Genomic DNA, 113,801 nt, shown 5'->3' on the forward strand with positions numbered 1-113,801 from the left:
CGGCGGGACGATCTCTTTCGTGACGCCCTGCTGTGCGAGCGTCTGGCCGACCATGCAGCGCGCGGCGATCTTCGCCAGCTGCAGGCCCGTCGCCTTCGACACGAACGGCACGGTACGCGAGGCGCGCGGGTTCACTTCCAGCACATACACGGTGTCCACGGTCTGGCCGTCGACTTCCGACTGCTGGATCGCGAACTGCACGTTCATCAGGCCGACGACATTCAGCGCCTTCGCCATCAGCGAGGTCTGGCGCTTCAGTTCATCGATGGTCGCCTGGGACAGCGAGTACGGCGGCAGCGAGCACGCGGAGTCGCCCGAGTGCACGCCGGCCTGCTCGATGTGTTCCATCACGCCGCCGATGAACGTCGTCTCGCCGTCCGAGATGCAGTCGACGTCGACTTCGATCGCGTCGTTCAGGAAGCGGTCCAGCAGCACCGGCGAATCGTTCGACACCTTCACGGCTTCGCGCATGTAGCGCTCGAGGTCGCGCTGCTCGTGGACGATCTCCATCGCGCGGCCGCCCAGCACGTACGACGGACGCACGACGAGCGGATAGCCGATCTCGGACGCCAGCGCCAGCGCGTCGGCTTCCGTGCGCGCGGTGCGGTTCGGCGGCTGACGCAGGCCCAGATCCTGCAGCAGCTTCTGGAAGCGCTCGCGGTCTTCGGCCGCGTCGATCATGTCCGGCGACGTGCCGATGATCGGGACGCCGTTCTTTTCCAGGTCCAGCGCGAGCTTCAGCGGGGTCTGGCCGCCGTACTGGACGATCACGCCTTCCGGCTTTTCCAGGTCGACGATTTCCAGCACGTCTTCCAGGGTCAGCGATTCGAAGTACAGGCGGTCGGACGTGTCGTAGTCGGTCGACACGGTCTCCGGGTTGCAGTTGACCATGATGGTCTCGTAGCCGTCTTCGCGCATCGCGAGGGCCGCGTGCACGCAGCAGTAGTCGAACTCGATGCCCTGGCCGATGCGGTTCGGGCCACCGCCCAGCACCATGATCTTCTTCTTGTCGGTCGGGTTCGACTCGCATTCCTCGTCGTACGTCGAGTACATGTACGCGGTGTTGGTCGCGAATTCGGCGGCGCAGGTGTCGACGCGCTTGTAGACCGGACGGATGCCGAACTCGTGGCGCTTGGCGCGCACGGCTTCCGGCGTCGTCTGCATCAGGAACGCGAGGCGGCGGTCCGAGAAGCCCTTCTGCTTAAGCTTGTACAGCGTCGGCTTGTCGAGGCTTTCCAGCTTCTGGTGATCCAGCCACAGTTCGATGTCGACGATTTCCTTGATCTGGATGAGGAACCACGGATCGATCTTGGTGAGGTTGTGCACCTCTTCCAGCGTGAAGCCCTGTGCGAACGCGTCGCCCACGTACCAGATGCGCTCCGGACCCGGCTCGCCCAGTTCTTCCTCGATCTTTTCGCGGTCGCGGGTCTTTTCGTTCAGGCCGTCGACGCCGACCTCCAGGCCGCGCAGCGCTTTCTGGAACGATTCCTGGAATGTGCGGCCCATCGCCATCACTTCGCCGACGGACTTCATCTGCGTCGTCAGGTGCTTGTCCGCGGTCGGGAATTTCTCGAACGTGAAGCGCGGGATCTTGGTGACGACGTAGTCGATCGACGGTTCGAACGAGGCCGGGGTCGCGCCGCCGGTGATCTCGTTGCGCAGCTCATCCAGCGTGAACCCTACCGCCAATTTCGCTGCAACTTTGGCAATGGGGAAGCCGGTCGCCTTCGAAGCCAAAGCGGACGAACGCGACACGCGCGGGTTCATCTCGATGACGATCATGCGGCCGTCTTTCGGGTTGATCGAGAACTGCACGTTCGAGCCGCCCGTGTCGACGCCGATTTCGCGCAGCACGTTGATCGACGCGTTGCGCATGATCTGGTATTCCTTGTCCGTCAGCGTCTGTGCCGGCGCGACGGTGATCGAGTCGCCCGTGTGCACGCCCATCGGATCCAGGTTCTCGATCGAGCAGACGATGATGCAGTTGTCCTTCTTGTCGCGGACGACTTCCATCTCGTACTCTTTCCAGCCGAGCAGCGATTCTTCGATCAGCAGTTCGGAGGTCGGCGACGCTTCCAGGCCGCGCTTGCAGATCGCTTCGAATTCTTCTTCGTTGTAAGCGATGCCGCCGCCCGAACCGCCCATCGTGAACGACGGACGGATGATGGTCGGGAAGCCCAGTTCGCGCTGCACGGCGCGCGCTTCGTCCATCGAGTGGGCGATGCCGGAACGGGCCGAGCCGAGGCCGATCTTCGTCATCGCCTCCTTGAACTTGAAGCGGTCCTCGGCCTTGTCGATGGCTTCCGGCGTCGCGCCGATCAGTTCGACCTTGTACTTGTCGAGGACGCCGTGGCGGTGCAGGTCCAGCGCGCAGTTCAGCGCGGTCTGGCCGCCCATCGTCGGCAGGATCGCGTCGGGACGCTCCTTGTCGATGATGCGCTCGACGGCCTTCCACGTGATCGGCTCGATGTAGGTGACGTCGGCCGTTTCCGGGTCCGTCATGATGGTCGCCGGGTTCGAGTTGACCAGGATGACCTTGTAGCCTTCTTCGCGCAGCGCCTTGCAGGCCTGGGCGCCGGAGTAGTCGAATTCGACCGCCTGGCCGATGACGATCGGGCCCGCGCCGATGATCAGGATGCTTTTGATGTCAGTACGTTTTGGCATTTATTTCTTCTCACTTGCTGGCGTGGGCTTGCATCTTGCTGATGAAACGGTCGAACAGGTAGGCGACGTCCGTCGGGCCGGGCGACGCTTCCGGGTGACCCTGGAAGCAGAACGCCGGCTTGTCGGTGCGCTCGAAACCCTGCAAAGAGCCGTCGAACAGCGAGACGTGGGTCACGCGGCAGTTAGCCGGCAGCGTCGCGGCATCCACTGCGAAGCCGTGGTTCTGCGACGTGATCATGACCTGCTTCGAATCCAGGTCCTGCACCGGGTGGTTGGCGCCGTGGTGGCCGAACTTCATCTTGACGGTCTGCGCGCCCGAGGCCAGCGCCATGATCTGGTGGCCGAGGCAGATGCCGAACGTCGGGATGCCCGAGTCGATCACTTTCTTCGTCGCGGCGATCGCGTAGTCGCAGGCGGCCGGGTCGCCCGGACCGTTGGCGAGGAAGATGCCGTCCGGGTTCAGCGCCAGGGCTTCTTCCGCGGTGGCTTGCGCCGGCAGCACGGTGATCTTGCAGCCGCGCTCGGCCAGCATGCGCAGGATGTTGCGCTTGACGCCGTAGTCGAAGGCGACGACGTGGAACTGCGGGTTCTCCTGCTTGCCGTAGCCCTCGCCCAGCTTCCATTCGGTCTGGTCGAAGGTGTACGGTTCCTTGACGGAGACCACCTTCGCCAGGTCCATGCCGTTCAGGCCCGGGAACGAGCGCGCCAGTTCCAGCGCCTGCGCTTCCGACGGCTCATTGCCCTGCGTGCCGGTCAGGATCGCGCCGTTCTGGGCACCCTTCTCGCGCAGGATGCGGGTCAGCTTGCGGGTGTCGATACCGGCGATGGCGACGACGTTTTCCTGCTTCAGGTAGTCCGCCAGCGATTGGGTCGAGCGGAAATTCGAGGCCAGCAGCGGCAGGTCGCGGATGATCAGGCCGGCGGCGTGGACTTTCGAGGCTTCGACGTCTTCGGCATTGATGCCGTAGTTGCCGATATGGGGGTACGTCAGCGTGACGATCTGACGCGAATAGCTGGGGTCGGTCAGGATTTCCTGGTACCCGGTGATGGCGGTATTGAATACCACTTCACCGATGGTGTGACCGGCGGCGCCGATCGAATATCCTTTGAAAATGGTTCCGTCTGCCAGAGCGAGGATGGCTGGAACGGCTGGGCCAGAAAAAAATGGCGGCAAGGGCAACTCCCGATAAAGTTGCCGTAGGCTGCGCCACGTCAGACCGGCCCGGACAGGGGGTGTGGGCATGCATCTCGCCCAGTGTCACAGGTCGCTAGATAGAGGTTTGGGTGGGTAGTCGCTACGGCAGATAAGTGATGGCTAAACCTCTGAATTATAGCGTGATTTATATCGGCCGGCAATCGCCTGCCCTACGTTTTTCCTCTAAATACCCTGCAGAAAAAATCGGCGGGCGGGCGCGACGATCTGTCGCACCACGCCCGCCGACTTGACGGAAACGTAATTACAGGCCCAGCGCGGCGATACCGGCCTTGGCGATCTGCGCGTCTTCCGCCGATTTCACGCCCGAGACGCCCACGGCGCCGACGACTTCACCGTTGACGACGATGGGCACGCCGCCTTCCAGCATGCCGTCCAGTTCCGGCGCGCGGGCGAACGACACGCGGCCGTTGTTGATCATGTCCTCGTAGATCTTCGACTCACGACGGCCCAGCGCGGCCGTCTTGGCCTTTTGCGGGGCGATGTGGGCCGACACCGGGGCGGCGCCGTCCAGGCGCTGCAGCCACAGCGGGTGGCCGCCGTCGTCGCAGATGGCGATGACGACTTTCCAGCCGTTCGCGACCGCTTCGGCTTCGGCACCAGCGGCGATCTTCTTGATGTCTTCGAGGGTAAGGACGGGCTTGGTTTGCATCTTGAGTCTTTCTTTCGTGTGGCGTTACAAAAAAGGTCTGCGATCAGCGCGCGGCCGACAGCGGGGCCGGCGTGCTTTGTTTGGCCTTCAGCCTGGCCTTCAGGTCGGCCATGACGCCGGCCGCGGCCTGCTCGCCGGCCAGCACGGCCAGGTTGCGGCCGGTGAAGTCGGCGCTGCCCATCGTGCCCAGCGCCGGCGTGATGACGACGTCGGCATCCTTCAGCTCGTGCTGGTTCAGGCGCTGGCCCATGATGGTGAACGTCTGCATCAGCACGTCCACGGAACTCGCGGTGGCCTGCGCCTCGGTCGCACTGGAGATATTAACCGCGATAATGAATTCGGCGCCCATTTCCTTCGCGAAGCGAACGGGCACCGGGGCGACGAGGCCGCCGTCGACATAGCTGCGGCCGCTGATGACGACCGGCTGGAACACGCCGGGCACGGACGACGACGCGCGCACGGCCATGCCGGTGTTACCGCGGCGGAACAGGATCGGCTGGCCCGTCTTCAGGTCCGTGGCGACGGCGCCGAACGGAATCTTCAGTTTTTCGATCGGCTGGTTGTGCACGGCCTTGTTCACATAGGTCTGCAGCGCCTCCCCTTTCAGCACGCCGGGGGCCTTGCTGAAGAACGGGATGGCCCAGTCGGAAATCGTCGTCTCGTCCATGTCGAGGGCGATCTTCTGCAGCTGGAAACCGTTGTAGCCGGACGCGTACAGCGCGCCGACGACGGAACCGGCACTCGTGCCGACGACGATGTCGGGCACGATGCCCTGGGCTTCCAGGGCCTTGATCACGCCGATGTGGGCAAAGCCGCGCGCGGCGCCGCCGCCGAGGGCGAGCGCGATTTTCACGTGACGCAGAGGAAGGGGCGCCGGCGTGGCGGCCACCGGGGCGGCCGGCTGCGTGGGCGTGGAGCCGCAGCCCGCGAGCAGTGCCGCGGCGCCGAGCGTGGCAAGAAGGGAACGTCGGGAGAAGGTCATCCCGAGATTGTAACCCGATCCCGCCCGTTTGCCGGCCCCGGTTTAAGCGCCGCGTAAGATGATGGTCGGACGATTAACCCGGCAGCGACGTATTCGGCAGCGTGGCCGTAAACACGCTGCCCTTGCCGGGCACCGAGCGGATCGCGAGCTTGCCGCCGTGGCGCAGCAGCACGTGCTTGACGATGGCGAGGCCGAGGCCCGTGCCCTGCGTCTCGCGCGAGCGGCTCTTGTCGACGCGGTAGAAGCGCTCAGTCAGGCGCGAGATGTGCTGCTCGTCGATGCCGATGCCGTTGTCGATCACTTCGAAGCGCAGGTCGTTCGGGCCGCGCAGCCAGCGCAGCTCGATCTTCCCGCCTTGCGGCGTGTAGCGCACGGCGTTGCTGGCCAGGTTGCCGAACGCGCTGCGCAGCTCTTCGCTGCTGCCCATCACGTCCGGGCCGTCGACGGCGAAGTCGATCTCGTGGCGGCCGTTGGACAGCGCGCGCGCATCGTTCGCCACCTGTTCGACGAGAGCCCGCACGTCCACGCGCTCGCGCTTCAGGGGATACTCGTCCGATTCGAGGCGCGACAAGGTGAGCATGTCCTCGATCAGCCGCTGCATGCGCTGCGCCTGTTCCGTCATCAGCATCAGGTGCGCGGTGCGCGTCTTCTCGTCCAGGCCCGGGTCGGCGAGCGCGATCTCGAGGAAGCCGACGATCACCGTCAGCGGCGTGCGCAGCTCGTGCGACGCGTTGGCGATGAAGTCGCGGCGCATCGCCTCGATGCGGTCCGTGTCCGTCGCGTCGTGGGTGACGAGGATTTGCCGGCGGTTCTCGAACGGGATGATCTGCACGATCAGCTTGCGGCCGCGGATCGACAGGGTGAGCGGCTGTTCGTAGCGGCCGAGGATCAGGTAGTCGATGAATTCGGGGTGGCGGATCAGGTTCGTCACACGCCGGCCCTTGTCGTGTTCCAGCGTGAGGCCCAGGTGGCGCTCGGCCGCCGGGTTGCACCATTCGAGGAACAGGACGTCGTCCATGATCGCCACGCCCTCCGGCAGCAGGTGCATGGCCTGGCGGAAGCGCGCGAGCCATTCCGTCAGCTCGTCGCGGTTGCGTTCGTCGTCGCGGCGGAGGCGGTACAAACGCGCGAAGACGTCGGTCCACGCGCCCCACCCGTCCGGCAGCTTCGTGCTCTGCGGGTCGTCGAGCCACTCGCCCAGCTTGTGCAGGTAGGCCAGTTGGGAAATCAGCAGGCCGAGGGTGATGAGCAGCGCGAGCGCCAGCCCGGAGACAGGGCCCAGCAGCCACCACGCGATGCCGGCGACCGCGAGCATCAGGCCCAGGCGCAGCAACGCCGGGACCCAGAACATGACGCGAGGATTCAAGCGGGCGACCTTTCTATTTTTCTTTTTCGGACAGCATGTAGCCTACGCTGCGCACGGTCTTGATCAGCTTTTCGGCTTCCTTCAACGCCTTGCGCAGCCGGAGGACGTGGACGTCGACCGTGCGTTCCTCGACGGCCGCCGCGTCGCCCCACACCTTGTCGAGCAGCTGGCTGCGCGAGAACACGCGCTCGCGGTGCGCCATCAGGAATTTCAGCAGGCGGTATTCGGCATTGCCCATGTCGAGCTGGCGGCCGTCCAGGGTGACCGTGCAGCTGGCCGGATCGAGCATGACCGGACCGGCCGACAGCGGCGCCTCGGCCAGGTGCGGGCTCTTGCGGCGCAGCAGCGCTTTCGAGCGGGCCACCAGTTCGCGCGGCGAGAACGGCTTCGTCACGTAGTCGTCGGCGCCGGTATTGAGCCCCGCGATCTTGTCCTCTTCCATGCTCTTCGCCGTCAGCATGATGACGGGGATGTCCTGGAAATCGCGGTCGCCGCGCAGGCGCGACAGCAACCGCAGGCCGCTCTGGTCGGGCAGCATCCAGTCCAGCAGCAGCAGGTCGGGCCTGCCGTGCACGATCGAATCCCAGGCCGCCGCCACGTTGGCGGCCGTGCGGATCTCCCAGCCCGTCTCGCGCAACGAATAGCTCACCAGTTCGACGATCGCCGGCTCATCTTCGACAATCAGGACGCTCGTGTTGGCCGCCATCGATCACCCTTCTCCGCCAGCCGCGACGGCTTGTGGTTTGCTATGCCTGATGTCCCGCCCCTCGACGACGTAGATCACGTACTCGGCGATATTCTTGGCGTGGTCGCCGATGCGCTCGATGGCCTTGGCCACCCACAGCACGTCCAGCGCCGACGAGATCGTGCGCGGGTCTTCCATCATGAACGTGATCGTACTGCGCATGATGGTGCGGAACTCGTGGTCGATCACGTCGTCCTGGGCGATGATCTGCACGGCAGCCTTGCCGTCCAGGCGCGCGAACGCGTCGAGCGCGTCGTGCAGCATGTCGGCCGTCGCGCGCGAGATCGTGCGCACCGTCTCGTAGTGGTTGAAGCTGACCATGCCGCGCTCGTGCAGGCTCTTGGCCGTGCGGGCGATCTTGGCGGCCTCGTCGCCGATGCGCTCGAGGTCCGTGATCACCTTGATCGTCGCCATGATCGTACGCAGGTCGTTGGCGGCCGGCTGGCGGCGCACGATCAGGTGGCTGCAGGCGTCGTCCAGCTGCACTTCGAGCTGGTTGACGGCGTGGTCGTCCGCCACCACCTTGTCGGCCTGCTCGGTGTTGCCGACGCGGAACGCATTCACCGCCTCGTCGAACTGCGTTTCCACCATGCCGCCCATGAGCAGCACTTTCGACCGGATCGCTTCCAGTTCCTGGTCGTACTGCTTGGAAGAGTGCTCGCCTACCATGTGTTCATCCTGTTCAATAATGTAATCTTACCGCATCAACCGAAACGGCCCGTAATGTAATCCTGGGTCTCTTTCCGCACCGGGTTCAGGAACAGCTGGTCGGTCTCGCCGAATTCCACCAGTTCGCCCAGGTACATGTACGCCGTGTAGTCCGAGCAGCGTGCGGCCTGCTGCATGTTGTGCGTGACGATGGCGATCGTGTAGTCGCCCTTCAGTTCGCTGATCAGTTCCTCGATCTTCGACGTCGAGATCGGGTCCAGCGCCGACGTCGGCTCGTCCAGCAGCAGCACGTCCGGCTTCACCGCGACGCCGCGCGCGATGCACAGGCGCTGCTGCTGGCCGCCGGACAGCGACAGGCCGCTCTTGTTAAGCTTGTCCTTCACTTCGGTCCACAGCGCGGCCTTCTTGAGCGCCCATTCCACGCGCTCGTCCATCTCGCCTTTCGACAGGTCTTCGTACAGGCGCACGCCGAATGCGATGTTGTCGTAGATGGACATCGGGAACGGCGTCGGCTTCTGGAACACCATGCCGATCTTGGCGCGCAGCATGTTCACGTCGACACCCGGTTCCAGGATATTCCGGCCGCGGTAAAGGATAGCGCCTTCGGCACGCTGGCCCGGGTACAGGTCGTACATGCGGTTCAGCGTGCGCAGCAAGGTCGACTTGCCGCAGCCCGACGGACCGATGAACGCGGTGACCTGCTTGTCGTGGACGTCCAGGTTGACGTTCTTCAGGCTCTTCGTCTTGCCGTAATAAAAGTCCAGGCCGGAGATCTCGATGGTCTTGGTCTTGGGCTTCGAACCTTGCGTCGTTTGCGACGGGGTGGACAGGGTCTGGGTCATCATGGGATCTGGGATCTTCGTCAACTTATTGCGGGTTCTTTTGGCGGAACAGGGTCCGCGACAGGATATTCAGGAGCAGCACGCTGAACGTCACCAGCAGGGCGGCACCCCAGGCGAGGCTGCGCCAGTCTTCGTACGAGCTCATCGCGAACAGGTAGATCGCCACCGGCAGGTTGGCCATCGGCTGTTTCATGTCGAGGCTGAAGAACTGATTGTTCAGCGCGGTGAACAGCAGCGGCGCCGTCTCGCCGGCGATGCGGGCCACGGCCAGCAGCACGCCGGTCACCACGCCCGCCTTCACGGCGCGCAGGCGCACCGTCATCGCCACTTTCCAGCGCGGCGCGCCCAGCGCGAACGCCGCTTCCAGCAGGCTGTTCGGCACCAGGTGCAGCATGTTGTCGGTCGTGCGGACGACGACGGGGATCGCGATCAGCGACAGCGCGATCGTGCCCGCATAGCCGGAGAAATGCCCGAAGCGCGCCACGCACAGGGCGTACACGAACAGGCCGATCACGATCGACGGCGCCGACAGCATGATGTCCGTGACGAAGCGCGTGACGGCGGCAAATTTGCTGTTCTGGCCGTACTCGGCGAGATAGATGCCGGCCAGGATGCCGACCGGCGTCGAGATCGCCGTGGACAGGCCTACCATCATGAGGCTGCCGACGATCGCGTTGCGCAGGCCGCCCGGGCTGCCCGGCGCCGGCGTGTCCATCGTGAACAGCGTGTGCGACAGTGCGCCGAAGCCATTGACCAGCAGGGTCTCCAGGATCCACAGCAGGAAGCCGAGGCCGACGGCCATCGCCAGCACGGACAGGGCGATGCCGATGCGGTGGCCCAGCAGGCGGCGCCGATAGACGGAATTGACAACGGCATCCATTACTTCACCCCTTCCTTGCGGGACATCCCGACGAGCATCAATTTGGCGGCCGACAGCACGATGAACGTGATGGCGAACAGGATCAGGCCCAGCGCGAACAGCGAGGACACGTGCAGTTGCGAGCTGGCTTCGGCGAATTCGTTGGCCAGCGTCGAGGAAATCGAATTACCCGGCGCGAACAGCGACAGCTTGATGTCGTTGGCATTCCCGATGACGAACGTGACGGCCATCGTCTCGCCCAGCGCGCGGCCGAGGCCCAGCATCACGCCGCCGACCACGCCGGCGCGGGTGTACGGCAGCACGATCTTGCGCACGACTTCCCATTTCGTGCAGCCGAGGCCGTATGCGGATTCCTTCAGCACGGCCGGCACGATCTCGAACACGTCGCGCATCACGGACGCGATGAACGGGATGATCATCACGGCAAGGATGATCCCGGCGGTCAGGAGGCCCAGGCCCATCGTCGGCCCCTGGAAGAACGGGCCGATGAACGGCAGCACACCGAGCGTCTTTTTCAGGAACGGCTGGATGGTGTCGCCGAACAGCGGCGCGAACACGAACAGGCCCCACATGCCGTAGATGATCGACGGCACGCCGGCCAGCAGTTCGACGGCCATGCCCATCGGGCGGCGCAGCCATGCCGGGCAGATCTCGGTGAGGAACAGCGCGATGCCGAAGCTGATGGGAAAGGCGACGAGCAGCGCGATGATCGACGTGACCAGCGTACCCGTGATGGCGATCAGCGCGCCGAATTTGTCGTTGACGGGATCCCACTCGTTGGTGGTGAGGAAGGACGCGCCGAATTCGCGGAACGCAGGCGCCGCCCCGATCGCCAGGGAAATAATGATGCCCACGAGGACGATCAGGACGCTCGCGGCGAACAACAGGGTCACCTTGTGGAAGATGAAGTCCTGGATGCGCTGCACGCGCATGGTATTGCGCAGTGCGACGTTGCGGGCTTCTTCCTGCAACGCGGCCTGGCCGGCCTCGTCGGCGGCGAGCGCGGGGTGTGCGTTCATGTGTTTGTCCAATTTATTACCTAGAAGCAAAAACGCGCCACTCCCACCTGCCCGACCTCGCGCCGGGAGGTGGGAGCGGCGCTACCCACGTGTCGGGTATTGCTCAATTACCAGAGCGCTTTGCCCGAAGCATCCTTCAGGTTGGCCTTCCAGGCGTCTTCCACCAGCTTGGTGGTCGCAGCCGGCATCGGCACGTAGTCCAGCTCAGCGGCGGCGGCAGCACCGTTCTTGAACGCGTAGTCGAAGAACTTCAGCACTTCCTTGCCCTTGGCGCCATCGGCTTGCGACTTGTGCATGATTGCGTACGTCGCACCGACGATCGGCCATGCGGCCTTGCCGGGCTGGTCGGTCAGCACCACGCCGAAGCCCGGTGCCTTGGCCCAGTCGGCGTTGGCGGCGGCGGCCTTGAACGCGTCGTCGTCCGGCTGCAGGAAATTGCCGTCGCGGTTCTTCAGCTGGGTATGGGCCAGCTTGTTCTTCTTGGCATATGCCCATTCGACGTAGCCGATCGAGCCCTTGATGCGCTGGACGTTGGCGGCGACGCCGTCATTGCCCTTGCCACCCACGCCGACAGCCCATTTCACGGCGGTGCCGGCACCGATCTTCGCCTTGAAGTCCGGGTTGGTCTGCGACAGGTAGTTCGTGAACAGGAACGAGGTGCCCGAGCCGTCGGCGCGGTGCACGACGGTGATGTCTTCGGCCGGCAGCTTCACGCCCGGATTCAGCGCGGCGATCGCCTTGTCATTCCACTTGGCGATCTTGCCCAGGTAGATGTCGGCGATGACCGGACCGGTCAGTTTCAGCTGGCCCGGCGCCACGCCGTCCAGGTTGACGATGGCGACGACGCCGCCCATGATGGTCGGGAACTGCACCAGGCCCGCCTCGTTCAGGTCTTCGACCGACAGCGGCATGTCCGATGCGCCGAAATCGACCGTCTTGGCCTTGATCTGCTTGATGCCGGCGCCGGAGCCGATCGATTGGTAGTTCAGGCCGTTGCCGCTGGTCTTCTTGTACATCTCCGCCCATTTCGAATAAATCGGGTAGGCGAAGGTGGAACCAGCACCGGTGATGTCGGCAGCCAGGGTCGCGGTGCTCGCGAACGCGGCGGTGGTGCCGATGATGATGGTTGCCAGCAGTTGCTTCATGCGCATATCAAGGTCCTTTGGTTAGGTGTGACACGGTTGATGCTGCGCAGTGTAGTGAGCAAATATGACGGCTTTATGACATGGCCAGCCTGGCCATATGACATGCGCGGCGCATAATGTGACCGCCCGAAATAACATGTCACACAGCCCTTCGACCGCTGTCACAATCTACGGTTCCACCCTCTTCCGAGGTCGAGAAAAAGCGCCTTGTAAATACTTTTTCTTATGCTAATTTGAAAGTGTTTATGCAGTATGGAGGAGTAGTCCTACAATCTCGAATGACAGATGGGGGAGGGAGCGCTCAACGGCGTTCGAACGGTATGTTATTCATTACAGGCATGCTGACCGGGATGGTCGTCCTCGTGCTGTATGGGGTGATTTCCGAAGGCATCGGCAGTTCACAAAGGTTGCACGACCGCTATCACGAATAGCATTGGGGGCCGCAGAGGTCTCATCAAAGAAAAAGCGGCGGGGCCCAAGGCACCCGCCGCTTTTCTTGTCAACCGGCCAATGAATCAGCGCAGGAAGCGTGACACCTGGCTCATCGCCGCCAGGTCCAGGTTCATGAACTGCAACCCGGCCTTGAACTCGCCATTGCTGAAAATACAATACATCACCTTGACGCGCGCATGCAGGGGAAACGGCGTGCCGTCGACGAGCAGGTCGAAGCCGACCTGGCCCGTCTGCCCCGTCTGCAGCGGATGCGGCACGGTAATGCTGACGCCATTGGAGCCGATGTCGGATGTACGTCCCTGGACGGGGGTCTGGCCCTCCATCGCCAGGACTGCCCGCACCTTCAGGATCTTGCGTGCGGATTGCCTCTGATCTATTGCCACGATAAGCCTGTGAATCTTTTAAAAACGAGGGGCATTATAGGTGCAAACGATAACCTTGCGTGTTACCGCTATTCAAGTTACGGTGATCAGTCGAGCTCGCGCAGCTTGCTGAACGCTTCATCGATCCGCTCGACGGCCACGATGGTCATCCCCTCGATCTTTTGCTTCGGCGCATTAGCTTTCGGGATCACGGCGACGGAAAAGCCCAGCTTCGCCGCCTCGCGCAAACGCTCCTGCCCACGCGGGGCGGGACGGATCTCGCCGGCCAGGCCCACCTCGCCGAACACGACGAGGCCGCGGGGCAGCGCCTTGTTGCGCATCGACGAATTGATCGCCAGCAGGACGGCCAGGTCGGCCGCGGGCTCCGTGATCTTGACGCCACCCACCGCGTTGATGAACACGTCCTGGTCGAACGCGGCAATGCCGGCATGGCGGTGCAGCACCGCGAGCAGCATCGCGAGGCGGTTCTGCTCCAGGCCGACGGACAGCCGGCGCGCGTTCGGCAAATGGCTCGCGTCGACGAGCGCCTGCACTTCGACCAGCAGCGGCCGGGTGCCCTCCTGCGTCACCATCACACAGGAACCGGGCACCTGGTTGTCGTGTTGCGACAGGAACAGTGCGGACGGGTTCGACACGCCCTTCAGGCCCTTTTCCGTCATCGCGAACACGCCCAGCTCGTTGATGGCGCCGAAACGGTTCTTGATGGCGCGCACGAGGCGGAAGCTGCTCTGCGTATCGCCTTCGAAATACAGCACGGTGTCGACGATGTGCTCCAGCACGCGCGGCCCCGCGAGCGCGCCCTCCTTCGTCACGTGGCCGACGAGGATGATCGTCACGCCCGTCTGTTTGGCCACGCGCGTGAGCTGCGCCGCGCATTCGCGCACCTGCGAGACGGAACCGGGGGCCGACGTCAGCGCATCCGAGTACACGGTCTGGATCGAGTCGATGACGGCGACCTCCGGCTTGAGGTCGGCAATGGTGCCGAGGATTTTTTCCAGTTGGATCTCGGCTTGCAGCTTCAGGTCTTTCGCCTCGACCTGCAGCCGGCGCGCGCGCAGGGCGATCTGGGCGCCGGATTCCTCGCCGGACACGTACAGCGTGCTGCGCGCCGCGGCCAGGTTCGCCAGCGCCTGCAGCAGCAAGGTGGACTTGCCGATGCCGGGGTCGCCGCCGATCAGCACGACGCCGCCCGCGACGAGGCCGCCGCCCAGCACGCGGTCGAATTCGTCGATGCCGGTGCCGAAGCGGGGCACGTCGATCGCCTCGATGTCGGCCAGCGACAGCACGGGGGCCGTTTGCGCGAGGCTCTTATGCATGTGCGGCGTCTGCGACATGCGGTTCAGGCCGGCGGTCTCGACCTGCTCGGTCATCGTGTTCCAGGCCTTGCAATCGGCGCACTGGCCGGTCCAGCGGCTGGCGACGCTGCCGCAATCGCTGCAGACGAAACTGGTACGGGGTTTAGCCATGATTCCTTGGTTATAAAATGGGATCGCACCCGAGCGGCGCCTCGGCCACGCGCACGCGCGGCGCCACGGCGCACATCAATTCATAGCCGATCGTGCCGGCGGCATGCGCCACCTCGTCGATCGGGAGACCGTCGCCCCACAGGGTGACCTTGCTGCCCACGCGCGCGTTCGCAATGGGCGACAGGTCGACCGCCATCATGTCCATCGACACCCGGCCGACGAGCGTCGTGCGGACGCCGTCCACCAGCACGGGCGTGCCGTGCTCGGCATGGCGCGGGTAGCCGTCCGCATAGCCGCAGGCGACGATGCCCACCGTCAGCGCGCGGTCCGCCTGGAAGCGGCTGCCGTAGCCCACGCTGTCGCCCTGCTCCAGGTGCTGGATGCCGATGACTTCGGATTTCAGTGTCATCGTCGGCAACAGCCCGTAGTCCTTGGCCGAGCGGCCACCAGGCGTGCCGCCGTACAGCATGATGCCGGGGCGCACCCAGTCGCTCTGCAATTCCTGAACGAGCTCCGCCGTGTGCAGCACCCCGCCGGAATTCGACAGGCTGCGCTCGCCCGGCAAGCCGTCCGCGCCCAGCCGGAACCGGCGTACCTGCTCGCCGATCGACAGGCGCGGATGCTCCAGCTCGTCCGCGTTCGCGAAATGCGTCATCAACGTGATGTTGCGGATGCCCGGGATGGCGCGCAGCCGCTGGTAGGCCGCCGCGAACTCGTCCGGCCGAAAGCCGAGGCGGTTCATGCCCGTATTCATCTTGAGGTGCACGTCGATGGGACGGTAGAGCTGGGTGTACTCCAGCATCTTGACCTGCTCGATGCAATGGACCGTGCTGTTGACATTATGTTCAGCCAGCAAGGGGATGTCCGACGTGTCGAAGATTCCCTCTAATAACAGGATCGGCTTCACCCAGCCCAGCTCGCGCAGGCGCAGCGCGCTTTCCGTTTCGATCAGGGCCAGGCCGTCGGCCTGCGCGAAGCCGCGCATGCCCCGTTCCAGGCCGTGTCCATACGCGTTCGCCTTCACCACCGCCCAGACGTTCGCCTGCGGCGCACAGGCGCGCGCACGGGCCAGATTGTGCTGCATGGAGTCGAGGTGGATGGTGGCGTGCAGGGGACGTGGCATGGCTTTCAGATGGGGGCGACGGCTGAGAACGAAAGGTTTATTTTACTCCCGGCAGTGAAATGCCGTATTGTCGATTCCTTGGGCTAAGCGGTCTTTCATGGTATAAAGCAACCCATCCAGTTTTTTGAACCTTTCGAATGAACCGTGGTTTTTATACCATCATGGCGGCGCAGTTCTTCTCGTCGCTGGCCGACAACGCGCTGATATTTGTCTCGATCGGTCTGCTAACGGCGATGAAAGCCCCGGCTTCGCTCACTCCGCTGCTGAAGCTGTCGTTCGTCTTGTTCTACGTCCTCCTGGCACCATTCGTCGGCGCGTTTGCCGATTCAATGCCCAAGGGACGGGTGATGTTCACCGCCAATCTAATCAAGGTTTTCGGGTGCTGCCTGATCTTCTTCGGCGCCCACCCCCTCATCGCCTGCACTGTCGTCGGCTTCGGCGCCGCCGTCTACTCCCCCGCCAAATACGGCATCCTGACCGAGCTGCTGCCGGCTGAACGACTCGTCGCGGCCAACGGCTGGATCGAGGGCCTGACCGTCATGTCCATCATCCTCGGCGCGGCCATGGGCGGCGCCCTCGTCAGTGCCCACGGCAGCGCCTGGCTGATGACGCTGGACGTGCCCTATATCGACACCGGCATCAACTCCTCGACCAAGGCCCAGCTCGCCGTGCTGATCGGCGTGTACGCGCTGGCGGCCGGCTTCAACCTGCGCATCCCGGACACCGGCGCCCGCTACGAGCACCAGGAACGCAATCCGGCCAAGCTGATCGCCGATTTCGCCGACTGCTCCGCCACGCTGTGGAAAGACAAGCTGGGCCAGATCTCGCTGGCCGTGACGACGCTGTTCTGGGGCGCCGGCGCGACGCTGCAATTGATCGTGCTGGAATGGGCCAAGCGCTCGCTGCACATGTCCCTCGACAAGGCGACGGGGCTGATCGGCGTCGTCGCCATCGGGTCCGCGATCGGCGCGGCGATGGCGGCGAAGATGATCCCGCTGAAGAAATCACTGACCGTGATCCCGCTCGGCATCATCATGGGCCTCGTCGTGACCTCGATGACGATCGTGTATTCGCTGCCGATCGCCGTCGTGTTGCTGCTGCTCATCGGCCTCCTGTCCGGCTATTTCGTCGTGCCGATGAACGCCCTGCTGCAGCACCGCGGCCACGTGCTGATGAGCGCCGGCCACTCGATCGCCGTGCAGAACTTCAACGAAAACCTCTCCATCCTCACCATGCTGGCGCTGTACGCCATCATGATCACGCTGAGCCTGGACCTGGACGTCATCATCGTCCTGTTCGGCATGTCGCTGGCCGGCATCATGTGGCTGATCGGCCGCCGCCATGCGGCGAACCAGCGCGAGCACGACTCGCTCGCGCTGATCGGCGAGCACAAGCACTGATCCAAGTAATTCGGTAATTCGGGGTCAGAGCACTTTTTCGAGAAATTGATCAGTACGGGCAGCGATGCGCAAGCCGTGACCGCGCGAGGGGCTGCATGCGGGCGCGCGGCGTCAAACAATGCTGAAAAGACAGTGCGCCGAAATGTGCTCTGACCCCGAATCTTGAGGTCTGACCCCGGTCAGGGGTGCAGGCGGGCGTTGGCGCGGTCGCGCCAGTCGTTCGAGACGATGAAGCCCCGTTCGAATTCCACGATGTTGTCCGGCTCTTCCCGCACGAGCGCCACGAGCACGGGCGCGCTTGACGCCATGAAGTGGTCTTCCAGTTCCGCTGCCAGCTGGGCCTTGTCCAGCATCCACACCGCCGATTGCGCGCGGAACGGCGGCAGCCATTGCAGGCGCGGCAGGATCAGGAAACGGTCGCCGGGCAAGGCGTCGAGTTCTTCCAGTGCGCACCAGAAGCCGCGGCAGTGGCCCGCCGTGATGCCTTGCATGGCCTGGTACGTGCCGCGCGGATAAAACAGCCAGCCCTTGACGAGCGCGCGCGCCGCGACGACGGGCCGCGGCAATACGTCCTGCGCGGCCGGGTGGCGGCCCAGTTCGAGCTGGCGCTCGAACACCTTGCGCATCTTGCGGCCCAGGCTGTCGGCCAGGTTCGGGCCGACGAACGTGTCGAAGCCCGTCGCGGCATCGCCCTGCAGCAGGTAGAACTTGGTGGCGAACTCGATGTGTTCGACACCCTCGCCCGCATCCAGCAGAAAATCGAACTCGCCGACGGTGTCGTTGCGGCTGGCCCGTACCTGCAGGCCGTGCGCGACGAGGCGGCCCTGGTGCGCGAAATAAAAGGCCATCAGCTTTTCCGCGTACAGGCCGAGGCGCGTATACATCTTCGAACCGAGTGCCGCGTCCAGCGGCGCGGGATCGGCATCGAGTTCGGCCAGCCAGCGCGCCGTGGCTTCCGTCATCGGACCGAGCGTCGCGATGCGGCCTTCCCAGTGCGGGTCGTGGATGTCGAGCAGGTCCGGGGCGTCCAGCAGCCAGGCCAGCGCCCGCACCCGCGCGCGCCGCAGATGGCGCCAGCGGCGTTCGAACAGCGCCTGGTACGTGTCAGCCTGAGCGCGCACGGGCGTTCCTTGCCCTGCACAAGTCGGCCCACGCAAGGGCCTTGTCGGCGCCGCGCCGCAGCAGTTCGCCCGGATGCAAGGTCGCCACCAGGTTCACCGTGCGTCCGCCCGTCTCCAGCGCGTGAGCGCTGCCCCGCGCGCCGGCCAGCGGTTCCGGCAGCGCGCGGCCCAGCAAGGTGTTGGCGGCGATCTGGCCCAGGGTCAGGACGGTCTCCGCGCCCGTCAACGCCACCTCGCGTTCGAGGTAGGGACGGCACGCGGCCGCCTCCTGCGGCGTGGGCGCGCGCTCGCCGCCGTTCGGCGTCGTCGGGCGGCATTTGATGAGGTTCGTCACGTAGACGTCGCGCTCGCGGCCCATGCCGACGGCGGCCAGCATATTGTCCAGCAGCTTACCGGAATCGCCCGCGAGCGGGACGCGCGCCTTTTCATCGGCAGCCGTCGTAGCGCCGGCCGCGACGACCCAGCGCGCCTGCTTCGCGCCCGTGCCCGGCACCGGCGCGCGCCCTTCGCGGCACGCGCTGCAGCGCCGGCACGCGGCGATGGCGATGGTGAGCTGGTCCCAGTCCATCGCCGCGATTTCTTCCGGCGTCGCGTCGCTCGGCAACGCGGCATCGTCCCAGGCGGAATCGTGGTCGGCCGGCGGCGCCAGCGCGGACACGGATTGCGCGACCGGTTGCAGCGGCGTCGGGCCAGGCGGACGCGGCCCCGCCGGCGCGGGCCGTGGCGGCCGCGCGACCGGCGCGGGCGGTTCGACGACCGCCGCGGCGACCGGCGCCAGCGCGGACGCCGACTGCGCCACCGGCTGCAGCGGCGTCGGCTGCGGGGCAACCTCGCGCGGCGGCGCCGTGCGCAACTGCCACAGCGGCCCGAGGCCCATCTCGTTCAGGAAGATGGCGTCGCGTTCGCTGACACCGTTCATAACACATACCTCATCACGATCGCATCTTCGCGCCGCCCTTCGTGCGCGGGATAATAGCCCTTGCGGCGGCCGATCTCTTCATAGCCGTAGCGCCGGTACACCTCGAGTGCGCGCGTGTTGGACGGCCGCACCTCGAGCAGGATCGACGCCATGCGCTCTGCCCGCGACCTGGCCGCGATGCGGTCCAGCAGGTAGCGCCCGACGCCGCGTCCGTGCAGCGGCGCCGCGACGGCCACGTCGAGCAGGTGCGCTTCGTCCAGCGCGTACATCAGCAGGAAATACCCGGCCAGCGCGCCCGCCGGCTCGCGCAGCACCCACGCATCGTAGCCGCTCGCGAGCGAGTCCATGAAATTCGCCCGGCTCCACGGATGCGGAAACACGCTGCATTCGAGGGCATGCACCTCGTCGACGTCGCCCACGACCATCGGGCGCAGTTCCTGGTGCGCGGCGTCGGTCATCGCCCGTCCGCCCTGGCCGCGTTGATGGCCTGGCGTTCCGCGCTCGTGTACGCGACCTTGTTGCGCAGGTAGAGCGGCTGCGCCTCGTCGGCCGGCACCGCGCGGCCCGCCGCCAGCGCGGCCACGCCCAGCACCGCGAATTCGCGCGCATGCGGCAGGATGTCGCTGTGCGCACCGGCCACAAACGGCGCATCCGCGAAGGCTTCCGGATACGCCGCGAAGCCGTTGCCGCAGGCAGTCAAGCCTTCGACCATCTCGGGCGCGACGGCGCCCGGCGCGCTCAGCGCAGGCGCGCGCACGGCCTGCCACGCGCCGGTCCAGCGGTACTGCGCCCAATAGACTTCGCCCATGCGCGCATCCAGCACGGCGAGCACGTCGGACGCGCCCGTGCGTGCGCGGCACGCCTCGGCCATCGCTTCCAGCGTCACCAGCGGCAGCACGGGTTTGCGGGCGCCGAACGCGAGACCCTGCGCCACGCCGCACGCCGTGCGCACGCCCGTGAACGAACCCGGACCGGCGCCGAATACGATCGCGTCGCAGTCGGCCAGGGCGATGCCGGCGTCGCGCAGCAACTCCTGCACCATGGGCAGGACGGACTGCGAATGCGTGCGCACGCCGGACGATTCGCGGGTCAATACGGAGGTCAATACGGGGGTGTCCGCGCCGTCCGCGCTGTTCAATAACGCGCAGGACGCCAGCTCGGACGAGGTTTCGATGGCGAGGATGATAGGCATGGCGTATTGTAACCCGGCGGCCCGGCCAGCCAAAAGCGCGGAACCGTTGTAGAATCGCGCCCATGTCCAGTCTGACCCTCGAGCCCGATACCCGCGACCAGGTTGCCGCCGCCCTCCACGGCGACGGCTGGATCGTCGCCTGCCTGTGCGCTGCCTGGTGCGGCACCTGCTCGTCCTACCGCGCCGCGTTCGACGGCCTGGCCACGCGCCATCCCGACAAGACGTTCGTCTGGATCGACGTGGAAGACCAGGCCGACGTCGTCGGCGACCTCGACGTGGAAAATTTTCCCACGCTGCTCGTGCAGCGCGGCGATGCCGTCGCGTTCTTCGGCACGATGCTGCCGGATCCGAAAGTCGCGGACCGGCTGATCCAGGCGCAGGCGGAGTTGAGCGGCGACGAACTCATGCGCCAGGCGGCCTCCACGCCGGAACGGCAGGCGTGGCAGCGCGAGTGCAACCTGCGCACCCTCATCGCCAACGCCGACGAGTGATCAAGCCAGGCGCAGCGGCAGGCTGCGCAGCCGCTGCCCCGTCAGCTTGAACACGGCATTCGCCACGGCCGGCGCGACGGGCGGCACCGCGGGTTCGCCCATGCCTTCCGGCGGTTCCGCGCTCGGTACGATGATGGTCTCGACCTCGGGTACCTGCGCCATCCGCAGCACGGGATAATCGCCGAAATTCGCCTGCTGCGGCTGGCCGTCCTTGAAGGTGATCTCCCCCGCCAGCGCGGCCGACAGCCCGAACACGACGCCCGACTCGACCTGCTGCGCGACGATGTTCGGATTGACGACGAGGCCGCAATCGACGGCGCACACGACCTTGTGCACGCGGATCTCCTTGTCTTGCACCGACACTTCCGCGACCTGCGCCACCACGGTCCCGAACGACTGGTGCACGGCGACGCCGTGCGCGCGGCCTTCCGCCGGCGTGCCCGCACGCGCGAGCGCCGCGTCCAGCGCGGCCAGGTGGCGCGGATGGTCCTTCAGCAGCGCGCGCCGCCACGCGACCGGGTCCTGCCCCGCCGCATGGGCCACCTCGTCCGCGAAGCTCTCCTTGAAGAACGCGTTGTGCGAGTGGCCGACCGAACGCCAGTACCCGATCGGCACGACGCTGTCGACCGTCACGTGGCGGCTGCGGCGGTTCGCGATCGCGTACTGCAGGTCGTACTCGCCCTCGGCCGTCGTCTTGTCCGGGCCGACACCGGGCAGGCCGAGGTTGCGCGGGAAGTACTGGTGGCCGATGGCGCCGCTCGCCAGCTTGCTGTCCCACGCCAGCACGCGCCCGTCGGCGCCGAGGTGCGCCGTATAGCGCGCCAGCGCGGCCGGGCGGTAGACGTCGTGGCCCGTGTCGTCCTCGCGCGTCCAGATCAGTTGCACCGGGCGGCCGCGCGTCTGCATGGCCACGGCGACGGCCTGCGCCACCATGTCGGTCTCGAGGCGCCGGCCGAAGCCGCCGCCCAGCATCGTCACCTCGATGGTCACATCCTCGCGCGCGACGCCCGCGACCTTCGCCGCCACGTCCACCGCGATGCTCGGGACCTGCGTGGGCGACCACAGCGTCACTTTGCCGTCCAGGACCTGCGCCGTGCAGTTCTGCGGTTCCATCGTCGCGTGCGCGAGGAACGGCGCGCGGTATTCGGCCCGCACGGTGCGCGTGCCCGCGAGTTCGGCCGCGTCCTGGCTGCCGGCCTCGAAATACGCGTGGCCCGATTCTTCATCGAGCGCCTTCGCAAAACCGGCGAACACGGACTCGCTCGACAACGCGGCATGCGGGCTCGCGGTCCACTGCACGGGCAGCGCCAGCGCGGCCTGCTTCGCCTGCCACCAGCCCTTCGCCACGACCGCGACGCCGGCGCCCGCACCGGACAACGGCGCGAGCGCGGACGATACGTCGACGACGTGCTCGACGCCCGGCAGCGCCGCCACCTTGCCCGCATCGAACCCCGCGACACCTGCGCCCAGCACGGGCGCCATGCGCAGCGCCGCGTACAGCAGGCCTTCCGGCCGCACGTCGATGCCGAACACCGCGCGCCCGTTGACCTTCGATGGCGCGTCGCGCCGCGGCACCGGCTTGCCGATCAGGCGGAAGTCCGCGGGCGTCTTAAGGCGGACGTCGTCCGCATCGATGTCGCCGCCCAGCGCAGCCGCGCGCTGCGCCAGCGGGCCGTACGGCGCGCGCCGTCCGTCAGGATGGAGCACCATGCCGTCGCGCGTCGACAGCGTCTCCGGTGTCGTCTTCCACTGCTCGGCGGCCGCGCGCAGCAGCATCGCGCGCGCGACGGCGCCGGCCGTCCGCATCGTCGGCCACGCATCCTTCACGCTCGTCGAACCGCCCGTGAACATGATGCCCAGCTCGCGCGCCACCTTGCCCGCGACCCAGCGCGCGCCCAGCTGGAAGTTGCCGGCATCGTCCGGATGGAACGGCAGGGTGTCGCGCAGGACGGTGAGGTTGGCGAAGATCTTGTCGATGGGCGCCTGCACGACGCGTACGGCTGCCAGCGGCGCGTCCAGTTCCTCGGCCAGCAGCATGGGCAGCGCCGTGTGCACGCCCTGTCCCATCTCGCTGCGCGGCACGACGACGTCGATGGTGCCGTCGGGAGAGATCGCGACCCAGCCGTTCAGGGCGATGGTGCCGGCATCGTGCACGGCAGCCGGCCCGGTCGCGCGCAGGCGCTGGCGCGGCGGCGCGACGCCCCAGCCGACGACGAGCGCCGTGCCCGCGGCCAGGCCGCCCAGCAGGAACCGGCGCCGGCCCCTGCGCACGATGCGTACAGGACCACCGTCCTCCTTATCCGAACCTGGTCCGCCCGTGTCCCGCATCGTCCTGCCTCCATGTCTCCAACAATTCAGCCGGCTCCACCGGCCGGCCGTACAGATAGCCCTGCGCGCGCCGGCAGCCGTGGCGCAGCAGGAAGGCCGCCTGCTCGGCGGTCTCCACGCCTTCCGCGATCACGGCGAGGTCCATGCTCTTGCCCAGCTGGACGATGGCGACCGCGATCGCCTCGTCGTCCTTGTCGGCAGCGATGTCCTTGATGAAGCTGCGGTCGATTTTCAGTGTCTGCACCGGCAGCTGCTTCAGGTACGCGAGCGACGAATAACCCGTGCCGAAATCGTCGATCGCCAGTTCCACGCCCAGGGCGTGCAGGTCGTTGATGTACTGGAGCGCGTCGCCCGTATTCATGATCACGGACTCCGTCACCTCCAGCTGCAGCCGCTGCGGCGCGAGGCCTGCGTCGGCGAGCACGCGCGCGACGAGCGGCGCCACGCTGCCGCGGTCGAACTGGCGGCCCGACAGGTTCACCGCCACCTTCGGCACGTACAGCCCGGCCGTCTCCCAGCATACCACCTGGCGGCACGCCTCTTCCAGCACCCACGCGCCCAGCTGGCCGATGAAGCCGATGTCCTCGGCGAGCGGAATGAAGCGCACCGGGGGCACATGGCCCAGTTCCGCGCTGTGCCAGCGCACGAGCGCCTCGACGCCGATCAGGCGGCCCGTCTCGATCTCGACCTGCGGCTGGTAATGCAAGCGGATCTCGCCCCGCTCGATCGCACGGCGCAGCAGGCCTTCCATGCGCAGGCGCTCGGCGCCGTCGCCATCCATCGACGGGGCATACAGCTGGTAGCCGTTGCGGCCGCGCGCCTTGGCCTGGTACATGGCCACGTCGGCATTCCGGATCAAGACGTTCATGTCGACGGCATCCTGCGGGAACAGGCTGATACCGACGCTGCCCGTGACGAACAGTTCGTAATCCGACACGAGCACGGGCCGCTCGAACAGCTGCATCAGTTTTTCCGCGACCTGGCGCGCGCCGTGGGCGCCGTCGACGTCTTCCAGCAGCACGATGAATTCGTCGCCGCCCAGGCGCGCCAGCGTGTCCCCATCGCGCAGGCACCCGGCCAGCTGGCCCGCCACCTGTTTCAGCAGCTCGTCGCCGACGTGGTGGCCGAGCGTGTCGTTGACGGTCTTGAAGCGGTCGAGGTCGATGAACATCACCGCGAGCTGGCGATTGTTGCGCGCCGCGCGCACCATCGCGTGCTGCAGGCGGTCGTGGAACAGCAGGCGGTTCGGCAGGCCCGTGAGCGGGTCGTGGTGCGCCAGGTGGTCCAGCTTCTCCTGCGATTCCTTGACCTTCGTGATGTCGGAAAACACGCAGACGTAGTGCGTGACGGCGTCGGCATCGTCGCGCACCGCGGACACGGTCAGCCACTCGAGGTAAGTCTCGCCGTTCTTGCGGCGGTTCAGGAGTTCGCCGCGCCAGAAGCCCGTCTCCGCCAGGTCGGTCCACAGCGCCTCGGAGAACCCGGCGTCGTGGCTCGCCAGGCGCGTGAGGCTCGAATGCGTGCCGACCGCTTCGCTCTCCGTGTACCCGGTGATCTGCGTGAAGGCGGGATTCGTCGCGACGATCTTGCCGTGCAGGTCGATCACCATCACGCCGTCGGCGATGTGTTCCAGCACGGTGGCCGACAGGCGCAGCTTTTCCTCGGTCTGGCGCCGCTCCGTGATGTCGGCGAACACCCAGATGCTGCCGTCGTCCTGGCGTTCCGGGTCGAGCGCGCGGCCGCTCACGGTGCACCACACCAGGCTGCCGTCGCGGCGGCGGAACTGGCGCTCGTCGCCGAAATCGCCGCCGCGCGCCAGCACGGGTTCCGCCGCGTCGATGCCCTGCACGTAATCCTCGACGGTCGGGAACAGCACGCCGATCGGATCGCCCAGCAGCTCGCCCTCGCCGTAGCCGAACAATTCGTCGAAGCGGCGGTTGGTCGACACGACGCGGCGCTCGCGCACGTACATGATGCCGAACATGACGTTGTCCAGCACCGCGCCCTGCTCGGCCAGCAGCGCCTCGATGCGCATCTCGTTGTATTTGCGCTCGCTGATGTCGGAGATGATCCCGTCGATCCAGAACGCGGCGTTGCCGTCGAAGCCGACCGGCTGGCCGCTCTCCAGCACCCAGCGCTCGATGCCGGCGGCGTCCGTGATGCGGTATTCGATCTCGTAAGGCCGCACGCCCAGCACGGCCTCCTTGACGAAGTGCCGCTGCATCTTGCGGTCTTCCGGGCAGATGACGTCGGCCCAGCGGTCCGTGTGCGCGCCGATGAAGTGAGCCGCTGGATAGCCGGAGATGTCTTCGATGGCGTCGCTGACGAAGTCGATCGCCCCACCCGGCCGGGCACGGAACACGGCGCCCGGCACCTGCGTGACGATGGTGCGGAAGCGTTCCTCGCGCCGCGCGACGTCCTGGAACAGGTCGCCGATCGCGATACGCATGTGCTCCAGCTGGCCGCCGAGCCGCCCCAGTTCGTCGTTCGTGGACAGCGCGAGCGGCGCGTCGAACTGGCCGCGCGCCAGGTGATCGGAAAAGCTCATCAGGGTGCCCAGCGGCGCCAGCAGGCGGCGCCGCAGCAGCATCAGGATCAGCAGCAGCGACACGCCCAGCTGCACCGCCAGCACCAGCGCGTAGCGCACCTGCTTGGCGCGCAGCGATTGCTGGCTCAGGCTGTCGTCCATTTCGACCGTCACGTGGCCGATCGGCTGGCCATGCACGACGACCTCGCGCTCGGCGCGCAGCACGTGGCCGCCGGGCGCGGCCGCCGCGCGGCGGTCGATGAAATCGCCCTCCGCCTGCGCGCCCACATGCACGCGCACGACGGCCGGGTCGCCCATCAGCGAATCGACGAGCGAGCGGGCCGCGTCGATGTTCATGTTCCACAGCGATTCCTGCATGCCGAGGGCGAGGATGTCGGCATTGCGCTGCAGGGTCTCGTCCAGCTCGCGGCGCGCCGCATGCTGTTCCTGCACGCCGATCATGAGGTAGCCGCCCACGACGGCCGGTATCGCCAGGCCGCCGGCCACCAGCACGAGCAGCGCGGCGTACAGCGAGCGGCCGTACAGCCGCGCGAGGCGCGACGGTAACGCGGACAGGGCGGCACGGGACAGGAAGGACATGGCGGAGAGATGCGGTGCCGGTCAGCCTGTGGCTGATACGACATCTTTCTGTGGTAAATCAATAAGTTAATGTTTTTTTTGATTATGCACGCAACAGTTGCCGTACGTCACACCTTTTTAGGCGCGCGTGCACGGTGATAGCGGTAACCGTTACCTGGTTGCCACGTTGGCGACGCGGATTTACGTAATTTTCCATGCCGGTTGTGGGATTTCGCGATTGCGGGCGTAATACGGCCGATCACAAAATCGATACGCCACTTATCACACCGACAAATCATGCTCCCACCTCGACACCCACAAGGCTGCCTCGGCCTGGCCCTCGCGCTCGCCTGCGCCGCAGCGCACGGCGCCCCCATTCCCTATGCGACGGAACACGTCATCGCGGCGGACGACTCCCCCGCCGCGATTGTCGCCAAGGCCGCGACAACCCTGCCCCGCCCCAACCAGTCCGCCTGGATGCGGCTGGAACGCACGTTCTTCCTGCACTTCGGCGTCAACACGTTCAATGAAGTGGAATGGGGCAACGGCAAGGAAGACCCTGCCCTGTTCAATCCCACGCAACTGGACGCGCGCCAGTGGCTGCGCGCGGTGAAGCAGCTCGACGGCAAGATGCTCGTGCTGGTGGCCAAGCACCACGACGGCTTCGCCATGTGGCCGTCGCGCTATACGAATCACTCGTCGGCCGCGAGTCCCTGGCGCGGCGGCAAGGGCGATCTCGTGCGCGAGGTGGCCGATGCGGCGCGCGACGCCGGCGTCAAGCTTGGCATCTACCTGTCGCCGGCCGACCTGTACCAGCTGAAGACCAACGCCGCGAACCCGGCCGGTTATTACGGCAATGGCAGCGCGAAACGCCGCTCGACGATCCCGACCGACCCGGCCCGCTTCCAGAGCGACCCCGCGCAGGGGCGCACCCCGCCGCCGGGCCGGCCCGTGTTCACGTACGAGGTCGACGACTACAACCGCTACTTCCTGAACCAGCTGTACGAACTGCTGACGGAATACGGACCGGTCCACGAAGTGTGGTTCGACGGCGCCAATCCCGACCCGAGCGTGGCCGAGACCTACGACTACGCGGCCTGGTACGACCTGATCCGCAAGCTGCAGCCGGACGCCGTCATCATGGGCAAGGGTCCGGACGTGCGCTGGGTCGGCACGGAAAGCGGCTACGGCCGCACGACCGAATGGAGCGTGATTCCACTGCCCACGGCGCCCGGCGCGTTCCAGTGGCCCGACATGCAGGGCGCGGACCTCGGCAGCCGGGCGCAGCTCAAGCCGGGATCGCACCTGTGGTGGTACCCGGCCGAGACCAACGCGACCCTGCTGGCGAACGGCCAGTGGTTCTGGGCGCACGACAAGCGGCCCCGTCCCGTCACGCAGCTGGTCGACATCTTTTATTCGTCGATCGGCCGCAACGCCAACCTGATCCTGAACCTGTCGCCGGACAAGAGCGGCCTCGTGCCCGACGACCAGGTCGCGACACTGGGCCAGCTGGGCGCCATCGTGCGCGCCACGTTCGCCGTCAATCTCGCGCGCGGCGCGCGCGTGACGGCCGACCACGCGGCCCCGCGGCATGCCGCGCCGGCCGTCCTCGACGGCAGCCTGGACACCTGGTGGGAGGCGGCGCCGGGGCGCAGCGACGGCACGCTCACGCTGACCCTGCCCCGGCGCACGCGCTTCGACGTCGTGTCGCTGCAGGAAGCGGTGGACCGGCGCGGCCAGCGCATCGAGTCGTTCGAGATCGAGACGTGGGACGGCACGGCGTGGACCGCGCCCGCGCGCCACCCGGCCGACGTGACGACGACGGTCGGCCACCGCCGCCTGATCCGGCTGCGCGCGCCCGTGACGACGGACCGCGTGCGCGTGCGCATCACGGGCGCGCGCCTCGAGCCGACGCTGGCGGAGATCGGGCTGTACAAGCAATCGGAAGACCTGTTGCCGCCCACGATCGCCGACCGCGACGCCGCCGGCGCCGTGCGGCTCGACCATCCGGCCGGCGGCACGATCGTCTACACGGTCGACGGCTCGGCCCCGACGGCCGCGTCGCCCGTGTACCGCGCGCCGCTGGCCATGCCCGGCAGCGGCATCGTGAAGGCGGCGCGCCTGCTGCCCGGCGGGCGGCTCGGCGTCGTCGGCGTGCGCGACTTCACGGGCTTGTCGCCGCGCGGCTTCACGGTCGTGGCGGCGGATGCCGAAGATGCCGGCCACGCGGCCGCACTCGCCGTCGACGGCGATCCCGCCACGTTCTGGCAGACGCCGTGGGGCGGCGGCCGGTCCATCCAGGTCGACATGGGCCAATCCCACCGCATCGCGGGCCTCGCCTACCTGCCACGGCAGGATGGGCAGGTGGCGGGGACGGCCGTGAACTACCGCTTCGAGACGAGCGCGGACGGGACGCACTGGCAGGCCGCGGTCGAACGGGGCACGTTCGCGAACGTCCACAACAACCCCGACCTGCAGACGGCCCGTTTCGCGCCGGTCGCCGCCCGCTTCTTCCGTTTCACGGTGCTGGACGATGTGTGGCGCTCCGGCTCGGCCAGCGCGGCCGAGCTGTCCGTCATTCCCGCCGACGCCGATTGAGCGCAGCCCGCATGATGACCGGCCACGACCACCGCGGCGCCAGGATGCGCGCCGCCCTCCACTGCCTGCTCACCGCCTGCGCCGTGCTGCTGGCAACGTTGCAACCCGCCCACGCTGCCCCGCGCGAGCGACTGTCGCTGGATGCGGGCTGGCGCTTCCTGCAGGGCGACGTGCCCCTGCCGGCCATCAAGGGCCATGGCGCCAGCTACCTCAATGCCAAAGCGGGCGAGGCGCAGGGCCCGGCCAATGCCGACTACGACGATTCAGGATGGCGCCGGGTCGACCTGCCGCACGACTGGGCGGTGGAAGGCCCGTTCGACGCCGCACAGAACAAGTCGCAGGGCTACCGCCCGCGCGGCATCGGCTGGTACCGGCGCTACTTCACCCTGCCGGCGTCCGACCGCGGACGGCACATCGAGCTGCGGTTCGACGGCGTCGCCACGCACAGCACCGTGTGGGTCAACGGCATCGTGGTGAACCGCAACTGGTCGGGCTACAACGGCCGCTACATCGACATCACGCCGTACATGCGCTACGGCGCGGAGCCGAACACAATCGCCGTGCGCGTCGACGCCGAAGTAATGGAAGGCTGGTGGTACGAAGGCGCCGGCATCTACCGTCACACCTGGCTCGTCAAGCGCGACGCCATGCACATCGCCACCGACGGCATCCACGCGAATCCGGTGCGGAAGGACGGCCGCTGGACGCTGCCCGTGACGGTGGACGTCGACAGCAGCGCAGACAGCGCACGCAAGGCGCGCCTGGAAGTCAGCCTGCTCGATCCGGCCGGCCATGAAGTCGCGCACGCCGGCGCGCCCGTCCAGGTCGATGCGCTCGGCAGGGCCAGCACGCGGTTGGCCCTGGCCATACGCAATCCCCAGCCGTGGACGCTGGCCAGGCCGGCGCTGTACCGCGTGCGCGCCGTGCTGCGCGATGCGACCGGCGAGCTGGATCGCGCCGAGACGCACACGGGCTTCCGCACGATCCGCTTCGACGCCGACCGCGGCTTCTTCCTCAACGGCCAGCCGCTCAAGCTGCAGGGCGTGGCGATCCACCAGGACCATGCCGGCGTGGGTGTCGCCGTGCCCGACTCGATCTGGGAATTCCGCCTGCGCCAGCTGAAATCGATGGGCGTGAACGCGATCCGCTTCGCGCACAACGCGCCCGCGGCCGAAGTGCTGGACATCGCCGACCGCATCGGCCTACTCGTGATGGACGAGAACCGCAACTTCAACACGTCGCCCGACTACATGCAGCAACTGACCTGGCTCGTGAAGCGCGACCGCAACCGTCCGAGCGTCATCCTGTGGTCGATTTTCAACGAAGAGACGCTGCAGGGCACGGAGATCGGCTACGAGATGGCGCGCCGGATGGTCGGCGCCATCAAGCAACTCGACACGACGCGCCCCGTCACCGCCGCGATGCACGGCGGTCTGTTCGCCGCCAGGAGCGCCGTGCAGGCGCTGGACGTGGCGGGCATCAATTACCAGGTGTGGGAATACGACCGTTTCCACAAGATGTACCCGCACAAGCCCGTGTTCAGTTCGGAGGACACGTCGGCCTTCATGTCGCGCGGCGAATACACGACCGACCAGGACAAACACCTCGTCGCCAGCTATGACGACGACGCGGCCCAGTGGGGCCAGACGCAGCGCGGCAGCTGGAAACAGATCAGCGCCCGCCCGTTCCTGGCCGGCAGCTTCGCGTGGACCGGTCTCGATTACCGCGGCGAACCGACGCCGCACGAGTGGCCCAGCGCCGGCTCGTTCTTCGGCATCATGGACCTGTGCGCGCTGCCGAAGAACGCGTACTGGTTCCGCCAGGCTTTATGGCTGAAGGACCGCACCGTCATCAAGGTCATGCCGCACTGGAACTGGGCCGGCAAGGAAGGACAGCCGGTCAAGGTGCGGGTCGCGACCAACGCGCCGCGCGTGCGCCTGGAGCTCAACGGCGCGGTCGTCGGCGAGCAGGACGTCGATCCGTTCGACATGGCCACGTTCCAGGTGCCGTATGCGCCGGGGCGGCTCGAAGCCGTGGCGCTGAAGGATGGCGCCGTGGTCGGGCGCGACCAGGTCGAGACGAGCGGCGCCCCCGCCCGCCTCGTGCTGGCGCCGGACCGTCCGGCGCTGGCCGGCGACGGCGCCGATGCCGTGCCCGTGACGGTGAGCGCCGTCGACGCGCAGGGCCGTCCCGTCCCCGACGCCAACCTGCACGTGACGTTCGACCTGGCCGGCCCGGGCGCCATCATCGGCGTCGGCAACGGCGACCCGAACTCGCACGAGTCCGAGAAGGCGCCCGAGCGCAACCTGTACAACGGCCTCGCCCAGGTGATCGTGCAAAGCCGCCGCGCCGGCCAGGGTCCGCTGACCTTGCGTGCGCACGCGGACGGCCTGCAATCCGCCGCACTGGCGCTGGACGTGCGCGCCGTCGCGCCCATCCCCGCCGTCGCCGAGGCGCAGCCGCTCGTGCGCCCGGCGCCGTGGCGCACGTCGCCGCCGCAGGCCGACCGTCCGGACCCGAACCGCGTACTGGCCGACAACGACATGAACACGTGGGGCTGGGGCGAACCGCCGCTGAAGCAGGCGCCCGACGCGCTGCCGTGGCGCAGCTACCGCGTCGCGTTCGGCCTGCGCAGCGACCGCAACGACGGCCATGCGCGGCTCGTCATGCGCGAGATCGCCGGCAAGGCCGAGGTGTGGCTGGACGGCGTCAGGCTGGGCGAGAAGACGGCGTACGAACCGGGCCCGCTGACCCTGGCGGTGCCGAAAGGTGCGGGCTGGCGCACGCTCACCGTGCTGGTCCAGGCACAGCCGGGCCAGCCGTCCGGTATCACGGGCGACGTGACGATCGAACCGGTTACGCCATAAAAAAAAAGCGGAGGCACACAGCCTCCGCTTTGCATCCCGCTCCCCGGATCAGGTCCGGCGGCGCGCCAGGCCGAAGGCCGCCACGCCGCCCAGCAGCAGCGACATGGTGCCCGGCAGCGGCACGGCCGCAGACGCGGCTTCCACGTCGACGTTGGCGAGCGCATTGACCGCACCCGACGTGAAACGCAGCTCCGTGATGCCGTTCAGCGCCGTGCTCCAGGTGCCGCCGCCCTCCAGGAAGGCCTGCAGGTTGCCGTCGGTCGACAGCGCGCTGCCGGTCGTGTAGTAGTCGAAGCCGCGCAGGTCGAACAGGCCGCCGCCGATGCGCGTCAGCGTGACGAAGGTGTCGGCGCCGTTCTCGAAACCGTCGTGCCAGTTGTACGTCTGCGGGTCGAACGTGCCGTCGCCGACGTGGGCCGCGCCGGCGTCCGCCCCCGGCGCGTTCAGGGTCAGGCGGTAGCCCGACTCCTCGTACACGAGGTTCGTGCCGTCATAGTGCATGTTGGCGGCGAGCGGGAAGCCGTCGCCGTACATCATCTCGGTCAGGCTGTCGAACGTCAGGACGGTCGCGCCGGCGTTGGCGGCCGCGACGCCCAGCGTCAGCGCGGCCAGGATTGCTTTCAGTTTCATGTAGATGTCTCCAGGTATTCGATTAGAAGCCGGTCCCGTGTCCGACACGCGGGACCGGCGTTGCATCAGTAGGTGTACAGGACGCCGCGGGCGGCGCCGGCGAAGTACACGCGTCCAGGCACGGTCTGGTCGGCCGCCAGGTTGCTGATGCCGGCGTACTGGTGCTGGTCGTCGTTGATGCGGGTCCAGTTGGCGGCGCCGTCATCCGAGCGATACAAGCCCCATTGGCCGTTGATCACGCCCACGATATAGATCGAGGACGAGTATTTGGCGCCGGCCGGGGCCTTGCCGAGGGCGATCGACGTGGCGCCATAGATCTTCGGCTCGTAGTAGTTATTGGGGTTCGGAACCGACTGGGTCACGTTCAGCTTGGTCCAGTTGGCGCCCGCATCGGTCGAGTGCAGGATACTGAACCCGTCCGCCAGCCAGATGTCGCCTTCCGCGTTCGGGTTGACGGCGATCGAGGTCTGTCCGAACTGGTTCAACGCGGCAATATTCTTGAACGTCGCGCTCTCGGTGAACGTGCGGCCGCCGTCCGTCGACGTGTAGAAGTGCGCCGCGCCGCCCCATTGCGCCCACCATGCACCGCCCGAGTCGTACGCATAGACCTTGTTCGGGTTCTTGCGGTCGGCCACGACTTTATAGCCGCGCGACACGCTCATGCCGGGCAGCGCCGGCAGGTTCGTGTAGGTCCACGTGTTGCCGTTGTCGGCCGTCCACGCCGGTACCGACTCGGCCGGTGCCCAGACCGCGTTGCCGGCCTTCGTGACCGCGATGCTGCCCGTTTCGGACTGGTGCGCCTTCGCGTCCGGGTGGTTGGTCACGAACTTGTTCCAGCTTACCCCGCCGTTGGTGGAGTAGGCGCCGACGATGTCCGGGTAGTCGTACGACCCGGCGCCGATGGCGGCGATGTAGTTGGGGTTGGACCATGCGGCGTCGATGCCGAATGCGCTGCCGAACCAGTTGCCCGAGGTGCGCGTGGGCGACTTGAGGAGTTCCGTCTGCACGGTGACGCCGATGTCGAGGCCGGCGCGCATCAGCGAGTAGCCGGCGCCCGGCGCCGGGGCCATCAGGGCCTTCGTCGCGACTTCCTCGACGCCGCTGACGATGAAGTTCCACGTCGGCTGCGCGGCCGACGCGTTGCGGGTCTCCCACACGCCGCCGCCGGTCACGTGCAGGACGCGGTCGGGATTGTTCGGGTCGATCTCGACGTCGTCCACCCAGCCGGAGTAACCGCCATCGGTCGGGTTGCGCGGCATCAGGTTGGCGATTTCGCGCCAGGTCGCGCCGCCGTCGTCGGACATCTGCACGGCCGGCATGCCGACCCAGTTCCCCCACGTGTTGGTCACGCCCAGCGCGATGCGGGTGTTGGCGCCGGTGCCGGACACGGACAGGCCGCCCATGCCGAAGCTGGACCACTGGGTGTCGTCGTAGCCTTTCAGCAGGGTCCAGTTGGTGCCGTCGAACTTGTACAGCCGGCACGGGCCGCCGGCGCCGGGGCCCTCGCCCTTCGTGAACGCCACGTACATCATGCCGTCCTTCGCGCGCGCCATGTGCGGGATGATGTAGCCCTGCACGTCGGCCGGGACCGGAATGCTGGTCCACGACGCGCCGCCGTTGGTCGTCTTGTACAGGCCCGCGGTCAGGCCGGCCATGCCCGCGTAATCGGGCGCCACCGCCGTGTAGATCGTCTGCGTGGCGGTGCCTGTACCTTTGGTATCGGTGTCGAAGATCACCTGTTCGATGCCGACCGGGCTGCTCCAGTAGGTCGTGTCGATCTGCGCCTGGGTCATCGTCAGCGGCGAGAGCGACGTCACCTGGTTCCAGGTCTGGCCGCGGTCCGTGCTCTTCCACAGGCCGGCCGTGCGCGTGGCGTAGAACAGGATCCTCGAGTCGTTCGGGTCGACCATCAGCCGTTCGCCGATCGCACGGCCCTGGTTGTTGCCGCCCGCGGGGAACGGCAGGTCGACGTGCGTCCAGTGGCTGCCGCGGTCGGTGGAAATGTACAGGCGCGCGGTGCTGCTGGCCCAGTTGTACATGCCGGCGCTCATGTAGACGCGCTGGTCGTCGTTCGGGTCGAGCGCCATCGTTTCGCTGCCGTGGTAAAAGCCCTCGTCGGGGCCGAACATGTCCGTGATCGCGATCCAGGACGAGGTGGCCGCATCCCAGCGGTAGGCGCCGCCGACGTCGGTGCGCGCATACAGCACGTCCGGGCTGGTCGGGTGGAAGATCAGGCCCGGCACGTAGCCGCCGCCGCCGAATTTCACGCTCGCGAAGCGGGCGGGCTTGATGGTGGGGCTGGCCGATCCGATGGTACCCGCCAGGACGGTCTGACCGTTGCCGTGGTCGGCGTTGCTGCCGCCGCAGCCGGCAGCGAGGCCCGCCACGACGCCGGCCAAGGCGATGAGTCGCATCTTGTGCATGTTTGTGTCTCCAGAATGATGTGATGTCGTACCGGCAGCGGGCACACCCGCCCGGATTCGATACATTCTGTGAGACTGTCCATACGGCGGCAATTTCGAAAACCCTCAGTCCAGCCACGAAATCCCGGAGCGTGCACGCGGCGCGACATGAAATTCCGCAGCGGCGGCAGAATTTTCACCAGCCGCCCCGGACGACGCCGGCGCACGGCCGCACCAGTGTTAGCATCCGCGCGCCAACCCATCACGAACGCCCATGACACCTCGACATCTCTCCCGGACCGCCCTTGCTGCGGCGGTCGCCCTGACGCTGTCCCTGCCCGCCCTGGCCGCGCAGGCCGATCCCGCCGCGCGGGCGCAAGCCCTGCTGGCCCGCATGACGCTGGACGAAAAGGCCGGCCAGCTGCAATCCACTTCACCCGCCATCGCGCGGCTCGGCATCCCGGCCTACAACTGGTGGAACGAAGGCCTGCACGGCGTCGCTCGCGCCGGCAACGCCACCGTGTTCCCGCAGGCGATCGGCCTGGCCGCCACGTGGAACGCCGCGCTCGCCGAACGCGTCGCGGACACCGTCGGCACCGAGTTCCGCGCGAAGTACCTGGAAACCGTGCATCCCGACGGCGGCGCCGACATGTACCGCGGCCTCACGGTGTGGTCGCCGAACGTGAACATCTTCCGCGATCCGCGCTGGGGCCGCGGCCAGGAAACCTATGGCGAAGACCCGTACCTGACGTCGCACCTGGGCGTGGCCTACATCCGCGGCCTGCAGGGTGCCGACCCGGGCGCGCCCAAGGTATCGGCGACGGTCAAGCACTTCGCCGTGCACAGCGGGCCGGAGGCCGACCGCCACCGCGAAGACGTGCATCCTTCCCCGCGCGACCTGACGGAAACGTACCTGCCCGCGTTCCACGCCGCCGTCACCGAGGGGCACGTGCTGTCCCTCATGTGCGCGTACAACGCGGTGAACGGCTTGCCCGCCTGCGCCAGCGCTCCCCTGCTCAAGGATCTCCTGCGCGATGCGTGGAAGTTCCAGGGCCATGTCGTGTCCGACTGCGGCGCCATCGCCGACATCCACTCGGAAGGCGCGCACCGCTACGTCGACACGCCGGAGCGGGCCGTCGCGGTCGCGATCAAGACCGGTACCGACGTGATGTGCGAATTCGGCAACAGCCCCACGGCGACGCCCGCCACGACCGTGCGCGCCGTGCAGCAAGGCCTCCTGGCCGAGGCCGACGTCGACCGTGCCGTGCTGCGCCTGCTGGAAGCGCGCATCCGCCTCGGCCTGCTCGATGCGCCGCGCCCTTGGGCCGGCATCACGGCGAAGGATTACGACACCCCGGCCGGCCGCCGCCTGAACCTGGAAGCGGCGCGCCAGTCCCTCGTGCTGCTGAAGAACGACGGCCTGCTGCCGCTCAAAACGGCGCCGCGCCGCATCGCCGTGATCGGCCCGAACGCCGACAGCGTCGACGCGCTGGTCGGCAACTACAGCGGCACCCCGTCGAAGCCGATCACCGTGCTGGCCGGCCTGCGCGCCCGCTTCCCGCAGGCACAGGTCACGTTCGTGGAAGGCACCGGCTGGGTCGCGCCGCCGCTGCAGGACGTGCCGGCGGACGCGCTGTGCCTGGACGCCGGCTGCGCCCAGCCCGGCGTGCGCACGGAACGGTTCGACAACCTCGACCTGGCGGGCGCGCCGGCCGCCGTCACGACCAGTGCTCAGGCGGCGTTCCGCTGGGGCTGGCCGGACAACGTCGAGCGCAAGACCTCCACGCGCTGGAGCGGCTACCTGCGCGCCTTCGAAACCGGCCCGCATCACCTGCGGCTGAAAGGCGGCCAGGGCTATCGCATCCGCGTCGATGGACGCCTCGTCACGGACTTGTGGGACATCGCCTGGCCGACGTCGAACACGCCGGTCGAACTCGCGGCCGGCAAGGTGTACCGGATCGAGATCGAGGCCCGGCAGACCGGCTGGGACGGCGACCAGAAGCTGCAGTGGACGCGGCCCAGCTTCGACGACACGGCCGCCCTGGAGGCGGCGCGCGCGGCGGATCTCGTCGTGTACGCGGGCGGCCTGACGTGGCAGCTGGAGGGCGAGGAGATGTCGGTCAACGCGCCGGGCTTCGCGGGCGGCGACCGCACGAGCCTCGACCTGCCCGCGCCGCAGGAAGCGCTGCTGGAACGCCTGGGGGCGCTCGGCAAGCCGCTGGTACTCGTCAACATGAGCGGCAGCGCGATGGCGCTGAACTGGGCCGACAAGCACGTGCCGGCCATCATCCAGGCCTGGTATCCGGGCGGCGAAGGCGGCCAGGCCGTGGCCGAACTGATCGCGGGCGACTTCAGCCCCGCCGGCCGCCTGCCGGTGACCTTTTATCGATCCGCCGCCGACCTGCCGCCGTTCAAGGACTACGGCATGCAGGGCCGGACGTACAAGTACTTCAAGGGCGAGCCGTTGTACCCGTTCGGCCATGGCCTGAGCTACACGCAGTTCTCGTACAAGCTCGCCGCGCCCGCGCCAAGGGCCGTGTGCGCCGGCTGCGCCGTCAAGGTCGTCGTCGACGTGAAGAACGACGGACCGCGCGCCGGGGACGAAGTCGTGCAGGTCTACGTCGCAAGGCCGCGGCCCGGGGCGCCCAACCGCACGCTCGTCCGCTTCGCCCGCGTCGCGCTGCAGCCGGGCGAGAAGCGCCGGCTGACGTTCGACCTGGACGGCAAGGCCATGAGCACGGTCGACGCGGCCGGCAAGCGCAGCGTCGAGCCGGGCCAAGCCACCGTGTGGATCGGCGGCGGCCAGCCTGGCCCGCGGACCGCGGGCGTCGCGCTGAAGTTCGGCATCAAGGGCCGCCGCAACCTGCCGTCGTTCTGACGCGCGCTACTCCTGCACGGCGACGACCACGACGGACTTCGCCGGCAGGGACAGCACCAGCTTTCCGTCCCGGGCCGCGGCCTGGAACGGCGCGGGCCTGACCGCATCGGGCGCGGCGAACGTGTTGTGCGCGTCCATCGCGGCTGCCGTCAGCACGGCACCGGCCGCCCCGCGTGCGGCGGTGCCGCTCACGTCGACCGTGACGTCGGCCGCCTCGCGCGGGTTCGTGTTGACGAGGGCAAGATACAGCTTGCCGTCCTTGCCGCGCGCCGCCGACGCGCTGACGGCCGGGATCGCGTCGGTGCCGAACGTGTACAGCGGATTGTGCGCCAGCGTCACCGGCACCGAGACCGCATCCTGGAACGGCACGTACATCCTGAAGACGTGGTAGGTCGGCGTCAGCACCATCCGCGCGCCGTCCGTGCGGACCATCGCCTGCAGCACGTTCACCATCTGCGCGATGCTCGTCATGCGCACGCGGTCCGCATGGGCGTGGAAGATGTTGAAGTTCAGGGCCGCGACGAGCGCGTCGCGCAGGGAGTTCTGCTGCTGGAGGAAGCCCGGCTTGCTGCCTTGTTCCGCGTCGTACCAGGTGCCCCATTCGTCGACGGCGAACATGAGTTTCTTCTGCGGGTCGTGCGCGTCCAGCTTGGCGACGTTGGCGGCGATGAACCCTTCCATGCGGCGCGTCTCGCTCAGCGTATGGATCCAGCGGCTTTCGTCGAAGCCGGTCGCACCGTACTTGCCGTTCCTGTCGGCGCCGGGCGACGTGTAATAGTGGAACGAGATCCCGTGCGCGCGCACGCCCCAGCCGCCGATGTGCTGGCTCAGGTACGCCGTCCAACTCGTATCCTCGTCGTGGCCGCCGGCCGCGATGAATTGCGTGTCGCCGCCGGGATGCAGGAAGGTCGCGTAGCGGCGGTAGGCGTCGGCGTACTGCTCCGGCCGCATATTGCCGCCGCAGCCCCAGGCTTCGTTGCCGATGCCGAAGAACGCCACCTTGTACGGCGCCGGGTGGCCGTTGCGGGCACGCAGCCGGGCGAGGCTCGACGTGCCGTCCGCCGTCATGTATTCGATCCATTCCGACATCTCCTGCACGGTGCCGGTGCCGAGATTGCCGTTGACGTAGGCATCCGCGCCGAGCTGCTCGACGAGGTCGAAGAATTCGTGCGTGCCGACGGCATTGTCCTCGTCGACGCCGCCCCAATTCGTGTTGATGCGCACGGGCCGCTGCGCGCGCGGGCCGATGCCGTCGCGCCAGTGGTACTGGTCGGCGAAGCAGCCGCCGGGCCAGCGCACGAGCGGCACGTGCAGCGCCTTCAGCGCGGCCACGACGTCGTTGCGCCAGCCGCGCGTGTTGGGGATCGTCGAGTCGGGACCGACCCACAGGCCGCCGTAGATGCCGGTGCCGAGGTGCTCGGCGAACTGGCCGTACACGTAGCGGCTGATGACGGGGCCCGGCTTGCCCGCGTCGATCGTGACGCCGACCTGCGCGGTGGCGAAGGTGGACGCGGCCGCGCAGACCGCGAGCGCGCACAATCGAAGTTTGTTCATGGTGGAATCTCCGTTCTCAATACGCGCGCAGCCGGATCTTCAGGATCGTGGGCCGCGCCGGCAGGTTGACACCATGGTCGACCTGGTCGCCATTCCAGTTGCGTTCCATGATCCAGCGCCCCTGCGGGTCGAACTGCCCTTCCTCCACGCGCGCGAACATGGAACGTTTGCCTTCGTTCGCGCCGGCCGGCCAGAAATGCAGGCGGACGTGCTGTCCGATCACGATGAACTCGTCGGCGCCGATCTGCGCGAACGCCGCGCCGCCGTTCGGGGCCACCGTGCCGGGCGGGTAGTCTTCCTCCTTCGCGTCCTTGCCCATCGTGCCGAACTGCCACTCGCGGAACGAGGCGGAGACGCCCCAGTCCTTGAGTACCAGCGACTGCGGCTTGCGGTCGTCGCCTTCCGCGATGCCGGCCGTGCGGCCTTCCAGCGCCCACCGGCCCCACTGCCGCGCCAGCGGCGCGAACGCGGCGTAGATGGTCCCGAACGGTTCGACCATGGTCTTGTCGGTGCGCTTGGAGCCCAGCGGATAATTGCTGTAGTCCGCGTAGTCGATGCCGAACGGCGCCACGCCGATCGCGCCGGCGCCGAGGATCCGGTAGACATAGCGGGCATACGCGGCCGCGTTGCCCATCTCCGGCACGAACAGCGCGTTGTCCGGGCGCTGGAACTTGTCCAGCGTCGCCGCCACGCTGTTCGATTGCGGCGCGTACAGGTCGGGACCGGCGACGTCGATGTGCGGGGCGGCGGCCTTGTAGATGTCGATCACGTCGTACGTGGGACCGCCGCTGGCGAAGTTGCCCTTCCACGGTGCCAGCGGTTCGAGCGGATCGCGCAGCGCATTGTTGACGAACATCGGCAGGTCGTACACGGCGCGTCCCGCCTTCGCGATCTCTTCGATGTAGCTGGCCACGGCCCAGGCGTGGAAATATTCGTCGGCATACGGGCCATACACCTCGGACCACGTGCCGCTCGCGGCGCCGGGCACGGGCGGCTTCTTGCGCGCGAGGACGGCCGCCGGCACCGGCTGGCGGAACGCCGCCTCGCCCCGCGCTGCGAAATCGCGCACGGTGCCGTAGGTGCCGACCTCGTTCTCGACCTGCACCATGATCACGGTGCGCTGCGCTTCGTCGATCTGCTTCAGGTGGCGCATCAGGGCGACGAACGCCTTCCTGTCGGCCACCAGGGTCTGCTCGCCCAGCGGCGACAGGCAGTAGCTGGCCTTGCCGTCGCGGCCGAGCATGCGCGGGAAACGCTTGTCGTCGAACTTGACCCATTCGGGCGTGTACGCGGGGCCGGTGTTCTTCCAGGTGCCGAACCACAGCAGCACGAGGCGCACGCCGTTGCGGCGGGCCTCGGCCACGAGCGTGTCGACGTAGCCGAAATCGAACTTGCCCTCGACGGGCTCGATCTGTTCCCACGCCACGGGGATCTCGAGCGTGTTGGCGTGGGCATCCTTGACGGCGGCCCAGACCTTGGGCAGCGCGTTCGGATAATTACTGGAATTGTGGGCCTGCACGCCCAGCATGGTGAACGGCTTGCCGTCGACCAGCAGCGCATAGTGGCCGTCTTGCTGGACCAGGCGCGGCATCGGGGCGGCGGCCAGCGCCTGGGTGGAGATCAGGACGAGCGTGGCCAGCAGGTGATTGGAGCGTTTTTTCATACGTGGATCCGTCGGGTTGAATGAAATGGCCTCCCGCGACCGGCAAAGGTCGCGGGAGGCCTGTTTTGCGGCGGCGTGCTTAGAACGTGTAGTTCATCTGGGCGCTGAAGGTGCGGCCCGTGTAGAAGGCGTTGTGCAGTTTCATGCCGACCTGTTGCTGCATGTACTGCCGGTAGACCTGGTTCGTCAGGTTGCCCACCTGGCCGCCCAGGCGCAGGTGCTCGGTGAACTTGTACTGGAAGCCCAGGTCGAGCTGGCCGTATGCGCCGCCCCACGTCGGCAGACCGTAGTTGACCGAGTAACCCTGGCCGTAGTTCGGGCTGTCCGGGTTGCGGTCGATGCCATCGTTGCCGGCCGTGCCCCACGAGTTGGTCGACTGCAGGTACTTCGAGCGCCAGCTGTACGCCAGGCGCAACGACACCGCATCCTTGTCGTACAGCAGCGCCACGTTGTACGAGTTCTTCGACAGGCCCACCAGCGGCATGTCGCCGAACACCCTGCCGTCCGTGTCGCAGCCCTGCAGGTTGCGGACCATGTTGGCCATCAGCGTGTCCTTCGGCGTGCACCAGGTGCCGTTGACCGGGTTGTGGTACGTCGTGCTGCTGTCGATATACGTGAAGTTGCTCGACACGCCGAGACCCGAGAACAGGCCCGGCAGCTTGTCGAAATAGGTCTGGAAGCCCGCCTCGACGCCGCTGACGCGGGCGTCCATGCCGTTCACGGGACCCGTGACCATGAAGTCGTGCGTCGTTCCGGTGACGTCCTTCAGCGGGTAGACCGTCGTCTGCGCGATGATGACGTCCTTCAGCCGCTTGTTGAAGACGCCGAACGTCGCCGAGCTGGCGCGGCCGAAGTAGTACTCGGCCGTCAGGTCGAGGTTGGTGGCCATGACCGGACGGAGCGACGTATTGCCGCGCAGCTGGCCGTTGTACGCAATCGAGTCGACCACCGGCTTCTGGTCGTCGCCGGGCGGCGTGTGCGTCTTGATGTCCATGCCCAGCGTCGTGTAGGCCTGCAGCAGGTAGAAGTCCGGACGCGACATGCCCTTCGACAGCCCGAGGCGGAACTGCAGCTCGTCGCTGACCTTGAGTTTCAGGTTCAGGCTCGGCAGCACGCGCGTGTAGGTGCTCTCGAACGTCTGCTTCTCCGACTGTGCCGGAATGTCCGGCACGCCCGGCGGCAGCGGCTTGTTGGGCGGCGTGAACAGCGTGTAGCCGATCGACGTCGGATTCGTGCGCACGACGCGCACGCCGACGTTGCCATCGATCGGATACGCGAGCTTGTCGAACGCGAAACGCAGCTGGGCGTAGGCCGCCTGCGTGCGTTCGTGCTGGTCGTTCAGGCCGATCGCATCGCCGAACTTCGGCGGCTTGTAGCTGCAGTCGTTGTTGCGGCCGGTCGCGTTGGCTTCATTGCACAGGGTCGTGTAGTAGTCGTGCAGCTTGTTGACGGCATCGACCGAGTTGGCCAGGGACGCATCGGGCACGATCACCGGTGCCGGCGACGCCGCGGAACCGCCGAAGAAGTTCTTGAACTGGTGCAGGCCGAAGCCCTGGGCGAAGCGCGGGTCGCCCAGGCCGGCGAACTGCGCCAGCGGCTGCCACGACTGGTTGCCGACCGCCCATCCCTGCGAGATCTGGACCCATTCGGAATCGTGGGTGGACTGCGTCACCGCCGAGCGGTCGGTCACGCGCACGCCGAAGCGCAGGTCGTTGAGGATCGGATGGTCGAACGTGTACTTGGCGTCCAGGCGCGCCGTGTTCATCTGCGCCTTCGCCACGTCATGGTGCACCTGCGTGAAGCCCCAGTAGTAGTGCGACGGATCGGCCAGGTATGCCCGCGACGCCTGGTCGAACGAGATCGTCGGCATGCCGCCGCGCAGGTCGACCGTCTGGCCTGGCACCCAGCCGCCCAGGCCCACCGTGTTGTCGTAGCCGTCCGTCGTGGCCTGCACGTGCTGCAGGTCGGCCTTGAGGGTCCACGCGTCGCTGGCGCGCCAGGTGCCCGACCACGACACGTCGCGCGTGTCGGACGTGCGGCCGCTCGCGCGCGCATCGGTGCCGAAGCCCAGGCCCGTGCCGAAGCCCGGACCGCTGTTGGTGGTGTCGTGCAGCGTGCCGGTCAGCAGCGCGCCGTTGGCGTCGTACGTGGCGCCCGGATCCAGCGACAAGGTGGCCGGGTTCGTCCCGCCGAAATAGGAATGCTCGTCCGAGTGCTGCTTGTAGCGCGAACGCAGGAAAGTCACGTACGAACTGAAATCGCCCTTCTTCCACTGCAGCGCGCCATACAGGCCGTCGCGGGTGCGGTCGAAGGTGTTCTGTCCCCAGCTCGCAGACGGGGTGACCCAGACGCGCTTGCCGGGCACGAGGTCGTCGCGCGAGCTGTACGGGGCGATCGACAGGCTGTCGCTCTGGTTCGCGATCTTCGAGTGCGCGAGGTCGATCAGCACGCCGACCTGGCCGAACCGCGTGTCCCAGCGGTCCGAGTACAGGCCGGACACCGACGGCGGCGCGGTCTTCTGGCGCAGCGACGAGCGCGAGACCTCGGTCGACAACGCCACCTTGCGGCCCTTGGAATCGAACGGCAGCGCGGTGCGCAGGTTGACCAGGCCGCCGATGCCGCCTTCGATCTGCTCGGCGGACGGGTTCTTGTACACGTCCACGCCGGCCATCAGCTCGGGCGGCACGTCCTCGAAACTCAGCGCGCGGCCGCCGTTGGCGGAGAACGCGTCGCGGCCGTTGAACTCCGACCGGACCTGCCCGGCGCCGAGGCCTCGGATCGACACGCCCGTGCCTTCCGCCGCGTAGTGGTTGACGCTGTCGCCCACGCCCTGCTGCGGGTCGACCCGGTTCATCGTGCGGTCGATGCTCACGCCGACCACGCGCTGCAGCACTTCCGTCACCGACTTGTCCGGCAGCTTGCCGATGTCGTCGGCGACGATCGAGTCGACGATTTCGTCCGCGTTCTTCTTGATATTCTGCGCCGAATCGAGCGCCGCGCGCTGTCCGTACACGACGACGGTCGTCGGTTCGGTCTGCGCCAGCGCGGCGCCGCCCGCCATCAGGGCGAGCTGCGCGACGCCGATGGCGATCGCTGTTTTCCTGGTATTGTTCACGTTATCAAGTCTCCGTGTTGTCTTGGATGTCGTCGCCGTCGAGCACGCGCGGCGATCGTATGTATTCTGATTGCCGCCCCTGCCCCCAGCAATTTCGAAATCCGTCAAACGACCCACGAAAACACGGCGCGCCTGGGCGCGCGCGAAAAAAAAAGGGACGGCCGAAGCCGTCCCTAACCCACTTGAACGCGGGAGGAGATGATGCTGCGCATCGAACGACGGAACGATGCGCGAGCCACCAATGCATTCTACGAACCGCCGCCCGGCGTCGCCAGAACGAAATCCGTCAATCGGCTGCTGAAAATCCGTGGGAGCGGGCGCGTTACGGCCCGGCGGATTCCGGTGCGCTGTCGCGCAGCTTGCGGAAGGTCTTCGGCGTGCAGCCGTATTCTTCCTTGAAGAGTTTGTTGAAGTACGAGACGTTCCGGTAGCCCACGGCATAGGCGATTTCCGCCACGCTCGTGTCCTCCTTCGCGCCCAGCAGGCGCGCCGCCTCGGTCAACCTGAGCTTGTTCAGGTACGTGGAAAACGTGAAGCCCAGCTCCGCCTTGAGGATCTCGTTGATCTTGTTGCGGCTGATGCCGAGCGCGTTCACCGTGGTCTCGACATCCAGTTCCGGCTTGACGTATTCCGTCGCCATGAAGCGCAGGATGGCGCTCTGCTCCTTGTCGCGGTGCAGGTCCTGGGACAATTGCTGGTAGGCGACCAGGGGAATGTCGCGCCGCATCTTGTCCTTCACTTCCGCCAGCAATGCCTGTGTATGACGGCGGAAGAACCACAGGCCATAACCGGGCCAGGCGACGACCATGAACGCCGCGAACAGGTACAGGTAGCGCATGTCGCGCCCGGTCAGGGTCAGGTTCCTGACCTGGACTTTCGAGAGCACGCCGTAGGGACTCTGGAACGTGCTGCCGAACGAGAGCTTCGCGATCCGGGTCAGCGTGTGTTCCTGGCGCGCGAGGTTCTGCCCGTACCTGTCGAACCACCACTGGTCGGTCCGCAGGCGCGCCAGGTCGAGCTCGACGTGTTCGCCCTTCTTGTTGCAGAAAAAATAGGTGTACGGGGCGCGATAGGTATCGAACTGGCCGGGCACCGATACCTGGTCATCGAACATCACGAGGCCGAACGCCAGCGTGTTGGCCGGCGCGCAGTTGACGTCGAACTCCACGGCGCTGTAGCGGGACAGGTCGACGTGCGTGAACTTGCCGGCGCGGTCGCGGAACGCCAATTCCGCGTGGACGAACGGATACGCGGCCGCCTTGACGGACGTGAACTCGAAGCTCAGCGTGGCCGTGTCGTCGATCAGCCTGGCCGTCGAACGCCCGCCCACGGCCGAGTCGGCCATGAGCTCGGCGCGCCACGGCAGGCCGCTGTCCGCGGCGGGCAGCAGCGGAAGCCGGATCCAGGTGCTGCGGACACAGGCATAGCCGATGAGAACGCTCGCCACCACGAGACCCAGCAGCCCGGCGAGCGCCTTGTTGTAGAAACTCTGCATTACCTGCTGCCACCTCGACAAATATGGGCCTGGCGGCCGTCTTGCGGCCACATCAATATAATGACAGGTCGCCCATGGATTTGTCGAGATGCGCGCCGGCTGGCGCGGGCGTCAAGCCTGCAGCGCGGCCTCCTGCCGCGACGCCACGCGCTGCTGGTATTCCCGCGGCGAACAACCGAGCTCGCGCTTGAACACGGCGAACAGGTATTGCATCGATGTAAAGCCGCAACGCTGCGCCACCTCGGCCACGCTGCAATCCCCTTCCGCCAGCAGCGCGGTCGCGGCATCGAGCTTGAAGCGCAGGATCTCGTCGTGCACGCTGCAGGCCAGTTCCTGCTGGAAATACGTCTCGAGGGTGGAGCGCGAGACGCCGACGTAATCGGCGACCTGGTCGCCCTTGATGCCCTGGCAGGCATACTGGCGGATGAAATGCCGGGCACGCATGACGCGGGGGTTCTTGACGGGCTGGTGGCTGCTCGACGTGAGCACGTTGATGCCGGCGGGCGGCACCAGGATGCGCGAGCATTCCAGATACGTCCCTTCGAGCAGCTGATGCAGCATCCGGGCCGCGGTGCGGCCGATCTCGTTCGAGCCCTGGATCACGGAGCTGAGCGGGATACACGACAGCATGCGTGCCAGCGGATCGTTGTCGATGCCGATGATGGCGACCTGTTCCGGTACGGCGATATTGGCAAACTGACAAGCCTGCAGCAACTGGCGCGCGCGGGCATCGGTGGCGGCAATGATCCCGATGGGTTTTGGCAGGCTCTGCAGCCACCGCACCTGCTGCGCGACGTCCTCCTCCCAGCTGCAGGCGCCCTCTCCGCGCAGGATCTCGACATTGAATTTGTCGCGCTGCATCAGGAACCGGAACGCCTTTTCGCGCTCGAGCGCCCATGGGTGCCTCGTCCCGTCGGGCAAGGAAAAGAGGGCGAACTGACGCAATCCGACGTCGATCAGGTGGGTATAGGCGAGGTTGACGAGCTTGAAGTTGTCGGTCGCGACATACGGCACGTTGGCCGGATAATCGGCCTCGTTCGCGTACGAGCCGCCGACGGCGACGACGGGCACGCGGCTGTCGGCCAGCGCCGCGGCCACGGCCGGGTCGTCGAAGTGGGCGATGATGCCGTCACCTTGCCAGCGTGCAAGACTTGACAGGCGCACACGAAAATCATCTTCGATGAACAATTCCCACGATGTACGCCGGCTCGACAGGTAACCGGCGATCCCGCCGATGACCTCCCGGGCGAACGCCTGGTTGGCATCAAATAACAAAGCAATGCGATGTGTTTTTGGGCACTTCATTAGCGACGGTCTCCATGTTGCGTCCTGGCTGGACGTCTCTTTTCAATCCGGCAATGTCCCAAAGTATCTTTTCGAGTGCGCTGTTCCCTGTAGAATTTTTTTAATCGACTCCTATGAGGATACGAATAGTTGAAGTTTTACATGCCAAAAGTGTTATTTGCGGGCGCCAAGCAGCAACGATGCAGGCTTGCTATCATCGGGCTCTTTATATATTGAGGAGGCATCGATGACACTTTCCCTGTACACGGCTTCGGTCCCCGTGTTCCGCCAGATCCTGGGCAGCCTGTCCGCCATCCTGACGAAGGCCGAGGCGCACGTGGACGCGAAGAAGCTGGATCCGAACGCGCTGCTGCAGGCGCGCCTGTTCCCGGACATGTTCCCGCTCGTGCGCCAGGTGCAGCTGGCGACGGATTTCGCCAAGGGCGCGGCCGCGCGCCTCGCGGGCGTCGAGGTGCCGCGGTACGACGATGTGGAGACGGATTTCGCGGGCCTGCAGGCACGCCTGGAAAAGACGCTGGCCTTCCTGGACACGGTGGCGCGCGAGGCGGTGGATGCCGGCGGCGACCGCGACGTGACGATCGGCACGGGCGCCAACCAGCGCCAGTTCAAGGGCCAGGTCTATTTATTGCACTACGCGCTGCCGAACTTCTATTTCCACGCCGCGACGGCGTACGACATCCTGCGCCATAACGGGCTGGACATCGGCAAGCGGGATTTCGTCGGCACGTTCTGATCAGGTATTGCGGCGCGGGTAGCCCTGCGCCAGGATGCGCTGCCACACCACTTCCTTCTGCTCGGCCGTCATCGAGACCCAGTGGGCCACCTCGACGACGGTCCGGCCGCAGCCGCGGCAGATGTCGTCGAAGGTGGTCGAGCAGACCGCGACGCAGGGGGTGTCGGGGCGCTGCGGGAGCGCCCCGGCAAGTCGCACGGACGAGGACGCGGGCACCGTGTTCTCGTCCTCGGGGAGCGGTGCTCCCTGTGCATCAAGGAGCGGGGCCGACATCGAGCTTGTCCCAGCCTTCATGGCCGAGCTTTTCCATGGTCTCGATATTCTTCTCGAAGATCTCGGCCGCATCGGGGATCGCTTCCACGGCGCGGTCGATGCTGTCTTCGCGCAAGAGCTGCAGCACCGGGTAAGGCGAACGGTTCGTAAAGTTCTCGATGTCGTTCGGGTCCGTGTCCGCGAACTGGTAGTCCGGGTGGAAGCTGGCGATCTGCAGCTCGCCGTCCAGGCTCATGTCTTCGACGGCGGCGTCGGCGACGTCGAGGAATTCATTGAAGTCCAGGAAATCCTGCAGCACGTACGGGTGGATCAGCAGGGTCGTGTCGACTTGTTCCGGGTCCGTGTCGGCCAGCAGCTGCAGCTCGTCCATCAGCGTGTCCAGCAGGGACTCGGGCGTGCGCGCATGCGCGACGACATAGCGCACCTGGTCCTTCACTTGCACCGCCTTCGCGAACGGACAAAGGTTCAGGCCGATCACGGCGCGGTCGACCCAGCGCCGGGTGGCGGCGATGACGGCGTCATCGTCCACGTTCTCGTTGGCAGTACTCATTTCTTACTTTCAAAAAATACAAAACCGCGTCCTGCGGAGACGGCAATTGTACGCTTTTTGCGTCCACTCATGGAGCATCCGACGAGCCGGACTAACTTGAAAGACAGGCTGGTATTACCCGGCAGTCCATGAAGTCCAGGTACAAATTTGACAATACCGGGCTCGTGAAAGCACCGATTTTCCTCTTGGAAATTTCATATACACCCAGGGGTATACATAAAAACGCTTGATCCTCGTCAGTCAAAGACGAGCTCGCCGGAACCATACCCCCACATATATCGTCTTAACGGGTGCCCGCGTTAGCAAAAAGAGTAGACAAGATTTTTTGTAACTGCGCCGACATACTTCTTGACTGACTCGGTAACTGGTCCGTACACTCCGACTTCACTCGTCAGTCCTGCCGTTCCTGGACGCAACACTGGAAAGCTATGAACGAAACGACTCGCTCCACTTACGCCCTGGCCATCGCGCTCCTGTCCGTCTCCGCGATCAGCCACGCCGCCGACAGCGCCCCGAGCCCGATCGCCCAGAGCAGCAGCAGCGCGGCCGTCATGGCCAAGGCGATCCTGCCGCAATCCCCGGCCCCGTCCAAGTCCGACGACTACAAGGACCCCGACCTGTGGGCCCGCATCCGCAGCGGCTACGCCATTCCCGACATCGACAACGCCCTCGTCGCCAAGCACGTGCAGTGGTACGCGAGCCGTCCGGACTACCTGACGCGCACCTCGGGCCGCGCGTCGCTGTACCTGTACCACGTCGTGCAGGAGCTGGAAAAGCGCGGCATGCCGACGGAACTGGCCCTGCTGCCCGTGATCGAATCCGCGTTCAACCCGCAGGCCCTGTCGAACGCCGACGCGGCCGGCATCTGGCAGTTCGTTCCGGGCACGGGACGCGACTTCAACCTGCAGCAGAACATGTTCAAGGACGAGCGCCGCGGCGTACTCGCCTCGACCGACGCCGCCCTCACCTACCTGCAACGCCTGTACACGATGTTCGGCGACTGGCAGCTGGCCCTCGCCGCCTATAACTGGGGCGAAGGCAATGTGCAGAAGGCGATCCAGAAGAACCGCGCGCTGGGCAAGCCGACCGACTTCGAGAGCCTGGCCGAGCTGATGCCGGCGGAAACCCGCAACTACGTGCCGAAGCTGCAGGCCGTCAAGAACATCATCGCCAATCCGGCCCAGTACGGCGTCGCGCTGCCGACGATCGACAACACGCCGTACTTTGTCGCCGTCGACAAGACGTCCGATATCGACCTGGCCGTGGCCGCCCAGCTGGCGGAAATGTCCGTCGACGAATTCAAGGCCCTGAACCCGCAATTCAAGAAGCCCGTGATCACGGGCGAATCGACCAAGATCCTGCTGCCGAAGGAAAACGCCGAGAAGTTCAACCTGAACCTCGCGCAATGGGGCCGCGCACTGTCCACCTGGACCACGCACAAGATCACGTCGGCCCGCGAAAGCATCGCCTCGCTGGCCGCGAAACTGGGCACGACCCCGGAAGTCATCCGCCAGGCCAACAATATCCCGCCGCAGATGCGCCTGAAGGCCGGCTCGACCATCCTCGTGCCGAAGACCAGTGCCACCGCCAGCAACGACATCGCCGAAAGCATCGTCGAGAACGCGTCGATGATGCTGGAAGCCGACCGCGGCGAGTCGCGCCGCAGCGGCCGCAAGCTGTCCGGCGCCCAGCGCTTCAAGGCCAGCGCCGCGCATGCGGTAGCCGAGATCAAGAGCCGCGTGTCGCGGGGTTCCAAGCCCGCCGTCAACGCCAACGGCCGCAAGCGCCGTTGATATCGTGTCATTTTGACCACGCGACGGACTCACGACCCGTCAATACGCGCACAACTCGACGCATGCCGTGCACGCTCTTCAAAAGTACGGTATAGTGTTGGTTGTGCGCTGCAATAAACGCGTTTGAAAAGACTTCCGCGGCAGTTCACCGACAGTAGTACAACTAGCAGCTACGCAAGCCCAGGCATCCACGAAGGATGTCCTTTCATAAAGCCCTCCCGCCCTGCGTGCCGAAAATGGCACCGTCCCGGCGCAAAGCTTTTGTGCCGAAATTTCTTTCGTTTCAGAGTCATTTCGTATTGTTGGCTCGCGTTGCTATTTCGCGTTCCGCTCCGAATAGCGTGGACGCTCACTGATCCATACCGAAAGTAAATAAACAATGAGTTTTGAAGCACTAGGCTTACACGCGTCCATCGTCAAGGCAGTTACCGAAGCAGGCTACGAAAAGCCGACCCCGGTGCAGGAGCAGGCGGTGCCGGCGGCGATCGCGGGCCGCGATCTGCTGGTCTCGTCCCAAACCGGTTCGGGCAAGACGGCAGCGTTCATGCTGCCCGCCCTGAACAAGTTCGCCAACACCGAACCCGCCGCGGCCGGTCGCACCCCCGCACAGGAAGCGCAATCGACGCGCGCCCGTGGCGAGCGCGTCCGTTTCAAGGCAGCCCAGCCGAAAATGCTGGTCCTGACCCCGACCCGCGAACTGGCCCTGCAGGTGACCACCGCGACGGAACAGTACACGGCGCACATGCGCCGCATCCGCGCCGTCTCGATCCTGGGCGGCATGCCGTATCCGAAGCAGATGCAACTGCTGGCCAAGAATCCGGAAATCCTCGTTGCGACCCCGGGCCGCCTGATCGACCACATGGAGTCGGGCAAGATCGACTTCTCGCAGCTCGAGATCCTCGTGCTGGACGAAGCGGACCGCATGCTGGACATGGGCTTCATCGACGACATCGAAAAGATCGTCGCCGCGACGCCGGAATCGCGCCAGACGATGCTGTTCTCGGCCACGCTGGATGGCGTCGTCGGCAACATGGCGCGCCGCATCACCAGGAACCCGCAGGTGATCCAGATCATGAGCGCGGCCAACCGCCACGAGAACATCACGCAGAAGGTGCACTTCGTCGACGACCTGTCGCACAAGAACCGCCTGCTCGACCACCTGCTGCGCGACGAGACCATGGACCAGGCCGTCGTGTTCACGGCGACCAAGCGTGACGCCGACATGATCGCCGACCGCCTGAACATCGCCGGCTTCGCGGCTGCCGCACTGCATGGCGACATGCACCAGGGCGCCCGCAACCGCACGCTGGACAGCATGCGTCGCGGCCAGGTGCGCGTGCTCGTGGCAACCGACGTCGCCGCGCGCGGCATCGACGTGCCGTCGATCACCCACGTGGTCAACTACGACCTGCCGAAGTTCCCGGAAGACTACGTGCACCGCATCGGCCGCACGGGCCGCGCCGGCCGCAACGGTACGGCAGTCTCGCTCGTGAACCACGCGGAAAGCATGAACGTGCGCCGTATCGAACGCTTCACCAAGCAGACCATTCCGGTCGACGTGGTGGAAGGCTTCGAGCCGAAGCGTTCGGCAGCACCCCGTTCGGGCGCCCGTCCGGGCTGGAAACCGGGCGACGGCCGTAATGCCAACGCCAAGCCGGGCCAGCGCAGCTTCCACAAGCCGGCCGGTGAAGGCTACCGCGGTGACGCACCGCGTCGCGAAGGCGGTTACCGCAGCGAAGGCGCACCGCGCACCGAAGGCGGCGGCTATCAAGGCCAGCGTCGCGAAGGCGGCTTCCGCACCGAAGGCGCCCCGCGCAGCGAAGGCGGCTACCAGGGCCAGCGCCGTGAAGGCGGCTTCCGCAGCGAAGGCGGCCAGCGCCGCGAACGCCCGGCCTTCGGCGCGCATCCGCGCTCGGCCGACTCGGCTCGTCGTACGTTCGGCGACCGCTAAGCGTCAGCAGGCATAACGAAACCCCCGGCATCGCAAGGTGCCGGGGGTTTCGCTTATTTTGTTCATAACGCGCAGCTGCGGAATCCGGAAAAAATATCGTCCCGCTCCGGCGTGAAGAAATTGCGGAAGTGCGGCGAGCGCAGCCGTGCCGGCGTCGCGAACGATGCGCCGCGCAAGGTCTGGCGCGTGCCGAACCACGGCGCCGAATAATCGCGGTAGCGGTCCACCTCGAAGCCCGCGAACGGCAGGAAGGCGGACGCCGTCCATTCCCACAGCTGCCCCCACGCAAAGCCCGGCTGGCTCGACCCCGCCGCGTATTCCCACTCGTCTTCCGTCGGCAGCCGGCGGCCCGCCCACGCGCACCAGGCCTGCGCTTCGTACAAATTCACGTGGCGCACGGGTTCCGCGAGGTCGAGGGCGACCGGCCGGCCGAAGCGCACCGTGTACCAATCCTCCCCTTCCCGCGCCCAATAGCGCGGCGCCGAGCGCTCCTGCGTCATGAGCCACGCGCGGCCGGCCTCCGTCCAGTACTGCGAACGTTCGTAGCCGCCGTCGTGCACGAAATCGAGGTAGGCGGCCGTGCTGACGAGTCCCGCATCGATGGCGAACGGGGCCACCCTGACGAGCGCGGCGTTGCGCTCGTTGTCGAACACGAAGCCCCTCGACTGGTCGCCGCCGCGCATGAACGACCCGCCGGCGAACGCGATGTCGCCTGCCCGGCCCGCGGCCGCCGACTGCGCGCGTGGCGCCAGCGCACCCGCCGGCGCAGGCGCGCCGCGCGACTGCAGCGTCTGCAGGGAGTACAGGAAGGCTTCGCCGTGCATGTCCTCATGCGCCAGTGCCAGACGATACGGATACAGCGCGAGGTCGTCGTCGGCCTCGTGCGCGAGGCGGTCGAGGATGCGGTCGAGCACCTCGTGGCAATAGGTTTTCACCGCACCCGGCGGCGGCAGGTCGAGCGTCCAGCGCGCGCCGTGCGGGACGGTGCCGGAATCGAACCAGTCGTCGCCGCGCGCCAGCAGCGAGTGGCCGCTGGCGGCGCCGGGCCGGCTGTCCAGCGCGCCGCGCAGCACGAACCATTCGGCGAACCAGGCCGTATGGCCCAGCTCCCACAACGGCGGATTCACGATGGGCAGGCGCGGCACGCGGGCCGCGTCGTCGTAGCCGGCGGCCGCGAGAGCCTCGAACAGCGCGAGCGTATAATGCCGCGCATCCTGCAATGCGACGGCCAGTTCCCTGGGTCCCGCGTGGCGGAACGATGCTTGATTGACGGCCATGCATCATTGTACGACCAATCCCGACTCCGATTCCTACCGATGCCCCGAGCGCACATCCACATCGTCAGCCCCGCATCCGCCCGCGAAAACAACGGCAACTGGCAGACCGCCAGCCGCTGGCGGCGCCACCTCGCGCGCGACTACCGCGTCACGATCGGCCCCGGCTGGCGGGACGGAGACGCGGTACCCGACCTGTTGATCGCATTGCACGCGCGCCGGTCCGCCGCCGCGCTGGCAGCCTTCGACGACGCGCATCCGGACCGGCCCACGCTGCTCGTCCTCACGGGCACGGACCTGTACCGCGACATCCGCGACGACGCCAGCGCACAGGCCTCGCTCGCCCGCGCGCACGCGCTCGTCGTGCTGCAGCCGCGCGGCCTGGACGAACTGCCGGACGCCGTGCGCGCAAAGACGCACGTGATCTACCAGTCGGCCCCGCGCCTGCGTGCCGCCCGGCCACGGATGCCGCTCGACGTCGCGATGATCGGCCACCTGCGTATCGAAAAGGATCCGGAGACGTTCATGGATGCGGCCCGCCTCATCGGCACGCCGGGCGTGCGCCTCGTGCACATCGGCGCCGCGCTCGACCCGGACCTCGGCCGCCGCGCGCGGGAAACACAGGACGCGACCTCCACTTACCGCTGGCTCGGCGCCCTGCCCCACATGGCGACGCGGCGCCGGCTGCGGCGCTGCCACGCGATGGTCATCGCATCGCGCATGGAGGGCGGCGCGAACGTCATCATCGAAGCGGTGACGAGCGGCGTGCCCGTGCTTGCATCGAACATCTCCGGCAACGTCGGCATGCTGGGCGGCGACTACGCGGGCCTGTTCGCACCCGGCGATGCGCGGGCGCTGGCCCGTTTGATCGAACGCAGCGCGACCGATCCGCGCTTCGCCGAGCGCCTGCGCCGCCAGTGCGCGGCGCGCGCGGCGCTGTTCGCCCCCGCCGCCGAGCGAGCGCGCCTGCTCGACTTGGTGGATAATCTTCTCTTCAGATCAACGCAAGTTTAAAAAAGAGCACTGTATGAACACATCCGCCGACCAACCCATCAAACTGACCTCGTTCTCCCACGGCGGCGGCTGCGGCTGCAAGATCGCGCCGGGCGTGCTGTCCGAGATCCTGAAGAAGTCGAGCGGCTTCCCCGTGCCGAAAGAGCTCATGGTCGGCATCGAGACGGCCGATGACGCGGCCGTCTACAAGCTGAACGACGAGCAGGCGCTGATCGCGACGACCGACTTCTTCATGCCGATCGTCGACGATCCGTTCGACTTCGGCCGCATCGCCGCCACCAACGCGATCTCGGACGTGTACGCGATGGGCGGCACGCCGATCATGGCGCTGGCCCTCGTCGGCATGCCGATCAACAAGCTGCCGCTGGAGACGATCGGCAAGATCATCCAGGGCGGCGAATCGATCTGCGCGGAAGCGGGCATCCCCATCGCGGGCGGTCACACGATCGACTCCGTGGAACCCATCTACGGCCTCGTCGTGCTGGGCCTCGTGCACCCGTCGAAGGTGAAGCGCAACGCGGATGCGCGCGCGGGCGACGTGCTCGTCCTCGGCAAGCCGCTGGGCGTGGGCGTGCTGTCGGCCGCGTTGAAGAAGGATCAACTGGATGCGGACGGCTATGCCGCCATGGTCGCGAACACGACGAAGCTGAACAAGCCGGGCAAGGCCCTGTCGGAACTGGCCGGCGTGCACGCGCTGACGGACGTCACCGGCTTCGGCCTGCTGGGCCACCTGCTCGAGCTGGCGCGCGGCGCGCAGCTGACGGCGCAGCTGGACATGGCGAACATCCCGCTGCTGCCGGGCGTCGAGGCGCTGGCCCACGCCGGCTATTTCACGGGTGCGTCGGGCCGCAACTGGGATGCGTACGGCCATGACGTCGAATTGGGCGGCGCGATCACGGACACGCAGCGCGTGCTGCTGACGGACCCGCAGACATCGGGCGGCCTGCTCGTCTCGTGCGCTCCTGAAAGCGTCGACGAGGTGCTGGCGCTGTTCCGCCGCGAAGGCTTCGGCGATGCGGCCGTCATCGGGTCGATGGCGGCGGGCGCGCCGAAAGTCGTCGTCGGCTGAACGCTCGGTTAAACCATGAACAAGCCGCCGTCGCGGTCCGGATGCGTCGCGTCCGGATCGATGTCGAGCACGATCCCGTCGGCACCCGGGATGCGCACCGGAAGCAGCTGGATGATGTCGTAGCGCTTCTGTTCCGCGTACAGGCGCGAGCCCGCGAAGGCGGTCGACTGCGAAAGCCAGGACAGGGCCGCCTGGCCCCGCTCGACGAGCGTGCCGCAGCACAGGCCCGAGCCGTACACGCCCACGCGGTACGACGGCTTGCCTTCCGCCGCCACGTACAGCGCCGCGTGCACGCCGGTAAAATAATTACTGACGGCGCCGTCGAGATCGGCCTGCGTCGGATCGTAGTCGACCGCGAAATAGATCGCGGAGCCGAACGGTTGCCCGATCACGTCACGCGCCATCCGGAAGGCCGCCGCGCCGTCCGCCAGGCCCTGCGCGCGGGTAAAGAAGCCGGCGCGGGTGCCGCTCGTTTCCCACACGGCGCCGAGCGCGAGTCCCGCCTGCGACAGCGCCCGCGCCTCGCCGAGCGACAAATTCTTGGCCGCGTTGTGGCTGTAGTAGCGCAGCGCGAACGCGTAGCCCTGTTCCTTGAGCGCCTGGGCGTGGCGCGTCAGTTCCATCGTCGTGTCGAGACCTTTCAGTACGGGCATGGTGTGCTCCCTGGCGACATGAAGCGCGTACTGTGACACTCGGCTCATCCAGAGAAGTTGATTGTTCGCAAAAACCGTGGTGACCAAACGACAACACACGAAACGCTTGACACGCCAAACAAAATTCACTTAGAGTGGAGAAATGTTCTCCCCTCTGCCTCTGTCGACTTCCCTATCGCTTGCCCGCGCGCTAACGCCGGCAGCCCTGCTACTACGCGCGTAAATCGCCGCTGTCCCGCCCGGCCAAGGTTGCCGGATTCGTAGCCCAAGGAAAGTTGTACCGATGTTTGCCACTACCACATCCACGCTGTCTGTTATTTCCGCCGGAGCTATCCTGCTGTCTGCCGGCGCACGTGTGGTGTTTCGCTCGCTAAAACTACCGATCGGTTGCCGGGCCTAGCGTCCGTGGCCCGTCCGGCAGCCCCCGCCACAACGATCGAAACGACACCTTCACCAGCATTTGATAATCAGGAGCACCGCCATGTTGACCAACCCTTCCGCCAAATACCGCCCCTTCCCCGCCGTCCCGTTGGCCGACCGTCAGTGGCCGAACCGCATCATCGACAAGCCGCCGGTCTGGATGAGCACGGACCTGCGCGACGGCAACCAGGCATTGATCGAGCCGATGAGCCCGGAGAAGAAACTGCGCTTCTTCGAAAAGCTCGTGCAGATCGGCGTGAAGGAAATCGAGGTGGGCTTCCCGTCCGCTTCGCAGACGGACTTCGACTTCGTGCGCATGCTGGTCGAGGAAAAGCGCATCCCGGACGACGTCACCATCATCGTCCTGACGCAGGCCCGTGAAGAACTGATCCGCCGCACCGTCGAGTCGTGCGTCGGCGCGAAGCAGGCCATCGTCCACGTCTACAACTCGGTCGCGCCGGTGTTCCGCCGCGTCGTGTTCGGCATGAACCAGGACGAGATCGTGCAGATCGCCGTCAACGGCACGAAGCTGATCAAGGAACTGGTCGCCCAGCATCCGGACACCAAGTGGGGCCTCGAATACTCGCCGGAATCGTTCTCGACGACGGAACTGGATTTCTCCAGGCGCATCGTCGACGCCGTCGTCGACGTATGGCAGCCGAGCGCGGACAACAAGGTGATCGTCAACCTGCCGTCGACCGTGGAAGCGGCGACGCCGAACGTCTACGCCGACCAGATCGAATGGATGTGCCGTAACCTGAAGCAGCGCGAGAACCTCGTGATCAGCGTGCACCCGCACAATGACCGCGGCACCGCCGTCGCCGCCGCCGAGCTGGCGGTGATGGCCGGCGCCGACCGCGTCGAAGGCTGCTTGTTCGGCAACGGCGAGCGCACCGGCAACGTCGACCTGGTCACCCTCGCGCTGAACCTGTACACGCAAGGCGTGCACCCGGGCCTGGACTTCTCGGACATCGATGCCGTCCGCCAGCTGGTCGAGGAATGCAACCAGATCCCCGTGCACCCGCGCCATCCGTACGTCGGCGACCTCGTGTTCACGGCGTTCTCGGGCTCGCACCAGGACGCGATCAAGAAGGGCTTCGCGAAGCAGCAGGCGGACGCCATCTGGGAAGTGCCGTACCTGCCGATCGACCCGGCCGACCTGGGCCGCAGCTACGACGCCGTGATCCGCGTGAACAGCCAGTCCGGCAAGGGCGGCATGGCCTACCTGCTCGAGCAGGAATACGGCCTCGAACTGCCGCGCCGCCTGCAGATCGAATTCTCGCGCGTCGTGCAGAAGCATGCCGACGCCACCGGCCGCGAAGTCGCCGCCGCCGACATCCACGCCCTGTTCGACCGTGAGTACTTCAACCAGGAAAACGCCGCCTACCGCTACGTCTCGCACCGCCTGGTCGAGAACAGCGAGGGCGAGGAGCGCGTGCAGATCGACACGACCGTGCAGCACAACCGCGTGACGGAACCGCACCAGGGCACCGGCAACGGCCCGATCGACGCCTTCGTCAACGCGCTCGGCCTGGACATCCGTTTGATGGACTACCACGAGCACTCGATCGGCTCGGGCGCCGATGCGCGCGCCGCCTGCTACGTCGAGCTGCGCCTCGCGAACGGACCCACGCTGTTCGGCGCCGCCATCGACAGCAATATCGTGACCGCGTCGTTCAAGGCCGTGCTGTCGGCCGTGAACCGCCAGTTGGCGCTCAACGCGGAACAGGCGCCGCAGCAGGCTGCCTGACCAGTCCTTCCAGTACCCCGGCGACCGTCTCCGCCTGACGATCCGCATCGAACGCCGCGTGGCGCCGCGCAAATGCTTGCGCCGCCACGCGCAAGGCACTTCCCTCCAGCATCCGGCCCACGACGGCATCCCAGTCCAGCGGGCGCGCCATCTCGTTCACGTTGATCCCGGCACCCAGCCGGCGCACGCGCCGCGCCGTCAGGAACGACTCGGCCGTGCGCGGCAGCAGCAGCAACGGCACGCCGGCCAGCAGAGACTGCGATACGGTCGATTCGCCTGCATGGCAGACCGCGAAGGCCGACTCGCGCAAGGCCTGGTCCAACGCCACCGGCCCCGCGGCCCACGCGATCAGCGGATGCGCGTACGGCGGCGCGGCGCCCGCCGCCACGTCGGGCAGGTAGCACAGCGTGTGGCAGCCGGCGCGCGCCAGCGCTTCCAGCATCGCCCCATGCTCCGGATGCGGCCCGCGCAGGTAGGCGAACACGCGCGGACCGGCGCCTTCCGGCCAGGCCGGCACGGCCGCGCCGGTGCCGCCGATCGTGGGGCCGAACCAGCGCGCATCCGTCTCCGCGCGGCCCCACGGGTCCAGTTCCGGCCACGTGCACAGCAGCGGCATGTCTCCCCGCAGCAGGTCGGCCGCGCGCGCGTACGGCGCCGCGCCGTGGCGGGCCAGCACGGCGTTGGCGGTCGCCAGCACGCGTGCCTCGGTCGCCGCCATGCGCGCCCGCGGGGCCGCCTCCCAGTCGCGCAGCGGCGGCAGCGGTCCCGCAGGCGGAATCTGGAAGCCGGCGCCGACGGCGCTGCTCGCGATCCCGAGGCTGCGCGCGGCCAGCAGTGCGCCCGGTGCGTAATCGCCCACGACAACGTCAGCCTGGAGCGCGCCGAATAGATGGCGCCAGCCGTCGACGAGGCCCGCCATCGCGTCCGCGTCGAGCCAGCCGCAGGCGAGCAGGATGTCGGCCAGACTCGCCTCGCCGGGCGGCAGCCCTTCCACGCGGTGCAGCCACAGGGGCGCCTGGTAGACGGGGATGCGAATGTCGGCCAGCAGGCGGCGCGTGTGCACGAGGTCGCGCAGCACGAAGGACACGTCGTGGCCGCGTGCGACGAGCGGTCGCGCGAGCGCTTTCAGGCGGCCGGCGTGGCCGAGCGCCGCGCCGAGTTCCCAGCAAAAGACGATATTGGCCATCAGGGCGCCGTCCGCATCGGCTGCGGATCTGCTCCTTGTCCCTTCTGTCCCACGCGCTCGTATTCCGCGATGACCTGGGCGCCGAACAGCAGCAGGCTGGCCGCGATCTCGAGGCTGAACATGACGACGATCGCGGTGCTCATCGAGCCGTACACGAGATTCACCTTGGACAGCGTCGTGAAGTACCACACGAGGACGTGGCGCGCGGCTTCCCACAGCAGCGCGGCCGTCACGCCGCCGATGAGCGCATGCGACAGCGACAGCCGTCCCACCGGCATCACGAGGTAGATCGACGTCAGCACGAGGATCTCGCCCACGAGCCCCAGCAGGTACAGCAGCGCGCCGGATACGCCGTGCAGCGACCACGTGCGGCCGAACAGTTCGACGCTCTCCGAACCGATCACCTGCAGCGTGCCGGCGACGAGCGTCACGATCATCACGCCGAAGCCCAGCGCGAGGATGTAGCAGTAGGGGAGCACGGCCGACACGAGGAAGTGACGGCGGCGCACGGCCACGCGGTGCACGAAGATCACGCTCATCGCGTTTTCCAGCACGGTGAACGCGAGGGAGCTGAAGAACAGCATCGTGAAGCCGAGCACCCACGTGATCAGGTCGCGCGTGTCGAGAAAATGTGCAACCTCCGCCACGATCGAGCCGGACTGCCCCGGCACGAGCAGTTCCAGGTAGCGGCGCAAGGTGAGCAGCAGGTTGACCTGGTCGATGAAGTGCGACAGCACGACGACGACCAGCATCAGGAACGGCACGATCGACAGCAGCGCGTAATAGGCGACGGCGCCCGCCAGCAGCAGGCCCTGGTTGGCGCGGAACGCGCGCACGCACTGCAGGGTGAAGTCGAGCGGGTGCGCGACGATCCACGCATTGGCGCGCCGGTTCAGCACGCGCAGGCGCAGGCCGCGCGCCGATTTCATCGCGCGAGCCTGATCCCGGTGAACTGCCAGCGCGCGCCGGCCGGGAAAAAGTTGCGGTAGCTGGCCCGCGCGTGGCCGTGGGGCGTCGCGCACGACGAGCCGCGCAGCACGTACTGGTTGACCATGAACTTGCCGTTGTACTCGCCGATCGCGCCCGCGGCCGGCGCGAAGCCGGGGTAAGGCGCGTAGCCGCTCGCGGTCCACTGCCAGCACTCGCCGAACATCTGCGCGAGGCCGCTGCTGCCCGCCGCGCGCGGATGCAGGTCGCCGCAGGTCAGCGCGGTGTCGCGCGCGGCGAATTCCCATTCCGCTTCGGTCGGCAGGCGCGCGCCGCGCCAGCGCGCGTACGCGTCGGCTTCGTACAGCGACACGTGGGCGACGGGCCGCGCCAGGTCCAGCGCCTGCAGGCCGTGCAAGGTGAACTCGCGCCGGCGGTCGCCGTCGCCGACCCAGTACAGCGGCGCGTCCAGCGTGCCGTTCGCGACGAGGTCCCAGCCGTCGGACAGCCACAGCGCCGGATCGCGGTACCCGCCCGCCTCGACGAATTCGAGGTACTCGCCGTTCGTCACGAGGCGCGACGCGAGCGCGAACGGTTGCAGGTACTGCCGGTGGCGCGGGCTTTCGTTGTCGAAGGCGAAGCCCTCGCCGGCGTGGCCGATCTCGGCGAGGCCGCCCCCGAAATCGATCCAGGCCAGCGGTTCCACCGGGCCCGAAGCGGGCAGCGGCGAATCGATATAGGCCGGGTACAGCGGATTGCGCGACAGCAGGTGCTTGACGTCCGTGAGGATCAGTTCCTGGTGTTGCTGCTCGTGCTGCAGGCCCAGCTCGACCAGGGCGGCCAGTTCGGCGTCGTCCGGCCTGGAAGCCAGCAGGCGCAGCATGCGGGTGTCGACGGCGGCCCGGTAGGCATGCACCTCGGCCAGCGTCGGCCGCGTCAAGAGGCCCCGCTGCGCGCGCGGATGCTTCGCGCCCACGCCGTTGTAGTATGAGTTGAACAGCACGCGGAACGCCGCGTCATGGGGCCGGAAGCCGGGTTCGCGCGGCTCGAGGATGAAGGTCTCGAAGAACCACGTCGTGTGCGCCAGATGCCATTTGATCGGGCTCGCGTCTGGCATCGACTGGGCACAGCAGTCCTCGGCCGTCAGCGGTTCGGCCAGGTGCAGCGTGCGCTGCCGCACGTGTTCGAAGGCGGTGGACAGGCGGTGTTCGGAGGCTCCCATCGCGGCTCCTTCAATGCGATAGTGCGCGCGCGTAGATCACGGCGAACCACTGTTTCGGGTCCGTCCACACGCGCGTGGCCGCGAAGCCCGCCTGGGCCAGCAGGCCGACGGCGTCGCTCTGGCGGTATTTGTAGCTGTTTTCCGTGTGGATCCACTCGCCCGCCGCGAACCGGCGGCCGCCGCCGCGCCACGTCACCTGCTGCACGGTCTGCGCTTCCAGGTGCATCTCGACGCGGCCCTGGGCCGGGTTGTAGAAGCCGCGGTGGCGCCACTGGCGGATGTCGAAGTCGGCACCCAGCAGGCGGTTCACGTGGCGCAGCACGTTGAGGTTGAACGCGGCCGTCACGCCCAGCGCATCGTCGTACGCCGCGTCCAAAACGGCGTGCTCCTTGGCAAGGTCGATGCCGATGAGGAGTCCCCCGTCGCGCCCGCACTGCGCGTGCACGCGCTGCAGGAAATCGCGCGCCTCGCCGGGCGTGAAATTGCCGATCGACGAACCGGGATAAAAGAACAGGCGGCGCTCCTCGCGCACGCTGTCGGGCAGCTCGAGGCTGCCGGAGAAATCCATGCCGAGCGGGCGCATCTCGATGTAGCGGAAGCGCTGGCGCAGGCGCTCGACGGCATCGAGCAGGAATTCCGCCGAGATGTCGACGGGGACGTACTGGCGCGGCTGCAGCAGCGGGAACAGGTTCGCCGCCTTCGCGCAATTGCCGGCGCCCAGGTCGATCAACGTGGCACCGGTGCCGACCGTACGCGCGATCTCGGGGCCGTGCAGATCGAAGATGCCGGCTTCCGTCCGCGTGGGGTAGTACTCGGGCAATTCGCAGATCGCCTCGAACAGCTTCGAACCCAGCGGGTCGTACAGGAACTTGGGCGAGATCCAGGCCTGGCGGGCCGTCAGGCTTTCTGCCAGCTCGGCGGGTACGTGCAATCCATCGTTGTTTACTACGGGCACTGCGGGCGATGTCGCGTTCAGCATCGGGTGTCCTCGGTGGTGCGGCCGCACCGTGCGGCCGGCTGGAATGTTGCCGTTCCGGCCATGATACGCGATTCCGCGATTCCGCACGCACGCCCTTACCCTGCAAGAATTCGGGGTCAGAGCACATTTTTCGGCGAATTCGGGGTCAGAGCACAATTTGATATGGCATAAAATTCGGGTTTCGAACGCTGCGGGCCGTCCCGATCAAGCCGTTTCGCGCATGTGTGGACGCGTCGTCGTCCGTAGCACAATTTCTCGAAAACGGGCTCTGACCCCGAATTTTGGCAAGAATGTGCTCTGACCCCGAATTGGGGGGCGTGCTAGAGTAGTGGTTTTGTCAATCGGCGTTCCATGCTCGAACTCGTCAATCTCAGCAAATCCTATGGCGGCCGCGCCGTGCTCGCGGCGCTGTCGCACCGCTTCGAACCCGGCGAGTTCGTCGCGATCATGGGGGAGTCGGGCGTCGGCAAGTCCACCTTGCTGAACCTGATTGCCGGACTCGACGCGCCCGATAGCGGCGAAGTCCGCGTCGATGGGACGCCAATGTCGGCGCTCGACGACGATGCCGCCACCCGGCTACGCCGTACGCGCATGGGTTTTATCTTCCAGGCCTTCCACGTGCTGCCGCACCTGACGCTGCTGCAGAACGTCGCGCTGCCGCTGCTGCTGAACGGCCGCCCCGACCCCGCCCGCGCCACACAGATGCTCGACGCCGTGGGCCTCGGGGGACGCGGCGCCGATTTTCCGCGCCAGCTGTCCGGCGGCGAGCTGCAGCGGGTGGCCATCGCGCGCGCGCTCGTGCACCGGCCCGCCCTGCTGCTGGCGGACGAGCCCACCGGCAACCTCGACCCCGACACGGCCGACGGCATCCTGCGCCTGCTGCGCACCGAGATCAAGGCCAGCGGCGCCGGCGCCATCATGGTCACCCACTCCCATGCGGCCGCCGCCCTGGCCGACCGGACCTTCGTGTTGACCCGCGCCGGATTGAAATTAGCGTAAGTTCCCGCAAGAAAGACGCATCTTATGGCGTTTTAGTCATGAACAGTGCGTCATAATTGTCAACTTCGTAGTAGCATTCCAACAAACCCACCAGGCATAAGTCATCAACAAATCGGTCGGGCTGGATTCCGTTCGGGCGGGGGATGAGCCGGACGGACCCTGCAACTCTCCAAAACAGTCGATCTGTCTTGAACACAACCCCAAGGCGGAGGAGTTCATGAGCGTACGGCAGAAAAAACAGGAGTTGCTCGAGGCGATGCATCGCGCCCGGGCCATGGAGCCGTCGAGTTTTGTTCCGAACAAATTGCTCGACACATTGATTCAACGAATGCAGCTGAAGAACGACGCGGAACTGTGCCGCGTCCTGGAGGTACAGCCGCCCATCATCAGCAAGATCCGGCACCGCAAGCTGAACGTCGGCGCCACGATCCTGCTGCGGATGCACGAGAAGTCGAATATCCCGATCCGCGAGCTGAAGGAATTGACGGCGGAAGCGCGCACGGAGCCGCCGCCGACCCATCACTGAACGCGGTTCATTCGCCGGGCGGGCGGCCGGTCTTGAGCTGGGGCAGGCTGTCGAGCACGGCGCGTAGCGACGCCGTGTCGAGCTGGCCGAGCAGCGCCACGCCGATGCGCAGCAACTCGCTCTTCTTGACTTCGAAGCCGGCCTTCAGGCAGGCCTGCTTGACGGTGGCGAGCACGGCGTATTCCTGCTCCGGCATGGTGAAGCTGTCGCGCACGAGGTGCGGACGCGTGGCCGGTGCAGGCGCGGCCTTGGCACGCGTGGATTTCACCGGCGCCGCGACCGCGCGCGCGGCTTCGCGCGCCACCTTCGCCGGCTTGGGCGCGGCCTTCGCGCGCACCGGTCTGGCCGGCGCGGCAGCCGGCTTCTTCATGGCCGCCTTCTTCGCCGGCGCGGCCTTCGTCGCGGCCGCCTTCTTCGCCGCGGGCTTCGCGGCCGTCTTTACGGGCGTCTTCGCCGCCGTCGTCCTCGCCATGGGACCTCCATCTTCAAACAAGCCAAACAATATATATCATTTAGCCGTTTTCCGGAAGATCAGGCCTCGGACTCCGCGTCGCGGAACTCCTCCGCGATCGCCGCGAACTGCCCTTCGATCTCGAAGAACGCATCCAGCACGTCCGGATCGAAATGCGTGCCGCGGCCCTTGCGCATCACCTCCAGCGCCTGCTGGTGCGTGAACGCGGGCTTGTACACGCGGCGCGAGATCAGCGCGTCGTACACGTCGGCCACGGCCATCAGGCGCGCCGACAGCGGGATCTGCTCGCCCGCCAGGCGGTCCGGATAGCCGGAGCCGTCCCACTTCTCCTGGTGCGAGTGGGCGATCTCGCGTGCGAACATCAGGAAGCCGTTGGTCCCGCCGATGTGCTTCTCGACGAGCATGATGGTGTCGCGCCCGTACACGGCGTGCAGCTTCATGACCTCGAATTCCTCCCGGTCGAGCACACCGGGTTTCAGCAGGATGCGATCGGGGATGCCGACCTTGCCGATGTCGTGCAGCGGCACGGAGCGGTACAGGAGCTCGATGTTCTCGTCCGTGAGGTCCGTCGCGAAGCGCGGATGGTGCTGCAGGTGCCGCGCGAGCGCGCGCACGTAGTGCTGCGTGCGGCGGATGTGGTGGTCGCCCTTGGTCACGGCCGCGTTGTCGCGCGTCTCGGCCAGCGTGCCCATGGCCATGATGATCGCTTCCTGCATCAGCGCCAGCTGTGCCGTGCGGTCCTGCACGAGCTTTTCCAGGTTCTCGTTGTGCGCCTGCAGCTGGCGGCGCGCATCGAGCAGCGTCAGTTGCGTGGCCACGCGGGCGAACAGGATCGGGGGGCTGATCGGCTTGGCGATGTAGTCGACGGCGCCCAGCGACAGGCCCATCGCCTCGTCCTCGACCTGGTTCTTCGCGGTCAGGAAGATCACGGGGATGTCGGCCGTGACCGGGTTCGCTTTCAGCTGGCGGCACGTCTCGTAGCCGTCCAGGCCGGGCATCATCACGTCGAGCAGGATCAGGTCCAGGCCGGGCGTGGACTGGGCGATCTGCAGCGCCAGGCTGCCGTTGTTGGCGACCTTCGTGTTGTAGCGGTCCTTGAGCAGGCGCGACAACAGCATGATGTTGTCGGGCGTGTCGTCGACGATCAGGATCGTCGGCTTGTCCTTGTTGCTCGTGCTCGTCTTTTCGGTGGTGACAATGTTCATCAGGTTTCCGCGGTATCGGGGCGGGTTGCGGCGGGCAACTGCTGGCGCGCCTCTTCGAATTCGTAACGGGACAGGTGCTGCTCCAGCCGCGCCATGTGCTCGGCGTCGAGCACGCCGGCCAGGCGCGTGCGCACCGTCTCGAAGTAGTCAATGGCATCGCCCGAGTACTCGGCCAGCAGCTGGTCGAGCTGGGCCACGGCGTCGAGCGCGGCGTCGTCCGCATCAGGAGCGACCGAAGGCGGCACGGGCGGTGCGGGCGGCGGCGGGGCGATGGCGGCGCGGGCAAAATAGCGGTCGAGCGATTCCATGGTCGCGTCGACGGCCGCTTCCAGCGCGCGCACGCCGGCCGCGAGACGGCCGCGGTCGGGCGCCGTCAGTCCGAGGCCCTCTTCCACCGACTGCGCCAGCGTCTGCAGCTCGCGCGCGCCGATGTTGCCGGCCACGCCGCGCAAAGTGTGCGCCCGCGCGGCCGCCTGGCGCAGGCGGCGCGCCTGGTAGTCCGCGCGGATCTGGGCGCCCGCGTCGCGCTGGGCGGCGCGGAAGCGGTCCAGCAGCTGCACGTACAGCGCGACGTTGCCGGCCACGTGGCGCAGGCCATACGCGGAGTCGATGCCGGACACGGTCGACAGGCCGGGCAGCGTCGGGCCGTCCGCCACGACGACACCGCCGGCCGACAGCGGCGGCGGCACGGCCTGGCCGATCCAGCGCGCCAGGGTGGCGTACAGCTTCTCCGGCTCGACGGGCTTGGTGATGTAGTCCTGCATGCCCTCGCGCAGGCAGCGTTCGCGGATCTCGGCCAGCGCATGTGCCGTCATGGCGACGATCGGCAGCTTGTCGAAGCGCGCATCCTTGCGCAGTTCGACGGTGGCCGCGTGGCCGTCCAGCTGCGGCATCTCCAGGTCCATCAGCACGAGGTCGTAGGCCTGCGGGCCGCCTTCGTACAGCATGTCCAGCGCCTCGTTGCCGGTGGCGGCGACGTCCACCGCGATGTTCTGCGCCTGCAGCAGTTCCAGCGCGATCTCCTGGTTGACCTGGTTGTCTTCGACGAGCAGCACGCGCGCCGCGTGGTCGCCCGACGTCTCGAACCTGCTGCGCGCATTCGATACGCGCGGCGGCGCGAACAGGGCGACGAGCGTGTCGACGAGGGCGGACTGGCCGATCGGCTTGCACAAGAAGCCGCGGATGCCCGCCGCTTCCGCTTCTTTCTGCACTTCCTCGCGGCCGAACGCCGTCACGAGCACGGTCGACGGCGGATGGCGCAGCGCCGGGTTGCCGGCGATGCGGCGCGCCAGTTCGATGCCGTTCATGCCCGGCATCTGCCAGTCCGTCAGCACGACGCGGTACGGGTCGCCGGCGGCATCGGCCGCGAGCAGCGCGCTTTCCGCTTCGGCGCCGCTGGCGGCGAGATCCACGCGCAGCGGCAGCGTCTGCAGCGCTTCGCTCATGATCTCGCGCGCGACGTCGGAATCGTCGACGAGCAGCAGGCGCGCGCCGTCCAGTTCCGGCGGCGCGACCGCCACGCGTTCCGGCTCGCCGGACAGCGGGAAGTCGAGGTCGAAGTGGAACGTCGAGCCCTTGCCCGGGCTGCTCTCGACGACGATGCGCCCCCCCATCAGGCCGACCAGTTGCTGCGAGATCGACAGGCCCAGGCCCGTGCCGCCGTATTCGCGCGTCGTGCTGCCGTTGGCCTGGCTGAACGCGCGGAACAGTTTCGCCTGCTGCTGTTCGCTCATGCCGATGCCCGTGTCGCGCACCGCGAAACGCAGCGTCGCATAACCGTCGCGGAAGCGGTCCGCGGCCGGATCGTCGAGGCGCATGCACGACAGTTCCAGCTCGCCCGCCGGCGTGAATTTCACCGCGTTGTTGACGAGGTTGATGAGGACCTGGCCCAGGCGCAGCGGGTCGCCCACGAGCATGCGCGGGATCGCGTGCGGCACGTGGAACAGGTATTCCAGGTGCTTGTCGGCCGCCTTCTGGCTCGTCACGCTGGCCACGTTCGCGAGCACGTCGTCCAGGCAGAACGGGATGTGCTCGACGTCCAGCTTGCCCGCCTCGATCTTGGAAAAGTCGAGGATGTCGTTGATGATCCCCAGCAGCGACAGCGCGGCGCGGTGGATCTTGCCGACGTAGTCCTGCTGCTTGGGCGAGAGCTCCGTGCGCAGCGTGAGGTAGGCCATGCCGATGATCGCGCTCATCGGCGTGCGGATCTCGTGGCTCATGTTGGCGAGGAATTCTGACTTGGCGACGTTCGCCGCCTCCGCGCGCACGTTGGCCGCGACGAGCGACTGCTCGCGCTCGCGCCGCTCGGAGATGTCGCGGATGAACGAGCAGAATTCGTAGTCGTCGCTCGTGGCCAGCTGGACGCGCGTGATGGCCAGCTCGATCGGAAATTCCACGCCGTCGCGGCGCAAGGCATACGTCTCGATGCGGCTGTCCAGCACCCCGCCCACGCCGCTCCGTTCGTAGCGCGCGAGGCCGTTGCGGTGCGCGGCCCGGTGGCGCTCCGGCACGATGCATTCGGAGAGATCGCGGCCCAGCACCTCCTCGCCCTTCCAGCCGAACATCTTTTCCGCCTGCGCGTTCCAGCCGACGATGCGGCCTTGCCGGTCCATGCGCACGACGGCGTCCAGCGCCGTGTCGACGATGGCCTGCAGCTTGGCCTGGCTACCCTGCGCCATGCGCATCGAGTCCAGCAGCTCGCGCGTGCGCGCGGCGATCTTCTGTTCGAGGTCTTCGTTCAGGTCGCGCAGCTGCTGTTCGATCACGCTCTTTTCGCGCAGCAGGCCGTTCGTCACCTGCTCGGCGCGCCGCAGCCGGTTCAACGTGTCGCGGAAGCTGCGCACGGCCGAGGACAGGCGGCCGATCTGGTCGCGCCGGCCGATGCCGGACAAGTGGATGTCGGTCTCGCCGCGCGCCAGCTTTTCCAACGCTTCCTGGATGTCGGCGAACGGCTGCGTCATGCGGCGGCCGATCAGCAGCACGCACAGGGTGATGGTCAGGGTGAGGATCAGGTTGCCCAGCACGGTCTGGATGATCTGGCGGCGCAGGTCCGCGTCGATCTGGCGGCGCGAGATCGCCAGGTCGATCGAGCCGACCAGGTATTCGCGGTTGCCGTCGTGGTAAACCACTTTCTGCTGGACGCGTTCGGCGCCCTCCTCGTCCGCGCCGGAGCCGAGCGACGCGAGCACCATGCCGTTCGGCGCCAGCACGCGCAGCATGATCACTTCCGGCGTGCCGCCCAGCGCATCGACGACCGAGGACACGGCCGCGCTGTTGATGTCGAACAGCGGCCGCGCCAGCGCGTGCGACACCACGTTGGCCTGGCGTTCGACCCGTTCCCCCAGCCGCGCGCTCGCTTCGCGGTGCAGCGAATGCATCACCCAGGTCGTGTACACCGTCGTCGACAGGGCTACCGCCAGCACGATGCCGGCGCCGAGCCGGAACACGATGTTCTGGCGCCAGCTGTCGGCGAGTCCCCGTACCAGGCCACGCAAAAGCGCTCCCGAACGGCGCGGGCCGGGGGAGGACAGGGAATTAATGACCGCCTCCCGGATGGCCGGTCAGCTCGCGCTCGCGGCGGCGGTAGGCGGGGCTCGTGCGCACGTCCTCGATCGTCTTCCAGATGCGTTCCGCGAGGTCCGGCCGCTGCGCGACGAAGGCGTGCGACAGCAGCAGGTAGTACGGCTTTTCGATCAGCGGCACGGGCAGCATTTCGATCTGCGTGGCGTACGCCGACCGCATCAGCCGCATCGCGTCGCCGCCGCCGAGGGCCGCCGCCACGAGGCGGCCGGCCAGCATCTTCTGCACCAGTTCGTCGGCCTGCTGGCTGCCCTCGTCCACGGGCACGTTCTGGGCGCGCAGGAAGTCGCCGACGGAGTAGCCGAGCTGGAAGCCGATGCGGCCGTCCACGTTGGCGAAACGCTTGCCGTCCCAGTCGACCTTGCCGCCCTTGCGGCGCACCAGGACGTAGCGGTCGACGTGCATGCGCCGGGCCGGATCGGCCAGGCCATCGCCGCCTTTCACGCCGGGATAGGCGCCCAGCGCCAGGCGCTCGCGGCTGAAGCTGACGGCGAAGGCGCCGTCGACCTGGTTCGCCTTGACCTGCGCGAGACAGCGCTTCCACGGCATGCTCTGGTAATCGAGCGTGAGCCCGAGGCGCCGCGCCACTTCGGCCAGCAGCTCGAAATTCAGGCCGCCGCCGTCGAGGGTGCGCCACGGCAGCACTTCCTGGCGTTCGAAGCACAGCGACACGGTGCCCGCCGCGAACGACGGCGCGCCGACGAGCAAACAGCAGGCGATCGATCCGTGGCGAAGGAAGCGCAGCATGGCTTGGGTAGGGCGGCAGCGGCAATAATGATTAAAAACAGACAACAGTATGCCAGACCTTGCCGCCAAAACCTACCTGGACCGTCAAGCCGCCAGCGCGGCGCGGCCGTGGCGCAACTCGGCCAGCACGCCGGCGCGCAGCCCCGTCTTCGGCACCTCCAGTTCCTCGATCTCCAGCTCTTCCATGAGGCCCAGCAGGATGGCCAGCGCGGCCGTCACGTCGCGCAGGCGCAAGTGCCCGAGGCCGGCCAGCGGCGCCCCGCCGCCGCCCTCGGCCGAGCGCGCGCGCCGCGAGCGACTCGAGCCGGGAGCGCGTGATGGGACCGGCGAGGTCGTTGTCGGCCAGCAGCCGCGCCAGGGTGTGGATCGTCCCGGACGCGCCGCACGCGCGGTCGCGCCGGCCGGTGCCGAACGCGGGCGTCTCGTCGCCCAGCTTGGCGCGCGTGGACGCGATCGCGGCCGCGAACGACACCGCGTCGATGCGCCCGCCGCTGAAGAACGTCAGCGCCAGGCGCGACGTGCCCAGGCCCAGCGACGCCACCTTCTGCACGTGGCGCCCGGTGCCCAGCGCAAGCTGCGTCGAGCCGCCGCCGATACCCAGCACCAGGGTACGCGTGTCGGGGTCGTGCGCCGCGCCGTCGGCCACGCCGAGATACGTCAGGACGGCCTCCTGCTCGCCGGTCAGCACGTGCACCGGATGGCCGAGCAGTTGCTGCGCGGCCGGCAGGAACAGGTGGCTGTTGCGGGCCATGCGCAGGGTCGACGTGGCGACCACGCGCACGGCGGCCAGCGCATGGTCGGACAGGCGTGCGCGGATCGTGCGCAGGCAGTCGAAGGCGCTGTCCATCGCCTCGGGGCTCAGACAGCCCTGCGCGTCCAGCGCGGCGGCCAGCCGCAGCGGCGCATGAAAACTGTCGAGGGGACGCAGCGCGCCGTCCTCGACGGTGCCGACGAGCAGGCGGAAACTGTCCGAGCCAAGGACGAGTGCGGCGTGAATGGGAGGTGTGGTGCTCATGCAGACTCCGAAGTCGAAAACGGCGCCACGATAGCGGGGCTGGATGACGGATCGATGACAGGAGCATCGTTGATCACATCATCATAAGCCATGCGCGCCAGAGACGCCATGGCGGACACGGCGGTTTGTACGCGCCCCTGCGCGGGGGCGTTCATTCTTCCTCGACGGGCGCCAGCACCGACGCCGCCACTTCGACCCGGTTGCGCCCGGCCTTCTTGGCCACCCGCAACGCCTCGTCGGCACGGGCCAGCAAGGTGACGGTGCTGTCGTCGGGGCGGATCGTCGTGACGCCGAAGCTGGCCGTCAATGAAATCATCGCGCGCTCGGTCTTGACGCGCTCCGCTTCGATCGCGGCGCGCATGCGCTCGGCGACCATCGCCGCATCGTCCAGGCTCGTGCGCGGCAGCAGGATCGCGAATTCCACGCCCACCAGGCGGCCCAGCAGGTCGCTGTCGCGCAACTGGCGCTTGCACGTATTGATCAGGTGCGCGAGCACGACGTCGCCGGCCGGGTGGCCGTAGCCGTCATTGATGCGCTTGAACTGGTCGAGGTCGAACACGACGAGCGCGGTCGGCTGGCCGGGACGGCGCGCCAGCGCCATCCAGGGGGCCAGGGCCTGGAAGAAGCCGCGCCGGTTCGGCACGTCGGTGAGCGGGTCGTTGATTTCCAGGCGCGCCAGCTCGGCCTGTTCGCGCTCGCGGCCCAGCAGCAGCCAGCCGAAGCCGCCGACGAGGGCCAGCAGATACAGGGCGCCCGAGTGCAGCTGGCGCAGGATATCGCTCGTCATCCAGCCCCAGCCCGCGGGCGCCAGCAGCACGAGCGCCCCGCGCGCGCCCACGACGACGGCCAGCACGGTCGTCGCCAGCGCCAGGAAACGTTGCAGCATCGATGCGGCCGCCCAGCCGCGCGCCAGCGCCGCCGCGAGCGACAAATAAAAGCCGCCGAGGACCAGGGACGCGGCCACGGCGCGCAGGCCGATCGGGTCGATCAGCCAGCACAGCAGGAAGGCGGCGACTGCCAGTCCCAGCGCCGGGAGCGTGGCGCGGCGCCAGCGCAGGCGGCCGGCGCGTTCCCACGCGGCACCGGATTCCCAGGCCACGCCGGCGAACACGAGGACGTAGGCAATGGGCAAGGCCAGGCCTTCCGGCACGACGCCCGCCGCGCCGATGGCCAGCAGCAGCCAGCCGGCGCCCTGGTAGAGACGCGACCAGCCCCACGTCGGCACGGCCGGACGGCCGGCATGGCCGGACTGTTCGAAGAAAAACAGGGTGGCGCACAAGGCCAGGTTGCCGAGTGCCAGTGCCAGGACCATCGTGGTCGCGTCCATCGTCACCTCAGCATTCGTGCACGACCGCGGTCGTGCCGTCGCCGACGCGGCTGGACCAGGCACGCGCCCAGTACTCCCGTTCGGCCTCGGTGGGCTGCCCGTGCCAGAACACGATCAGGGTCCCTTTATGGTCGTGGATCTGGGTCAGCTTGTCGACGAAACCCGGGTTCCCGTCCACGTCCGCCAGCGCCATCGCATATCCATAGACACGATCCAGGCGCTCGATGCGGTCCGGCTCGGTCTGGCTGTTGGTGGCGGTAATGGTCGGGTGGTCCAGGAACATGAGGTCTCCGCTTGGGCTGCAACGGCCAGCTTATCAGAAACCTATCGACCGCAACAAGTTCACCTATACTTGACGGCATGCCTCACAACAGCCCCACCCCGCCGCTCGTACGTACGCGCCGGGGTCGCCGGACGCTCGAATTCGTCCCCGGCGACATCCAGAGCGAGATGCTGCTGGCCCGGCCCGACGCCCTCGTGCTGGCCTATTTGCGCGCCATGATGGGGTTTGTCCTGTTCGCGCCGTCTCCCGTCCGCATCGTGATGGTCGGGCTCGGCGGCGGCTCGCTGGCCAAGTTCTGCCACCGCCATTTTCCCGACGCGCACATCACCGTCATCGAACTCCGCGCCGACGTGATCGCCCTGCGCGACGCCTTCCACGTGCCGCCCGACAGCGCGCGCTTCGCGGTCGTCCAGGCCGACGCGGCCGACTGGCTGGCCGCGCATCCCGGCTCGGCCGATGTACTTCTGGTCGACGGCTTCGACGCGCGCGGGCTGCCGCCCAGGCTGGCCGACACGCCCTTTTATACGGACTGCCGTCACGCGCTGCGGCCCGGCGGCGTGCTCGTGGCCAACGTCTTCACGTACGATCCGCGCTACCCGGACGTGATGGACGCGCTCGATACCGTGTTCGCCGGCCACACCTGCTGGTTCGACAAGGTCGCGGGCAACAACCGCATCGTGTATGCATTGAACGCCCCCGCGGATGCCGTCCTGCGCCGCATGACGGCGCTGCGGCGCCGGCGCGGAATCGGCCTGGGATTATTGAATCGGCTAGCCATTCGAGCCATCCTTGCCTGGATCGCATCGCGATCTGTTTTGGCCCTACCACACCTTCGCGCGACGCGGTCCCGCTTGTGACAATTTGTTTGCGGAAACTAGAGTTTCTGTGACAAACTGATGCTTCTTCATGCCTTAGGGCAAGCTCTCATCTTTCATGCATAGGGAACCCCGGATGTCGCGTCGCCGACTGCCGTTTTCGCTCACGCTCGCAGCAGGCCTCACGCTGGCCGGCGGCCTGGCCGCGACCGCGGTGCTGGCGGTTGCCATCAGCCGTCTCGAATACGACAACAAGGCGCTGGCCTTCGAACAGGGGACCGGTGTGCGTGTGGCTGCCCTGCGCCAGGGTATGGATGATGCCGTCGAAGTCCTGAACGTCACCAACCAGTTGTTCACGACCGTGCAACCGGTCACGCGCGCGCAATTCCACGATTTCACGACGCCGCTGCTGCAGCGCAATCCATACATCCGCGCCTTCAATTTCCACCGCGTCGTGGACGCCGCCGACCGCGCCGCGTTCGAAGCGGACCTGCGCCAGTTCCAGCCCGACCTCGTGGTGCGCGAGATGCGCGGCCCCGCGCGGGTGGCGGCGCCGGCGCGCGAACGCTACCACGTCGTCGACTATCTCGAACCCATGCAGGGTAACGAGGCGGCCCTCGGCCTGGACGTCAGCCAGAACCGCCAGGTCATGGACGCCCTCGGGCGGGCGCAGGCGAGCGGCCGTGCCGCCCTCACCAGCCTGCTGCAGATCGCCCAGGCACCGGGCGCCCCCAGTTTCGAAGTGCTGATGCCCGTGTACGCCCGCGGCGGCCGCCTGCTGGGCGACACCGCCGCCGTGGTCTCCGTGCCGACCCTCGCCAATGCCACGCTGGCCAGGGCCGGCCTGCTGGACGACCACAGCATCCAGTTGAAATTCTATGGCGGCGGCCGCGCCGATCCGGCCCGCCTCGCCTATGCGAGCCGCGACGTGACGGCGTCCGAATCGCCCGTCCCGCTGCTGTCGGGCGGCTACACGGGCCGCGCCCTGAACACCTTCACGGTCGGCGGCCAGTCGTGGACCGTGGAAGCCATCGCCGCGCCCAGCCCGTGGCTGGCCGACCATCTCGGCTCGACCCTGCTGCTGACCGGCGGCGTGCTGTCGACCCTGCTCCTGTGCGCCTTCGTGCAGGCGGCCGGCGAGCGCGCGCGGAAAGTCCAGGAACTGGTGCGCGAGCGCACCGCCGACCTGAAGCTGACGAACCAGCGCCTGATCGACGACGTCCTCGCGCGCAAGCGCACGGAAAAAGCGCTGCAGGAGAGCGAGCAGCGCTTCCGCCAGCTCGTCGCCATGTCATCCGACTGGTATTGGGAACAGGACGAGGAATTCCGTTTTACCCACGTCACCGGCGACTTCACGGAAAAATCCGGCATCGCCACCGAGCGCGTGCTCGGCCGCCGCCGCTGGGATTACGTGCCGGCGCTGACGGACACGGAACTGGGCCGCGACCACGTCGCCACCCTGGAAGCGCACGAGCCGTTCCGCAACCTCGAATACCGCGTCGTCGACGACAACGGCGAGGAGCGCTGGTTCTGCATCAACGGCCAGCCGACGTTCGACGAGACGGGCCGCCTCACCGGCTACCGCGGCACCGGCAGCGACATCACGGCGCGCAAGGTCACCGAGCAGCGCGTGCACCACGTGGCCCAGCACGACGTGCTGACGGGTCTGCCCAACCGCTCGCTGCTGCAGGACCGCCTGGGCCAGGCCGTCGCGTACGCCACCCGCAGCGGCCACCAGGTCTGGGTGATGCTGATCGACCTGGACCGCTTCAAGTACGTCAACGACAGCATGGGCCACAAGGCCGGCGACGTCCTGCTGATGACGGTCGCGGCGCGCCTGCGCTCGTCGCTGCGCGACACGGATACCGTCGCGCGCCTGTCCGGCGACGAATTCGTCGTGATCCTGTCCGAGCATCACGACCAGCCGCTGACGCCGGACATCGTGCAGCGCGTCATGGACTCGGTCGCGCAGCCCGTCATGCTGGGCACCAAGGAGTTCTTCGTCACCTGCAGCATCGGCGTGGCCGCGTTCCCGAGCGACGGCACGCCGTCCGAGAACCTGATCGAGCACGCGGACATCGCCATGTACCGCGCCAAGAAACTGGGCCGCAACAACTTCCAGTTCTACACGCCGGCCATGAACGAGGAATCGCTGGAGCGCGTGCGCATCGAGAGCGCGCTGCGCAACGCCCTCGAACGCAACGAATTCGTGCTGCACTACCAGCCGCAGGTCGACCTGCAGACGGGCCGCATCGTCGGCATGGAAGCGCTGATCCGCTGGAAGCATCCGGAACTGGGCATGGTGCCGCCGTCGCGCTTCGTCGGCATCGCCGAGGACACGGGCCTGATCGTGCCGATCGGCGCCTGGGTGATGCGCACCGCGTGCGCCCAGAACAAGGCCTGGCACGATGCGGGCCTGGGCAAGCTGCGCGTGGCCGTGAACCTGTCGGCGCGCCAGTTCGGCGCGGCCGACCTGCTGCCGGGCATCGAGGCCGTGCTCGACGACACGGGCCTGGATCCATCCTGCCTCGAACTGGAACTGACGGAAAGCCTGTTCATGAGCGACGTCACGCCGGCCGTGGAATTGCTGCACCGCATGAAATCGCTGGGCGTGAACCTGTCGATCGACGATTTCGGCACGGGTTACTCCAGCTTCTCGTACCTGTCGCGCTTCCCGATCGACGTGCTGAAGATCGACCGCTCGTTCGTCAACGACATCACGCACGACGCCAACGATGCCGCCATCGTCGCCTCGATCATCGCGCTGGCGCACAACCTGCGCCTGTCCGTGATCGCCGAGGGTGTCGAAACGGCCGAACAGCTCGATTACCTGCGCCACCAGGGCTGCGACGAAATGCAGGGATATTATTTCTCGAAGCCGCTCCCGGCCCATGAATTCGAGCAATTGCTACGCCAGCGACGCGGCCTGACGGCTCCGGAAGACGAGCCGCAGACGGCCGCCGCCTGAAGAAATCTCGAATCCGCTTTAAGTCTGCATGACAAGTGCGAGATTTCGTGCAATTTCCTGTGGCTTAATCAATATCGTTCTCATACAATACTCTGTGATTCTTTAGCAATACACTCACCGAGCATTGATGATGACTGAACTGAATATCGACACCGCCACGGCCACCCTGGCGGAACGCAGGCCGCGCACCGACATGCGCACGCGCGACCTCGTCAACCAGGCCGTCGCGTCCGTTCCCACGCTGGGGCTGCAGCGCGCCGCGGAATTCCTCGCGGCGATGGGCGTGCCGGCGGAGATCGCGGTACGGGCACTGGTGTATCCGAACCGCCGCCGCACAAATTAATACGCGACGTCGGCAATACGTTGGATGGGCTCCCCGAGCCCACGCGTGACGTGGCGTCCGCGTGGGCGCAGGCGTGCCCCCCCTATTCCTGGGCAGAGATATCTGCCAACGACTCGCGACCACGTTCCGTCAATCCGAACCCGCCCTCGGCCCGCGCCGCAATGTGCGACTTGCGGCTGAGGAACTGGACGACGTCGTCATCCACATTCGCCGCCGGGTCCGCCTCGAGCGCGCGCAGCGCCTGCACGCAGCGGCGCAGGAACAGCAGTTCCGTTCCCTGCGGCGTCAGCGCCAGGCTCCCGTTCTTCGCATACTGGATCAGCTTCAGGCCCGACAGGCGCTTCGCGTTACGCCCGACACAGGCATTGACACGGTCGGTCTGCGCGCCGCGCCGGATGAATTCGAGCGCATCGTATTCGTCGCCCGTCAGTTTCAGATTCTTCATTACCACTTTCCAAGAGAACAAGCCCGCCATGGTAACGGCGACGGGCCGTCCCGGCAACCTGTCTTGCCGTCAGCGCAACGCCCGCACGGCGGCCCAGACGAGGCCCGCCCCCGCCAGGACACCCAGCGCCACGGCCGCGTGCATCTTGTGCGACCCCAGCAGCGGGCCGCGGCCCAGCGGAATCTTGTTGTACAGGGTGGTGCTCATGCTTTTCTCCTCCGAGAGTCGTTGGCCTCAAGCCTATTATCAAAAAGTTCCTAAAAGATATATGTGCGCCAGCGTACACAATCGGCGATCCTATTGCGCGCCGTGGCCGGACATGGACTGTTAGTATTGCGCCAACACGACAACGCAATGGAGCACACCATGAGAACCGACATTCCGAAACCGGACCCGGGCGCCGACGCCCCGCCCAATTTGCACGAAGCGGACATCGGCAGCGGGGAGCGCTCGCCAGGCCAGCATGAAACGGACGAGATGATTCGCGACATTCCCAAGCGCGGCAGCAATGAGGGTAACAAGCAGGACGCCGGCCAGGCCGGTAACCAGCAAACCGCCCCAGGCAAGGCCTGACCCTCTCGTGACAAAGGATGGGGCGACACGACGGTCCGCCCCATCCTCTTCCCTTCACCTGCTTATTCCGCCTTGATGGGCGGTTCCGGCGCGTCCGGCTCCTTCACCGGTGCGCGCGCCGGCGCCGGTACGTCGTCCGGATCCGGACTCGGCTGCGGCGGCGGCAGCTCCGGGTCGGGCGTCGTGGGGTCCGGCGTGGAATGTGCGTGTTCCGGCAAACTCATCGATTTTCTCCGGCGAACGGGCTCAACGGCCTTCTTTCTGCTTGGCGCCGCCGCCCGCACCCTTGTCCTTGCCGGCCTTCACGGTCGACATGTGGTCGTGGCTGCTCTTTTCCTTGACGCCCGCCTTCTGTTTCTGGACGTCTTCCTCGGACTGGTTACCCGACTGCTTGTTCTGGCTGCCTGTGGATTTCGATTGGGTCATGATGATCTCCCTATGGTTGCGGTTGACGTTGTGTGCAGCCTAGCATGGAAGATCGGGGCGGGTTTTCAATCGTGCGGGGCTGGTATAGTCGAGCCGATGACACGCCTCGCCGCCCTTGCGCTGACTCTCGCCATGACCTCTACCGTGTATGCCGCCCCGATGACGCTGGACGACTACCTGGCCCTGTCCGGCCCCGCGCCCGCCGCCACCCTGCGCTACGGCGCCGCGCCGTCGCAGTACGCCGAACTGTTCCTGCCGTCCGGCACGGGACCGTTCCCCGTGGCCGTGCTCGTGCACGGCGGCTGCTGGACGAAGGAATTCGGCGGCATCACGCAGCTGCGCAACGTGGCGGGGGCACTGGCGGCGCGCGGCATCGCCGTGTGGAACGTGGAATACCGCCGCGTCGACGAGGCCGGCGGCGGCTACCCGGGCACCTACCAGGACATGAACGCAGCCCTCGACCTGCTCGCGCGCACGGCCCGGGAACATCCGCTCGACCTCGGCCGACTCGTGGCCGTCGGGCACTCGGCCGGCGGCCAGCTCGTGCAATGGCTGGCGGCACGGCCCCGCATCCCCGCGTCGAGTCCGCTGTACCGCAAGGACATCGTCCCCGTGCGCCAGGTCGTCAGCCTGGGCGGCCTGGCCGACCTGCGGCGCGAAGCCGCGCTGCTGAAGACGAGTTGCGGCCGCGAGATCGCCGAACTGGCCGGCACGCCCGGCGAGGGCCGGCCGGACGTGTTCTCCGACACGAACGCGGGCGACCTGATGCCGAACGGCAGCCATACGATCCTCGTCACCGGCGAACTGGACACGATCTCGCCCCCGCGCGTCGCGCACGACTTCGCGGCCCGCGCCCGTGCGGCCGGCGACAGCGCGGAGGTCGTGATCCTGCCGGGCGCCAGCCATTACGACGAGGTGGCGGCGACGTCGGGCGCGTGGCCGCGCGTGCTGCGCGCGATCGAGTCGGCGCTGGGCCCGGACGCGCGCTGACGCGGCCTGCCATGGCCGCAGCGTGTGTCCGTTATCGCCCGAAGCCGCCATCGATTTTGCTGACTTATAGGACGCCGATTTCCTTGAGCCAGTTTTCCACCAACGAAGGCCAAGCTGCCAAAGGATGGTCTTTCTCCCGAAGACCGAAGGCGTGCCCTCCTTTTGCAAAAAGATGAACCTCGGCCGGTACGCCTGCCTGATTCAGCGCCCGGGCATACAGCGTGCTATTGCAGATAGGGTCGACCGGATCGTCCCAGGCTTGCAATAGAAATGTGGTCGGTGTTTCCTTCGTCACGCGAATGCCTGGTTCGAGTGTTCCAGAGCGACACAGGTGCCCCGGATAAAGCGCAATAGCAAAGTCGGGGCGACTGCTTAACTTGTCCACGGCGTCGACCGGCGCGTAGGCAGACGCAACGATGTTGCTGGTTTGGGCGACCAGATAGCCCCCGGCCGAGAAGCCGATGACACCGATCTTGCGCGGGTCCAGGTTCAGTTCGGTTACCTTCGACCGCACGAGCTTGATGGTCCGCTGCGCATCCTGCAGCGCAAGCGGTATCTTTGGAAAGATTCTGCATCGACATTTCTCATCCCAGTAGTCGTTCCCTCCGGGGACGCGGTATTTGAGCAATACGCAGGTAATCCCGCGTGATGTCAGCCAGTCGCAGATTTCCGTCCCTTCCAGGTCAATGGCCAGGACTCGGAATCCTCCACCGGGAAAGACGATGACGGCGGCTCCGGTGTTCACGCCCTTCGGCGAGTACACGGTCATCGTTGGATTGCTCACGTCATTGATCTGTGCCCATCCACCGTGTCCTGTCGCAGCGACGACCGATTCCGGCTGCTGGGTAGCCACCGCATTGGGGATTGCACCAGGCCAAATATCAATCTGCACATGTCCCGGCGACGGCTGCCAGGTCGCCGCTTGGGCAGACGCGAAGCCTATCAAGAAGACAACTAGACTTATCAAGAAACATGTACGCACGGCCTTCCCCTTGAATGATTTACATTTGCGCCCCTTCCCGGGCTGTGCGGGAAGTGTGTATCAGATAGGGATTCAGGGGGCAGGCGTGTGACGAACCGGGCGGACTACGTGATGAGTTACCGGTACCGGCCTGGCAATCGGTCAGTTCCCGGCCCGATAGCGGACGTTGGTCAGCCGAGTGCATGAGGCTGTTGCTATCGAAGCAGGTCTGCAGCTTTGCCGGGCGCTCTCAGTCGGGAAACACGATCTTCTTCGCGAGCCGCTGGTCGACCACGAGATCGTCCTGCGCGACCGCGACGCACGGCAGGATATAGCCCTCGCGTTTTTCGTCGAGGGACAACCCCGGCCATTCCACGAGATAGCGCACGGTGCCGCCCGCGAGGCGGCAGATGCACGTGCGGCATGTACCGTTGCGGCAGGAGCTGGGCAGGTCGATGCCGGCCCGTTCGGCGGCGTGCAGCACCGTCGTCTCCGTGTCGGTGTCGAAGGACCAGCCGGACGGCTGCAGGGTGATGGTCAACATGGTCATGCGGCGGATTGTACCGCCGGCCCGACGAAGCTGGGTTCGTTCCCGCACAGAGTCCCGTCTTGCGCGGCACTAACCTGAAGCCAACGCAATTTCAGGCAGGACACCATGTTGAAAACGACCCGCATTCCCCTTTTGATCGCCCTGCTGGCCGGCCTCGCCGGTCCGGCGGGCGCCGCGCAACCGCAGGCGCAGCCGGCCGCCGCCACCCCGGCCACGCAGGCCGAGCCGGCCGCCGCGCAGGCGGCCGAATTCGAGCGGCTGCTGCGCGCCCAGATGCTGCTCGACCGCGCCCACTTCTCGCCGGGCGAAATCGACGGCGCCTACGGCTCCAACATGCGCCAGGCGCTGGCCGGCTTCCAGAAGGCGCGCGGCCTGAATCCGACCGGCAAGCTCGACGACGCCACATGGAACGCGCTGAACATCGACCAGACGCCGACCCTGCTGACCTACACGCTGGCCGACACCGACGTCGCGGGCCCGTTCCGCCCCGTGCCGGACGACATGATGGAAAAGGCCAAGCTGCCCACGCTCGGCTACGCCACGCCGGCGGAAGGTCTCGGCGAGAAATTCCACGCGAGCCCGGCTCTGCTGGAAAAACTCAACCCCGGCAAGGACCTGGGCCGCGCGGGCGAGCAGATCGTCGTGCCGAATGTCGTCGGCACCCCGGCGCTGGCGGCGGCAGCGCGCGTCGTCGTGTCGAAGGAGGCCCGCATCCTGCAGCTGCAGGACGCCGGCGGCACCGTGCTGGCCCAGTATCCCGTGTCGAGCGGCAGCGAACATGATCCTCTGCCGATCGGCAACTGGAAAATCGAGGGCGTGCACCGCAACCCCACCTACCACTACAACCCGAAACTGTTCTGGGACGCCAAGCCGGGCGACAAGAAGACGACCGTCGCGGCGGGCCCCAACAACCCGGTCGGCGTCGTGTGGATCGACCTGACCAAGCCGCATTACGGCATCCACGGCACGCCGGTGCCGGCCTCGGTCGGCAAGAGCGAATCGCACGGCTGCATCCGCTTGACGAACTGGAGCGCATCGGAAGTGGCGGGCCTCGTCCAGGCGGGCACCGAGGTCGTTCTGCAAGACTAAAACGAAGCAAAGGAGACGGCGATGAGATGGTTGATGACCTTCCTGCTCGGCGTGCTGGTGGGCGCCGGCGGCCTGTTCGTCTGGCTGCGCCAGATGCCCCACGAACCCGCCACCGCACCGGCCGTGGCAGCGAACACGGGCGCCCTGCCCGCGCCGCCGCCGCCCGCCAGCGGCATCGACGGCAAGCTGCCGCCGGCGCCGCAGGTCATGCCCGACCTCACGGAACTCGACCTGCCGCTGCGTCCCGCCGCGCCGGACGCGCCCGCCGCCGCGGGCACGGACCCCGCGCCAAGTGTCGCGCCGGGCAAGCTGCTCGTGCCCGTCGAAGGCATGCCGTTCTCCAGGCTCGCCGACACGTACGACCAGCCGCGCGGCACCGAACGCCACCACGAAGCGCTGGACATCATGGCGCCGAAGGGCACGAAGGTGGTCGCGGTGGCGGACGGCAGGATCGTGAAGCTGTTCACGAGCAAGCCGGGCGGGCTGACCGTGTACCAGTTCGATCCGACCGAAAAATATGCCTATTACTATGCGCACCTGGACCGCTATGCGGACGGCCTGCAGGAAGGCGCGCAGGTCAGGCGCGGCGACCTGATCGGCTATGTGGGCGCAACCGGGAATGCCGATCCGAACGCGCCGCACCTGCACTTCGCCGTGTTCGAGCTGACGCCCGACAAGCAGTGGTGGAAGGGAACGCCCGTCAATCCGTATCCGTTGCTGCAGCCCTGAAGTTTTGCTTTTCGGCCACTCCTCGGCCATTGCGATAAGATGAACAAAATCGCTGGCTGAGGAGACTATGAAGAACATCGATCGACGCCGTCGCGCCGTATGCATGGGCATGCTGGGCGGACTTGCCGGACTGACCATGGGCAACGCCGCCCGGGCGCGCCCCACCATCGACGACGCGGCACGCGTCTTTCGTCTCGACGGCGGCGCCGTCACCTATGCGCTCGGCGTCAACCCGGATGGCCGTCTGCAGACCATCTACTGGGGCAGTGCGCTGTCCCCGGTCGATCCGCTGCCGGCGCCGGTGCCGGTCGCTGAGAACTCCAGCAACGAAACGTCGATCACCGTCACGCCGTTCGAGTATCCCGGCTTCGGTGCCGGCCTGACGGTGGAGCCGGCGCTCAAGGTCACCTTCCCCGACGGCGTGCGCGACCTGGACCTGCGCTACGTCGGCCACCAGCTCGACGGCGAACGCCTCGTGGTCAGGCTCAAGGACGTCGGTCGCGCCGTGCACGTCACGCTCGCCTATGCGATGGAGGCCGCAACCGGCATCCTGACGCGCAGTGCCGTCGTCGAGAACCGGACGGACGGCTGGATCCAGGTCGACCAGATGGCGGCGGCCAGCATCAACCTGCCTTACGACGACGATTACCGCGTGTCGTACCTGACCGGGCGCTGGGCCGGCGAGTTCGCGCTGCAAACCCGCCCGGTCGGCCCCGGCGCGACGGTGATCGAGAGCCGCAAGGGCGTGACGTCGCACCAGGCCAACCCGTGGATCGCGCTGAGCCGGGTCATGACCGAAGAGGAGTCCGGCCCCGTGTGGTTCGGCGCACTGGGCTGGAGCGGCGCGTGGCGCATCGGTGTCGACATGGATGCGCTCGGCGGCGTCCGCGTAACCGCCGGCTACAACCCCTTCGATTTCGCCTATCGGCTCAAGCCTGGCGAACGCCTCTCCTCGCCCGTGTTCCATGCGGGGTATTCCGGTGACGGTTTCGGCGGCGCGTCGCGCCTGTTCCATCGCTACCAGCGCACGCGGATCCTGCCGGGCGCGCCGGCGTTGCGTCCGCGGCCCGTTCTCTACAATTCGTGGGAGGCGACCGAGTTCGCCGTCGACGAAGCGGGCCAGATGGCGCTGGCCGAGAAAGCCGCCAGCATCGGCATCGAACGCTTCGTCGTCGACGACGGCTGGTTCGGCGCGCGCAACAGTTCGAAAGCGGGCCTGGGCGACTGGGTCGTCAACACGAAGAAATTCCCGAACGGGCTGACGCCACTGATCAAACGCGTCAATGACCTGGGCATGGAATTCGGGCTGTGGGTCGAACCGGAGATGGTCAATCCGGACAGCGATTTGTACCGGGCCCATCCCGATTGGGTCATCCACTTTCCGGGACGTGCGCGCTCCGAAGCCCGCGACCAGCTGGTGCTCAACCTGGCGCGCACGGACGTGTACGACCACCTTCTCATGGTATTGGACAGGCTGCTCGGCGCGAACGACATCGCCTTTCTCAAGTGGGACCATAACCGCGCCTGGTCCGAACCGGGCTGGCCGCAGGTGCCGCCCGCGGAGCAGCAACGCCTGTACGTGACGTACGTGGACAATCTCTACAAGCTGCTCGGCGAGCTGCGCCGGCGCCACCCGAAGGTCGAGATCGAATCGTGCGCCAGCGGCGGCGGCCGGGTCGATCTCGGCATCATGGCCCTGACCGACGAGGTCTGGGTGTCCGACAATACCGATCCGTACGACCGGCTGTTGATCCAGGATGGCTTCAGCCGGGCCTATGCGCCGGCGATCATGATGGCATGGGTCACCGACTCGCCCAACTGGGTCAACAAGCGCGCCACATCGCTGGAATACCGGTTTCTGTCGTCCATGCAGGGTTCGCTCGGGGTCGGCGCGAACCTGAACCACTGGAGCGCGAACGACTTCGCGCAAGCGAAGCGACTTATTGCCGAGTACAAGCGTATTCGCGTAACCGTCCAACAAGGCAATTTATACCGGTTGATATCGCCGCAGGGCGGCTCGGCACGATCGGCGACGCTGTCGGTCGCGCAGGACGGCAACCAGGCCGTCCTCTTCGCCTTCCTTCACTCCGGCGGCATGCGCAATCCGGCGCCCCATATCCGGTTGCGCGGACTCGATCCACGGAAGACGTATGCGCTGCGCACCATCGCAGGCGGCGTGGCGCCGCGCACACCGAAACAGGCGAGCGGCGCCTACTGGATGGGACAAGGAATCCAGCCCAACCTCGCCGGCGACTTCCAGGCCGCGGCCATTGTCCTGGAAGCCACCTGACGAGGTGCGTCTTTACTGCCCCGGCGCTTCGTCCACGTCCGCGCCCACGTTGATCGCGGCGTACGCCCGCTGCACGGCAATGGCTTCCTTGCTGTTCTTGCCGTACAGCTCGCCCGCCGCGTCGATCATCCTGGCGCGCGCATCCGCGTAATTGGTGCTCGACGTGAACTTGGTCGTGTTCGCCTTGAACCAGATCCGGTAGGCCTTGTCGAGCCCGATGCCCGTCATCGCGGCCGGCGTCTTGACGAGGTATTTGCTGTAATAATCGCCGGCCTTGTCCGCGCTGGAGCCCTGCGCGAGGAAGTAGAACATGCGGTTGTTCGGGCCGCTGCTGTAGTGCACGTCCAGGCGCTTGATCGAGCTGTTCCAGGCGTCCGGGCTGCTGCCGTCCTTGCTGGGGCGGTACATCCAGCGCAGCGGCGTGCCCGACTTGCTGATCTCCTTGCCCAGCACCCAGTCGTTGCCCGTGAGCGGGATGGTATCGCCCCTCCCGCCCCCGCGCGCATACGCTTCGACGGCCTCGCCGTTGATGTCCGACGACGATTCGTTCAGGCCGCCCGATTCGCCCGAATACGTCAGGTTCGACGTGGCGGCCGTCACGCCGTGGCCCATCTCGTGGCCGATGACGTCGATCGAGCCCAGGCTGTTGAAGCTGGCGCCGTCGCCGATGAACATGCAGCGGCACGTGTCGCTGTAATAGGCGTTGTCGTATGCCGTGTTGACGTGCGCCGCGATGTACGTGGCCGTGTTGTGCCCGTCCAGCGACAGCCAGTTGAACACGTTCTTCATCGTGTCGTAGGTGTTCATCAGGCCCCACATCGCGTTCACGGCGGCCGTCTGGCCGTTCGCGTTCGTCGTCGAGCCGCCGTTCACGTACTGCTTGCCGTCGCCCCACGTGTTCGTATCGTTGACGTAGACGCTGCCCGCGCTCGTGCCATGGTTCGCGTTCGTGATCGCCATCGCGCCGAACGTGCCGCCCGTGCCGCGGGTGTCGTCGATCATCCTGTACTTGCCCTCGGCGAGCGTCGTATTGATGGGCACGTCGCCGTTGTACTGGCTGTGGCCCACGCCGGTCACCGTCTGCAGCATGCTCCACCGGGCGAGGATGGCGCCGTCGCGCGCGCTCACGATGGTGTCGTGGTACACGGGCTTGTCGCCGACGACCATGCGCGTGTGCACGAGGTAGGCGAGTTCGTAGTGGTCGACGACTTCCTGCACGTCGAGCGCGTTGAGCTCCTGCTCCTGCTTGTCGCGCGCGTCGGGCACACGTTCCGTGCGCATCGCGGGCCAGATGATCAGCTCCGCGCTGGGCGGCGTCTCGTGGCGCGCCGAGGCGCCCAGCGAGGCCAGCGCCGCATCGATCGCGGCCTTCGACGAGATCGCGGGCACGACGCTGAAATCCGAACCCGGCCCGGCGGCGTCGGCCTTCACGAAGTTGGCGCGCTGCTCGGAATCCGATTCGGACAGGAGCTTGCCGTTGGCATCCAGCACGAGCACGGATTCGAAGCCGAAGATGCGCAGGTTCTTGTACGTGTGGGCCACGCGCGCGACCTGCGTGCCCTGCGTGCCGGGATGCCGCGCGACGATCGCATACCCGTAGCGCGCATCCTGCCCGCGCGCGGCGCGGCGCGCGTCCAGCTGGGCCAGCAGCGCCGCGTCCAGCTGCGGGGACGCGGCAACCGCCGGGCTCATCGTGCCGGGGCCGGCCGCGCCCGCAGGCACGACGACCGCCAGGGACAGGGCGCCGAACGACGCCAGCAACATCTTGCGCTTGTTCATGAGATTTCCTTTCATTGAGCGGGCACACCGATGCAGTGTGGCCGAGCTCGCTTAAAGGAATTTGCTCAAGCGCAAAGAGCCCCACGGCGCCTTGCGGCTGCCGTGAGGCGGATGAAAAGGTGCGGTTGACGGTGCGCCCAGGCGCACCGCACGGGACGCTCAGCGCTCGCGCCGGCGCATCAGGTACACGGCCGTGCCGACGACGGCACCGGCCAGTACTGCCTTCTTCACGAGGCCGGCCCGGTTGTGCTCCCACTCGGCCTTGATGCCCATTTCGCCCAGCACGTTCGGTACCTTGCCGTGGGCGAGGTCTTCGCCGATGCCCTCGACGACGTTCACGCGGTCCGCCGCGAGCAGCAGCAGCCAATGGCGCAGGTCGTTTTCCGACCATTTGAACGCGAGGCGGCGCATCATGCCGGACAGGCCTGTCGGCGGCTGCGCGGTGCCGAAGATCGGCGTGATGCCGGGCCGTTCGGTCGACACGAGGACCTCGACGTTTTCCGGCTGCTGCGGCAGCTTGCCGTCGTGCGCGTGGATGAAGCGCGGCGGCGTGCGTTCCATCGGCACGGCGGGGCGGTTCTTGCGGTCGAGGTCGGCGCCCCAGCCCTCGATGTGCGACAACTCCTCGCGGCCTGGACGGCGCGGGCCTTCGGCCATGTCGCCCTGAAGCGGATGCGCATGCACGTGGTCCACGTCGCTGTCATGATGGTGATGTTGGTGTTCCATGGCGTCTCCTCAATGCAGTGCGGTGGCGTTCACGGCCTGGACTTCGCGCGCCGACGGCGGGATCAGGACGGGCTTGATGCAGTTGTCGAGCTTGCTCGAGAAGATGTGGTACGCGTCCGCCACTTCTTCCAGCGGCACCCGGTGCGTGATGATTTCCTTCGGGTTTATGCGGCCTGCGCGGATGTGTTCGATCAGGCGCGGCAGGTGGCGCTTCACGCTCGCCTGGTTCGCGCGGATCGTCAGGCCCTTGTTCACCACGTTGCCGATGGGGACCGCGTTGAACGTCGGGCCGTACACGCCCACGATCGACACGTTACCGCCCTTGCGCACGCTGTTGATGGCCCAGTGCAGCACGGTCGAGGCGCCGGCCTGCATCTTCATCAGGCGGCCCGTCAGCGTCTGCGCGATGGAACCGGCCGCGTCGCCGCCCACGCAGTCGATGGTGACGTCCGCGCCCATCCAGTCGGTCATCTTCTTGATGTGCTCCGCCATGTCGTTCACTTCGCGGAAGTTCACGACCTCGCATTGGGCAAAGCGCTTGACGAATTCCAGGCGGTACTCGACCTCGTCCACGACGATCACCCTGCCCGCGCCCATCAGCCACGCGGCTTTCGCGGCGAAGATGCCGACGGGGCCGGCGCCGAAGACGACCACCGTGTCGCCTTCCTGGATGTCGCCCATCTCGGCGGCCTGGTAGCCCGTCGGGAGGGCGTCGGTCAGCAGCACGGCGTCGTCCAGGTGCAGGTCGTCGGGGATCGGGTACGGGCCCACGTCGGCCATCGGCACGCGCACGTACTCGGCCTGGCCGCCGTCGTAGCCGCCCGCCGTGTGCGAATAGCCGTAGATGCCGCCGACGGCCGTCGCTTCCGGATTCGTGTTGTGGCAATTGCCGAAGAGTTCGCGCTGGCAGAAGAAGCAGGAGCCGCAGAACAGGTTGAACGGCACCAATACCCGGTCGCCGGCCTTCAGCGTCTGCACGTCGCGGCCCACGTCCACGACTTCGCCGACGAATTCATGGCCGAACGTATGGCCCACGCGGGTGTCGGGCACCATGCCGTGGTAAAGGTGCAGGTCGGACCCGCAGATGCAGGAGCGCAGCACGCGCACGATGGCGTCGCCCGGATGTTCGATGACGGGATCGGGCTTGTAATCGGCGCGGACGCGATACGGTCCCCGGTAATTCATTGCCAGCATAATTCCTCCTCATTGGATGACGGCCCGCCGTAACGGACGAGCGCTTGACAACAAGGTATGTCAAAACGCTAAGGAAGGCGATAGGCGCACGGAAACGAACAGGGGTTTCGGAACGCTTTTTTCGAGGCTTCGTAGTGCTTTGTTTTTAAAAGGAAATTTATTGATTTTACGAACGAAAACGGCCGCACGCGGCGGCCGTTGTCCGGAGGCGGAGGCGGGTCAGAGCTGGCGCGCCTCGAACGTATTGCACTGCTCGACGGAGCCCGTCTCCAGGCCGCGCTTGAACCAGCGCACGCGCTGGGCCGACGTGCCGTGCGTGAACGAATCCGGCACGACCTCGCCGCGCGACTGGCGCTGCAGCGCGTCGTCGCCGATGGCGCTCGCCGCGTTCAGCGCGGATTCGACGTCGCCCTGTTCGATGATCTGCTTGGCCTGGTTCGTGTGGTAGGCCCACACGCCCGCGAAGCAGTCGGCCTGCAGTTCCAGCCGCACGGACGCCGCGTTGGCCTCCCGTTCCGACAGGTGCTGGCGCGCGCTGTCGACCTTGCCCGAGATGCCCAGCAGGTTCTGCACGTGGTGGCCGACCTCGTGCGCGATCACGTACGCCTGCGTGAATTCGCCGCCCACCTTGAAGCGTTGCTGCATCATGCGGAAGAACGTCAGGTCGATGTAGACCTTGCGGTCGGCCGGGCAATAGAACGGCCCGACGGCGGACTGGCCCGTGCCGCAACCGCCGGTCGCCGTGCGCCCCGAGTACAGCACGAGATGCGGCGGCGAATACGTCGCGCCGTTGGCGCGGAAGATCTGCGACCACGTGTCTTCGGTGTAGCCGAGCACGGTGCGCACGAACTGCGTCTCGCGGTCGTTGGCGGGCGGATGCGCCGGCGCCTGCTGGACCTGGGCCGGGGAGCCGCCCGACAGCAGGCTCAGGATCGTGGACGGCGACACGCCGAAGAACCACGAGCCGATCAGTGCCACGACGATCGTGCCGATGCCGACGGTCCCGCCGCCGATGCCGAATCCGCCGCCGCCCCCACCGCCGCGGCGGTCCTCGATGTTGTCGCTCTGCCTGTCGCCTTCCCAACGCATGATGTTCTCCTTGCTTGTTGTCGAGCCGGAGGACCGTCAGCGTTCCTTGGCACGCCTGATCTTCACCGACCCCATGTTTTCGCGCGCATCCTTGAGGCGGAACTCGTCGTCCACCGCCAGGCCGGCGCGCTCTTCGTCGTGCAGCAGGCGTTCGTGGCGTTCCCGTTGGACCTCACGCTCCAGTCGCTCGCGAATGGTTACGTCCGGCGTCGTCTTCATGGTCGTCCTCGTCTGTAGGGCCACGCTTCCTGCATCAGCCCGTCCATTGTGCATACGGCGCGCGGCCGCATCTGTTCGAACTTTCACATAAGCCGCATCATGCCATATGGCAGACCCGGAGTGCATGACGGCCTGTCCACGTCTCCGTGCGCTCCCGTACGGACGTGGGCACAGGCAACGCGCATGCTTGCGCGCATGTCCCCGACCGCCCCCACCTTCGCCCACCACGACGCGCTGGCCGCACTCGGCCGCAGTCTACAGGCCACCGGCTACCGTTTCGTGACCGTCACCCCCGCCACGCACCGCCGGGTTAACAATCGCCCGGAAAATGCCTGGGCCCACGACCTGCGCGGCGTGTTCGGCTGGAGCCGGCCATACCGCGCGGACGTGCTGCCCGAGCCCATGGCCGGCCAGCTGCGCGCGGCCGGCCTGGCGGTTGCGGAGGGCGCGGACGGCTGGCGTGCCGGCGTGCGCGCCTCGACCATCGGCGACCACCTGTACTTCCACTCGGCCTGGCCCACGCTTGATGAAGACGCCGTGTTCTTCGGTCCCGACACCTACCGCTACACGAGCGCCCTCAAGCGCGTCCTCGGTGCGCACGGGGGCTTGCGCCGCGCGGTGCGGCGCGCCGTCGACATCGGGGCCGGCGCCGGCCCGGGCGCGATCGAACTGGCGCTGCGCTGTCCCGACGCCACCGTCTACGCGGCCGACATCAACCCGGCCGCGCTGGCGCTCGCGGAGGTCAACGCGGGCCTGAACGGGGCGCACAACGTCGTGCCCTGCCACAGCGACCTGCTGGACGGCATCGACGGCGGCTTCGATCTCATCATGTCGAACCCGCCGTACATCCTCGATCCGGACGAGCTGACGTACCGCCACGGCGGCGGCACGCACGGCGCCGAACTGTCGATCCGCATCGTGCACGCGGCGCTGGACCGGCTGCATCCCGGCGGCAGCCTGCTGCTGTACACGGGCGTGGCCATCGTCGACGGCGCCGACCCGTTCCTCGCCGCCATCCGCGACCGCCTCGATGCCGACACGGACGGCTGGTCGTACGAGGAGCTCGATCCGGACGTCTTCGGCGGCCAGCTGGGCTGCGAAGGCTACGAACAGGTGGAGCGCATCGCGGCCGTGTGGCTGCACGCCGTCAAGCGCGGTTGACGCCGCACGTCACTCCCAGCCCGGCGTTCCGGTGACGAGGAGGCTCACCGGGTAGCCGCGTTGGCCGAGCGGCTGGCGCAATACGATCCGGCTCACGAATTTTTCGATCCCGATATCGTCGTCCCGCAGCCGTTCCATGAGCGCGTGAAAATGCCCCATCCCGGGCACCACGATTTTCAGCAGGTAGTCGTAACCGCCGCTGACGTTGTAGCATTCGACGATCTCCGGGTACCTGCCGGCCCCCGCCTCGAACCTGGCGAAGTCGCTCAGCCGGTGGTTGCCGATGGTGACCTCGCAAAACACGATGAGGTGATCGCCGAGCTTCTCCAGCGCGACATCGGCGCCGTAGCCGCGGATCACGCCGATTTCCTGGAGCCGCTTCGTACGCGCCAGGCACGGGCTCTCGCTGAGGCCGACGGCCGCGGCCAGGTCGACGTTCGAACAGCGTCCCGCACGCTGGAGGTGCACGAGAATCTTGATGTCGAACTGGTCGAGGGACACTGTGGAATGCATGACGGTCAGTTTCGTAGCGCGGATTGCGCCGTGCCCAGCGCCTCGTCGAGCACGTCGATTACCATGCCGGCCTGTTCCGCCGACAGTACGAGCGGTGGCCGGATCTTGAGCACATTGTGCCCCATTGCGCAGGCACTGAGCAAGACACCCTTGTCGCGCATCCGGTTGACGACCCGCGTGGTGAGCTCGCGGGCGGGCGCGCGCGATGCGCGGTCGGACACGAGTTCGACGCCGACGAACATGCCCGCGCCACGCACGTCGCCGATGGCCTCGTGGCGTTGCGCCAGCTCGGCGACGCCATCGCGCAGGATCTTGCCGACCCTGGCGGCGTGCCGTACGAGATCTTCGCGCTCGATCGTGTCCAGCACCGCCAGCGCCGCCGCGCACGAGACCGTATTGCCCCCGAACGTGTTGAAGTAGCGCGAGTTCTGTCCGAACTCCGCCAGCGCGTCGGCGGTCGCGAGCAGCCCCGCGACAGGTTGTCCGTTGCCCATCGGCTTGCCGAGCGTGACGATGTCGGGGATGACGCCGTGACGCTGGAAGCCCCACATATGTTCGCCCGTCCGGCCAAAACCGGGCTGGACCTCGTCCGCGATGAACAGGCCGCCGGCCCGCTTGATCGCGTCGACCGCGCCCTGCAGGAAGCCTGCCGGATCCGGAAGGATGCCGTCACTCGTGAACATGGAATCGACGACCAGCGCCGCCGGTTTGATGCCGTGGCGGCGCAGGTCGGCGATGGCCGCCTCGACGTCGCGGGTAAAGCGTTCGGCCAGGTCGGCGTCCCCGGCATGATACAGGCGCGGTGCCGGCACCAGACGGACATGCCCCCCCAGATCGACCGTCGTGCCGAGCGACGGCGAGAATTTCGACACGGTGTCGGTGAAGCCGTGATACGCCGTCTCCGTCACGATCACCCCCGTGCCGCCGGTACGGACCTGGGCGATGCGATAGGCGAGATCGTTCGCCTCGCTGCCGGTGCAGGTCAGCATGAGGTGCGCAAGCGCCGTCTCCGGAACGGTCGCGAGCAGGCGTTCGGCCAGTTCGAGGATCGTGTCGTGCAGGTAGCGGGTGTTCGTCGCCAGGGTGCGCGCCTGCGCGCAGATCGCCTCGGTCACCGCCGGGTGGCAATGCCCGAGCGAGGCGACGTTGTTGTACACGTCGAGATAGCGGCGGCCGTCCGGATCGATCAGCCACACGCCTTCGCCGCGCACGATGTGCAGCGGCCGTTCGTACATCAGCCGGTAGGCCGGGCCGAGCAGCGCATCGCGCCGTTCGATCATCGCCGCGGTGAGCGGTCCCACGTCGGCGCGGCCGGGGATGTAGGCGTTCACCATGTTGAGGTCAGTGGTGCTGTTCATTGGCGGTTCCTTTTCGTGCTTCGGTCAGTAATCGGTCGCGTGCCTCGTTGCGCGACATGTCGGCCATCTGGGCCAGCGCCTCCCATGCCGCCGGGTTGTGGCGCATGATGTAGGCGCGGTTCTCGGGGTAGCGCGCGGCGCGCCATTCGGAGATCAACACCGTGATGAGGTGGCGGGTCGCCATCAGGTCGGCCACGATCTCCTGCTCGACGGCGGCAAGCGGCAACGCCGCGTGATAGGCGCCGACGAACTGCGCCGGCCCCTCGAACGGATCGGGATTCCCCGTCATGTGGAAGGCCGCCGCCGTGGCAACCTCGCCGACCAGCGGCGCGTGCAGCATGTCGCCGAAGTCGATGATGCCCACGATGCGTTCGTGATCGCCGGGTGCGACCAGCACGTTGTACAAGTGATAGTCGTTGTGGATCACCTGCGCCCTGACCGAACCGAGACGCGGCAGGACATGGTCGATGAAGCGCCTCATGAATGCCCCGGCGAGTGCGCGGCGGGAGGCGTCCGTGATGCCGTCGAGCTTGTCGACCAGGCGGTGCGCCGCCGCCACGTTCCACAGCAGGTCGTGCGTCGCGGCGGGATGCGTGAAGCCCTGCAGCGCGTGGTCCAGCTGCGCGAGCAGCGTCCCCATCGCCCGGCGCTGCGCCGCAGTCCGGGGCGTTTCGCGGATCTGGATGCCGTCGAGATAACTCAGCATCCGCACGGTGCACCGGCGCCCGTCGGGCAAGACCGTCGCGGCGCGCGCCTGGCCGTCCAGCGTCCGCACGACGCGCGGCACCGGCAGCCGGGCCGACGCGCGGGCGATGTGCTCGAGCGCGGCGATCTGGAAATCGACGACCGGCACCGGCTCCGACGGATTGCCGATCTTGACGACGTAACGCGTGCCGTCGGCCGTCTCGATGCGGCAGTTCTGGTCGCGTTCGCCCGCCAGCGGCGTGACGGCGCCCTCGATACCATACAGACGGCGGACCAGGCGACCCACGTCGTCCGGCGGAAGGCTGGGCGCCGTCGTGCTCAACGCCGCTTCCGCATGCGGAGGGTTCCCGGCCATCATGCCACCCGTTTCGCCGCGCCGGCCTGGGGCAGGAGGTCGAGCCCCAGCAGGCCCGGAAGCTGGCGGATATCGGTCAGCCGGTCGACGCCGTAGCCGTCGCAGGCGGGTTCGTGGCCGCGATCGATGAACGCTTTCGCCATGAATCCCAGGTCGGCCGCCGTCATGAGGTCGTAGCGGAAGCTCGACGAGACGTGCATCATCTGGTCCGGCCCGCAGCCGAGTCGATCGAACATGTATTCGAATATCTGTGCCCGCGGCTTGTAGGCGCGCGCTTCCTCGGCCGTGTACACGGCATGGAACGGCGCCTCGAGATGGGCGACGCTATGCGGAATCAGGTCGACCATCGAGTTCGACAGGATCACGAGCGGGACGTGCGGCGCGATCGCCTGCAGCGTCTCGACGACATGCGGATGCGGTTGCCAGGTCGGCACGGCCGCGTACAACATGGCCGCGTCCGAGTCCCGGTATTCGACGCCGTGCGTCCTGCACGCCCGCTGCACCGAATTGGCGATTACGTCGAAGAACGGTTTCCACTCGCCCAATACTTCATCCAGGCGGTAGTAGCGAAAACTGTCCAGAAAGGCCGGCATCCGGCCGGGCGGAACCCGGTCTTCGAACAGCCGCCGTGCGGTGGGCCCCATGTCGAAGTCGATGAGCGTTCCGTAGCAATCGAAGCTGATGAATTTCGGCTTGTACTTCATTGGTTTGTCTCCTGCTGGTGGGTGACCGGTTGATGACAGTGGATGAGTACAAGTGTAGGGATGTCGCTGCCACGAAAATGCCGTATTGCCGCGCAGCTCGCGCAGTTTCCTTTTCATTCGGACGTCGTCCCGGAATTTTCTGTGGTCCGACTCAAATCGAGACGATCGGGCAACACGCTGCCGCATCCGGGCATGGCCGCACGCGCGCCGCGCCAGCCGTTCCGACCACGCTGTCCTATTTGCCCGTCGGCCTGTTCGGCGCCGTCATGGGCCTCACGGGCCTGGCCCTCGCCTGGCGTTTCGCGTACCAGGCGTTCGGCGTGCCGGCAGCGATCGGCCAGGCCATCGGCGCCCTCGCCATCGGCACCTTCGCGGTGCTGGCCATCGCCTACGGCATCAAGGCCGCCGCCGGATGGTCCACGGTACGTGCCGAGTTCTCCCATCCGGTCGGCGGCAATCTGTTCGGCAAGCCCCTCATCAGCCTCCTGCTGCTGCCGTTCCCGCTGGCCGACGTCAGCCTGGGCCTCGCCCGCCTCGCGTGGGTGCTGGGCGCCGTCGGGATGACCGTGTTCGCGTGGGCCATCGTCACCCGCTGGCTGTCCTTGCGCCATACGCCGGCCCAGGTGGCGCCGGCGTGGATCGTGCCGGTCGTCGGCATGCTCGACATCCCGCTGGCCGCGCCCGTGCTGCACTGGGACGGCCTGCATGGCGTGATGGTGTTCGGCCTCGCCGTCGGCCTGTTCTTCGCGCTGCCGCTGCTGGCGATGCTGCTGTCGCGCCTGATCACGGAAGACCCGCTGCCGCCCGCGCTGCAGCCGTCGCTGCTGATCCTGCTGGCGCCGTTCGCGGTGGGCTATTCGACGTACACGACGACGTTCGGCCGCGTCGACGCGTTCGCCCAGGGGCTCGTGATGGTCAATCTGTTCCTGCTGCCGGTGCTGTTGGCGCGCCTCGTGCACCTGCCGGCCTGCTCGCCGTTCCGCGTCGCGTGGTGGGCCGCCAGCTTCCCGCTCGCCGCGTCGGCCGTGACCGCGCTGCGCTACGCGGCGGTGGTACACAGCCCGGTGATGGATGGCATTGCACTGCTCATCCTCGGCATCGCGACGCTTGTCATCGCCGTGTTTGCGGTGCAGACGCTGGCCGGCATCGTGCGGGGCCGGTTCCGCGAACTGAGCTGATCAAATGGTCACAAGCCCGTTCTTCATCGCCATCGCCGCCGCATGCCCGCGCGTCGAGACGTTCAGCTTGGCCATGAAGTTGCGCACATGGACCTTGACCGTCCACGGGCTGATGCCGAGGATGGAGCCGATCGCCTCGTTGGTCTTGCCGACGCAGACCAGCTGCAGGACTTCGCGCTCGCGGGACGACAGCTCGACGTCCTGCGCGCGGACCTTGAGGCGGTAGTGCGTGCGCAGCGCCGCGTGCAGGTGCGGCACGATGAGCTGCAGCAGCCGCATCTTTTCTTCCCCGCCGTCCGGCACGCCCGCGAAGCAAAAGTAACTGGTCGCGCCGCCGTGCAGGTCCTTGACGCCGTGGGCCATCATGTTGCGCATGCCGTGCCGGCGGAACGACGCGAGCCACGCGGCATCCTCCGGCTCGGCGAATGCGGCGCGCGCGGCCTCGTCGAAATAGACGGGCGCGTCATCCATCAGCCAGCGGCGGATCACGGGACTCGCGATGCGGCCGCGCCCGTCGACGATGCCGTCGACGAACCCACTCGGAAAGCCGGCATCGACGACGTCCAGCACGGCCACCGGGGCGACCGTTGCGATGCCGCACACGAAGCGCTCGTGCGGCAATAGTTGTTGCAGCAGCGGATACACGTCGTCCATGAAGCCCCTGCGCGAGGCGATGCCCTGGCAGGCGGAGAACAGGGCGAGGATGCGATGTTCGATGGGTGAGTTCATGGCCGCAAGGATGCGCCATCGCGACCCGGCGCGCATGCCACACCCGTGGGGGGAAATCGGCATCAGCGCATGAGCGCCGCCAGCTTGTCCGTGCGCGCGGCCCAGTCGGCGGCGTCGGGCAGCGCCGGCTTGCGCTGCGTGATGGGCGGCCAGCGCCGCGCCAGGTCTCCGTTCAGCGCCAGCCAATGGAGCTGTTCCGGCGCCAGCCCGCTTTCCGCCACGATGGCCCCGACGGGACACTCCACTTTGCACAACCCGCAATCGACGCAGCGCTCCGGGTCGATGGCGAGGAAGTTCGCGCCCTCATGGAAGCAGTCCACCGGGCACACCTCGATGCAGTCCGTGTGCTTGCAGCCGATGCATGGTTCGGTCACGACATACGTCACGCTGCCTCCCGTTCACGCGGTGAGGCCGCCGTCGATGACGAACGTCTGGCCCGTGATGTAGGCGGCATCGGCCGAGGCGAGGTAGGTCGCGAGCGACGCCACTTCGCGCACGGTGCCGAAACGGCGCAGCGGGATGCCGGCGCCGAGGGATTTCAGCTTGGCGTCGGGGATCTCCGCCGTCATCTCGGTCGCGATGAAGCCGGGCGCGATGGCGTTCACGCGCACGTTGAAGCGGCCCAGTTCCAGCGCGAGCGAACGGGTCATGCCGATCATCGCGGCCTTCGTGGCCGAGTAATTCGTCTGCCCGACGTTGCCCTTGAAGCCGGACACGGACGACATCTGCAGGATCACGCCGTCGCCCTCTTCGACCATCGCGTGCGCGAAGGCACGGGTGACGTAGAACGAGGCGTTCAGGTTGGCGTTGACGACGTCCGTCCACTGTTCGCGGCTCATGCGCATCAGGACCGCGTCGCGCGTGATGCCGACGTTGTTGACGACGGCATGCGGCGCGCCCCGCTCCACGAGCAGCCCGCGCGCCAGCGCGTTGACGGCGTCCTCGTCCGCGCTGTCGCAGCAGTGACCCGCCGCGTGCGCGCCGGCGTCCGCCATCTCGCGCACGAGTTCCGCGGCCGCCTCGTGCGAGCGCTGGTAGGTGAACACGACGTCGTAGCCGGCCGCACAGAAGGCGGCGACGAGACCGCGGCCGATGCCGCGCGTGCCGCCCGTGACCAGTACCCACTGTTTTTTTACTGCGTACGAATCCATGAATGATAGTCCTTGCCTGAAGTTGAATGATCGAGAAAGTCGAGGATGGCGCCGCAGTACGCGCCCGGGAATGCCTTGCGCACTTCCAGGTGGCCGCAGTCCGGATACACGCGCACGCTGCCCGCGCCGCAGGCGTCGCGCAGCTGCGCCACCTCGGCTTGCGTGATGAACGGATCGTCCCCGCCGAACAGGAACAGGCGCGGCAAGTCGTGCGGCAGCGGCAGCGAGCGGAAGATGGGACGCGTGCCCGTCGCATCGGCCCAGCGGCTCGTGCTCATGCCCCTCAGTACGGCACCCGTCACGGCGCCCGTCACGCCGCCGCCGAAGAAGCGCGCGACCGTGGCCGGCACGCTGTCGCACAACAGCGATGCGAATGCCGTGCGGCCCGACGCGATGGCGTGCAGCGCGTGGAAGGCGCCAAACGACGCGCCCAGCACGTGCACGGACAGGCCCGGCCAGGCGTCGTGCGCCCATTCGCCCAGCGCGACGACGTCTTCCGCGAACGACACGCCGTCCACCGTGCTGCGGCCGAAGCCCTTGAAGTCGAAGCCGACGACGTGGTAGCCCGCGTCGGCCAGCCATTCGTGATAACCGTGGTTGAAGAACCAGTGCATGCCGTACTTGAGAAACGGGTGGCACAGCAGGACGACGCCGCGTGCCGGCACTCGCCGGCTGACATACACCGCGCCGGCCAGCCAGCTGCCGTCCGTGCTCGTGTGGACGAACGGTTCCAGGCCCACAAGCCCGTTGCTGCGCCAGCCGAACACCGGCCGGAACAAGGTGCGCATCAGGATGCCTCCCGCTAGGCTGCCCATTGCTTCGCCTTCATCTCGGCATACCCGAACGCCGCCTCGAAACTGGGGCCGGCGACCCAGGCGCTGAGAAAATGGACGCCCGCGACCGGGAACGCGTGGTGGAACACGTGGCCGGACAAGTCCGTCCCCACCATCGCGCCATACCCCGCGCCGTCCGTGTTGTTGGTAAACCGCTCGTACGTGCGCGGCGTCGACACTTCCGTGTACACGACGTGCCCGCGCAAGCCCGGCTTCGCTGCGTACAGCCGCTCGAGCAGCACGTTCAGCGCGCGCGCCTTTTTCAGCTTGTACGCGGGCGAGCGGCGCTCCGGCCAGTGCGCCATCGCATCCAGCACGTTGAGGCAGACGATGCGCCCGCAGTTCGGGTCGAGCGCGTGGTAGTTCGTGACCTCCATGACGCTGTCGCGCCAGTAGGCCCGCTCGCACGTGTCGTCGCTTGCGCAGGCTGCGCGGGCGGCGCGGCCCGCGTCGGCGCCGCAGGCGAAGATCATCGTCTCCGTGCTGGCGAGGCCCAGGTCTGCCGGCGCCGCGTCCGTCGTCAGGTACACGGTCGTCGTCGAGCGCGACGGCTTCAGGTTGTCCAGCTTGCGCCATACGGGGGCCAAGGCCGGCTGGTCGTCGAACAGCGTGCGCAGCGCGTAGTGCGGCGCGGCGTTCAGGTAGACACGGTCCGCGTAAAAATCGCCTTTCGCTGTCGTCACGCCGCGCACCTTGCCGGCGTCGTCGCCGATGATCTTCCTGACAGCGGTCCCCAGCAGCACCTGGCCGCCGGCCGCGACGATGCGGCCCGCGAGCACGTCCGACAGGCGCTGCGACGCCCCTTCGACATACGCATTGCCCTGCGTGAGCGTCGCGTACACGACGTGCAGGAAGTACAGGTAGCCCAGGTCTTCCGCGAAGCCGCCCACGTAGATGCCGGTGGCGGCGAGGATTTCGCGCAGCCACGGGTCGGTGATGCGTTCCGCCAGCGCATCGGCCACCGTCACGTGCTTCAAATGCTTGTGGGCGTAGCGCAGCTGCGCGAAGTCCGGCTCGAAGGTCCCGTCCATCATCTGGAACTGGTGGTAGCCGTTGCGGCCGTGGACGGCCACCTCGTCGAAGAAGCGGTCCAGGCCCGCGCGCTCGTGCGGGAAGCGGTCCCGCAACGCCTGGCGGAAAGCGTCGACGCCGTTGCCGAAGCGGATGGACCCGCCGGGCAGGCAGGCCTCGAAATAATCCGCCGGCACCTTCAGGCGCAATTCCCCGTCGAGCCCGAGGTCGGCGAAGATCCGGCGCAGGTTGCCGCCCTCCCCCATGCCGCTCAGCTTGTGCAGGCTGCAGTCGAAGGCGGCGCCCGCCTTCGGGCGCCGGAACACGGTCGCATACCCGCCCGGCACGCCGTGCTTGTCGATGACGAGGATGCGCGCGCCGGGATGCCGCTTCACCACCTGCGCGCCGAACGCGAGGCTGGTGATGCCGGCGCCGACGCAGATCGCGTCCCAACGGCTGCCGGCGTCCATCACGAGACTCCCACCTTGCGCAGCCAGGCATACAGCGGCGCGAAGCGCTTTTCGTTGAGCCCCAGGCTCCGTTCCGAGTAGCGCACGGCGTCGATCGCGGCCTGGTCGCCGCAGGCGATCGGAAACGCGAACGACGTGTGGCGCGCGATTTCCGGGTTGTACGTGAACTGGGGGACGAGGCGCGCCATCAGGCCGCGCATCATCTGGCGCATCTGCGTCGCCTGGTCGTCCGGCGCATGCTCGAAGAACGATTCGCCGACCCAGCGCCCGAACGCGATGTGGCGCGCCTCCTCCACGTGGTGCTGGTAGAACATCTCGCGCGTCAGCGGCTCGACGACGTCGTCCTGCGACACGAACAGCGCCGACAGCTCGGCCACCCATTCGAGCAGCAGGGTCGCGATGATGCCGGCCACCGGATGCATCTTCGGCAGCTGCACCGTCAGCATCTCGTGCAGGCCGTCCGGTGGGCCGAACAGCGGCAGCCGCGCCACCTTCATATAGCGCCGGAACATCAGCGTGTGCATGATTTCCTCTTTCGAGAAGATCATCAGGTATTCGCGCACGTCCGGCGCCAGCGCATCCGCGTGGGCGTTCAGGTAGCCCATGTACAGCGGCGGCAGCGTCTGTTCGAGCAGGATGAACATCGACACGTCGCGCGCGTTTTCCAGCCACAGCACCTCGTGGCGCTGCGCGTCCGTCAGCGCGTCGAACCACGGCGTGCCGTAGATCCAGCAGTGCTCCATCTTCTTGGGCACACCCTGGCGATCGACACCCATCCGCCACGGCACGACCTGGTTCAGGTCCATGGGCGCGGCATGCGATTTTTCGATCAGGGTTTCCACGCCGAGCCGGCCGCGCGGGCTGAGCGGGATGATGGGCGGTTGGCCGGTCATCACGCCACCGCCGCCTGCACCTGGTTCGCCTCGATGTACGCAGTCAGGTCGCCCAGGTTCTTCAACTGGCCCGATGCGAACAGGTCCGGCGTGATCTCGACCTTGAACTTTTTCTTGATGCGCAGCTGGATTTCCACGTAGTCCAGGCTGTCCAGTTCCAGTTTCTCGAACGTCAGCGCCGGGACGAGCGCCGTTTCATCGACGTCCTTCAGTTCCACGATCGCATCCTGCAGGAATTCGGCTACCTTCATTTGTTACCTCCGTTGATTGATCAGTTTGAGAGTTCGGTGTCGAACCTGGCGACCAGGCCGACTTCCACCAGCATGACGAGACGGCCCGCACACAGGACCGGCAGCGCGACGACGCCGCCGATCTGATTGCCGCTGGCGAGCAATTCGGGCGTGAGCAGGGCATGAGTCAGGTTGTCCCACTGGTCCGCAGCGCGGGGCGCGTCGAAGAACGCCGCGTCGAACGTGACCGTGTGGCTCGATTGCACGACGACGCGCGACGCCGGCGCGCCGCCGGACAGGCGCATCATGTGGGCATGCGCCAGGCGTTCGAGGACGTGCAGCCGCGCGCGCATGAATTCGGAAAACACGACCGCATCCAGTGCGATCCAGCGCTCGCGCACGTGCGGGTACGTCGCGAAGAACCGGTCGATCTGGGCGCGTTCCAGCGGCTTGCCGCGCGGCGTATCGCCCTGCAGCTGCCCCGCCGGATCGCCCACGCGGCCATAGGTGCCGCGGAAGTGTTCGAGCTTGCCGGCCGTGTCGAGCAGCCGGAACGCGATGCCGCCGGCCGCCGGCTTCGTCGTGAAGACGACGTCGCGGTCGTGCGCGATGGGGTTGCGCAGCAGGGTGCGGAACTTCATCCAGCCGTCCGGCGCGACGGCCTGCGCCGCGGCTACCTTCATCGGCATCATCGCGAGCATGCCGTGGACGATCAGCGCATCGAGGCCCGCCGCGCGGGCGTGCGCGAGGTCGAAGTGGATCGGATTGCGGTCGCTGGAAAACCGCGCCCACTGCTCCACCGCGGGCATGTCGAACGACAAGGCCAGCGGCGCCGGCACGGCGGCCAGGCGTTGTGCGGTCTGCATCGCGATCTCCTTACGCACGCTCGACGACGAGGGCGCTGTTGGCGCCGCCGAAGCCGAAGCTGACGTTGAGGGCCGCATCCATGCGTTCCACCTGCCGGTGCTCGTTCGGCGTGTAGTCGAGGTCGCACGCCGGATCCGCTTCGTCCATGTGGATCGTGGCGGGGATGATGCCCGTCTCGAGCGTCTTCAGGCAGAAGATCGTCTCCAGCGAACCGGCCGCGCCGATCAGGTGGCCCGTGTACGACTTGGTGCTCGACATCGGGATGCCGGGCGCGCCGTCGCCGAACGCCGACTTGATCGTGTTCGTCTCGTTGACGTCGTTGATCGGCGTGGACGTGCCGTGCAGGTTGATGTAGCCGATGCGCTGCGGTGCCTGGCCGACGGCCTGCACGATCGCCATGTGGCGCGCGCGCAGGTCGTCGGCGGGGGCCGTCATGTCGTACGCGTCCGAGTAATTGCCGTAGCCCGTGATCTCGCCGAGGATCGTTGCGCCGCGCGCCAGCGCGTGCTCGCGCTCTTCCAGGCACAGCACGGCCGCGCCTTCGGCCAGCACGAAGCCGCTGCGGCGCGCGCTGAACGGGCAGCAGGCGCGGCGCACGTCGTGCTGTTCCTTGCTCAGGGCCTGGATGACGTCGATCGACCACACGTTGAACGTCTCCTTCAGCGATTCGCTGCCGCCGGCCAGCATCACCTTCGCGCGGCCGGACTTGATGACTTCATACGCGTCGCCGATGGCGATGGTGCCCGTCGCGCAGGCGGCGACCGGCGTGTTCTGGTAGCCGCGCAGGTTCCAGTTCAGCGCGACGGCGGCCGTGCCGATGCTGTGCATGGACATCAGGGTGGCGAACGACGACGACAGGCCGCTCTCGCGGTAATCGTTGTTGTTGTCGTTGACCGAGTCAGTGCCGCCCCAGCCCGTGCCGATGATGGCGCCGATGTCGAACGGGGACTTCATGAACTGGTGGATGTCGTCGGCGCTGCCGAAGGCCATCTGCAGGGCTTCGCGCGAGGCGACCAGGGCGTTCTTCGCGAACGTCGGCAGCATTTTCAGCACGGCTTTCGGGAAGCCGGCGTAGCGCTGGCGCCGGTCTTCCATGAAGCTGAAGAAGCGGGCGTTGATTTTCGAGTCGGGGAATCCGGTCAGTTGGTAACCGGCGCGGTAATTCATGATCGCGTTCCAGATTTCCGGGACGTTTTCTCCTAATGCGGAGACGGCTCCGTAGCCGGTGACGACGACGCGGGTGGCGGGCATTGACTTCTCCAATCGATTTAAAAAGGTTAAATTTCGATGGGGGAAGTGTTACGCGGATGGGGTGGGCGGACAATACTCCGATCGGGTTATTCGGGGGGTGTCCCTCCCTGCGAGGGGGGAGTTTTCTGGCTTTGCAGCGCGCGCCCGCGGCGCGCGGGGCCGTCCGCCTTGCGGATGGCAGATGGGCGATTCGGAGAGGGCTGGCCTTGCAAGGCCAGCCCTCTCCGAATCCCACACGCAGGGCGCGCAGGCGCCCTGCTCCTCTCCGCCAAAACAAAAAAGGCCCCGAGGGGCCTTGTTTGTTCTGGCGGAGAGGGTGGGATTCGAACCCACGGTACGGTCACCCGTACGCCTGATTTCGAGTCAGGTACATTCGACCACTCTGCCACCTCTCCTGGTAACCGGTCGCTTGTTTCGCGTGAGGCCGCATTATAGATGGTGACCCAGCGCAATGCAAGTGGACCCGGGTTTATTGAAATGGCTGCGGCGGGGCGAAGAACATCTTGCCCACTTTCGCCATGCCGGCGTTCAGTTCGATCCTGTCGATGCTCGCCGTCGCATCGATGGTCCATTCGCGGAACGCCGGACCGGACCACGGGAAGGACGCCAGGCCGGCGCGGATCGCATCGTGCGTCACGCCGGCCTCGAGCCGCCGTTGCCAGCCGGCTGCCCATGCCGCCGTGTACGGGTCGCGCCGGTTGCCCGCCATCGAACGCAGCAGGTTCCCGGCCCGGATGCCGTCGCCGCGCCAGGCGTAGACGAGCGCCGCGGTACGGCCGAGGCCGCCGACGTCGCGGCTGCCGCGCCAGGCCGTCAGGACGTCGTCGATGGCGTCCTGGCCGGGCTCGCCGCCGGCCAGGAGGTCGACGCACAGCTTGCCGAGTGCGGCGCCCGGCAAGGCGGGGGCGAGTTCGACCGCGCGCGCGAAACGCTGGCGCGCCTCGGCCAGCCTGGTGGCCTTGTCGGCGCCGCCGCCTTCGGCAAGGCGCAGGTGGGCCAGGCCCGCCAGGAAATGGAGTTCGGCGTCGGCGCCGTCCTTGCGCAGCGCCGCGTCGAGGTACGGCAGCGCGTCGGCGCTGCGGCCCGCGTAGATCAGCGCGCGGGCCACCGTGCGCTGCACCAGCACGCTCACGGATAGTCCCGGAGGCGGCGCGGCGTCGAGCACCCGCCTGATCGTCGCTTGCCGGGTGGCGTCGGACGGGCACGATTTCAGCGAAGCCTCGGCCAGCAGGAAGTCGTCCGACGCTTCCGGCAGCACGTCCAAGTTGACAATGGCGCGCGGCAGCTCCGGCCGGTCAACCTGCAGCACCTGCAGGCCTTTCAGGCGGTAGCGCCACATCGCCGTCGACAGGTCGTCCACGCGGATGCCGAAGGTCCGCTCGAACGCCTGCACGGACGGCACGCCGTCATGGAAAGCCTTCAGGTAGGCGCCCAGGCGGCGCCGGTTGTCCTCCGACGACAGCGCATAGTGGACGACCAGCCAGGAACGCGCCGCGTACTCGACCTGCTGGCGCAGCTTGCCCTCCCCGCCCAACCCGCCGTCCTCGTTCTGCTCCAGCACGTCGCGGTAGTACAGCGCGTAGGTGCCCATTTCGCTGTCCAGCAGGCGGAAGTAGCGGCCGAGGATCGTGGGCCAGCGGCCAACCGACATGCGGTTGTCCGTGAAGCGTACGGTGGAAAAATAATGCGCGAAGCCGTCGATGAACCAGGTCGGGGCGCGCAGGTCGGTGTGGCGGTACAGGAAATGCCGCGCATACGCCTCGAACAGGAAGGACAGGCTGACGTTCAACGGATACCTTGCCAGCTTGCTGTTGTCGAGCGCGTCGATGGTCTCGAGTTGCGCGCCGAAACCCGCCACGCCGTCCGTGCAACTGCTGTAGACGCCGACGGTTTCCCGCGTCGGCGCATCGAGCCCGGCGCCCACGCGGGCCAGGTCGTCGAAGCGCGCCGTGTAATAGAACGTGATCTTGCTTTCCGGCCCGCTGGTTCTCGTATAGCCCTGCGTGTAGATGCGCAGCAGGTCGTCCAGCCGCTCCAGGTTGTCCAGCAGGCGCTGCGCCTCATCCTGGCTGGTGTCGGAGTACAGGATCACGTGCTGGCTCTCGGCGCGGAACCATTTCGACGGGTTCCGCTGGGACGTGACGGTGATGCTCTGGATCCCGTCCAAAGAGGGTTTGGAGACGGCCCCGGCCTGCCCGGCACCGGCGTTCAGAGTGAAGAGGAGGCCGGCAGCAGCCAGCGCGACGGCGCGGATCGACATGGGTGTCCTTTCTCGCGTGAGCCATGCCGGTGCACGGCCGTCGACGATTGTGACACAGTTTGTATATCCTATTTAAATATTTGGGTCCGCCCGGACCTGATTCGCAAGGTCCCGCCCCTGCTCGAACGCCGTCAAACTCTCGATGGTCGTCCGCATGATCTGTCCGATGGCTTCCACCGTGAAAAATGCCTGGTGCCCGGTGACGATCACATTCGGAAACGACACCAGCCGCTGGATGACGTCGTCCGTGATGATCGTCGACGACAGATCCTGGAAGAACAGGCTCGCTTCCTGCTCGTACACGTCGATCGCGAGACCGCCCAGCTGCCCCGTCTTCAGCGCGGCAATCGCGGCCTCCGTGTCGACCAGTCCGCCGCGGCTCGTGTTCACGAGGATGCTGCCCCGCTTCGCCCGCGCCAGCGATGCCGCGTTCACGATGTGGCGTGTCTCTTCCGTCAGCGGGCAGTGCAGCGAGACGACGTCGCTGCAGTCGAGCAGTTCGTCGATGCTCGCGTAGCGCCCGCCCAGCGCCTCGAACGCGGGCGACGGGTAGCGGTCGTGGCCGACCACCGTGCACCCGAAGCCGGTCATGATGCGGGCGAAGATCGTGCCGATCTTGCCCGTGCCGATCACGCCCACGGTCTTGCCGTGCAGGTCGAAGCCCATCAGGCCGTGCAGGTCGAAGTTGCCGTCGCGCGTGCGGGCGCTCGCGCGGGCGATCTTGCGGTTGACGGCCAGCAGCAGGCCCACCGCGAATTCCGCCACCGAGTGCGGCGAATAGTCCGTGACGCGCACGACGGCGAGGCCGAGCCGTTCCGCCGCGGCGACGTCGATGTGGTTGTAGCCGGTGGAGCGCGTCGCCACCAGCCGCGTGCCCTGCTGCGCGAGCAGCGCGAGGACCTCTGCGTCGACCGTGTCGTTGACGAAGACGCAGACGGCCGCGCAGCCTGTCGCGAGTGCGGCCGTCGACGGCGTCAGGCGGTCTTCCAGGAAGCGCAGGTCGTGGCCGGCTTCCCGGTTGGCGTCCGACAGCATCGATTTGTCGTACGGACGGGCACTGAAGATGGCGGTTTTCATGACCGCCAGTCTAGCGCAATCAGGGCGCGAGGCCCGCCATCAGCGCATCCAGTGTCGCCTGGCCGCGCACCTGGTACGTGCGGCGGTCGAAGATGCTGCCCGACTGGTCGTCCGGTGCCCCGACGTCCCAGAAGAACGGCAGCACGCCGTTGGCGCGGGCCTTCTTGACGACGTAGGTGTGGTAGTAGTTGCGCGACTTGAGGTGCAGCGCCAGCGAGTCGCCCGTCAGGTTCGTGCGACGCTGGGCAGCGAATTCGCCGAGCAGGACCGGAATGCCCTTGTCGACGAACGCCGTCTTCAGGCTCGCGAATTGGGCATCGACGTAGTCTTCCTCGCCCCACGTCGGATTGCGGTCGGTATCCGTCGTCGAGTGGTTGCCCGCGCCCCAGTAATAGGCCTGCTTGCCCCAGGATTCATCCTTGTTCATCAGCGCGAAATTGAACGGCGCGTAGAAGTGGATCTCGGCCATCATCCGGCCGGCGACCTTGTCGGCCGGCAGCGTCGGCATGTATTTCACCAGCAGGTCGATGTTGGTCTCCGGGGCCTGCACGACCAGCACGCGGTAGGCGTTGCGGCCGCCGGTGGAGCGCACGGCGTCGACGAAGGTCTGGTGATAGCTCTGCAGGACGGCGACTGCCGTTTTCAGCGTCGGCACGTCGGTATTCTGCTCGTTGCCCGTCGCCGGTTCGTTGGCGCTGGCGAACATCACGTGGTCGTCGAAATCGCGCAAGGTCGTCGCGATCTGCTCCCAGTATGCCTTCTGCTTGGCATTCACGGCATCCTTCTTGTCGGGTGTGATGTTCTTTTCCAGCCAGCCGCCGTCCCAGTGGATGTTGACCAGAACGTACATATCGTTGTCGACACAATACTGAACAACCTGTTTCACGCGGGCGAGCCAGGTGGCGCTGATCTGGCCCGTCTTCTGGTCCGCGTACTGGTCCCACGCCACGGGCAGGCGGATGGCGTTGAAGCCGGCTTTCTTGACGGTCTGGATGAGTTCGTTCGTGATCAGCGGATTGCCCCAGGCCGTTTCGCCGCCGATGGCTTCCATCGTGTTGCCGATGTTGAAACCGATGCGGATCGATGCCGCGATCTGCTGGGCGTCGTGCGACATGCCCGACATGTCGGACGGGATGGGATTCGTGTTGTAGCTCGGGTATGTGCCTGCGGTCGGTGCGGGCGTGGGTGTCGGCGTGGGTGTCGGCGTGGGCGTTGGCGTCGGTGCAGGCGCCGGTGCGGGCGTGACGGCAACCGGTGCGGTTGCCGGCGATGCGGAACCGCCGCCGCCGCCGCAACCGGCGAGCAATGCCGCGAGCAATGCGGCGGACAGCGTGGACAAGGCTTTCATGGATCTCCTCCAGGTATTTCTAATAAACCTGCAGGGTAGAAAAATCTTATGCCTTGAGGATAGCTATTGGCGGAAAATTGCTAACAATATGCAGATTGTTGAAGGATTTTTGGAGGCTGTGTTAGCGATGCGGGCTTTGCAGCGCGCGCCCTCGGCGCGCGGGGCCGTCCGCCTTGCGGACGGCAGATGGGCGATTCGGAGAGGGCTGGGCTCGTAGGCCCAGCCCTTCGAATCCCACCGCGCAGGGCGCGCAGGCGCCCTGCTCTCTCCGCCAAAACAAAAAAGGCCCCGGTGGGGCCTTGTTTGTTCTGGCGGAGAGGGTGGGATTCGAACCCACGGTACGGTCACCCGTACGCCTGATTTCGAGTCAGGTACATTCGACCACTCTGCCACCTCTCCTGGTAACCGGTCGCTTGTATTCGCGTGAGGCCGCATTATAGACGGCCTCCAGCGAAAACGGAAGGGCTATTTGATCACGCCGCCGGTGCCAGTCGCTCCAGCCCGCCCATGTACGGGCGCAGCACCTCCGGGATCACGACGCTGCCATCCGCCTGCTGGTAATTCTCCAGCACGGCGACGAGCGTGCGGCCCACGGCCAGGCCCGAACCGTTCAGCGTGTGCAGCAGTTCCGGCTTGCCCTTGGCGTTGCGGAAGCGGGCCTGCATGCGGCGGGCCTGGAAATCTTCGCAGTTCGACAGCGACGAGATCTCGCGGTACGTGTTCTGCGCCGGCAGCCACACTTCCAGGTCATAGGTCTTCGCGGCCGAAAAGCCCATGTCGCCCGTGCACAGCTGCATCACGCGGTACGGCAGCCCCAGGTTCTTCAGGATCGTCTCGGCCTGGCCCACCATCTCTTCCAGCGCGTCGTACGACTGTTCCGGATGCGCGATCTGCACGAGCTCGACCTTGTCGAACTGGTGCTGGCGGATCATGCCGCGAGTGTCGCGGCCGTAGCTGCCCGCTTCCGAGCGGAAGCACGGGGTGTGCGCCGTCATCTTGATCGGCAGGGTGTCAAGCGCGACGATCTCGTCGCGCACCATGTTGGTCAGCGACACTTCCGACGTCGGAATCAGGTAGAAATTCTCGCCCTCGCCTTCCGCGCCGCCCTTTTTCACCGCGAACAGGTCTTCCTCGAACTTCGGCAGCTGGCCCGTGCCGCGCAGCGAATCCGCGTTGACCATGTACGGGGTGTAGCACTCGGTGTAGCCGTGCTGGCCCGTGTGCGTGTCCAGCATGTATTGCGCCAGCGCGCGGTGCAGGCGGGCGATGCCGCCTTTCATCACGGCGAAGCGCGAGCCCGTCAGCTTGGTCGCGGTGTCGAAATCGAGGCCCAGCGGGCTGCCGACGTCGACGTGGTCCTTGACTTCGAAATCGAAGGCGCGCGGCGTGCCCACCTTGCGGACTTCCACGTTGCCCGACTCGTCCTGGCCCACCGGCGTCGACGGGTGCGGCAGGTTCGGGATCGCGGCCATGAAGTGCGCCAGCTGGTCCTGCACCTGGGCGAGCGCGGTTTCGTTGGCCTTCAGCTCGTCGCCGATGCCGGCCACTTCCGCCATCACGGCGCTCGTGTCCTCGCCCTTGCCTTTCAGCATGCCGATCTGCTTGGACAGCGAGTTGCGCTTGCCCTGCAATTCCTCGGTGCGCGTCTGGATCGCCTTGCGCTCGGCTTCGAGGGCGCTGAAGCCGGCGACGTCGAGCTGGTACTTGCGGCTCGCGAGGCGTGCGGCGACGTTGTCGATGTCTTTGCGGAGGAGTTGAATGTCTATCATTGTCGGGATTGTCGCAGGGTGGGATATCGAAACCGCAATTGTACCAAGTCGTAGGCGGCGCATGTCCTCATCCGCGCGCCGATCTTTTGGGCATGCACGACAGTCCAATGGCCAGGAGGCCGTCCATGGATGTCGACTGGGAAACGCTGTTTACGTTCAGCTTGCCGCCGCTGGAACTGTTCGTGCGCGGCACGCTGACGTACCTGTTCCTGTTCTGCCTGTTCCGCTTCGTCGTGCGGCGCGACGCCGGGGCGCTGGGCCTGTCCGACCTGCTCGTGCTGGTGATCATCGCCGACGCCGCCCAGAATGCCATGGCCGGCGACTACCTCTCCATCGTCGACGGTTTCCTGCTGATCGGCACCATCATCGGCTGGAGCTACGGCCTGAACTGGCTGAGTTACCGCTTTCCCCGCTTCCGCCGGTTCGCGCTGGCGCCGCCGATCTGCATCATCAAGGATGGCGTCAAGCAGGACGCCGCGCTGCGCCGCGAGCTGATCAGCGACGAGGAATTGCGGGCCATGCTGCACGAACACGAAGTGGAGGACATCGCCCAGGTCCGGCGCGCCTGGCTGGAGCCGGACGGCCAGTTGACGGTGCTGCGCCGGCGCGGATCGCGCGACGATGGCGGCACGGGCGGCCAGCCGCGCCGCGGGTTGTAGTCAGTCCGCGCGGGCGTCGTCGTCCAGGCTGCGCAGCCACGCCAGCTTTTCCGCGATCTTCGCCTCGATCCCGCGCGGCACCGGCTGGTACCAGCCCGGCTCCGGCATGCCGTCCGGCAAATAGGTTTCGCCGGCCGCGTACGCATGCGGCTCGTCGTGCGCGTAGCGGTATTCGTGGCCATAGCCCAGTTCCTTCATGAGCTTGGTCGGCGCGTTGCGCAAATGGACGGGCACTTCGCGCGATTTGTCCTTGCGCACGAACGCCATCGCGGCATTGAACGCGTTGTAGCCGGCATTGCTCTTGGCGGCGATGGCGAGGTAGATGACGGCCTGGCCCAGCGCCAGTTCGCCCTCCGGCGACCCGAGGCGCTCGTAGGTCTCGACCGCATCGTTCGCGAGCTGGATGGCGCGCGGGTCGGCGATGCCGATGTCTTCCCACGCCATGCGGACGATGCGCCGCCCCAGGTATTTCGGATCGGCGCCGCCGTCCAGCATCCGGCACAGCCAGTACAGCGCGGCGTCGGGATGCGAGCCGCGCACGGATTTGTGCAGCGCGGAGATCTGGTCGTAGAAATTGTCGCCGCCCTTGTCGAAGCGGCGCGCGTTCAGGGTCAGCGCGTTCTCGACGAATTCGCGCGTGATGTGGGTCGTCTGCGCCGTGTTGGCCGACGTTTTCGTCTGCTCCAGCAGGTTCAGGAAGCGGCGGGCGTCGCCGTCCGCGTAGCCGATCAGCGTTTGCACGGCGACGTCGTCGAACTGCAGGTGCGCCAAGCCGCCCTGCTGGCGCGCGCGTTCCAGCAACTGGCGCATCTCGTCGTCGTTCAGCGCCTTCAGCACGTAGACCTGCGAGCGCGACAGCAGTGCCGAATTGACTTCGAAGGACGGGTTTTCCGTCGTCGCGCCGATCAGCGTGACGAGGCCGGATTCGACGAACGGCAGCAGCGCGTCCTGCTGCGACTTGTTGAAGCGGTGGATCTCGTCGATGAACAGGATCGTGTGGTGGCCGGACGCCAGGTAGTGCTCGGCCTGTTCGATGGCGGCGCGGATGTCCTTCACGCCCGACAGCACCGCGGACAGCGCGATGAATTCGCAGTCGAACGCGTTCGCCGTGAGGCGCGCCAGCGTGGTCTTGCCGACGCCCGGCGGGCCCCACAGGATCATCGAATGCGGCCGGCCCGACTTGAACACGAGGTTCAGCGGCTTGCCCTCGCCCAGCAAATGGCTTTGGCCGATCACCTCGGCGATCGTCTTCGGGCGCAGGCTTTCCGCCAGCGGGGCGGCGGGTTCGGTCTTGAAAAGGTCATCCATGGGCTGCGTTGTTATAGTTCATCTTGCCTATGTATGGCCGGCGCGTTGAAAGCGCAAGTGGCTTACTGCAAGGGGTCTACTGATTAACGACCTCCGCACCTTTCGGCACGTCGAACTTGAACGTCTGCGCGCCGAGCGCCGGGTTGCGCTGGACGTTCGTGAATTTCAGCAGCACGGTCTGGCCGAAGTTGTCCTTCAACTCCATCGCCTGCGGGAAGCCGTCCTTGAGGCCGATGCCGATCTGTTCGAACGTCGTGTCCTTCGATTTCGGCGTCGCGTTCAGCCATTCCAGGCCGTCGTGCGTGCCCGCTTCGGCCAAGGTGAAATTCTTGTCCAGGTCATTGCTGCCGAACAGGATCGCGGCCGGCGAGCTGCCCAGCGCGCCGCCCAGCTTGCGCGTCGTGACCTGGTTCAGGTCCTTGTCGTACAGGTACAGCGTCTCGCCGTCGGCCTGCAGCAGTTGCTCGTACGGCTTCTGGTACGTCCAGATGAATTTGCCGGGGCGCGCGAACACGAAGGTGCCGCTGGACGTCTTGCCGGTCTTGGTCTTCATGACCTGCGTCTGGGTAAACTCGCCGCGGGCGGATTTGGTGCCCGACACGAAGGATTTGAACTGGTCGAGGGCGGTGGCGTGGGCCGCGCCCGCGATCAGGAAGGTGGTGGCGATCAGTGTTTGTTTCAGTTTCTGTTTTACCATGGTCATTCCGCGTTCGTTGCAGGCACCAGGATGTCCCGGTTGCCGTTCGACTGCATCGGCGACACGATGCCGCTTTGCTCCATCTGCTCGAGCAGGCGTGCGGCGCGGTTGTAGCCGATGCGCAGGTGGCGCTGCACCAGCGAGATCGACGCCCGGCGGTTCTTCAGCACCACGGCCACGGCCTGGTCGTACATCGCGTCGGACTCGCCGCCGCCTTCGCCGGCCGGCACGCCGTCGGCGCCGCCGCCGTCTTCGGCGACGCCGCCTTCGAGGATGCCTTCAATGTAATTCGGTTCGCCCGTGGACTGGAGATGTTTTACAACTCGATGCACTTCGTCGTCCGACACGAACGCGCCGTGCACGCGGACCGGCAGGCCCGTGCCCGGCGGCATGTACAGCATGTCGCCCATGCCCAGCAGCGTTTCCGCGCCCATCTGGTCGAGAATCGTGCGTGAGTCGATCTTGGACGACACCTGGAACGCGATACGCGTCGGGATGTTCGCCTTGATCAGGCCCGTGATGACGTCCACGGACGGGCGCTGCGTCGCGAGAATCAAGTGGATGCCGGCCGCGCGCGCCTTCTGGGCGATACGGGCAATCAGCTCCTCGACCTTCTTGCCGACCACCATCATCAGGTCGGCGAGCTCGTCGATGATGATGACGATCGTCGGCAGTTTATCCAGCGGTTCCGGTGCGTCCGGCGTCAGCGAGAACGGATTCGGGATGTGTTCCTCGCGCTTGGCCGCTTCCGCGATCTTGCCGTTGTAGCCGGCCAGGTTGCGCACGCCCAGCTTCGACATCAGTTTATAGCGCCGCTCCATCTCGTTCACGGCCCAGTTCAGCGCGTGGCCGGCCTGGCGCATGTCCGTCACGACCGGCGCCAGCAGGTGCGGAATACCTTCGTACACCGACATCTCCAGCATCTTCGGGTCGATCAGGATCAGGCGCACGTCGGCCGGATCGGCTTTATAGAGCAGCGACAGGATCGTCGCGTTGATGCCGACGGATTTACCGGAACCGGTCGTACCCGCCACCAGCAGGTGCGGCATCTTCGCGAGGTCGGCGACGACCGGCTTGCCGGCGATGTCCTTGCCCAGCGCGACCGTCAGGCTGGATGCGCTGTCGCCATAGACTTTCGAGCCGAGGATTTCCGTCAGGCGCACGATCTGGCGCTTCGGATTCGGCAGCTCGAGCGCCATGTAGTTCTTGCCGGGGATCGTCTCGACGACGCGGATCGACGTCAGCGACAGCGAACGCGCCAGGTCGCGCGCCAGGTTGACGATCTGGCTGCCCTTCACGCCCGTCGCCGGCTCGATTTCGTAGCGGGTGACGACCGGGCCCGGATACGCGGCCACGACCTTCGCCTCGACGCCGAAGTCGGACAGCTTCTTCTCGATCAGGCGGCTCGTGAATTCCAGCGTGTCGACGGCGACGGATTCCTGGACGGGCGGCGCCTCGTCCAGCAGCGCCAGCGG

General features: G+C 67.0%; 98 protein-coding genes and 2 tRNA genes (2 of these 100 only partly in view). 24 read left to right on the top strand and 76 right to left on the bottom strand.

Going from position 1 to position 113,801, the window contains the following annotated elements; all coding sequences use genetic code 11:
• The 14 genes from carB to alr form a co-directional block, all read right to left on the bottom strand.
• Positions 1–2,664, bottom strand: the 5' portion of a protein-coding gene (carB, locus tag ACEN9G_RS02130; protein ID WP_413339245.1) for a carbamoyl-phosphate synthase large subunit. 567 nt of this gene lie to the left of the window's left edge; the window shows 2,664 of its 3,231 coding nt (coding positions 1–2,664); the start codon lies at positions 2,662–2,664; its stop codon lies off the left edge, out of view.
• A gap of 10 nt (positions 2,665–2,674) precedes the next feature.
• Positions 2,675–3,838 (bottom strand): glutamine-hydrolyzing carbamoyl-phosphate synthase small subunit, encoded by a 1,164-nt coding sequence (carA, locus tag ACEN9G_RS02135; RefSeq protein ID WP_413339243.1) that lies wholly within the window; start codon positions 3,836–3,838, stop codon positions 2,675–2,677.
• 283 nt (positions 3,839–4,121) lie between these two features.
• Positions 4,122–4,529, bottom strand: a complete 408-nt coding sequence (locus tag ACEN9G_RS02140; protein WP_413339241.1) for a heme-binding protein — start codon at positions 4,527–4,529, stop codon at positions 4,122–4,124.
• A 43-nt stretch (positions 4,530–4,572) separates the two neighbouring features.
• Positions 4,573–5,511: a patatin-like phospholipase family protein gene (locus ACEN9G_RS02145; RefSeq protein WP_483127627.1), complete on the bottom strand. Its 939-nt coding sequence runs from the start codon at positions 5,509–5,511 to the stop codon at positions 4,573–4,575.
• A 73-nt stretch (positions 5,512–5,584) separates the two neighbouring features.
• Positions 5,585–6,877: a phosphate regulon sensor histidine kinase PhoR gene (phoR, locus tag ACEN9G_RS02150; protein WP_413340066.1), complete on the bottom strand. Its 1,293-nt coding sequence runs from the start codon at positions 6,875–6,877 to the stop codon at positions 5,585–5,587.
• Positions 6,878–6,890: 13 nt separating this feature from the next.
• Positions 6,891–7,583 carry a response regulator gene (locus tag ACEN9G_RS02155; protein WP_413340064.1) on the bottom strand — a complete coding sequence of 231 codons (693 nt, stop codon included), beginning with the start codon at positions 7,581–7,583 and terminating at the stop codon, positions 6,891–6,893.
• Between the two features lie 3 nt (positions 7,584–7,586).
• Complete coding sequence (gene phoU / locus ACEN9G_RS02160) at positions 7,587–8,291, bottom strand: phosphate signaling complex protein PhoU (RefSeq protein ID WP_056127954.1); 705 nt, start codon at positions 8,289–8,291, stop codon at positions 7,587–7,589.
• A 35-nt stretch (positions 8,292–8,326) separates the two neighbouring features.
• Entirely contained in the window at positions 8,327–9,133 is an 807-nt protein-coding gene (pstB, locus tag ACEN9G_RS02165) for a phosphate ABC transporter ATP-binding protein PstB (protein WP_413340069.1), read from the bottom strand.
• A gap of 25 nt (positions 9,134–9,158) precedes the next feature.
• Positions 9,159–10,013, bottom strand: coding sequence for a phosphate ABC transporter permease PstA (pstA, locus tag ACEN9G_RS02170; RefSeq protein WP_413340061.1), 855 nt, complete (start codon positions 10,011–10,013; stop codon positions 9,159–9,161).
• Entirely contained in the window at positions 10,013–10,945 is a 933-nt protein-coding gene (gene pstC, locus ACEN9G_RS02175; RefSeq protein WP_413340067.1) for a phosphate ABC transporter permease subunit PstC, read from the bottom strand. Before pstC ends, pstA begins: the two co-directional genes overlap by 1 nt.
• Positions 10,946–11,139: 194 nt before the next feature.
• Entirely contained in the window at positions 11,140–12,183 is a 1,044-nt protein-coding gene (gene pstS, locus ACEN9G_RS02180) for a phosphate ABC transporter substrate-binding protein PstS (protein WP_413340059.1), read from the bottom strand.
• 509 nt (positions 12,184–12,692) lie between these two features.
• A complete protein-coding gene (locus ACEN9G_RS02185; protein ID WP_413340057.1) occupies positions 12,693–13,013 on the bottom strand; it encodes a PilZ domain-containing protein in 321 nt (106 codons plus the stop codon).
• A gap of 86 nt (positions 13,014–13,099) precedes the next feature.
• Positions 13,100–14,479, bottom strand: coding sequence for a DNA repair protein RadA (radA, locus tag ACEN9G_RS02190; RefSeq protein WP_413340055.1), 1,380 nt, complete (start codon positions 14,477–14,479; stop codon positions 13,100–13,102).
• Between the two features lie 10 nt (positions 14,480–14,489).
• A complete protein-coding gene (alr, locus tag ACEN9G_RS02195; RefSeq protein ID WP_413340054.1) occupies positions 14,490–15,602 on the bottom strand; it encodes an alanine racemase in 1,113 nt (370 codons plus the stop codon).
• A gap of 137 nt (positions 15,603–15,739) precedes the next feature.
• Here alr and lplT point away from each other — a divergent pair, with 137 nt between their 5' ends.
• Positions 15,740–17,002 carry a lysophospholipid transporter LplT gene (gene lplT / locus ACEN9G_RS02200; protein ID WP_413340052.1) on the top strand — a complete coding sequence of 421 codons (1,263 nt, stop codon included), beginning with the start codon at positions 15,740–15,742 and terminating at the stop codon, positions 17,000–17,002.
• Between the two features lie 179 nt (positions 17,003–17,181).
• On the opposite strand, the gene ACEN9G_RS02205 is transcribed toward lplT, so the two are convergent.
• Genes ACEN9G_RS02205 through tsaB form a run of 4 tightly spaced genes read right to left on the bottom strand, consistent with a single transcriptional unit; the run spans position 17,182 to position 20,234 of the window.
• A complete protein-coding gene (locus ACEN9G_RS02205; RefSeq protein WP_413340050.1) occupies positions 17,182–18,123 on the bottom strand; it encodes a DUF1853 family protein in 942 nt (313 codons plus the stop codon).
• A complete protein-coding gene (locus ACEN9G_RS02210) occupies positions 18,107–19,042 on the bottom strand; it encodes a uracil-DNA glycosylase (RefSeq protein WP_483127628.1) in 936 nt (311 codons plus the stop codon). The genes ACEN9G_RS02205 and ACEN9G_RS02210 overlap by 17 nt, the downstream gene beginning before the upstream one ends.
• Positions 19,039–19,500 (bottom strand): ribosomal protein S18-alanine N-acetyltransferase, encoded by a 462-nt coding sequence (gene rimI, locus ACEN9G_RS02215; RefSeq protein WP_483127629.1) that lies wholly within the window; start codon positions 19,498–19,500, stop codon positions 19,039–19,041. Before rimI ends, ACEN9G_RS02210 begins: the two co-directional genes overlap by 4 nt.
• Positions 19,497–20,234 (bottom strand): tRNA (adenosine(37)-N6)-threonylcarbamoyltransferase complex dimerization subunit type 1 TsaB, encoded by a 738-nt coding sequence (tsaB, locus tag ACEN9G_RS02220; RefSeq protein WP_483127630.1) that lies wholly within the window; start codon positions 20,232–20,234, stop codon positions 19,497–19,499. The genes rimI and tsaB overlap by 4 nt, the downstream gene beginning before the upstream one ends.
• A gap of 62 nt (positions 20,235–20,296) precedes the next feature.
• Between tsaB and ACEN9G_RS02225 the strand changes: the two genes are divergently transcribed.
• Positions 20,297–20,725: a thioredoxin family protein gene (locus tag ACEN9G_RS02225; RefSeq protein ID WP_413346247.1), complete on the top strand. Its 429-nt coding sequence runs from the start codon at positions 20,297–20,299 to the stop codon at positions 20,723–20,725.
• On the opposite strand, the gene ACEN9G_RS02230 is transcribed toward ACEN9G_RS02225, so the two are convergent.
• Positions 20,726–23,053 carry a xanthine dehydrogenase family protein molybdopterin-binding subunit gene (locus tag ACEN9G_RS02230; RefSeq protein WP_483127631.1) on the bottom strand — a complete coding sequence of 776 codons (2,328 nt, stop codon included), beginning with the start codon at positions 23,051–23,053 and terminating at the stop codon, positions 20,726–20,728.
• Positions 23,022–26,180 (bottom strand): sensor domain-containing protein, encoded by a 3,159-nt coding sequence (locus ACEN9G_RS02235; protein WP_483127632.1) that lies wholly within the window; start codon positions 26,178–26,180, stop codon positions 23,022–23,024. The genes ACEN9G_RS02230 and ACEN9G_RS02235 overlap by 32 nt, the downstream gene beginning before the upstream one ends.
• A 276-nt stretch (positions 26,181–26,456) precedes the next feature.
• Between ACEN9G_RS02235 and ACEN9G_RS02240 the strand changes: the two genes are divergently transcribed.
• Positions 26,457–28,757, top strand: coding sequence for an alpha-L-fucosidase (locus ACEN9G_RS02240; protein WP_483127633.1), 2,301 nt, complete (start codon positions 26,457–26,459; stop codon positions 28,755–28,757).
• Between the two features lie 11 nt (positions 28,758–28,768).
• The gene (gene galA, locus ACEN9G_RS02245; protein ID WP_483127634.1) at positions 28,769–31,624 is read left to right on the top strand and encodes a beta-galactosidase GalA; all 2,856 of its coding nucleotides are present in this window, start codon (positions 28,769–28,771) and stop codon (positions 31,622–31,624) included.
• A 48-nt stretch (positions 31,625–31,672) separates the two neighbouring features.
• Here the strand turns inward: galA and ACEN9G_RS02250 are convergent, their stop codons facing one another.
• Together ACEN9G_RS02250 and ACEN9G_RS02255 are read right to left on the bottom strand one after the other, a co-directional pair.
• On the bottom strand, positions 31,673–32,254 hold the full coding sequence (locus ACEN9G_RS02250; RefSeq protein WP_413343781.1) for a hypothetical protein: 582 nt from the start codon (positions 32,252–32,254) through the stop codon (positions 31,673–31,675).
• Positions 32,255–32,319: 65 nt separating this feature from the next.
• Complete coding sequence (locus ACEN9G_RS02255) at positions 32,320–34,677, bottom strand: dockerin (RefSeq protein WP_413343779.1); 2,358 nt, start codon at positions 34,675–34,677, stop codon at positions 32,320–32,322.
• A gap of 253 nt (positions 34,678–34,930) precedes the next feature.
• Here ACEN9G_RS02255 and ACEN9G_RS02260 point away from each other — a divergent pair, with 253 nt between their 5' ends.
• Positions 34,931–37,534: a glycoside hydrolase family 3 C-terminal domain-containing protein gene (locus ACEN9G_RS02260; RefSeq protein WP_483127635.1), complete on the top strand. Its 2,604-nt coding sequence runs from the start codon at positions 34,931–34,933 to the stop codon at positions 37,532–37,534.
• 6 nt (positions 37,535–37,540) lie between these two features.
• Here the strand turns inward: ACEN9G_RS02260 and ACEN9G_RS02265 are convergent, their stop codons facing one another.
• The 5 genes from ACEN9G_RS02265 to ACEN9G_RS02285 form a co-directional block, all read right to left on the bottom strand.
• The gene (locus ACEN9G_RS02265; RefSeq protein WP_413339087.1) at positions 37,541–39,088 is read right to left on the bottom strand and encodes an alpha-N-arabinofuranosidase; all 1,548 of its coding nucleotides are present in this window, start codon (positions 39,086–39,088) and stop codon (positions 37,541–37,543) included.
• Between the two features lie 16 nt (positions 39,089–39,104).
• The gene (locus ACEN9G_RS02270; protein ID WP_413339085.1) at positions 39,105–40,751 is read right to left on the bottom strand and encodes a DUF5597 domain-containing protein; all 1,647 of its coding nucleotides are present in this window, start codon (positions 40,749–40,751) and stop codon (positions 39,105–39,107) included.
• Between the two features lie 79 nt (positions 40,752–40,830).
• Positions 40,831–43,866: a TonB-dependent receptor gene (locus tag ACEN9G_RS02275; RefSeq protein WP_413339083.1), complete on the bottom strand. Its 3,036-nt coding sequence runs from the start codon at positions 43,864–43,866 to the stop codon at positions 40,831–40,833.
• 322 nt (positions 43,867–44,188) lie between these two features.
• Positions 44,189–45,361 (bottom strand): helix-turn-helix domain-containing protein, encoded by a 1,173-nt coding sequence (locus tag ACEN9G_RS02280; RefSeq protein ID WP_413339082.1) that lies wholly within the window; start codon positions 45,359–45,361, stop codon positions 44,189–44,191.
• Positions 45,362–45,472: 111 nt separating this feature from the next.
• On the bottom strand, positions 45,473–46,666 hold the full coding sequence (locus ACEN9G_RS02285) for a XylR family transcriptional regulator (protein ID WP_413339080.1): 1,194 nt from the start codon (positions 46,664–46,666) through the stop codon (positions 45,473–45,475).
• A 226-nt stretch (positions 46,667–46,892) separates the two neighbouring features.
• Between ACEN9G_RS02285 and ACEN9G_RS02290 the strand changes: the two genes are divergently transcribed.
• On the top strand, positions 46,893–47,399 hold the full coding sequence (locus tag ACEN9G_RS02290) for a DUF1993 domain-containing protein (RefSeq protein WP_413339078.1): 507 nt from the start codon (positions 46,893–46,895) through the stop codon (positions 47,397–47,399).
• On the opposite strand, the gene ACEN9G_RS02295 is transcribed toward ACEN9G_RS02290, so the two are convergent.
• Together ACEN9G_RS02295 and ACEN9G_RS02300 are read right to left on the bottom strand one after the other, a co-directional pair.
• Positions 47,400–47,597 (bottom strand): DUF1289 domain-containing protein, encoded by a 198-nt coding sequence (locus tag ACEN9G_RS02295; protein WP_440968118.1) that lies wholly within the window; start codon positions 47,595–47,597, stop codon positions 47,400–47,402.
• A gap of 55 nt (positions 47,598–47,652) precedes the next feature.
• The gene (locus ACEN9G_RS02300) at positions 47,653–48,222 is read right to left on the bottom strand and encodes a DUF1415 domain-containing protein (protein WP_413339075.1); all 570 of its coding nucleotides are present in this window, start codon (positions 48,220–48,222) and stop codon (positions 47,653–47,655) included.
• Positions 48,223–48,650: 428 nt separating this feature from the next.
• Here ACEN9G_RS02300 and ACEN9G_RS02305 point away from each other — a divergent pair, with 428 nt between their 5' ends.
• Complete coding sequence (locus tag ACEN9G_RS02305; protein ID WP_413339073.1) at positions 48,651–50,015, top strand: transglycosylase SLT domain-containing protein; 1,365 nt, start codon at positions 48,651–48,653, stop codon at positions 50,013–50,015.
• A 379-nt stretch (positions 50,016–50,394) separates the two neighbouring features.
• Positions 50,395–51,966 (top strand): DEAD/DEAH box helicase, encoded by a 1,572-nt coding sequence (locus ACEN9G_RS02310; RefSeq protein ID WP_413339071.1) that lies wholly within the window; start codon positions 50,395–50,397, stop codon positions 51,964–51,966.
• A gap of 62 nt (positions 51,967–52,028) precedes the next feature.
• Here ACEN9G_RS02310 and senA read toward each other — a convergent pair whose 3' ends face one another.
• Positions 52,029–53,243, bottom strand: a complete 1,215-nt coding sequence (gene senA, locus ACEN9G_RS02315) for a selenoneine synthase SenA (protein WP_483127636.1) — start codon at positions 53,241–53,243, stop codon at positions 52,029–52,031.
• A gap of 39 nt (positions 53,244–53,282) precedes the next feature.
• Between senA and senB the strand changes: the two genes are divergently transcribed.
• Both senB and selD read left to right on the top strand, forming a co-directional pair.
• Positions 53,283–54,254 carry a selenoneine biosynthesis selenosugar synthase SenB gene (gene senB, locus ACEN9G_RS02320; RefSeq protein WP_483127637.1) on the top strand — a complete coding sequence of 324 codons (972 nt, stop codon included), beginning with the start codon at positions 53,283–53,285 and terminating at the stop codon, positions 54,252–54,254.
• A 13-nt stretch (positions 54,255–54,267) separates the two neighbouring features.
• Positions 54,268–55,323 (top strand): selenide, water dikinase SelD, encoded by a 1,056-nt coding sequence (gene selD, locus ACEN9G_RS02325; protein WP_413344414.1) that lies wholly within the window; start codon positions 54,268–54,270, stop codon positions 55,321–55,323.
• An 8-nt stretch (positions 55,324–55,331) separates the two neighbouring features.
• Here selD and ACEN9G_RS02330 read toward each other — a convergent pair whose 3' ends face one another.
• The gene (locus ACEN9G_RS02330; RefSeq protein WP_413344412.1) at positions 55,332–55,976 is read right to left on the bottom strand and encodes a DUF1906 domain-containing protein; all 645 of its coding nucleotides are present in this window, start codon (positions 55,974–55,976) and stop codon (positions 55,332–55,334) included.
• Between the two features lie 481 nt (positions 55,977–56,457).
• On the opposite strand from ACEN9G_RS02330, the gene leuA reads away from it, so the two are divergent.
• Entirely contained in the window at positions 56,458–58,146 is a 1,689-nt protein-coding gene (gene leuA / locus ACEN9G_RS02335) for a 2-isopropylmalate synthase (protein WP_483127638.1), read from the top strand.
• Here the strand turns inward: leuA and ACEN9G_RS02340 are convergent.
• The 4 genes from ACEN9G_RS02340 to egtD are packed head-to-tail and all read right to left on the bottom strand — an operon-like array spanning position 58,112 to position 62,460.
• Positions 58,112–59,332, bottom strand: a complete 1,221-nt coding sequence (locus ACEN9G_RS02340) for a hypothetical protein (RefSeq protein ID WP_495605518.1) — start codon at positions 59,330–59,332, stop codon at positions 58,112–58,114. The two genes, leuA and ACEN9G_RS02340, sit on opposite strands and share 35 nt — an antisense overlap.
• The gene (locus tag ACEN9G_RS02345; protein ID WP_413344137.1) at positions 59,332–60,261 is read right to left on the bottom strand and encodes a YihY/virulence factor BrkB family protein; all 930 of its coding nucleotides are present in this window, start codon (positions 60,259–60,261) and stop codon (positions 59,332–59,334) included. Before ACEN9G_RS02345 ends, ACEN9G_RS02340 begins: the two co-directional genes overlap by 1 nt.
• Positions 60,258–61,481, bottom strand: a complete 1,224-nt coding sequence (gene egtB, locus ACEN9G_RS02350) for an ergothioneine biosynthesis protein EgtB (protein WP_413344139.1) — start codon at positions 61,479–61,481, stop codon at positions 60,258–60,260. Before egtB ends, ACEN9G_RS02345 begins: the two co-directional genes overlap by 4 nt.
• A gap of 10 nt (positions 61,482–61,491) precedes the next feature.
• Entirely contained in the window at positions 61,492–62,460 is a 969-nt protein-coding gene (gene egtD / locus ACEN9G_RS02355; protein ID WP_413344141.1) for an L-histidine N(alpha)-methyltransferase, read from the bottom strand.
• 351 nt (positions 62,461–62,811) lie between these two features.
• On the opposite strand from egtD, the gene ACEN9G_RS02360 reads away from it, so the two are divergent.
• Positions 62,812–63,459, top strand: coding sequence for an ABC transporter ATP-binding protein (locus ACEN9G_RS02360; protein WP_483127640.1), 648 nt, complete (start codon positions 62,812–62,814; stop codon positions 63,457–63,459).
• Between the two features lie 217 nt (positions 63,460–63,676).
• Entirely contained in the window at positions 63,677–63,985 is a 309-nt protein-coding gene (locus ACEN9G_RS02365) for a hypothetical protein (protein WP_371762533.1), read from the top strand.
• Between the two features lie 7 nt (positions 63,986–63,992).
• Here ACEN9G_RS02365 and ACEN9G_RS02370 read toward each other — a convergent pair whose 3' ends face one another.
• From ACEN9G_RS02370 to ACEN9G_RS02405, 8 genes are read right to left on the bottom strand one after another with little or no spacing between them, the layout of a single operon-like run.
• The gene (locus ACEN9G_RS02370; RefSeq protein WP_483127641.1) at positions 63,993–64,457 is read right to left on the bottom strand and encodes a hypothetical protein; all 465 of its coding nucleotides are present in this window, start codon (positions 64,455–64,457) and stop codon (positions 63,993–63,995) included.
• Between the two features lie 59 nt (positions 64,458–64,516).
• Positions 64,517–65,662: a response regulator gene (locus ACEN9G_RS02375; RefSeq protein ID WP_413346093.1), complete on the bottom strand. Its 1,146-nt coding sequence runs from the start codon at positions 65,660–65,662 to the stop codon at positions 64,517–64,519.
• Positions 65,662–69,156, bottom strand: coding sequence for a response regulator (locus ACEN9G_RS02380; RefSeq protein ID WP_483127642.1), 3,495 nt, complete (start codon positions 69,154–69,156; stop codon positions 65,662–65,664). The genes ACEN9G_RS02375 and ACEN9G_RS02380 overlap by 1 nt, the downstream gene beginning before the upstream one ends.
• 40 nt (positions 69,157–69,196) lie before the next feature.
• Positions 69,197–69,988 carry a substrate-binding periplasmic protein gene (locus tag ACEN9G_RS02385; RefSeq protein WP_413344818.1) on the bottom strand — a complete coding sequence of 264 codons (792 nt, stop codon included), beginning with the start codon at positions 69,986–69,988 and terminating at the stop codon, positions 69,197–69,199.
• A gap of 31 nt (positions 69,989–70,019) precedes the next feature.
• The gene (locus tag ACEN9G_RS02390) at positions 70,020–71,003 is read right to left on the bottom strand and encodes a Ppx/GppA phosphatase family protein (RefSeq protein ID WP_495605519.1); all 984 of its coding nucleotides are present in this window, start codon (positions 71,001–71,003) and stop codon (positions 70,020–70,022) included.
• Positions 71,000–71,158 carry a hypothetical protein gene (locus ACEN9G_RS02395; protein WP_413346102.1) on the bottom strand — a complete coding sequence of 53 codons (159 nt, stop codon included), beginning with the start codon at positions 71,156–71,158 and terminating at the stop codon, positions 71,000–71,002. Before ACEN9G_RS02395 ends, ACEN9G_RS02390 begins: the two co-directional genes overlap by 4 nt.
• The gene (locus ACEN9G_RS02400; protein WP_483127644.1) at positions 71,155–72,330 is read right to left on the bottom strand and encodes a GGDEF domain-containing protein; all 1,176 of its coding nucleotides are present in this window, start codon (positions 72,328–72,330) and stop codon (positions 71,155–71,157) included. The genes ACEN9G_RS02395 and ACEN9G_RS02400 overlap by 4 nt, the downstream gene beginning before the upstream one ends.
• Before the next feature lie 7 nt (positions 72,331–72,337).
• Positions 72,338–72,613 (bottom strand): hypothetical protein, encoded by a 276-nt coding sequence (locus ACEN9G_RS02405; RefSeq protein ID WP_413342659.1) that lies wholly within the window; start codon positions 72,611–72,613, stop codon positions 72,338–72,340.
• Positions 72,614–72,690: 77 nt separating this feature from the next.
• On the opposite strand from ACEN9G_RS02405, the gene ACEN9G_RS02410 reads away from it, so the two are divergent.
• The 3 genes from ACEN9G_RS02410 (at position 72,691) to ACEN9G_RS02420 (ending at position 76,739) form a co-directional block, all read left to right on the top strand.
• Positions 72,691–73,470: a fused MFS/spermidine synthase gene (locus ACEN9G_RS02410; protein ID WP_413342661.1), complete on the top strand. Its 780-nt coding sequence runs from the start codon at positions 72,691–72,693 to the stop codon at positions 73,468–73,470.
• A gap of 94 nt (positions 73,471–73,564) precedes the next feature.
• The gene (locus tag ACEN9G_RS02415) at positions 73,565–76,396 is read left to right on the top strand and encodes a bifunctional diguanylate cyclase/phosphodiesterase (RefSeq protein WP_413342663.1); all 2,832 of its coding nucleotides are present in this window, start codon (positions 73,565–73,567) and stop codon (positions 76,394–76,396) included.
• A 127-nt stretch (positions 76,397–76,523) separates the two neighbouring features.
• Positions 76,524–76,739 (top strand): hypothetical protein, encoded by a 216-nt coding sequence (locus ACEN9G_RS02420; RefSeq protein ID WP_105378146.1) that lies wholly within the window; start codon positions 76,524–76,526, stop codon positions 76,737–76,739.
• 82 nt (positions 76,740–76,821) lie between these two features.
• On the opposite strand, the gene ACEN9G_RS02425 is transcribed toward ACEN9G_RS02420, so the two are convergent.
• Both ACEN9G_RS02425 and ACEN9G_RS02430 read right to left on the bottom strand, forming a co-directional pair.
• The gene (locus ACEN9G_RS02425) at positions 76,822–77,184 is read right to left on the bottom strand and encodes a hypothetical protein (RefSeq protein ID WP_413342665.1); all 363 of its coding nucleotides are present in this window, start codon (positions 77,182–77,184) and stop codon (positions 76,822–76,824) included.
• A gap of 69 nt (positions 77,185–77,253) precedes the next feature.
• Entirely contained in the window at positions 77,254–77,391 is a 138-nt protein-coding gene (locus ACEN9G_RS02430; protein WP_181158819.1) for a hypothetical protein, read from the bottom strand.
• A 159-nt stretch (positions 77,392–77,550) separates the two neighbouring features.
• Between ACEN9G_RS02430 and ACEN9G_RS02435 the strand changes: the two genes are divergently transcribed.
• Positions 77,551–77,757 carry a hypothetical protein gene (locus ACEN9G_RS02435; protein WP_413342667.1) on the top strand — a complete coding sequence of 69 codons (207 nt, stop codon included), beginning with the start codon at positions 77,551–77,553 and terminating at the stop codon, positions 77,755–77,757.
• Between the two features lie 62 nt (positions 77,758–77,819).
• Here the strand turns inward: ACEN9G_RS02435 and ACEN9G_RS02440 are convergent, their stop codons facing one another.
• Entirely contained in the window at positions 77,820–77,981 is a 162-nt protein-coding gene (locus ACEN9G_RS02440; protein ID WP_413342669.1) for a hypothetical protein, read from the bottom strand.
• A gap of 22 nt (positions 77,982–78,003) precedes the next feature.
• On the bottom strand, positions 78,004–78,183 hold the full coding sequence (locus ACEN9G_RS02445; RefSeq protein WP_413342671.1) for a hypothetical protein: 180 nt from the start codon (positions 78,181–78,183) through the stop codon (positions 78,004–78,006).
• Positions 78,184–78,279: 96 nt separating this feature from the next.
• Here ACEN9G_RS02445 and ACEN9G_RS02450 point away from each other — a divergent pair, with 96 nt between their 5' ends.
• A complete protein-coding gene (locus ACEN9G_RS02450) occupies positions 78,280–79,173 on the top strand; it encodes an alpha/beta hydrolase (RefSeq protein ID WP_483127645.1) in 894 nt (297 codons plus the stop codon).
• 64 nt (positions 79,174–79,237) lie between these two features.
• Here ACEN9G_RS02450 and ACEN9G_RS02455 read toward each other — a convergent pair whose 3' ends face one another.
• A complete protein-coding gene (locus ACEN9G_RS02455) occupies positions 79,238–80,155 on the bottom strand; it encodes an alpha/beta hydrolase (RefSeq protein ID WP_413345877.1) in 918 nt (305 codons plus the stop codon).
• A gap of 229 nt (positions 80,156–80,384) precedes the next feature.
• A complete protein-coding gene (locus tag ACEN9G_RS02460) occupies positions 80,385–80,684 on the bottom strand; it encodes a 2Fe-2S iron-sulfur cluster-binding protein (protein WP_483127646.1) in 300 nt (99 codons plus the stop codon).
• Between the two features lie 105 nt (positions 80,685–80,789).
• Here ACEN9G_RS02460 and ACEN9G_RS02465 point away from each other — a divergent pair, with 105 nt between their 5' ends.
• From ACEN9G_RS02465 to ACEN9G_RS02475, 3 genes are all read left to right on the top strand, one after another.
• Positions 80,790–81,773: a L,D-transpeptidase family protein gene (locus ACEN9G_RS02465; protein WP_483127647.1), complete on the top strand. Its 984-nt coding sequence runs from the start codon at positions 80,790–80,792 to the stop codon at positions 81,771–81,773.
• Positions 81,774–81,794: 21 nt separating this feature from the next.
• Complete coding sequence (locus ACEN9G_RS02470) at positions 81,795–82,502, top strand: M23 family metallopeptidase (protein ID WP_483127648.1); 708 nt, start codon at positions 81,795–81,797, stop codon at positions 82,500–82,502.
• Positions 82,503–82,569: 67 nt separating this feature from the next.
• Entirely contained in the window at positions 82,570–84,792 is a 2,223-nt protein-coding gene (locus tag ACEN9G_RS02475; RefSeq protein WP_413344297.1) for an alpha-galactosidase, read from the top strand.
• A 12-nt stretch (positions 84,793–84,804) separates the two neighbouring features.
• Here ACEN9G_RS02475 and ACEN9G_RS02480 read toward each other — a convergent pair whose 3' ends face one another.
• From ACEN9G_RS02480 to ACEN9G_RS02500, 5 genes are all read right to left on the bottom strand, one after another.
• Complete coding sequence (locus ACEN9G_RS02480) at positions 84,805–86,571, bottom strand: M4 family metallopeptidase (RefSeq protein ID WP_483127649.1); 1,767 nt, start codon at positions 86,569–86,571, stop codon at positions 84,805–84,807.
• 159 nt (positions 86,572–86,730) lie between these two features.
• Entirely contained in the window at positions 86,731–87,297 is a 567-nt protein-coding gene (locus ACEN9G_RS02485; protein ID WP_413344465.1) for a hypothetical protein, read from the bottom strand.
• Between the two features lie 9 nt (positions 87,298–87,306).
• Positions 87,307–88,491: a zinc-dependent alcohol dehydrogenase gene (locus ACEN9G_RS02490; protein ID WP_413344467.1), complete on the bottom strand. Its 1,185-nt coding sequence runs from the start codon at positions 88,489–88,491 to the stop codon at positions 87,307–87,309.
• A 219-nt stretch (positions 88,492–88,710) separates the two neighbouring features.
• Entirely contained in the window at positions 88,711–89,580 is an 870-nt protein-coding gene (gene ypfJ / locus ACEN9G_RS02495) for a KPN_02809 family neutral zinc metallopeptidase (protein WP_413344469.1), read from the bottom strand.
• A gap of 36 nt (positions 89,581–89,616) precedes the next feature.
• Complete coding sequence (locus ACEN9G_RS02500; RefSeq protein WP_413344471.1) at positions 89,617–89,799, bottom strand: hypothetical protein; 183 nt, start codon at positions 89,797–89,799, stop codon at positions 89,617–89,619.
• Between the two features lie 195 nt (positions 89,800–89,994).
• Here ACEN9G_RS02500 and ACEN9G_RS02505 point away from each other — a divergent pair, with 195 nt between their 5' ends.
• The gene (locus ACEN9G_RS02505; RefSeq protein WP_483127650.1) at positions 89,995–90,960 is read left to right on the top strand and encodes a methyltransferase; all 966 of its coding nucleotides are present in this window, start codon (positions 89,995–89,997) and stop codon (positions 90,958–90,960) included.
• A 9-nt stretch (positions 90,961–90,969) separates the two neighbouring features.
• On the opposite strand, the gene ACEN9G_RS02510 is transcribed toward ACEN9G_RS02505, so the two are convergent.
• Genes ACEN9G_RS02510 through ACEN9G_RS02525 form a run of 4 tightly spaced genes read right to left on the bottom strand, consistent with a single transcriptional unit; the run spans position 90,970 to position 94,595 of the window.
• Positions 90,970–91,473 carry an Lrp/AsnC family transcriptional regulator gene (locus ACEN9G_RS02510; RefSeq protein WP_483127651.1) on the bottom strand — a complete coding sequence of 168 codons (504 nt, stop codon included), beginning with the start codon at positions 91,471–91,473 and terminating at the stop codon, positions 90,970–90,972.
• A gap of 5 nt (positions 91,474–91,478) precedes the next feature.
• Positions 91,479–92,831, bottom strand: a complete 1,353-nt coding sequence (locus ACEN9G_RS02515) for an aspartate aminotransferase family protein (protein ID WP_413340007.1) — start codon at positions 92,829–92,831, stop codon at positions 91,479–91,481.
• Positions 92,815–93,894, bottom strand: coding sequence for a phosphotransferase (locus ACEN9G_RS02520; RefSeq protein WP_483127652.1), 1,080 nt, complete (start codon positions 93,892–93,894; stop codon positions 92,815–92,817). Before ACEN9G_RS02520 ends, ACEN9G_RS02515 begins: the two co-directional genes overlap by 17 nt.
• Positions 93,891–94,595, bottom strand: a complete 705-nt coding sequence (locus ACEN9G_RS02525; RefSeq protein WP_413340010.1) for a haloacid dehalogenase type II — start codon at positions 94,593–94,595, stop codon at positions 93,891–93,893. The genes ACEN9G_RS02520 and ACEN9G_RS02525 overlap by 4 nt, the downstream gene beginning before the upstream one ends.
• A gap of 239 nt (positions 94,596–94,834) precedes the next feature.
• Between ACEN9G_RS02525 and ACEN9G_RS02530 the strand changes: the two genes are divergently transcribed.
• Positions 94,835–95,773, top strand: coding sequence for an SLAC1 anion channel family protein (locus ACEN9G_RS02530; RefSeq protein ID WP_413340012.1), 939 nt, complete (start codon positions 94,835–94,837; stop codon positions 95,771–95,773).
• Here the strand turns inward: ACEN9G_RS02530 and ACEN9G_RS02535 are convergent, their stop codons facing one another.
• The 15 genes from ACEN9G_RS02535 to serS all read right to left on the bottom strand — a co-directional run bounded on the left by ACEN9G_RS02535 (position 95,774) and on the right by serS (position 109,662).
• Positions 95,774–96,502: a helix-turn-helix transcriptional regulator gene (locus ACEN9G_RS02535; RefSeq protein WP_413340014.1), complete on the bottom strand. Its 729-nt coding sequence runs from the start codon at positions 96,500–96,502 to the stop codon at positions 95,774–95,776. It lies immediately after the preceding gene.
• A gap of 62 nt (positions 96,503–96,564) precedes the next feature.
• Complete coding sequence (fdxA, locus tag ACEN9G_RS02540) at positions 96,565–96,888, bottom strand: ferredoxin FdxA (protein ID WP_413340015.1); 324 nt, start codon at positions 96,886–96,888, stop codon at positions 96,565–96,567.
• A 12-nt stretch (positions 96,889–96,900) separates the two neighbouring features.
• A complete protein-coding gene (gene fabG / locus ACEN9G_RS02545) occupies positions 96,901–97,653 on the bottom strand; it encodes a 3-oxoacyl-ACP reductase FabG (RefSeq protein ID WP_413340017.1) in 753 nt (250 codons plus the stop codon).
• Positions 97,635–98,468, bottom strand: a complete 834-nt coding sequence (locus tag ACEN9G_RS02550; RefSeq protein ID WP_413340019.1) for an alpha/beta hydrolase — start codon at positions 98,466–98,468, stop codon at positions 97,635–97,637. The genes fabG and ACEN9G_RS02550 overlap by 19 nt, the downstream gene beginning before the upstream one ends.
• Positions 98,456–99,967: a phytoene desaturase family protein gene (locus ACEN9G_RS02555; RefSeq protein ID WP_413340021.1), complete on the bottom strand. Its 1,512-nt coding sequence runs from the start codon at positions 99,965–99,967 to the stop codon at positions 98,456–98,458. The genes ACEN9G_RS02550 and ACEN9G_RS02555 overlap by 13 nt, the downstream gene beginning before the upstream one ends.
• A complete protein-coding gene (locus tag ACEN9G_RS02560; protein WP_413340029.1) occupies positions 99,967–100,860 on the bottom strand; it encodes a diiron oxygenase in 894 nt (297 codons plus the stop codon). Before ACEN9G_RS02560 ends, ACEN9G_RS02555 begins: the two co-directional genes overlap by 1 nt.
• The gene (locus tag ACEN9G_RS02565) at positions 100,860–101,111 is read right to left on the bottom strand and encodes an acyl carrier protein (RefSeq protein ID WP_413340023.1); all 252 of its coding nucleotides are present in this window, start codon (positions 101,109–101,111) and stop codon (positions 100,860–100,862) included. The genes ACEN9G_RS02560 and ACEN9G_RS02565 overlap by 1 nt, the downstream gene beginning before the upstream one ends.
• Positions 101,112–101,131: 20 nt before the next feature.
• Entirely contained in the window at positions 101,132–101,956 is an 825-nt protein-coding gene (locus tag ACEN9G_RS02570; protein ID WP_413340025.1) for a MaoC/PaaZ C-terminal domain-containing protein, read from the bottom strand.
• A 10-nt stretch (positions 101,957–101,966) separates the two neighbouring features.
• The gene (locus tag ACEN9G_RS02575; RefSeq protein WP_413340027.1) at positions 101,967–103,208 is read right to left on the bottom strand and encodes a beta-ketoacyl-[acyl-carrier-protein] synthase family protein; all 1,242 of its coding nucleotides are present in this window, start codon (positions 103,206–103,208) and stop codon (positions 101,967–101,969) included.
• Positions 103,209–103,513: 305 nt separating this feature from the next.
• Positions 103,514–103,603: transfer RNA gene (locus ACEN9G_RS02580), tRNA-Ser, on the bottom strand.
• A 74-nt stretch (positions 103,604–103,677) separates the two neighbouring features.
• The gene (locus tag ACEN9G_RS02585) at positions 103,678–105,468 is read right to left on the bottom strand and encodes a tetratricopeptide repeat protein (protein ID WP_483127653.1); all 1,791 of its coding nucleotides are present in this window, start codon (positions 105,466–105,468) and stop codon (positions 103,678–103,680) included.
• 72 nt (positions 105,469–105,540) lie between these two features.
• Entirely contained in the window at positions 105,541–106,545 is a 1,005-nt protein-coding gene (locus tag ACEN9G_RS02590; protein WP_413344400.1) for a 2-hydroxyacid dehydrogenase, read from the bottom strand.
• A 19-nt stretch (positions 106,546–106,564) separates the two neighbouring features.
• Positions 106,565–107,893, bottom strand: a complete 1,329-nt coding sequence (locus ACEN9G_RS02595; protein ID WP_413344402.1) for a glycoside hydrolase family 5 protein — start codon at positions 107,891–107,893, stop codon at positions 106,565–106,567.
• Positions 107,894–108,202: 309 nt separating this feature from the next.
• Positions 108,203–108,292 (bottom strand) — tRNA-Ser (locus ACEN9G_RS02600).
• Between the two features lie 74 nt (positions 108,293–108,366).
• Positions 108,367–109,662, bottom strand: a complete 1,296-nt coding sequence (gene serS, locus ACEN9G_RS02605) for a serine--tRNA ligase (protein WP_413344082.1) — start codon at positions 109,660–109,662, stop codon at positions 108,367–108,369.
• 125 nt (positions 109,663–109,787) lie between these two features.
• On the opposite strand from serS, the gene ACEN9G_RS02610 reads away from it, so the two are divergent.
• Entirely contained in the window at positions 109,788–110,321 is a 534-nt protein-coding gene (locus ACEN9G_RS02610; protein ID WP_413344084.1) for a DUF421 domain-containing protein, read from the top strand.
• Here ACEN9G_RS02610 and ACEN9G_RS02615 read toward each other — a convergent pair whose 3' ends face one another.
• From ACEN9G_RS02615 to ACEN9G_RS02625, 3 genes are all read right to left on the bottom strand, one after another.
• A complete protein-coding gene (locus ACEN9G_RS02615) occupies positions 110,322–111,629 on the bottom strand; it encodes a replication-associated recombination protein A (protein WP_413344086.1) in 1,308 nt (435 codons plus the stop codon).
• A gap of 76 nt (positions 111,630–111,705) precedes the next feature.
• Positions 111,706–112,332: an outer membrane lipoprotein chaperone LolA gene (gene lolA, locus ACEN9G_RS02620; protein ID WP_483127655.1), complete on the bottom strand. Its 627-nt coding sequence runs from the start codon at positions 112,330–112,332 to the stop codon at positions 111,706–111,708.
• Positions 112,329–113,801 carry the 3' portion of a DNA translocase FtsK gene (locus ACEN9G_RS02625; protein ID WP_483127656.1) on the bottom strand. Its footprint extends 1,167 nt past the window's final position, so the window shows 1,473 of its 2,640 coding nt (coding positions 1,168–2,640); its start codon lies off the right edge, out of view; its stop codon occupies positions 112,329–112,331. Before ACEN9G_RS02625 ends, lolA begins: the two co-directional genes overlap by 4 nt.

Source organism: Massilia sp. Masssp94 (assembly GCF_059491305.1).

Excerpts from the sequence above, each read along its gene's own strand:
- ACEN9G_RS02140 (WP_413339241.1), bottom strand. The coding sequence starts at position 4,529 with ATGCAAACCAAGCCCGTCCTTACCCTCGAAGACATCAAGAAGATCGCC.
- ACEN9G_RS02145 (WP_483127627.1), bottom strand. The coding sequence starts at position 5,511 with ATGACCTTCTCCCGACGTTCCCTTCTTGCCACGCTCGGCGCCGCGGCA.
- ACEN9G_RS02155 (WP_413340064.1), bottom strand. The coding sequence starts at position 7,583 with ATGGCGGCCAACACGAGCGTCCTGATTGTCGAAGATGAGCCGGCGATC.
- phoU (WP_056127954.1), bottom strand. The coding sequence starts at position 8,291 with ATGGTAGGCGAGCACTCTTCCAAGCAGTACGACCAGGAACTGGAAGCG.
- pstB (WP_413340069.1), bottom strand. The coding sequence starts at position 9,133 with ATGACCCAGACCCTGTCCACCCCGTCGCAAACGACGCAAGGTTCGAAG.
- pstA (WP_413340061.1), bottom strand. The coding sequence starts at position 10,013 with ATGGATGCCGTTGTCAATTCCGTCTATCGGCGCCGCCTGCTGGGCCAC.
- pstC (WP_413340067.1), bottom strand. The coding sequence starts at position 10,945 with ATGCGCGTGCAGCGCATCCAGGACTTCATCTTCCACAAGGTGACCCTG.
- pstS (WP_413340059.1), bottom strand. The coding sequence starts at position 12,183 with ATGCGCATGAAGCAACTGCTGGCAACCATCATCATCGGCACCACCGCC.
- radA (WP_413340055.1), bottom strand. The coding sequence starts at position 14,479 with ATGGCTAAACCCCGTACCAGTTTCGTCTGCAGCGATTGCGGCAGCGTC.
- alr (WP_413340054.1), bottom strand. The coding sequence starts at position 15,602 with ATGCCACGTCCCCTGCACGCCACCATCCACCTCGACTCCATGCAGCAC.
- lplT (WP_413340052.1), top strand. The coding sequence starts at position 15,740 with ATGAACCGTGGTTTTTATACCATCATGGCGGCGCAGTTCTTCTCGTCG.
- ACEN9G_RS02210 (WP_483127628.1), bottom strand. The coding sequence starts at position 19,042 with ATGAACGGTGTCAGCGAACGCGACGCCATCTTCCTGAACGAGATGGGC.
- rimI (WP_483127629.1), bottom strand. The coding sequence starts at position 19,500 with ATGACCGACGCCGCGCACCAGGAACTGCGCCCGATGGTCGTGGGCGAC.
- tsaB (WP_483127630.1), bottom strand. The coding sequence starts at position 20,234 with ATGCCTATCATCCTCGCCATCGAAACCTCGTCCGAGCTGGCGTCCTGC.
- ACEN9G_RS02225 (WP_413346247.1), top strand. The coding sequence starts at position 20,297 with ATGTCCAGTCTGACCCTCGAGCCCGATACCCGCGACCAGGTTGCCGCC.
- ACEN9G_RS02230 (WP_483127631.1), bottom strand. The coding sequence starts at position 23,053 with ATGCGGGACACGGGCGGACCAGGTTCGGATAAGGAGGACGGTGGTCCT.
- ACEN9G_RS02235 (WP_483127632.1), bottom strand. The coding sequence starts at position 26,180 with ATGTCCTTCCTGTCCCGTGCCGCCCTGTCCGCGTTACCGTCGCGCCTC.
- ACEN9G_RS02240 (WP_483127633.1), top strand. The coding sequence starts at position 26,457 with ATGCTCCCACCTCGACACCCACAAGGCTGCCTCGGCCTGGCCCTCGCG.
- galA (WP_483127634.1), top strand. The coding sequence starts at position 28,769 with ATGATGACCGGCCACGACCACCGCGGCGCCAGGATGCGCGCCGCCCTC.
- ACEN9G_RS02250 (WP_413343781.1), bottom strand. The coding sequence starts at position 32,254 with ATGAAACTGAAAGCAATCCTGGCCGCGCTGACGCTGGGCGTCGCGGCC.
- ACEN9G_RS02255 (WP_413343779.1), bottom strand. The coding sequence starts at position 34,677 with ATGCACAAGATGCGACTCATCGCCTTGGCCGGCGTCGTGGCGGGCCTC.
- ACEN9G_RS02260 (WP_483127635.1), top strand. The coding sequence starts at position 34,931 with ATGACACCTCGACATCTCTCCCGGACCGCCCTTGCTGCGGCGGTCGCC.
- ACEN9G_RS02265 (WP_413339087.1), bottom strand. The coding sequence starts at position 39,088 with ATGAACAAACTTCGATTGTGCGCGCTCGCGGTCTGCGCGGCCGCGTCC.
- ACEN9G_RS02270 (WP_413339085.1), bottom strand. The coding sequence starts at position 40,751 with ATGAAAAAACGCTCCAATCACCTGCTGGCCACGCTCGTCCTGATCTCC.
- ACEN9G_RS02280 (WP_413339082.1), bottom strand. The coding sequence starts at position 45,361 with ATGCAGAGTTTCTACAACAAGGCGCTCGCCGGGCTGCTGGGTCTCGTG.
- ACEN9G_RS02285 (WP_413339080.1), bottom strand. The coding sequence starts at position 46,666 with ATGAAGTGCCCAAAAACACATCGCATTGCTTTGTTATTTGATGCCAAC.
- ACEN9G_RS02290 (WP_413339078.1), top strand. The coding sequence starts at position 46,893 with ATGACACTTTCCCTGTACACGGCTTCGGTCCCCGTGTTCCGCCAGATC.
- ACEN9G_RS02300 (WP_413339075.1), bottom strand. The coding sequence starts at position 48,222 with ATGAGTACTGCCAACGAGAACGTGGACGATGACGCCGTCATCGCCGCC.
- ACEN9G_RS02305 (WP_413339073.1), top strand. The coding sequence starts at position 48,651 with ATGAACGAAACGACTCGCTCCACTTACGCCCTGGCCATCGCGCTCCTG.
- ACEN9G_RS02310 (WP_413339071.1), top strand. The coding sequence starts at position 50,395 with ATGAGTTTTGAAGCACTAGGCTTACACGCGTCCATCGTCAAGGCAGTT.
- senA (WP_483127636.1), bottom strand. The coding sequence starts at position 53,243 with ATGGCCGTCAATCAAGCATCGTTCCGCCACGCGGGACCCAGGGAACTG.
- senB (WP_483127637.1), top strand. The coding sequence starts at position 53,283 with ATGCCCCGAGCGCACATCCACATCGTCAGCCCCGCATCCGCCCGCGAA.
- selD (WP_413344414.1), top strand. The coding sequence starts at position 54,268 with ATGAACACATCCGCCGACCAACCCATCAAACTGACCTCGTTCTCCCAC.
- ACEN9G_RS02330 (WP_413344412.1), bottom strand. The coding sequence starts at position 55,976 with ATGCCCGTACTGAAAGGTCTCGACACGACGATGGAACTGACGCGCCAC.
- leuA (WP_483127638.1), top strand. The coding sequence starts at position 56,458 with ATGTTGACCAACCCTTCCGCCAAATACCGCCCCTTCCCCGCCGTCCCG.
- ACEN9G_RS02340 (WP_495605518.1), bottom strand. The coding sequence starts at position 59,332 with ATGGCCAATATCGTCTTTTGCTGGGAACTCGGCGCGGCGCTCGGCCAC.
- ACEN9G_RS02345 (WP_413344137.1), bottom strand. The coding sequence starts at position 60,261 with ATGAAATCGGCGCGCGGCCTGCGCCTGCGCGTGCTGAACCGGCGCGCC.
- egtB (WP_413344139.1), bottom strand. The coding sequence starts at position 61,481 with ATGGGAGCCTCCGAACACCGCCTGTCCACCGCCTTCGAACACGTGCGG.
- egtD (WP_413344141.1), bottom strand. The coding sequence starts at position 62,460 with ATGCTGAACGCGACATCGCCCGCAGTGCCCGTAGTAAACAACGATGGA.
- ACEN9G_RS02360 (WP_483127640.1), top strand. The coding sequence starts at position 62,812 with ATGCTCGAACTCGTCAATCTCAGCAAATCCTATGGCGGCCGCGCCGTG.
- ACEN9G_RS02365 (WP_371762533.1), top strand. The coding sequence starts at position 63,677 with ATGAGCGTACGGCAGAAAAAACAGGAGTTGCTCGAGGCGATGCATCGC.
- ACEN9G_RS02370 (WP_483127641.1), bottom strand. The coding sequence starts at position 64,457 with ATGGCGAGGACGACGGCGGCGAAGACGCCCGTAAAGACGGCCGCGAAG.
- ACEN9G_RS02375 (WP_413346093.1), bottom strand. The coding sequence starts at position 65,662 with ATGAACATTGTCACCACCGAAAAGACGAGCACGAGCAACAAGGACAAG.
- ACEN9G_RS02385 (WP_413344818.1), bottom strand. The coding sequence starts at position 69,988 with ATGCTGCGCTTCCTTCGCCACGGATCGATCGCCTGCTGTTTGCTCGTC.
- ACEN9G_RS02390 (WP_495605519.1), bottom strand. The coding sequence starts at position 71,003 with ATGAGCACCACACCTCCCATTCACGCCGCACTCGTCCTTGGCTCGGAC.
- ACEN9G_RS02395 (WP_413346102.1), bottom strand. The coding sequence starts at position 71,158 with ATGAACGCCCCCGCGCAGGGGCGCGTACAAACCGCCGTGTCCGCCATG.
- ACEN9G_RS02400 (WP_483127644.1), bottom strand. The coding sequence starts at position 72,330 with ATGGACGCGACCACGATGGTCCTGGCACTGGCACTCGGCAACCTGGCC.
- ACEN9G_RS02405 (WP_413342659.1), bottom strand. The coding sequence starts at position 72,613 with ATGTTCCTGGACCACCCGACCATTACCGCCACCAACAGCCAGACCGAG.
- ACEN9G_RS02410 (WP_413342661.1), top strand. The coding sequence starts at position 72,691 with ATGCCTCACAACAGCCCCACCCCGCCGCTCGTACGTACGCGCCGGGGT.
- ACEN9G_RS02415 (WP_413342663.1), top strand. The coding sequence starts at position 73,565 with ATGTCGCGTCGCCGACTGCCGTTTTCGCTCACGCTCGCAGCAGGCCTC.
- ACEN9G_RS02420 (WP_105378146.1), top strand. The coding sequence starts at position 76,524 with ATGATGACTGAACTGAATATCGACACCGCCACGGCCACCCTGGCGGAA.
- ACEN9G_RS02425 (WP_413342665.1), bottom strand. The coding sequence starts at position 77,184 with ATGAAGAATCTGAAACTGACGGGCGACGAATACGATGCGCTCGAATTC.
- ACEN9G_RS02430 (WP_181158819.1), bottom strand. The coding sequence starts at position 77,391 with ATGAGCACCACCCTGTACAACAAGATTCCGCTGGGCCGCGGCCCGCTG.
- ACEN9G_RS02435 (WP_413342667.1), top strand. The coding sequence starts at position 77,551 with ATGAGAACCGACATTCCGAAACCGGACCCGGGCGCCGACGCCCCGCCC.
- ACEN9G_RS02440 (WP_413342669.1), bottom strand. The coding sequence starts at position 77,981 with ATGAGTTTGCCGGAACACGCACATTCCACGCCGGACCCCACGACGCCC.
- ACEN9G_RS02445 (WP_413342671.1), bottom strand. The coding sequence starts at position 78,183 with ATGACCCAATCGAAATCCACAGGCAGCCAGAACAAGCAGTCGGGTAAC.
- ACEN9G_RS02450 (WP_483127645.1), top strand. The coding sequence starts at position 78,280 with ATGACACGCCTCGCCGCCCTTGCGCTGACTCTCGCCATGACCTCTACC.
- ACEN9G_RS02460 (WP_483127646.1), bottom strand. The coding sequence starts at position 80,684 with ATGACCATGTTGACCATCACCCTGCAGCCGTCCGGCTGGTCCTTCGAC.
- ACEN9G_RS02465 (WP_483127647.1), top strand. The coding sequence starts at position 80,790 with ATGTTGAAAACGACCCGCATTCCCCTTTTGATCGCCCTGCTGGCCGGC.
- ACEN9G_RS02470 (WP_483127648.1), top strand. The coding sequence starts at position 81,795 with ATGAGATGGTTGATGACCTTCCTGCTCGGCGTGCTGGTGGGCGCCGGC.
- ACEN9G_RS02475 (WP_413344297.1), top strand. The coding sequence starts at position 82,570 with ATGAAGAACATCGATCGACGCCGTCGCGCCGTATGCATGGGCATGCTG.
- ACEN9G_RS02480 (WP_483127649.1), bottom strand. The coding sequence starts at position 86,571 with ATGAACAAGCGCAAGATGTTGCTGGCGTCGTTCGGCGCCCTGTCCCTG.
- ACEN9G_RS02485 (WP_413344465.1), bottom strand. The coding sequence starts at position 87,297 with ATGGAACACCAACATCACCATCATGACAGCGACGTGGACCACGTGCAT.
- ACEN9G_RS02490 (WP_413344467.1), bottom strand. The coding sequence starts at position 88,491 with ATGCTGGCAATGAATTACCGGGGACCGTATCGCGTCCGCGCCGATTAC.
- ypfJ (WP_413344469.1), bottom strand. The coding sequence starts at position 89,580 with ATGCGTTGGGAAGGCGACAGGCAGAGCGACAACATCGAGGACCGCCGC.
- ACEN9G_RS02500 (WP_413344471.1), bottom strand. The coding sequence starts at position 89,799 with ATGAAGACGACGCCGGACGTAACCATTCGCGAGCGACTGGAGCGTGAG.
- ACEN9G_RS02505 (WP_483127650.1), top strand. The coding sequence starts at position 89,995 with ATGTCCCCGACCGCCCCCACCTTCGCCCACCACGACGCGCTGGCCGCA.
- ACEN9G_RS02510 (WP_483127651.1), bottom strand. The coding sequence starts at position 91,473 with ATGCATTCCACAGTGTCCCTCGACCAGTTCGACATCAAGATTCTCGTG.
- ACEN9G_RS02515 (WP_413340007.1), bottom strand. The coding sequence starts at position 92,831 with ATGAACAGCACCACTGACCTCAACATGGTGAACGCCTACATCCCCGGC.
- ACEN9G_RS02520 (WP_483127652.1), bottom strand. The coding sequence starts at position 93,894 with ATGATGGCCGGGAACCCTCCGCATGCGGAAGCGGCGTTGAGCACGACG.
- ACEN9G_RS02525 (WP_413340010.1), bottom strand. The coding sequence starts at position 94,595 with ATGAAGTACAAGCCGAAATTCATCAGCTTCGATTGCTACGGAACGCTC.
- ACEN9G_RS02535 (WP_413340014.1), bottom strand. The coding sequence starts at position 96,502 with ATGAACTCACCCATCGAACATCGCATCCTCGCCCTGTTCTCCGCCTGC.
- fabG (WP_413340017.1), bottom strand. The coding sequence starts at position 97,653 with ATGGATTCGTACGCAGTAAAAAAACAGTGGGTACTGGTCACGGGCGGC.
- ACEN9G_RS02550 (WP_413340019.1), bottom strand. The coding sequence starts at position 98,468 with ATGGGCAGCCTAGCGGGAGGCATCCTGATGCGCACCTTGTTCCGGCCG.
- ACEN9G_RS02555 (WP_413340021.1), bottom strand. The coding sequence starts at position 99,967 with ATGGACGCCGGCAGCCGTTGGGACGCGATCTGCGTCGGCGCCGGCATC.
- ACEN9G_RS02560 (WP_413340029.1), bottom strand. The coding sequence starts at position 100,860 with ATGACCGGCCAACCGCCCATCATCCCGCTCAGCCCGCGCGGCCGGCTC.
- ACEN9G_RS02565 (WP_413340023.1), bottom strand. The coding sequence starts at position 101,111 with ATGAAGGTAGCCGAATTCCTGCAGGATGCGATCGTGGAACTGAAGGAC.
- ACEN9G_RS02570 (WP_413340025.1), bottom strand. The coding sequence starts at position 101,956 with ATGCAGACCGCACAACGCCTGGCCGCCGTGCCGGCGCCGCTGGCCTTG.
- ACEN9G_RS02575 (WP_413340027.1), bottom strand. The coding sequence starts at position 103,208 with ATGCCCGCCACCCGCGTCGTCGTCACCGGCTACGGAGCCGTCTCCGCA.
- ACEN9G_RS02585 (WP_483127653.1), bottom strand. The coding sequence starts at position 105,468 with ATGTCGATCCGCGCCGTCGCGCTGGCTGCTGCCGGCCTCCTCTTCACT.
- ACEN9G_RS02590 (WP_413344400.1), bottom strand. The coding sequence starts at position 106,545 with ATGAAAACCGCCATCTTCAGTGCCCGTCCGTACGACAAATCGATGCTG.
- ACEN9G_RS02595 (WP_413344402.1), bottom strand. The coding sequence starts at position 107,893 with ATGAAAGCCTTGTCCACGCTGTCCGCCGCATTGCTCGCGGCATTGCTC.
- serS (WP_413344082.1), bottom strand. The coding sequence starts at position 109,662 with ATGATAGACATTCAACTCCTCCGCAAAGACATCGACAACGTCGCCGCA.
- ACEN9G_RS02610 (WP_413344084.1), top strand. The coding sequence starts at position 109,788 with ATGGATGTCGACTGGGAAACGCTGTTTACGTTCAGCTTGCCGCCGCTG.
- ACEN9G_RS02615 (WP_413344086.1), bottom strand. The coding sequence starts at position 111,629 with ATGGATGACCTTTTCAAGACCGAACCCGCCGCCCCGCTGGCGGAAAGC.
- lolA (WP_483127655.1), bottom strand. The coding sequence starts at position 112,332 with ATGACCATGGTAAAACAGAAACTGAAACAAACACTGATCGCCACCACC.